The 113,041-nt window shown below is 70.9% G+C and carries 101 protein-coding genes, 1 tRNA gene and 1 pseudogene (1 of these 103 cut by a window edge); 57 read left to right on the forward strand and 46 right to left on the reverse strand.

What is annotated here, in order from left to right; all coding sequences use genetic code 11:
• The first annotated feature begins 182 nt into the window (after positions 1-182).
• From ACIPWY_RS26220 to lgt, 7 genes are all read left to right on the forward strand, one after another.
• Positions 183-629, forward strand: coding sequence for a DUF2752 domain-containing protein (locus tag ACIPWY_RS26220; protein WP_362905460.1), 447 nt, complete (start codon positions 183-185; stop codon positions 627-629).
• A 145-nt stretch (positions 630-774) separates the two neighbouring features.
• Positions 775-1,584 (forward strand): indole-3-glycerol phosphate synthase TrpC, encoded by an 810-nt coding sequence (gene trpC / locus ACIPWY_RS26225; RefSeq protein ID WP_362905461.1) that lies wholly within the window; start codon positions 775-777, stop codon positions 1,582-1,584.
• Positions 1,585-1,592: 8 nt separating this feature from the next.
• Entirely contained in the window at positions 1,593-1,739 is a 147-nt protein-coding gene (gene trpM, locus ACIPWY_RS26230; protein WP_383885784.1) for a tryptophan biosynthesis modulator TrpM, read from the forward strand.
• 143 nt (positions 1,740-1,882) lie between these two features.
• A complete protein-coding gene (gene trpB / locus ACIPWY_RS26235; protein WP_362905463.1) occupies positions 1,883-3,172 on the forward strand; it encodes a tryptophan synthase subunit beta in 1,290 nt (429 codons plus the stop codon).
• Positions 3,169-3,984, forward strand: a complete 816-nt coding sequence (gene trpA / locus ACIPWY_RS26240) for a tryptophan synthase subunit alpha (RefSeq protein WP_362905465.1) — start codon at positions 3,169-3,171, stop codon at positions 3,982-3,984. Before trpB ends, trpA begins: the two co-directional genes overlap by 4 nt.
• 112 nt (positions 3,985-4,096) lie before the next feature.
• Positions 4,097-4,876, forward strand: a complete 780-nt coding sequence (locus ACIPWY_RS26245) for a DsbA family protein (protein ID WP_401535265.1) — start codon at positions 4,097-4,099, stop codon at positions 4,874-4,876.
• Positions 4,877-4,966: 90 nt separating this feature from the next.
• Entirely contained in the window at positions 4,967-6,031 is a 1,065-nt protein-coding gene (lgt, locus tag ACIPWY_RS26250; RefSeq protein ID WP_393705548.1) for a prolipoprotein diacylglyceryl transferase, read from the forward strand.
• Between the two features lie 74 nt (positions 6,032-6,105).
• Here lgt and ACIPWY_RS26255 read toward each other — a convergent pair whose 3' ends face one another.
• The 7 genes from ACIPWY_RS26255 to ACIPWY_RS26285 form a co-directional block, all read right to left on the reverse strand.
• Positions 6,106-6,942 carry a CoA ester lyase gene (locus ACIPWY_RS26255; RefSeq protein WP_362905470.1) on the reverse strand — a complete coding sequence of 279 codons (837 nt, stop codon included), beginning with the start codon at positions 6,940-6,942 and terminating at the stop codon, positions 6,106-6,108.
• Positions 6,939-8,192: a CoA transferase gene (locus ACIPWY_RS26260; RefSeq protein ID WP_362905472.1), complete on the reverse strand. Its 1,254-nt coding sequence runs from the start codon at positions 8,190-8,192 to the stop codon at positions 6,939-6,941. Before ACIPWY_RS26260 ends, ACIPWY_RS26255 begins: the two co-directional genes overlap by 4 nt.
• Positions 8,189-9,637: an ADP-ribosylglycohydrolase family protein gene (locus ACIPWY_RS26265; RefSeq protein WP_401535509.1), complete on the reverse strand. Its 1,449-nt coding sequence runs from the start codon at positions 9,635-9,637 to the stop codon at positions 8,189-8,191. Before ACIPWY_RS26265 ends, ACIPWY_RS26260 begins: the two co-directional genes overlap by 4 nt.
• A complete protein-coding gene (locus ACIPWY_RS26270; RefSeq protein ID WP_362905475.1) occupies positions 9,637-10,851 on the reverse strand; it encodes an ADP-ribosylglycohydrolase family protein in 1,215 nt (404 codons plus the stop codon). The genes ACIPWY_RS26265 and ACIPWY_RS26270 overlap by 1 nt, the downstream gene beginning before the upstream one ends.
• Positions 10,851-12,092, reverse strand: coding sequence for an ADP-ribosylglycohydrolase family protein (locus tag ACIPWY_RS26275; RefSeq protein ID WP_401535271.1), 1,242 nt, complete (start codon positions 12,090-12,092; stop codon positions 10,851-10,853). The genes ACIPWY_RS26270 and ACIPWY_RS26275 overlap by 1 nt, the downstream gene beginning before the upstream one ends.
• Before the next feature lie 181 nt (positions 12,093-12,273).
• Positions 12,274-13,374 carry an ADP-ribosylglycohydrolase family protein gene (locus ACIPWY_RS26280; RefSeq protein WP_393705551.1) on the reverse strand — a complete coding sequence of 367 codons (1,101 nt, stop codon included), beginning with the start codon at positions 13,372-13,374 and terminating at the stop codon, positions 12,274-12,276.
• Positions 13,371-14,408, reverse strand: a complete 1,038-nt coding sequence (locus ACIPWY_RS26285; RefSeq protein ID WP_401535274.1) for a LacI family DNA-binding transcriptional regulator — start codon at positions 14,406-14,408, stop codon at positions 13,371-13,373. Before ACIPWY_RS26285 ends, ACIPWY_RS26280 begins: the two co-directional genes overlap by 4 nt.
• A 273-nt stretch (positions 14,409-14,681) precedes the next feature.
• Here ACIPWY_RS26285 and ACIPWY_RS26290 point away from each other — a divergent pair, with 273 nt between their 5' ends.
• The 3 genes from ACIPWY_RS26290 to ACIPWY_RS26300 all read left to right on the forward strand — a co-directional run bounded on the left by ACIPWY_RS26290 (position 14,682) and on the right by ACIPWY_RS26300 (position 21,801).
• On the forward strand, positions 14,682-15,413 hold the full coding sequence (locus ACIPWY_RS26290; RefSeq protein ID WP_362905481.1) for a VIT1/CCC1 transporter family protein: 732 nt from the start codon (positions 14,682-14,684) through the stop codon (positions 15,411-15,413).
• Between the two features lie 339 nt (positions 15,414-15,752).
• Entirely contained in the window at positions 15,753-20,348 is a 4,596-nt protein-coding gene (gltB, locus tag ACIPWY_RS26295) for a glutamate synthase large subunit (protein ID WP_401535276.1), read from the forward strand.
• Positions 20,341-21,801: a glutamate synthase subunit beta gene (locus ACIPWY_RS26300; protein WP_362905485.1), complete on the forward strand. Its 1,461-nt coding sequence runs from the start codon at positions 20,341-20,343 to the stop codon at positions 21,799-21,801. The genes gltB and ACIPWY_RS26300 overlap by 8 nt, the downstream gene beginning before the upstream one ends.
• Before the next feature lie 143 nt (positions 21,802-21,944).
• Here the strand turns inward: ACIPWY_RS26300 and ACIPWY_RS26305 are convergent, their stop codons facing one another.
• The 6 genes from ACIPWY_RS26305 to ACIPWY_RS26330 all read right to left on the reverse strand — a co-directional run bounded on the left by ACIPWY_RS26305 (position 21,945) and on the right by ACIPWY_RS26330 (position 25,648).
• Positions 21,945-22,943, reverse strand: coding sequence for a hypothetical protein (locus tag ACIPWY_RS26305; RefSeq protein WP_401535279.1), 999 nt, complete (start codon positions 22,941-22,943; stop codon positions 21,945-21,947).
• Between the two features lie 90 nt (positions 22,944-23,033).
• Positions 23,034-23,516, reverse strand: a complete 483-nt coding sequence (locus tag ACIPWY_RS26310) for a hypothetical protein (protein ID WP_401535282.1) — start codon at positions 23,514-23,516, stop codon at positions 23,034-23,036.
• Between the two features lie 130 nt (positions 23,517-23,646).
• The gene (locus ACIPWY_RS26315) at positions 23,647-24,093 is read right to left on the reverse strand and encodes a hypothetical protein (protein ID WP_401535284.1); all 447 of its coding nucleotides are present in this window, start codon (positions 24,091-24,093) and stop codon (positions 23,647-23,649) included.
• Positions 24,093-24,425, reverse strand: coding sequence for a hypothetical protein (locus tag ACIPWY_RS26320; RefSeq protein WP_362905493.1), 333 nt, complete (start codon positions 24,423-24,425; stop codon positions 24,093-24,095). Before ACIPWY_RS26320 ends, ACIPWY_RS26315 begins: the two co-directional genes overlap by 1 nt.
• A 13-nt stretch (positions 24,426-24,438) precedes the next feature.
• Positions 24,439-24,657 carry a hypothetical protein gene (locus ACIPWY_RS26325; protein WP_401535286.1) on the reverse strand — a complete coding sequence of 73 codons (219 nt, stop codon included), beginning with the start codon at positions 24,655-24,657 and terminating at the stop codon, positions 24,439-24,441.
• 85 nt (positions 24,658-24,742) lie between these two features.
• Positions 24,743-25,648, reverse strand: a complete 906-nt coding sequence (locus ACIPWY_RS26330) for a chitosanase (RefSeq protein ID WP_393705554.1) — start codon at positions 25,646-25,648, stop codon at positions 24,743-24,745.
• A gap of 256 nt (positions 25,649-25,904) precedes the next feature.
• Here ACIPWY_RS26330 and ACIPWY_RS26335 point away from each other — a divergent pair, with 256 nt between their 5' ends.
• Positions 25,905-26,171: a hypothetical protein gene (locus ACIPWY_RS26335; RefSeq protein ID WP_362905498.1), complete on the forward strand. Its 267-nt coding sequence runs from the start codon at positions 25,905-25,907 to the stop codon at positions 26,169-26,171.
• 24 nt (positions 26,172-26,195) lie between these two features.
• Positions 26,196-27,308 (forward strand): hypothetical protein, encoded by a 1,113-nt coding sequence (locus ACIPWY_RS26340; protein WP_401535289.1) that lies wholly within the window; start codon positions 26,196-26,198, stop codon positions 27,306-27,308.
• A gap of 343 nt (positions 27,309-27,651) precedes the next feature.
• On the opposite strand, the gene ACIPWY_RS26345 is transcribed toward ACIPWY_RS26340, so the two are convergent.
• The 3 genes from ACIPWY_RS26345 to ACIPWY_RS26355 are packed head-to-tail and all read right to left on the reverse strand — an operon-like array spanning position 27,652 to position 30,481.
• The gene (locus ACIPWY_RS26345; RefSeq protein ID WP_401535292.1) at positions 27,652-28,626 is read right to left on the reverse strand and encodes an alpha/beta hydrolase; all 975 of its coding nucleotides are present in this window, start codon (positions 28,624-28,626) and stop codon (positions 27,652-27,654) included.
• On the reverse strand, positions 28,623-29,351 hold the full coding sequence (locus tag ACIPWY_RS26350; RefSeq protein WP_362905504.1) for a glucose 1-dehydrogenase: 729 nt from the start codon (positions 29,349-29,351) through the stop codon (positions 28,623-28,625). Before ACIPWY_RS26350 ends, ACIPWY_RS26345 begins: the two co-directional genes overlap by 4 nt.
• Positions 29,348-30,481, reverse strand: coding sequence for an LLM class flavin-dependent oxidoreductase (locus tag ACIPWY_RS26355; RefSeq protein WP_401535295.1), 1,134 nt, complete (start codon positions 30,479-30,481; stop codon positions 29,348-29,350). Before ACIPWY_RS26355 ends, ACIPWY_RS26350 begins: the two co-directional genes overlap by 4 nt.
• An 89-nt stretch (positions 30,482-30,570) precedes the next feature.
• Between ACIPWY_RS26355 and ACIPWY_RS26360 the strand changes: the two genes are divergently transcribed.
• Entirely contained in the window at positions 30,571-31,176 is a 606-nt protein-coding gene (locus ACIPWY_RS26360) for a PadR family transcriptional regulator (protein ID WP_362905508.1), read from the forward strand.
• On the opposite strand, the gene ACIPWY_RS26365 is transcribed toward ACIPWY_RS26360, so the two are convergent.
• On the reverse strand, positions 31,101-31,652 hold the full coding sequence (locus ACIPWY_RS26365) for a flavin reductase family protein (protein WP_401535298.1): 552 nt from the start codon (positions 31,650-31,652) through the stop codon (positions 31,101-31,103). The two genes, ACIPWY_RS26360 and ACIPWY_RS26365, sit on opposite strands and share 76 nt — an antisense overlap.
• A 109-nt stretch (positions 31,653-31,761) precedes the next feature.
• Here ACIPWY_RS26365 and ACIPWY_RS26370 point away from each other — a divergent pair, with 109 nt between their 5' ends.
• From ACIPWY_RS26370 to ACIPWY_RS26380, 3 genes are read left to right on the forward strand one after another with little or no spacing between them, the layout of a single operon-like run.
• Positions 31,762-33,345, forward strand: a complete 1,584-nt coding sequence (locus ACIPWY_RS26370; RefSeq protein WP_401535301.1) for a FadD3 family acyl-CoA ligase — start codon at positions 31,762-31,764, stop codon at positions 33,343-33,345.
• Positions 33,342-34,379, forward strand: coding sequence for an acyl-CoA dehydrogenase family protein (locus tag ACIPWY_RS26375; protein WP_362905512.1), 1,038 nt, complete (start codon positions 33,342-33,344; stop codon positions 34,377-34,379). Before ACIPWY_RS26370 ends, ACIPWY_RS26375 begins: the two co-directional genes overlap by 4 nt.
• A gap of 43 nt (positions 34,380-34,422) precedes the next feature.
• A complete protein-coding gene (locus ACIPWY_RS26380; RefSeq protein ID WP_362905513.1) occupies positions 34,423-34,983 on the forward strand; it encodes a HutD family protein in 561 nt (186 codons plus the stop codon).
• Between the two features lie 436 nt (positions 34,984-35,419).
• Here ACIPWY_RS26380 and ACIPWY_RS26385 read toward each other — a convergent pair whose 3' ends face one another.
• From ACIPWY_RS26385 to ACIPWY_RS26395, 3 genes are read right to left on the reverse strand one after another with little or no spacing between them, the layout of a single operon-like run.
• Entirely contained in the window at positions 35,420-36,412 is a 993-nt protein-coding gene (locus ACIPWY_RS26385) for an acyl-CoA dehydrogenase family protein (RefSeq protein WP_362905515.1), read from the reverse strand.
• The gene (locus ACIPWY_RS26390) at positions 36,412-37,554 is read right to left on the reverse strand and encodes an acyl-CoA dehydrogenase family protein (RefSeq protein WP_362905517.1); all 1,143 of its coding nucleotides are present in this window, start codon (positions 37,552-37,554) and stop codon (positions 36,412-36,414) included. Before ACIPWY_RS26390 ends, ACIPWY_RS26385 begins: the two co-directional genes overlap by 1 nt.
• Positions 37,554-38,456, reverse strand: a complete 903-nt coding sequence (locus tag ACIPWY_RS26395; RefSeq protein WP_362905519.1) for an enoyl-CoA hydratase — start codon at positions 38,454-38,456, stop codon at positions 37,554-37,556. Before ACIPWY_RS26395 ends, ACIPWY_RS26390 begins: the two co-directional genes overlap by 1 nt.
• A 47-nt stretch (positions 38,457-38,503) precedes the next feature.
• On the opposite strand from ACIPWY_RS26395, the gene ACIPWY_RS26400 reads away from it, so the two are divergent.
• The 6 genes from ACIPWY_RS26400 to ACIPWY_RS26425 all read left to right on the forward strand — a co-directional run bounded on the left by ACIPWY_RS26400 (position 38,504) and on the right by ACIPWY_RS26425 (position 44,565).
• On the forward strand, positions 38,504-39,661 hold the full coding sequence (locus ACIPWY_RS26400; RefSeq protein ID WP_393705565.1) for an acyl-CoA dehydrogenase family protein: 1,158 nt from the start codon (positions 38,504-38,506) through the stop codon (positions 39,659-39,661).
• Positions 39,658-40,443: an SDR family oxidoreductase gene (locus ACIPWY_RS26405; protein WP_362905523.1), complete on the forward strand. Its 786-nt coding sequence runs from the start codon at positions 39,658-39,660 to the stop codon at positions 40,441-40,443. The genes ACIPWY_RS26400 and ACIPWY_RS26405 overlap by 4 nt, the downstream gene beginning before the upstream one ends.
• Positions 40,444-40,479: 36 nt before the next feature.
• Positions 40,480-41,100, forward strand: a complete 621-nt coding sequence (locus tag ACIPWY_RS26410) for a TetR/AcrR family transcriptional regulator (protein WP_362905525.1) — start codon at positions 40,480-40,482, stop codon at positions 41,098-41,100.
• A 13-nt stretch (positions 41,101-41,113) separates the two neighbouring features.
• Entirely contained in the window at positions 41,114-42,271 is a 1,158-nt protein-coding gene (locus ACIPWY_RS26415; protein WP_362905527.1) for an acetyl-CoA C-acetyltransferase, read from the forward strand.
• Between the two features lie 199 nt (positions 42,272-42,470).
• Positions 42,471-42,674, forward strand: coding sequence for a cold-shock protein (locus tag ACIPWY_RS26420; RefSeq protein ID WP_042152846.1), 204 nt, complete (start codon positions 42,471-42,473; stop codon positions 42,672-42,674).
• 190 nt (positions 42,675-42,864) lie between these two features.
• On the forward strand, positions 42,865-44,565 hold the full coding sequence (locus ACIPWY_RS26425; RefSeq protein WP_401535312.1) for a DEAD/DEAH box helicase: 1,701 nt from the start codon (positions 42,865-42,867) through the stop codon (positions 44,563-44,565).
• Positions 44,566-44,678: 113 nt separating this feature from the next.
• Here the strand turns inward: ACIPWY_RS26425 and ACIPWY_RS26430 are convergent, their stop codons facing one another.
• The 5 genes and pseudogenes from ACIPWY_RS26430 to ACIPWY_RS26450 all read right to left on the reverse strand — a co-directional run bounded on the left by ACIPWY_RS26430 (position 44,679) and on the right by ACIPWY_RS26450 (position 49,164).
• Entirely contained in the window at positions 44,679-45,593 is a 915-nt protein-coding gene (locus tag ACIPWY_RS26430) for a tyrosine-protein phosphatase (protein ID WP_362905531.1), read from the reverse strand.
• A gap of 27 nt (positions 45,594-45,620) precedes the next feature.
• On the reverse strand, positions 45,621-46,685 hold the full coding sequence (locus ACIPWY_RS26435; protein WP_401535315.1) for an NAD(P)H-dependent flavin oxidoreductase: 1,065 nt from the start codon (positions 46,683-46,685) through the stop codon (positions 45,621-45,623).
• Positions 46,682-47,431 carry a CoA-transferase gene (locus ACIPWY_RS26440; protein ID WP_362905733.1) on the reverse strand — a complete coding sequence of 250 codons (750 nt, stop codon included), beginning with the start codon at positions 47,429-47,431 and terminating at the stop codon, positions 46,682-46,684. The genes ACIPWY_RS26435 and ACIPWY_RS26440 overlap by 4 nt, the downstream gene beginning before the upstream one ends.
• 63 nt (positions 47,432-47,494) lie before the next feature.
• Positions 47,495-48,346, reverse strand: a pseudogene (locus ACIPWY_RS26445) (CoA transferase subunit A); the annotation flags it as partial.
• On the reverse strand, positions 48,343-49,164 hold the full coding sequence (locus ACIPWY_RS26450; RefSeq protein WP_393705569.1) for an enoyl-CoA hydratase family protein: 822 nt from the start codon (positions 49,162-49,164) through the stop codon (positions 48,343-48,345). The gene ACIPWY_RS26450 and the pseudogene ACIPWY_RS26445, both read right to left, overlap by 4 nt.
• 88 nt (positions 49,165-49,252) lie before the next feature.
• Here ACIPWY_RS26450 and ACIPWY_RS26455 point away from each other — a divergent pair, with 88 nt between their 5' ends.
• The 8 genes from ACIPWY_RS26455 (at position 49,253) to ACIPWY_RS26490 (ending at position 56,282) form a co-directional block, all read left to right on the forward strand.
• Positions 49,253-50,008 (forward strand): SDR family oxidoreductase, encoded by a 756-nt coding sequence (locus ACIPWY_RS26455; protein ID WP_362905537.1) that lies wholly within the window; start codon positions 49,253-49,255, stop codon positions 50,006-50,008.
• Between the two features lies 1 nt (position 50,009).
• The gene (locus ACIPWY_RS26460) at positions 50,010-50,969 is read left to right on the forward strand and encodes an SDR family oxidoreductase (protein ID WP_401535320.1); all 960 of its coding nucleotides are present in this window, start codon (positions 50,010-50,012) and stop codon (positions 50,967-50,969) included.
• Between the two features lie 163 nt (positions 50,970-51,132).
• Positions 51,133-51,915: a 2-keto-4-pentenoate hydratase gene (locus ACIPWY_RS26465; protein ID WP_401535323.1), complete on the forward strand. Its 783-nt coding sequence runs from the start codon at positions 51,133-51,135 to the stop codon at positions 51,913-51,915.
• 34 nt (positions 51,916-51,949) lie between these two features.
• A complete protein-coding gene (locus ACIPWY_RS26470) occupies positions 51,950-52,849 on the forward strand; it encodes an acetaldehyde dehydrogenase (acetylating) (RefSeq protein WP_401535326.1) in 900 nt (299 codons plus the stop codon).
• The gene (dmpG, locus tag ACIPWY_RS26475; RefSeq protein ID WP_362905542.1) at positions 52,846-53,895 is read left to right on the forward strand and encodes a 4-hydroxy-2-oxovalerate aldolase; all 1,050 of its coding nucleotides are present in this window, start codon (positions 52,846-52,848) and stop codon (positions 53,893-53,895) included. Before ACIPWY_RS26470 ends, dmpG begins: the two co-directional genes overlap by 4 nt.
• Positions 53,896-53,912: 17 nt before the next feature.
• Positions 53,913-55,058 (forward strand): Rieske 2Fe-2S domain-containing protein, encoded by a 1,146-nt coding sequence (locus ACIPWY_RS26480; RefSeq protein ID WP_362905544.1) that lies wholly within the window; start codon positions 53,913-53,915, stop codon positions 55,056-55,058.
• Positions 55,058-55,285: a hypothetical protein gene (locus tag ACIPWY_RS26485; protein ID WP_362905546.1), complete on the forward strand. Its 228-nt coding sequence runs from the start codon at positions 55,058-55,060 to the stop codon at positions 55,283-55,285. The genes ACIPWY_RS26480 and ACIPWY_RS26485 overlap by 1 nt, the downstream gene beginning before the upstream one ends.
• Positions 55,278-56,282: a ferredoxin--NADP reductase gene (locus ACIPWY_RS26490; protein ID WP_362905548.1), complete on the forward strand. Its 1,005-nt coding sequence runs from the start codon at positions 55,278-55,280 to the stop codon at positions 56,280-56,282. Before ACIPWY_RS26485 ends, ACIPWY_RS26490 begins: the two co-directional genes overlap by 8 nt.
• A 124-nt stretch (positions 56,283-56,406) precedes the next feature.
• Here the strand turns inward: ACIPWY_RS26490 and ACIPWY_RS26495 are convergent, their stop codons facing one another.
• Positions 56,407-57,276: an IclR family transcriptional regulator gene (locus ACIPWY_RS26495; RefSeq protein WP_362905550.1), complete on the reverse strand. Its 870-nt coding sequence runs from the start codon at positions 57,274-57,276 to the stop codon at positions 56,407-56,409.
• A gap of 307 nt (positions 57,277-57,583) precedes the next feature.
• Between ACIPWY_RS26495 and hsaA the strand changes: the two genes are divergently transcribed.
• The 5 genes from hsaA (at position 57,584) to ACIPWY_RS26520 (ending at position 63,067) form a co-directional block, all read left to right on the forward strand.
• Positions 57,584-58,768 (forward strand): 3-hydroxy-9,10-secoandrosta-1,3,5(10)-triene-9,17-dione monooxygenase oxygenase subunit, encoded by a 1,185-nt coding sequence (gene hsaA, locus ACIPWY_RS26500; RefSeq protein WP_393705574.1) that lies wholly within the window; start codon positions 57,584-57,586, stop codon positions 58,766-58,768.
• Between the two features lie 308 nt (positions 58,769-59,076).
• Positions 59,077-59,937: a 4,5:9,10-diseco-3-hydroxy-5,9,17-trioxoandrosta-1(10),2-diene-4-oate hydrolase gene (gene hsaD / locus ACIPWY_RS26505; RefSeq protein WP_362905553.1), complete on the forward strand. Its 861-nt coding sequence runs from the start codon at positions 59,077-59,079 to the stop codon at positions 59,935-59,937.
• A gap of 93 nt (positions 59,938-60,030) precedes the next feature.
• On the forward strand, positions 60,031-60,927 hold the full coding sequence (locus tag ACIPWY_RS26510; protein ID WP_362905555.1) for a VOC family protein: 897 nt from the start codon (positions 60,031-60,033) through the stop codon (positions 60,925-60,927).
• Positions 60,915-61,403, forward strand: a complete 489-nt coding sequence (locus tag ACIPWY_RS26515) for a flavin reductase family protein (protein WP_401535335.1) — start codon at positions 60,915-60,917, stop codon at positions 61,401-61,403. The genes ACIPWY_RS26510 and ACIPWY_RS26515 overlap by 13 nt, the downstream gene beginning before the upstream one ends.
• The gene (locus tag ACIPWY_RS26520; RefSeq protein ID WP_362905559.1) at positions 61,400-63,067 is read left to right on the forward strand and encodes an FAD-dependent oxidoreductase; all 1,668 of its coding nucleotides are present in this window, start codon (positions 61,400-61,402) and stop codon (positions 63,065-63,067) included. The genes ACIPWY_RS26515 and ACIPWY_RS26520 overlap by 4 nt, the downstream gene beginning before the upstream one ends.
• Here ACIPWY_RS26520 and ACIPWY_RS26525 read toward each other — a convergent pair.
• The 3 genes from ACIPWY_RS26525 to ACIPWY_RS26535 form a co-directional block, all read right to left on the reverse strand.
• A complete protein-coding gene (locus tag ACIPWY_RS26525; RefSeq protein WP_401535338.1) occupies positions 63,027-64,505 on the reverse strand; it encodes an ankyrin repeat domain-containing protein in 1,479 nt (492 codons plus the stop codon). The two genes, ACIPWY_RS26520 and ACIPWY_RS26525, sit on opposite strands and share 41 nt — an antisense overlap.
• 48 nt (positions 64,506-64,553) lie before the next feature.
• Positions 64,554-65,447, reverse strand: a complete 894-nt coding sequence (locus tag ACIPWY_RS26530) for a hypothetical protein (RefSeq protein ID WP_362905565.1) — start codon at positions 65,445-65,447, stop codon at positions 64,554-64,556.
• 285 nt (positions 65,448-65,732) lie between these two features.
• Positions 65,733-67,478, reverse strand: a complete 1,746-nt coding sequence (locus tag ACIPWY_RS26535; RefSeq protein ID WP_401535511.1) for a beta-galactosidase — start codon at positions 67,476-67,478, stop codon at positions 65,733-65,735.
• 136 nt (positions 67,479-67,614) lie between these two features.
• Between ACIPWY_RS26535 and ACIPWY_RS26540 the strand changes: the two genes are divergently transcribed.
• From ACIPWY_RS26540 to ACIPWY_RS26560, 5 genes are all read left to right on the forward strand, one after another.
• Positions 67,615-68,526 (forward strand): AraC family transcriptional regulator, encoded by a 912-nt coding sequence (locus ACIPWY_RS26540; protein ID WP_362905567.1) that lies wholly within the window; start codon positions 67,615-67,617, stop codon positions 68,524-68,526.
• 11 nt (positions 68,527-68,537) lie between these two features.
• Positions 68,538-68,906 carry a chorismate mutase gene (locus ACIPWY_RS26545; RefSeq protein ID WP_362905569.1) on the forward strand — a complete coding sequence of 123 codons (369 nt, stop codon included), beginning with the start codon at positions 68,538-68,540 and terminating at the stop codon, positions 68,904-68,906.
• An 89-nt stretch (positions 68,907-68,995) separates the two neighbouring features.
• A complete protein-coding gene (gene pepN, locus ACIPWY_RS26550; protein WP_401535343.1) occupies positions 68,996-71,497 on the forward strand; it encodes an aminopeptidase N in 2,502 nt (833 codons plus the stop codon).
• 231 nt (positions 71,498-71,728) lie between these two features.
• Positions 71,729-73,150 carry a pyridoxal phosphate-dependent decarboxylase family protein gene (locus tag ACIPWY_RS26555; protein ID WP_393705578.1) on the forward strand — a complete coding sequence of 474 codons (1,422 nt, stop codon included), beginning with the start codon at positions 71,729-71,731 and terminating at the stop codon, positions 73,148-73,150.
• Positions 73,147-74,586: a lysine N(6)-hydroxylase/L-ornithine N(5)-oxygenase family protein gene (locus ACIPWY_RS26560; RefSeq protein ID WP_393705579.1), complete on the forward strand. Its 1,440-nt coding sequence runs from the start codon at positions 73,147-73,149 to the stop codon at positions 74,584-74,586. Before ACIPWY_RS26555 ends, ACIPWY_RS26560 begins: the two co-directional genes overlap by 4 nt.
• Here ACIPWY_RS26560 and ACIPWY_RS26565 read toward each other — a convergent pair.
• Positions 74,583-76,382: a bifunctional metallophosphatase/5'-nucleotidase gene (locus tag ACIPWY_RS26565; protein WP_393705580.1), complete on the reverse strand. Its 1,800-nt coding sequence runs from the start codon at positions 76,380-76,382 to the stop codon at positions 74,583-74,585. The genes ACIPWY_RS26560 and ACIPWY_RS26565 overlap by 4 nt on opposite strands.
• A 132-nt stretch (positions 76,383-76,514) precedes the next feature.
• Here ACIPWY_RS26565 and ACIPWY_RS26570 point away from each other — a divergent pair, with 132 nt between their 5' ends.
• On the forward strand, positions 76,515-77,243 hold the full coding sequence (locus tag ACIPWY_RS26570) for an SIMPL domain-containing protein (protein ID WP_389546451.1): 729 nt from the start codon (positions 76,515-76,517) through the stop codon (positions 77,241-77,243).
• A gap of 163 nt (positions 77,244-77,406) precedes the next feature.
• Positions 77,407-78,843 carry a pyruvate kinase gene (gene pyk, locus ACIPWY_RS26575; RefSeq protein ID WP_393705581.1) on the forward strand — a complete coding sequence of 479 codons (1,437 nt, stop codon included), beginning with the start codon at positions 77,407-77,409 and terminating at the stop codon, positions 78,841-78,843.
• Between the two features lie 12 nt (positions 78,844-78,855).
• Here the strand turns inward: pyk and ACIPWY_RS26580 are convergent, their stop codons facing one another.
• Both ACIPWY_RS26580 and ACIPWY_RS26585 read right to left on the reverse strand, forming a co-directional pair.
• Positions 78,856-79,644 carry a helix-turn-helix domain-containing protein gene (locus ACIPWY_RS26580; RefSeq protein ID WP_393705582.1) on the reverse strand — a complete coding sequence of 263 codons (789 nt, stop codon included), beginning with the start codon at positions 79,642-79,644 and terminating at the stop codon, positions 78,856-78,858.
• An 84-nt stretch (positions 79,645-79,728) separates the two neighbouring features.
• Positions 79,729-79,811 (reverse strand) — tRNA-Leu (locus tag ACIPWY_RS26585).
• A gap of 98 nt (positions 79,812-79,909) precedes the next feature.
• Here ACIPWY_RS26585 and ACIPWY_RS26590 point away from each other — a divergent pair.
• On the forward strand, positions 79,910-80,566 hold the full coding sequence (locus ACIPWY_RS26590; RefSeq protein WP_362905585.1) for a response regulator: 657 nt from the start codon (positions 79,910-79,912) through the stop codon (positions 80,564-80,566).
• 90 nt (positions 80,567-80,656) lie between these two features.
• Here ACIPWY_RS26590 and ACIPWY_RS26595 read toward each other — a convergent pair whose 3' ends face one another.
• The 8 genes from ACIPWY_RS26595 to ACIPWY_RS26630 form a co-directional block, all read right to left on the reverse strand.
• Positions 80,657-81,373, reverse strand: a complete 717-nt coding sequence (locus ACIPWY_RS26595; RefSeq protein WP_362905587.1) for an ABC transporter ATP-binding protein — start codon at positions 81,371-81,373, stop codon at positions 80,657-80,659.
• Positions 81,370-82,224, reverse strand: coding sequence for an ABC transporter ATP-binding protein (locus tag ACIPWY_RS26600; protein WP_362905589.1), 855 nt, complete (start codon positions 82,222-82,224; stop codon positions 81,370-81,372). Before ACIPWY_RS26600 ends, ACIPWY_RS26595 begins: the two co-directional genes overlap by 4 nt.
• 5 nt (positions 82,225-82,229) lie before the next feature.
• On the reverse strand, positions 82,230-84,002 hold the full coding sequence (locus ACIPWY_RS26605; RefSeq protein ID WP_362905591.1) for an ABC transporter permease subunit: 1,773 nt from the start codon (positions 84,000-84,002) through the stop codon (positions 82,230-82,232).
• A 5-nt stretch (positions 84,003-84,007) separates the two neighbouring features.
• Entirely contained in the window at positions 84,008-84,940 is a 933-nt protein-coding gene (locus ACIPWY_RS26610; protein WP_362905593.1) for a branched-chain amino acid ABC transporter permease, read from the reverse strand.
• Between the two features lie 192 nt (positions 84,941-85,132).
• Positions 85,133-86,329 carry a branched-chain amino acid ABC transporter substrate-binding protein gene (locus ACIPWY_RS26615; protein ID WP_393705584.1) on the reverse strand — a complete coding sequence of 399 codons (1,197 nt, stop codon included), beginning with the start codon at positions 86,327-86,329 and terminating at the stop codon, positions 85,133-85,135.
• 422 nt (positions 86,330-86,751) lie between these two features.
• On the reverse strand, positions 86,752-87,426 hold the full coding sequence (locus tag ACIPWY_RS26620; RefSeq protein ID WP_393705585.1) for a hypothetical protein: 675 nt from the start codon (positions 87,424-87,426) through the stop codon (positions 86,752-86,754).
• A gap of 319 nt (positions 87,427-87,745) precedes the next feature.
• Positions 87,746-88,207 (reverse strand): PaaI family thioesterase, encoded by a 462-nt coding sequence (locus tag ACIPWY_RS26625; RefSeq protein WP_383885965.1) that lies wholly within the window; start codon positions 88,205-88,207, stop codon positions 87,746-87,748.
• A gap of 80 nt (positions 88,208-88,287) precedes the next feature.
• Positions 88,288-90,579, reverse strand: a complete 2,292-nt coding sequence (locus ACIPWY_RS26630; protein WP_362905601.1) for an FdhF/YdeP family oxidoreductase — start codon at positions 90,577-90,579, stop codon at positions 88,288-88,290.
• A gap of 123 nt (positions 90,580-90,702) precedes the next feature.
• On the opposite strand from ACIPWY_RS26630, the gene polA reads away from it, so the two are divergent.
• Positions 90,703-93,429: a DNA polymerase I gene (polA, locus tag ACIPWY_RS26635; RefSeq protein ID WP_393705586.1), complete on the forward strand. Its 2,727-nt coding sequence runs from the start codon at positions 90,703-90,705 to the stop codon at positions 93,427-93,429.
• A gap of 313 nt (positions 93,430-93,742) precedes the next feature.
• On the opposite strand, the gene ACIPWY_RS26640 is transcribed toward polA, so the two are convergent.
• Positions 93,743-94,672 (reverse strand): DUF4184 family protein, encoded by a 930-nt coding sequence (locus tag ACIPWY_RS26640; protein ID WP_362905605.1) that lies wholly within the window; start codon positions 94,670-94,672, stop codon positions 93,743-93,745.
• 250 nt (positions 94,673-94,922) lie between these two features.
• On the opposite strand from ACIPWY_RS26640, the gene ACIPWY_RS26645 reads away from it, so the two are divergent.
• The 3 genes from ACIPWY_RS26645 to ACIPWY_RS26655 all read left to right on the forward strand — a co-directional run bounded on the left by ACIPWY_RS26645 (position 94,923) and on the right by ACIPWY_RS26655 (position 97,964).
• Positions 94,923-96,632, forward strand: a complete 1,710-nt coding sequence (locus ACIPWY_RS26645; RefSeq protein WP_393705587.1) for a lytic transglycosylase domain-containing protein — start codon at positions 94,923-94,925, stop codon at positions 96,630-96,632.
• 174 nt (positions 96,633-96,806) lie between these two features.
• Complete coding sequence (locus ACIPWY_RS26650; protein ID WP_107489191.1) at positions 96,807-96,941, forward strand: SPW_0924 family protein; 135 nt, start codon at positions 96,807-96,809, stop codon at positions 96,939-96,941.
• Positions 96,942-96,962: 21 nt separating this feature from the next.
• Positions 96,963-97,964, forward strand: coding sequence for a DUF3068 domain-containing protein (locus ACIPWY_RS26655; RefSeq protein ID WP_362905609.1), 1,002 nt, complete (start codon positions 96,963-96,965; stop codon positions 97,962-97,964).
• A 67-nt stretch (positions 97,965-98,031) separates the two neighbouring features.
• On the opposite strand, the gene hrpB is transcribed toward ACIPWY_RS26655, so the two are convergent.
• Together hrpB and ACIPWY_RS26665 are read right to left on the reverse strand one after the other, a co-directional pair.
• Positions 98,032-100,575: an ATP-dependent helicase HrpB gene (hrpB, locus tag ACIPWY_RS26660; RefSeq protein WP_393705588.1), complete on the reverse strand. Its 2,544-nt coding sequence runs from the start codon at positions 100,573-100,575 to the stop codon at positions 98,032-98,034.
• An 80-nt stretch (positions 100,576-100,655) separates the two neighbouring features.
• A complete protein-coding gene (locus tag ACIPWY_RS26665) occupies positions 100,656-101,513 on the reverse strand; it encodes a class I SAM-dependent methyltransferase (protein ID WP_401535357.1) in 858 nt (285 codons plus the stop codon).
• Positions 101,514-101,821: 308 nt separating this feature from the next.
• Here ACIPWY_RS26665 and rpsA point away from each other — a divergent pair, with 308 nt between their 5' ends.
• Entirely contained in the window at positions 101,822-103,324 is a 1,503-nt protein-coding gene (rpsA, locus tag ACIPWY_RS26670; protein ID WP_362905614.1) for a 30S ribosomal protein S1, read from the forward strand.
• A gap of 85 nt (positions 103,325-103,409) precedes the next feature.
• On the opposite strand, the gene ACIPWY_RS26675 is transcribed toward rpsA, so the two are convergent.
• Positions 103,410-104,384, reverse strand: coding sequence for a right-handed parallel beta-helix repeat-containing protein (locus ACIPWY_RS26675; protein ID WP_393705873.1), 975 nt, complete (start codon positions 104,382-104,384; stop codon positions 103,410-103,412).
• 218 nt (positions 104,385-104,602) lie between these two features.
• On the opposite strand from ACIPWY_RS26675, the gene ACIPWY_RS26680 reads away from it, so the two are divergent.
• The 5 genes from ACIPWY_RS26680 (at position 104,603) to ACIPWY_RS26700 (ending at position 108,786) form a co-directional block, all read left to right on the forward strand.
• Positions 104,603-106,213, forward strand: a complete 1,611-nt coding sequence (locus ACIPWY_RS26680; protein WP_393705872.1) for a flavin monoamine oxidase family protein — start codon at positions 104,603-104,605, stop codon at positions 106,211-106,213.
• Positions 106,214-106,313: 100 nt separating this feature from the next.
• Positions 106,314-107,252 (forward strand): PAC2 family protein, encoded by a 939-nt coding sequence (locus tag ACIPWY_RS26685; protein WP_362905620.1) that lies wholly within the window; start codon positions 106,314-106,316, stop codon positions 107,250-107,252.
• A gap of 63 nt (positions 107,253-107,315) precedes the next feature.
• Positions 107,316-107,918, forward strand: a complete 603-nt coding sequence (gene coaE / locus ACIPWY_RS26690) for a dephospho-CoA kinase (protein ID WP_393705871.1) — start codon at positions 107,316-107,318, stop codon at positions 107,916-107,918.
• A 13-nt stretch (positions 107,919-107,931) separates the two neighbouring features.
• A complete protein-coding gene (locus tag ACIPWY_RS26695) occupies positions 107,932-108,315 on the forward strand; it encodes a DUF3592 domain-containing protein (RefSeq protein WP_362905624.1) in 384 nt (127 codons plus the stop codon).
• Between the two features lie 102 nt (positions 108,316-108,417).
• Positions 108,418-108,786 (forward strand): tetratricopeptide repeat protein, encoded by a 369-nt coding sequence (locus tag ACIPWY_RS26700; RefSeq protein ID WP_362905625.1) that lies wholly within the window; start codon positions 108,418-108,420, stop codon positions 108,784-108,786.
• A gap of 74 nt (positions 108,787-108,860) precedes the next feature.
• Here the strand turns inward: ACIPWY_RS26700 and ACIPWY_RS26705 are convergent, their stop codons facing one another.
• On the reverse strand, positions 108,861-109,124 hold the full coding sequence (locus ACIPWY_RS26705; protein WP_362905627.1) for a DUF6343 family protein: 264 nt from the start codon (positions 109,122-109,124) through the stop codon (positions 108,861-108,863).
• A gap of 219 nt (positions 109,125-109,343) precedes the next feature.
• Here ACIPWY_RS26705 and ACIPWY_RS26710 point away from each other — a divergent pair, with 219 nt between their 5' ends.
• From ACIPWY_RS26710 to ACIPWY_RS26720, 3 genes are all read left to right on the forward strand, one after another.
• A complete protein-coding gene (locus tag ACIPWY_RS26710) occupies positions 109,344-110,288 on the forward strand; it encodes an acyltransferase domain-containing protein (RefSeq protein ID WP_393705875.1) in 945 nt (314 codons plus the stop codon).
• Positions 110,285-110,974 (forward strand): class I SAM-dependent methyltransferase, encoded by a 690-nt coding sequence (locus tag ACIPWY_RS26715; protein ID WP_393705870.1) that lies wholly within the window; start codon positions 110,285-110,287, stop codon positions 110,972-110,974. The genes ACIPWY_RS26710 and ACIPWY_RS26715 overlap by 4 nt, the downstream gene beginning before the upstream one ends.
• 105 nt (positions 110,975-111,079) lie before the next feature.
• Positions 111,080-111,538 (forward strand): DoxX family protein, encoded by a 459-nt coding sequence (locus ACIPWY_RS26720; protein WP_401535366.1) that lies wholly within the window; start codon positions 111,080-111,082, stop codon positions 111,536-111,538.
• A gap of 54 nt (positions 111,539-111,592) precedes the next feature.
• On the opposite strand, the gene ACIPWY_RS26725 is transcribed toward ACIPWY_RS26720, so the two are convergent.
• A complete protein-coding gene (locus ACIPWY_RS26725; RefSeq protein WP_393705868.1) occupies positions 111,593-112,099 on the reverse strand; it encodes an RNA-binding S4 domain-containing protein in 507 nt (168 codons plus the stop codon).
• 130 nt (positions 112,100-112,229) lie between these two features.
• On the opposite strand from ACIPWY_RS26725, the gene ACIPWY_RS26730 reads away from it, so the two are divergent.
• Positions 112,230-113,041, forward strand: partial view of a M20/M25/M40 family metallo-hydrolase gene (locus ACIPWY_RS26730; protein ID WP_362905634.1) — the 5' portion only. Its footprint extends 559 nt past the window's final position; the window shows 812 of its 1,371 coding nt (coding positions 1-812); it begins with the start codon at positions 112,230-112,232; the stop codon falls past the right edge of the window.

Here is a 113,041-nt window from a genome sequence, read left to right on the forward strand (position 1 = left end):
GGCCCCGGGCGGGGCGGGGGGGGGGGGGGGGGGGGGGCCCGGGGGGCGGGGGGGGGGGGGCCCCCCCCCCCCCCCCGGGGGGGGGGGGGGGGCGGCCCCCGGGGGCCCCCCCCCGCCTCTCACGCGTTCCACGCGCTGCGCGCCGACGGGCGGACCAGGCGGGCCCGTTGCACAATTCACGGGTGAACGCCGAAACGGACACCCCCGCGGCCGCCCTGACCAGCGGCGTCGGCGGTTCGCTGCGGCGGCTGGCCGTCCCCGCCGGTGTCCTCGCCGCGGTCGGCGTGGGCTTCGCGTACGTCGGGTCCGTCGACCCGAACGAGCCCGGCCACTACCCCGCCTGCCCGCTGCTCCACTACACGGGGATCTACTGCCCCGGCTGCGGCGGCCTGCGCAGCGCCCACGCGCTCGTGCACGGCGATCTCACGGCGGCCCTGGGGGCCAACGCCCTCGCCGTCGCGGGCTACGCCCTGTTCGCCGTCCTGTGGGTCGTGTGGGCCGTACGGGTGGCACGGGGAAGGCCCATGCGGATCGATCTCGGACGCCCCCACCTGTGGGCCGTGGGCGCCGTGGTCCTTGTCTTCACGGTTGTCCGGAACCTGCCCCCGGGTGGCTGGCTCCATCCTTGATCAACAGTATTTGTCCAGGTAGTGGGACCGGCGTCAACCGGATGCGGAGGCTTCGCCCTCCTCCGGATATCATCGCTGTGAACAGTGGATTGTCCTCAGGGCAATCAGCATCCACCGCTCCACCGTCAGGAAGGGGGCCGCTCGCGTGAGTGTGCTCGACGAGATCATCGACGGAGTCCGTGCCGACCTCGCGGAGCGGCAGGCGCACGTCAGCCTCGACGAGCTCAAGGAGCGCGCGGCCAAGGCACCCGCCGCCAAGGACGGTGTGGCCGCCCTGCGCGGCGACGGCGTCAAGGTGATCTGCGAGGTCAAGCGTTCCAGCCCGTCCAAGGGCGCGCTCGCCGCGATCGCCGACCCGGCCGGCCTCGCCGCCGACTACGAGGCGGGCGGCGCCGCCGTCATCTCCGTACTGACCGAGCAGCGCCGCTTCGGCGGTTCGCTCGACGACCTGGAGGCCGTACGCGCCAAGGTCGACATCCCGATCCTGCGCAAGGACTTCATCGTCACCTCGTACCAGCTGTGGGAGGCCAGGGCGTACGGCGCCGACCTCGCCCTGCTGATCGTGGCCGCCCTGGAGCAGCCCGCCCTGGAGTCGCTCATCGAGCGCGCGGAGTCCATCGGGCTCACGCCGCTCGTCGAGGTCCACGACGAGGACGAGGTCGAGCGTGCCGTGGACGCGGGCGCCCGCATCATCGGCGTGAACGCGCGCAACCTCAAGACGCTCAAGGTCGACCGCGACACGTTCCAGCAGGTCGCCCCGGAGATCCCCGACCACATCGTCAAGATCGCCGAGTCGGGCGTGCGAGGTCCGCACGACCTCATCGCGTACGCCAACGCCGGCGCGGACGCCGTCCTCGTGGGCGAGTCCCTGGTGACCGGCCGCGACCCGCGCACCGCGGTCTCCGACCTGGTCGCCGCGGGCGCCCACCCGGCCCTGCGGCACGGCAGGAGCTGACCTCCCCGATGCCCATCGCCGCTCGCCTCGGACCCGGCTGCCGCCCTCGCGGCTGCCGGGCGCCGGCGCGTCGCGTGCACGGGCGCCGGGTGCGCTACGTCATCGGCGACGAGCCGGGTCAGGTCAACGGGATGCGATGGTGCGGGCGCGGCTAGCGCCCACCGAGGCCCCCGACGCCGGCATCCGGCACCGGGGGCTGTGCCCACCTGTCCCGCCGCGCGGGACGCCTGCCCACGACGGGTAGGGGGCAGTGCCCGAACCCCATCGCACTCGTCAGACCCAGACAGACAGGTCACCCATGTCCAGCAGCGAGTTCTTCATTCCAGACCCCGAGGGTCAAGTCCCCACAGCCGAGGGGTACTTCGGCGCGTTCGGCGGCAAGTTCATCCCGGAGGCCCTCGTCGCCGCCGTGGACGAGGTCGCCGTCGAGTACGACAAGGCCAAGAACGACCCGGCCTTCGCCGCCGAGCTCGACGACCTGCTCGTCAACTACACCGGGCGGCCCAGCTCCCTCACCGAGGTGCCCCGGTTCGCCGAGCACGCCGGTGGCGTCCGGATGTTCCTCAAGCGCGAGGACCTCAACCACACCGGCTCGCACAAGATCAACAACGTGCTCGGCCAGGCGCTGCTCACCAAGCGCATGGGCAAGACCCGCGTCATCGCCGAGACCGGCGCGGGCCAGCACGGCGTGGCCACCGCCACCGCCTGCGCGCTCTTCGGCCTCGACTGCACCATCTACATGGGCGAGATCGACACCGAGCGCCAGGCGCTCAACGTGGCGCGCATGCGGATGCTCGGCGCCGAGGTCGTCGCCGTGAAGTCCGGCAGCCGCACCCTCAAGGACGCCATCAACGAGGCGTTCCGCGACTGGGTCGCCAACGTCGACCGCACGCACTACCTCTTCGGGACCGTCGCGGGACCCCACCCCTTCCCGGCGATGGTCCGCGACTTCCACCGCGTCATCGGCGTCGAGGCCCGCCGCCAGATCCTGGAGCGCGCCGGACGCCTGCCCGACGCGGCCGTGGCCTGCGTCGGCGGCGGCTCGAACGCCATCGGCCTCTTCCACGCCTTCATCCCCGACGCCGGCGTGCGCCTCATCGGCTGTGAGCCGGCCGGACACGGCCTCGAGACCGGCGAGCACGCGGCGACGCTGACCGCGGGCGAGCCCGGCATCCTGCACGGCTCGCGGTCCTACGTCCTCCAGGACGACGAGGGCCAGATCACCGAGCCGTACTCGATCTCGGCGGGCCTCGACTACCCGGGCATCGGCCCCGAGCACGCCTTCCTCAAGGACAGCGGCCGCGGCGAGTACCGCGCGGTCACCGACGACGCTGCCATGCAGGCCCTGCGCCTGCTCTCGCGCACCGAGGGCATCATCCCGGCCATCGAGAGCGCCCACGCGCTCGCCGGCGCCATCGAGGTCGGCAAGGAGCTCGGCAAGGACGGGCTGATGATCGTCAACCTCTCCGGGCGCGGCGACAAGGACATGGACACGGCCGCCCGCTACTTCGGCCTGTACGACACCGACGCCGCCGTCGCGGCGGATGCGGCCGGGACCGGCGCGGAGATCGAGGGAGACGCCAAGTGAGCGGCAACATCCAGCTGTTGAACGACACCCTCGCCGCCGCGCGCGCCGAAGACCGCTCCGCCCTCATCGCCTACCTCCCGGCCGGGTTCCCGACCGTGGACGGCGGCATCGAGGCGATCAAGGCCGTCTTCGACGGAGGCGCCGACGTCGTGGAGGTCGGGCTGCCGCACAGCGACCCGGTCCTCGACGGGCCCGTCATCCAGACCGCGGACGACATCGCGCTGCGCGGCGGCGTCCGGATCGCCGACGTCATGCGTACGGTCCGCGAGGCCCACGCGGCGACCGGCAAGCCGGTCCTCGTCATGACGTACTGGAACCCCATCGACCGCTACGGCATCGAGCGGTTCACCGCGGAGCTCGCCGAGGCGGGCGGCGCGGGCTGCATCCTGCCCGACCTGCCCGTCCAGGAGTCGGCGACGTGGCGGGAGCACGCGGACAAGCACGGTCTCGCGACCGTCTTCGTCGTCGCCCCCAGCAGCAAGGACGAGCGCCTCGCGACGATCACCGCCGCGGGGTCCGGCTTCGTGTACGCCGCCTCGCTGATGGGCGTCACCGGTACCCGCGAGTCCGTCGGCAACCAGGCCCAGGACCTCGTGCGCCGCACCAAGGCCACCACCGACCTGCCGGTCTGCGTCGGCCTCGGCGTCTCGAATGCGAAGCAGGCGGCCGAGGTCGCCGGGTTCGCGGACGGGGTCATCGTCGGCTCGGCGTTCGTGAAGCTGATGCTCGACGCGGACGACGAGGCGGCCGGACTCACCGCCGTGCGCGCGCTCGCGGCGGATCTCGCGGACGGGGTGCGCGCCAAGGCGTGACCCATCACGTCGTCATCCGTGGCGACGTAACCCGTATGGGACGACGTAACCCGTATGGGTGGACCTGGTACCGGGGAGGCACGCTGGTGCCTCCCCGGTTCGTTTGGCGGGTGTGAGCGAGAAGAACCGTGAGGGAAAGCGCACCGCCCGTGACCGGCTGGCGGAAGAGCGCGCGAAGCAGAGATCCAAGGACAGGCGCCGCAGGGGCGTGATCGTGGGGGGCGCCATCGTGGGCGTCCTCGCGCTGGCCGCCGTGGTCGGTGTGATCGCGGCGAACTCCGGTGACGACAAGAGTGACGCCGCGGGTCCCGTCGTCGTCCCCCAGGGCGCGGTCGGCAAGGACAGCCTCGCGATCCCGGTCGGCAAGGACAGCGCGAAGTCGACGCTCACGGTGTGGGAGGACTTCCGCTGCCCCGCGTGCAAGGGCTTCGAGGACACCTACCGCACGACGATCCACCAGCTGACCGACTCCGGGCAGCTCAAGGTCGAGTACCACCTGGCCACACTCATCGACAAGAACATGCGCGGCAGCGGTTCCCTGCGTGCGGCGAACGCGGCGGCGTGTGCCCAGGACGCCGGGAAGTTCCCGCCGTACCACGACGTCCTCTACGAGAACCAGCCGGCGGAGACCGACGACGCCTACGCGGACAACGGCAAGCTGATCGAGCTGGCCGGCAAGGTCGACGGCCTCGTGACGCCGGAATTCAAGAAGTGCGTCAACGACGGCAGCCACGACAGCTGGGTCAAGAAGTCGGACCAGGCGTTCCAGGCAGGCGGCTTCCAGGGCACGCCGACGGTGCTCCTGAACGGGAAGAACGTGTTCGGCGACCAGGCCAACCCGCTGACCCCGGCGAAGCTGAAGCAGATGGTGCAGGCGGCGAACAAGTCATAGGCGGGGCAGGAGAGCGGGGGGTCTCGTTATGGACCCGTAGCCGGGCTGATTGCCGCCGCCACGGCCCGGCACGGTAGCGTCGACATCGCCATGACTCTTGCCTTCATCCCCAGCCCGGCACACGGAGTGGTCTACCTCGGACCCATCCCGCTGCGCGGCTACGCGTTCTGCATCATCATCGGCGTCTTCGTGGCCGTCTGGCTCGGCAACAAGCGCTGGATCGCCCGCGGCGGGCGATCCGGCACCGTTGCCGACATCGCGGTCTGGGCCGTGCCGTTCGGCCTTGTCGGCGGCCGGCTCTACCACGTGATCACGGACTACGAGCTGTACTTCAGCGAGGGCCGCGACTGGGTGGACGCCTTCAAGATCTGGGAGGGCGGCCTCGGGATCTGGGGGGCCATCGCGCTCGGCGCGGTGGGCGCGTGGATCGGGTGCCGCAGGCGCGGCATCCCGCTCCCGGCCTACGCCGACGCCATCGCACCCGGCATTGCGATCGCCCAGGCCGTCGGCCGCTGGGGCAACTGGTTCAACCAGGAGCTGTACGGCAGGCCCACCGACCTGCCGTGGGCCCTGAAGATCACGTCGTCGGCGGACGGCCGCGTCCCGGGCACGTACCACCCGACCTTCCTGTACGAGTCCCTGTGGTGCATCGGCGTCGCGCTGCTCGTGATCTGGGCGGACCGCCGCTTCAAGCTCGGCCACGGGCGGGCGTTCGCGCTCTACGTCGCCGCGTACTGCGTGGGCCGCTTCTGGATCGAGTACATGCGCGTCGACGACGCACACCACATCCTCGGCCTGCGGCTCAACGACTGGACCGCGATGGGTGTCTTCCTGCTCGCGGTGATCTACATCGTGATCTCGACGAAGCTCCGCCCCGGACGCGAAGCGATCGTGGAGCCGGACGTCGGCGACGATGCCAAGGACACTGCCGCGGACACCGCCGAGGACACGGCCAAGGACACCGTCAAGAGCGACGACGATGCCAAGGCAGGCGATGAGGCCGAGCCCAAGGTCAAGATGGACAAGGCGGACAAGGCGGAGGGTGACGACGTCGCGTCCAAGGAGCCGGCCGCGTCCGACGACGAGGCCGAGGACACGTCCGACAGGGACGAGGCCAACGGTGAGTCCGGAGCGGCGAAGGCCGGGAAGAGCTAGCTGAGCCTCACCACCCCTACGCCGACGGGGGCGCCGGATCGATGCGATCCGGCGCCCCCGTCGCGCTGTCCCGGTCAGCCCCCGCGACGGCGCGACGCCAGCGCAAGGACCCGGCGCGCGTCGGAGACGATCGCCGCGTCGACGAAGCGGCCGTCGGGCAGGGCCAGCGCCCCCGCCTTCGTGGCTGCGGCGCCGACGACCTCCGTGGCCGCCTCGACCTCGGCCGCCGTCGGCAGGAACGCCGCCTCGATGACGGGGAGCTGGCGGGGGTGGATCGCCATGCGGCCGAAGAACCCGAACGCCCGGCCCTGCGCGCAGGAACGGGCCAGGCCCACCGTGTCGCGGACGTCCGGGTAGACGGACTGCGGCGGCGGGGGCAGCGCCGCGGCCCGCGCGGCGACCACCGCCCGCCCCCGTGGCCACGCCAGACCTTCGCCGCTCGCCACACCGAGTTCCGCCCGCAGATCCGACTCGCCCAGCGCGATGCCGCGTACACAGGGATGCCGGGCGATGTCGTACGCCTGCTCGACGCCGAGCGCCGACTCCAGGAGGGCGTACAGGGGAGGGACCTCGACCGACCAGTCCGATACGCGGTCCAGACAGGCGGGGCCGTGGACCTTGGGCAGGCGCAGGGCGCCGAGGCCCGGGAGCGGGGTGAGCCGTCTGACCTCGGACTCGGCGCGCGGCGAGTTCAGCGCGTTGACCCTCACATGCACCGGCACCGGGTGCTTGTCGGCGAGGAACTCGGCGGTCGCGTCGAGGGCGTACGCCTTGCGGTCGGGGGCGACCGCGTCCTCCAGGTCGATCAGGACGACGTCCGCGCCCGAGTCGAGCGCCTTCGCCACGACCTCCGGCCGGTCTCCCGGCGCGTAGAGCCAGGTCAGGAAGGTCTCGTAGGACTGGGCGCTCACAGCGCGCCCGCCTCGCGCAGGGTGGTGATCTCCGAGGGGGAAAGACCGAGGCCCGTGAGGATCTCGTCGGTGTCGGCGCCGTGCGGGCGGCCGGCCCACCTGATCGCGCCGGGGGTCTCGGAGAGGCGGAACAGTACGTTCTGCATCCTGACCGTGCCGAGGTCGGGGTCGGGTACCTCGGTGATCGAGTCGAGCGCCCGGTACTGCTCGTCCTCCATCACGTCGCGGATGTCGAAGACGGGGGCGATCGCGGCCTCCGCCTTCTCGAACGCCGCGAGGACGTCGTCCCGCGAGTGCCGGGCGATCCAGGAGCCGACCGCCGCGTCGAGTTCGTCGGCGTGGCCCGCACGCCCCGAACCCGTCGCGAACCACTGCTCGTCGATCAGCTCAGGGCGGCCGACCAGGCGCATCACGCGTTCGGCGATCGACTGGGCGGACGTGGAGACCGCCACCCACTTGTCGTCGCTCGTGCGGTAGGTGTTGCGCGGGGCGTTGTTCGTGGAGCGGTTCCCCGTGCGCGGCTGTACGTAGCCGAGCTGGTCGTACCAGATGGGCTGCGGGCCGAGGACCGTCAGCATCGGTTCGATGATCGCCATGTCGACGACCTGGCCCCGGCCCGTCCGCTCGCGGCCCTGGAGCGCGGCCATCACCGCGTACGACGTGGAGAGGGCGGCGATCGAGTCCGCGAGGCCGAACGGCGGGAGGGTCGGGGGGCCTTCGGGCTCGCCCGTGAGCGCCGCGAAGCCGCTCATCGCCTCGGCGAGCGTGCCGAATCCGGGGCGCCGTGAGTACGGCCCGAACTGGCCGAAGGCGGTCACGCGGGTGAGGACCAGGCGCGGGTTGGCGGCGCTCAGCTCCTCCCAGCCGAGATTCCACTTCTCCAGGGTTCCGGGACGGAAGTTCTCGATCAGGACGTCGGCGTCCGCGACCAGCTTGAGGAGGATGTCGCGCCCGCCTCGCGTGGAGAGGTCGAGGGTGATGTTCCGCTTGTTGCGGCCGAGGAGCTTCCACCACAGGCCGATGCCGTCCTTCGACGGGCCGTGGCCACGGGACGGGTCCGGTTTACGGGGGTGCTCCACCTTGATCACGTCGGCGCCGAAGTCGCCCAGCAGGGTGGCGGCCAGCGGACCGGCGAAGAGGGTGGCGAGGTCGAGTACGCGTAGGCCTTGCAAGGGGGCGGGGTGTTGGGGGGTGCGGGTGTTGGGTGTGGGTGTGGGGGTGGTGGGTTGCTGGTCGTGATCGGAATTCATGTGCGGGCCTCCAGAGTGAGCCTGGCCAGTTCGTCGAAGCCGATCCCGTCGAAGTCGGCGACCGAGGTCGCCAGACGGTTCTTGAGCGGAGCGGTCCAGCGGTCGTCGAGCGCGTCGGGGGAACCGGCGAGGAGACCGGCGATCGAACCGGCCGTCGCGCCGTTCGAGTCGGTGTCCCAACCACCCGACACCGCACGGCAGATGGACCCCGTGAAGTCACCGTCGGCGTGGGTGAGCGCGGCGGCGAGCAGCGCCGCGTTGGGCAGGACGTGCACCCAGTGGTGGTCGTGGGCGTATCGGGCGTGGAGCGTGTCGACGACCGATGCGAAGCCCGCCGGGGTGCCGGTGGGTTCGGCGCGGGCCGTCTCGATGCCGAAGCGGATCGCTTGGGCGTAGCGGGAGTCGGGTGGGATCACGGAGAGGGCGGCGCTGAGGGTGGTGTGGATCGTGGGGGTGGTGGGGGTGGTACCCGAAGGTGTGCCTGTGGGTGTGCCTGGAGGTGTGCCCGCGTGGGCGATGGCCGCCGCGACGAACATCTCGCCGTAGACGCCGTTCGCCGTGTGCGTCAACGTCGCGTCTGTGTGGGCCAGTTCGGCTGCCCTGGCGGGGTTGCCCGGGTTCGTCCAGCCGAAGATGTCCGCCCTGATCTGGGCGCCGATCCACTCCCGGAACGGGTTGTGGTGCACGGCGGTTTCCGGGGGCTCGATGCCGTCGAGGAGATTGCGGTACGCGACGCGCTCCGCGGTGAACGTGCGGCCCGCCGGCAACTCTTCCAGCCAGAGCTTCGCCACGTCCGCGGTGGTGAAGTCGGCGCCGTGGCGCTGGAGCAGGAGCAGGCCGAGGAGCGGGTAGTTGAGGTCGTCGTCCTCGGGCATCCCGTCGATGTTCTCGGCCAGGGAGGTGGGGCGGGAGCGGCGGTTCCAGGGGTAGCGCTCCGCCACGTCCTGCGGGAGGTCGCGGTGCGTGAACCAGGTGTTCAGGGGCCAGTTGGACGTGGATTCCGCGATGGCCCGGATGCCGTTCAGGGGGAGTTTCTCGACGGGTTTGCCGAGGAGGCAGCCGACGGCTCGGCCCAGCCAGGATGCGTGCAGAGTCTTCTGGTCGGGGGTTTCTGGGGGCGCTGCCCCCAGGCCCCCGCGTTCCTTGTCCTCAAGCGCCGGACGGGCTGGGCGGGGGGTCAGCCGTCTGATTTCCGGCAAGGACGTCGGCTCAAGTGCCCTCAATGGGCTCGGTGCTGAGGCCAGTTCGTTCAGCAGCTCGCCTGCCAGGGCTCGTAGCTTCGGGTCCTGGAGTGGTGGTGACGCTCCCGCGCGCTCGGGGGGCGGGTGGCCGCCCGCCTCGCGCCAGCGGCGCTCCACCCCGCTCGTGTCCCGGCCCTCCTGTGCCGCCTGGCGCAGCTCGTGGCCGAGCAGGTCCTCGGGCTGGACCCAGGTGAGGCGCAGCATCACGAGCCCGCGGTCGCGGTGAGCTCCGCGAACGCCACCTCGTGGGACCGGCGGCGGACCATGTCCTTGGCGAAGACCTCACGCGTGACCCGGGCCAGGGAGGCCGCCGGTGTGTGCAGGTCGAGCCTGCTTGCGCGGGCGACCTCGCCGCTCCACTCCTGCGGCACCGCCGACTCCCCGTACAGCGCACCCACGATCGCACCGCTCATTGTCGCGATCGAGTCGCAGTCCCGGCCGTAGTTGACCGAGCCGAGGACCGTGTGCCGGAAGTCGCCCCTGCCGACCAGGAGCATCCCGAGCGCGACCGGCAGCTCCTCGATGGCGTGCAGCCGCGACGGGCGGCGCGCCCCGAGCGACGGCTTGCGGTACTCCGGGCCGACCGTGTCGAACGGCGTGACCGCCGCCCTCAGCGGCCCCAGCGCGTCCTCGAAGTCCGTGTGGCCACGCGCCACGTCGCACACCGCTTCGATCGCCGACCTCGTGCCGTCCTTCGCGAGAGCCAGCGCGTCCTCGACCACCGACTCCGGGGTCGCGCCCGGCCTGAACGCCGCGGCCACCGCCGCCGCGAACACGCCCGCCGCCTCCCTGCCGTACGACGACTGGTGCGCGCCCGCCACGTCCAGCGCCTCCTCGTACGCCCTGCCCGGGTTGCCGGCGTTCACCGCTCCTACCGGAGCCATGTACATCGCCGCGCCGCAGTTCACGATGTTGCCCACGCCCGCCTCACGCGGGTCGACATGGCCGTAGTGGATGCGCGCCACGATCCACTTCTCCGCCAGGAAGATCCGTTGCAGGGGGAGTGCCTCCGCCTCCAGCTCCGGGATCCAGCGCGTGTTGGTGATCAGGTCGGGAACGAGGTGGTCCGCGACCGCGTACGCGTCCAGGTGGTCCCGTACGTTCTCGTAGACCCTGATCAGCGCGTGCGTCATCAAGGTGTCGTCGGTGACGTGCCCGTCGCCCTTGTGGTACGGGGCGATCGGGCGCGCCGTACGCCAGTCGTCCTTGTGGAACGGCTCCACGATGCCGCGGACCCGGCCGCCGTGGCGCTCCGCGATCGCCTCCGGCGTCCAGCCCTCCACCGGGCCGCCCAGCGCGTCGCCCACCGCCGCGCCCAACAGGGCTCCGGTGGTGCGGTCCTCCAGGGAGCGGGGGGTGGTCGAGCCTTGAGGGTGGTTCGGGGTGGGTGCGGGGGTGGCCGTTGTGGAGGTGGTCATCAGGGGCCTTTCTGTGTGGTCGCGGTCGACCCGGTCAGGTCTGTCGCGGTCGACCTGGTCAGGTCCGTTGCGATGTCTACGAGGTCCGTTCCGGCCAGCCGCGGAAGTGCGCAGCCCGCGAGCATGCGGCAGGCGCCCCGCCAGCTCGCCGGGAGCGTGTCGGCTCCGCCGATCGCGCCCGTCAGCGCGCCCGCCAGCGCCGGTGCCGAGTCCGCCACGCGCGACAGGCACGCCGCCGTGGGCACCGCCTCCGTCACGTCGCCCCCGGCCGCGGTCGCCACGGCCAGGGCCACCGGGACGGTTTCCGCCGCCGCGATGCCGTAGCTGTAGACGTGGTCGACGATTTCGTGCTCCAGGACCGGGACCAGCGCGAACGCGTTTCCCGGCAGGCCGGGGCGGGCCGCGGACGCCTTACGGGCCAGGTCCACCGCGTGCAGCGCGTTGCGGCGGATCTCGGTTCCCTCGGGGAGCTGGGCCAGCGCGGCGTCCACGCAGGCGTCCACGGGGGCGCCGCCGAGCGCTGCCGCCACGGCCGCCGCCATGGCTCTGGCGCCGTGGACCCCGTCGCCGTCCTGGGTGTAGCGGGCGTCGAACTCCGCCAGTTCCGCGGCGAGTTCGGGGGCGCCCGGATGGACCACGGCCAGCACCGCCGCCCGTACGCAGGCCGCGTCGTCGAAGTAGTGCGGGTTGTCGTGGCCGGTCGCCGGCGGGCTCAGGCCCGCCGCCAGGTTGCCCAGGCCCGCCCTGACCGAGATGCGTGCGCGCATCGGCATGCGCGCCGATTCGATCTCGTCGGCGCGGGCCGTCGCCTCCGCGACCTCGGCGGCGAGGGTGTTCCAGGCGAGGGCGAGTGCCGTGCGTACGTGCTCGTCCAGAGGCTGGTCCGTGCGCAGGGCTCTCGCCCGGGTGGCGTTCAGGACGGAGGCCGCCGTGAACGCCGCCCATTCCGCGTCGTCCGACGGGCCCAGGCGCAGAGGTTCCGGGGGCTGGTTGAGCGCGATCGGCACGGGGAGCGTCGTCGTCGCGTTCTGCTCCGCGAACGTGTCCAGTTCTCGGGTGAGGCGGCGCGTCCAGTCGGGGAGGCGCGCCGCTCGGTGTCTGCCTGAGGGCCAGCCTGCGGCGTCGCCTGCGGCGATGCCCAGTAGTAGGCCCTCGATGCGGCGGGGGGTTGTGGCGTTGGAGGTCTGGGGAGTCTGGGGGGCTCGGGAGGTTGGCTGGGTGGTGACCGTGGGGGGTGTCATGTTGTGCGGGTCTCTCTGGGGGCGGTGCGGGCACGGGTGCCGGTGCGGGTTTCGGGTGAGGGTTTGTTCTGGGTCCGTTTTTGCCGGTGGGGGGGCGGGGTTGGGGGCGGGGCTCTCCGGCCTTGAACGTGGACGGGTGCGGGTGGGCCCGGGGTGTGTACGTGGGTGGGGGTGGTTACGGTTACGTCGTCATTGCCTCCGGGGGTGGGGGTGGTGTGGGGGTCAAGGTGGTCGCGATGTCCAGGATGTGACGTCCTGTCATGGATGGGAGGCAGCTGCCTCGGACCGGGCCGATGGCCGTCGCCCAGTCGGCGGGGATGGCGCGTTCGCCGCGTAGCGCGCCGGCCAGGGCGCCCGCCACCGCGGCCGTCGTGTCCGCGTCGCGGCCCATGTTCACCGCCATCAGGACCGACTCCCTGAACTCGCCCCGGGCCGCGGCGAACGCGCCGAAGGCCAGGCCCACGGCCTCCGGGGCGAGATCCGGCCAGGGGTAGCCGCCGATCACCACGGCCCGGCGTACCTCTCGTTCCATGGAGAGCTGTGTGCCGTCGGGGTCGCGGCGGGCGCAGCGGGCCGCCGCCACCGCGCGGTGCAGCGAGCGTGCTGTCCAGGAGTCCTCGGGGACCGCGGACAGTGCCGCCTGGACGACCGTGTCCGGGTTGTGGCTCACCATCGCCGCCGCGACTCCGGCCGCCACCGCCCGGCCTCCGAGGATGCCCTCGCCGTCGTGCGACACCGTGCCGTCCACCGCTACGAGGCGTGCCGCCTCCGCCGGTCGGCCCGCCGCGTACACCCCGAACGGGGCCGCCCGCATGGCGAGTCCGTCGCTCCACGCGTGGCGGTGCTGTGCCGAGATGGGTGCCGCGAGGCCCCGGCGGAGGTTTTCCAGGGTGCCTCTCTCGCTGAAGCCCGCCCCCCGGAACGGGCCCTCGTCGCGGTCGGCGATCCAGGTGTGCCAGGCCGCCTCGACATGCCCCACGGTGAGCGCCGAACCGTGCTCCGCCAGGAGGAGGCCAGAGAAGATCGCGTACTCGGTGTCGTCCGTCCCTGCCGGGTCGGCCGAGACGAACCCTTCGATGCGGCCCCATCGTTCGCGGATCTGCGACGGCTTCATGTTCTCGGCCGGCGCGCCGAGGGCGTCGCCCACCGCGAGTCCGAGGAGGGCTCCACGGGCGCGGTCCCGCAGGGAGATCGTGGCCGGCGGCTGGCGGTGCGGGACCGCGCCGAGCCTTCGGGGGCCTTCCGCTCCTGCCGGCGCGTCTGGGTCGAGGCTGACACTCATGTGGACCTCGTGTTCTCGGTCGGTGCTGTGGATGCGCGGACCACCAGGCGGGGTGGGGCCGTGGCCGTGGTGCCCCGGGGGGCCGGGGCCCTGCCGTCCAGGCGTTCCACCAGGAGTTCGGCCGCGCGTCGCCCGCGCTCGGTCGAGCCCAGGTCGACGCTGGTCAGCGGGGGCCAGACGGACTGGGCGAGGATGCTGTCGTCCATCCCCGCGACCGCTACGTCCTGCGGTATGCGCAGGCCCCGCGAGTGCAGTGCACGGGCCGCGCCCAGGGCCAGCTGGTCGTTCGCGCAGAAGACGGCGTCGGGGCGCCGTCCGAGCAGTTCTGCGGCGGCTTGGGCGCCCGCTTCGATGCCGAAGCCCGTTTCGACGACCAGCGCGTCGTCGTATACGAGTCCGCATTCGGTGAGAGCCGCCCTGTAGCCCTCCTCGCGGTTGCGGCCGGGGACCGTGTCGGAGGGGCCGTTGATGAACGCGATACGGCGGCAGCCCGTGTCGTGCAGATGGCGTACGGCCAGGGCCGCGCCCGTCACCGAATCGGCGCGGACGCTGTCCACGGGCACCCCGGACGGCAGGGATCCCATGACGACGACGGGGCCCGCCGCGCAGCTCAGCGCCTCGATGTGGTCGTCCGTGATGCGGATGGGGCAGATGATCAGTCCGTCACTGGTGCGGTCGCCGAGGCTGCGCAGCACGGCGAGTTCGTCGTCGACGACCGCGTCCGTGGAGTGCAGGAGCAGGCGGTAGCCGTGGTTCTTGGTGACGCCCTGTACGGCGCGGACCATCGCCACGTAGGCCGGGTTGCCGATGTCGGGCAGCGCGAAGGTGAGCTGCCGGGTCCTGCCGTCCTTGAGGGAGCGGGCCACGGCATTGGGTACGTAGCCGAGCTCCGACGCGGCGCGCTCCACGCGCTGGACGGTCTCCCGCCGCGCGCCCAGGCCGTTGAGGACGCGGGAGACGGACGCGATGGAGACCCCGGCCCGCCGCGCGATCGACACGATCGTCGGCTGGCCGCTGCCCGGCACCGGAGACATGGGCTCGCCCCTCACCGCTGTTGGAAACGTTTACAGGTGTTGCGGCGATGTTTCCCCCGTCCGTCAACGCTCCGATCATGTGATCCATCTCTCGGGTGACGGTGAGGGCCGTTAGAGCGGGTGGGCAAAGTGGTCGAAAGCCCTGGTAAGTACGGCCTTCCTTGCTGGCGGGGGCCCGAATCCGTGCGTACTTTCGAGTGTGTTGAGGGGGGAGTCCGGGCCCGCGGGAACGCCGCGTGGCTTCGGCTCCGTACGAGAGGAGCACTGGGCGCCATGGCCATCATCGAGACCGAAGCGACGCTGCACGACGCGCACCGCGACAACCACACGCACCGCGATGTCAACGGTGGCTGGCTGCGCCCCGCCGTGTTCGGCGCGATGGACGGACTCGTCTCGAACCTGGCCCTGATGACCGGTGTCGCGGGCGGTGCCGTGTCGCAGCAGACGATCATCATCACCGGGCTCTCCGGCCTTGCCGCCGGTGCCTTCTCGATGGCCGCCGGCGAGTACACCTCCGTCGCCTCCCAGCGTGAGCTGGTCGAGGCCGAACTCGACGTCGAGCGGCGGGAGTTGAGGAAGCACCCCGCGGACGAGGAGCGGGAGCTCGCCAACCTCTACATGTCGCGTGGAGTGGAGCCCGACCTCGCCCGTGAGGTTGCACGGCAGCTCTCGCAGGACCCCGAGCAGGCCCTCGAGATCCATGCGCGCGAGGAGCTGGGTATCGACCCGGGCGACCTGCCGTCGCCGACGGTCGCCGCCGTCTCCTCCTTCGGGTCCTTCGCGCTCGGCGCCCTGCTTCCGCTGCTGCCCTATCTGCTGGGTGCGAGTGCCCTGTGGCCCGCGGTCCTGCTCGCGCTCGTCGGCCTCTTCGCCTGTGGGGCGATCGTGGCCAAGGTGACGGCGCGGTCCTGGTGGTTCAGCGGGGTGCGCCAGCTGGCTCTCGGTGGCGCCGCGGCGGGTGTGACGTATCTCCTGGGCAGCCTGTTCGGTACGGCCGTAGGATGACGCACCGGTGATGGCTATACAGGTCTCTGTATAAGTAGCCGTTACCCAGCGGTTTCGATTGCTTAACCGCGGGGCATGAGCCGTAAGCGCTGCGGGCAATGACGCCCGCCTCGCTCATGGACCCGCGGACATCGATCTGCCCGTGAAGGTCCCTTATCTCGCTGCTGTTCCGTTATCGGGAGCGGCGTCACCGTCACCGCGGTGTCCGCATGTTGGAATGGGCTATCCGGTTCCCGAGATTCGCTCCATCATGTAACTTGCACGAAACTTGCACCCCAGCAGAGGGCCAACGTCGTCCCTCGGCAGATGTCATATGCCACAACGACGACGGGAGAGCCGATGCGCACGCCGCGCCAGCCGTCCCAGCACTCCATGATCCAGCCGTACATGGATGCTCGCCCTGCCGCCCAGGGCATGTACGACCCCCGCAACGAGCACGACGCCTGCGGCGTCGGCTTCGTGGCCACCCTCACCGGCGAGGCGAGCCACGCGCTGGTCGAACAGGCGCTCACGGTTCTGCGCAACCTGGAGCACCGAGGTGCCACCGGATCCGAGCCCGACTCGGGTGACGGAGCGGGCATCCTCTCCCAGGTCCCGGACGCCTTCCTGCGTGCCGCGGTCTCCTTTGATCTGCCCGACGCCGGCGCATATGCGGTCGGCATCGCCTTCCTGCCCGTCGACGAGGCCGACAACGCCGCCGCCGTCTCACACATCGAGACGATCGCCGCCGCGGAGGGCCTCACCCTCCTCGGCTGGCGCGACGTGCCGGTCGCCCCGCAGCTCCTCGGCGCCACCGCCCGCTCGACGATGCCGGCCTTCCGCCAGATCTTCGTCTCGGACGCCGACGGCACCGCGAAGGACATCGCGCTCGACCGCAAGGCCTTCGTCCTGCGCAAGCGCGCCGAGCGCGAGGCCGGCGTGTACTTCCCGTCGCTCTCCGCCCGCACCATCGTCTACAAGGGCATGCTGACCACCGGCCAGCTCGAGCCCTTCTTCCCCGACCTCTCGGACCGCCGATTCGCATCCGCGATCGCTCTCGTCCACTCGCGGTTCTCCACGAACACCTTCCCGAGCTGGCCGCTCGCGCACCCGTACCGCTTCGTCGCGCACAACGGTGAGATCAACACGGTCAAGGGCAACCGGAACTGGATGAAGGCGCGCGAGTCGCAGCTCGCCTCCGACCTGTTCGGCGCCGAGGACCTGTCGCGGATCTTCCCCGTCTGTACGCCCGACGCCTCGGACTCGGCGTCCTTCGACGAGGTGCTCGAACTGCTGCACCTCGGCGGCCGCTCCCTGCCGCACAGCGTCCTGATGATGATTCCGGAGGCCTGGGAGAACCACGCCTCCATGGCGGCCGACCGCCGCGCCTTCTACCAGTTCCACTCCGCGATGATGGAGCCCTGGGACGGCCCGGCGTGCGTGACCTTCACCGACGGTACGCAGGTGGGTGCGGTTCTCGACCGCAACGGTTTGCGCCCCGGCCGCTACTGGGTCACCGACGAGGGCCTCGTCGTCCTCGGCTCCGAGGTCGGCGTCCTCGACATCGACCCCGCGAAGGTCGTCAAGAAGGGCCGCCTCCAGCCCGGCAAGATGTTCCTCGTCGACACCGCCGAGCACCGCATCGTCGAGGACGACGAGATCAAGGCCGGTCTGGCCGCCGGGCAGCCGTACGCCGACTGGCTCGAGGCCGGTGAGATCGAGCTCGAGGACCTCCCCGAGCGCGAGCACATCGTCCACACCCACGCCTCGGTCACGCGCCGCCAGCAGACCTTCGGCTACACCGAGGAAGAGCTGCGCGTCATCCTCACGCCGATGGCCAAGACCGGCGGTGAGCCGCTCGGCTCCATGGGCACGGACTCGCCGATCGCGGCGCTCTCCGCCCGCCCGCGGCTGATCTTCGACTACTTCACCCAGCTGTTCGCGCAGGTCACGAACCCGCCGCTGGACGCCATCCGCGAGGAGCTCGTCACCTCGCTGCGCTCCTCGCTCGGCCCGCAGGGCAACCTGCTGGACCCGACAGCGGCCTCCTGCCGTTCGGTCACCCTGCCCTTCCCGGTGATCGACAACGACGAGCTGGCCAAGCTCATACACATCAACGCCGACGGCGACATGCCCGGCATGAAGGCCGCGACCCTGTCCGGCCTGTACCGGGTCTCCGGCGGCGGCGACGCGCTCGCTGCCCGCATCGAGGAGATCTGCGCCGAGGCCGACGCCGCCATAGAGGCCGGCGCCCGCCTGATCGTGCTGTCCGACCGGCACTCCGACGCCGAGCACGCACCGATCCCGTCGCTGCTGCTCACCGCGGCCGTCCACCACCACCTCATCCGTACGAAGCAGCGCACCGAGGTGGGCCTGCTCGTCGAGGCGGGCGATGTGCGCGAGGTCCACCACGTGGCCCTCCTCATCGGCTTCGGCGCCGCGGCCGTCAACCCGTACCTGGCGATGGAGTCCGTCGAGGACCTGGTCCGCGCCGGCACGTTCCTGTCCGGCATCGAGGCCGAGCAGGCCATCCGCAACCTGATCTACGCGCTCGGCAAGGGCGTCCTCAAGGTCATGTCCAAGATGGGCATCTCGACCGTCGCCTCCTACCGCGGCGCCCAGGTCTTCGAGGCCGTCGGCCTCGACGAGGCCTTCGTCGAGAAGTACTTCAACGGCACGGCGACGAAGATCGGCGGCGCCGGTCTCGACGTCATCGCCCAGGAGGTCGCCGCCCGCCACGCCAAGGCGTACCCGGCGAGCGGCATCGCCCCGGCGCACCGCGCCCTGGACATCGGCGGCGAGTACCAGTGGCGCCGCGAGGGCGAGCCGCACCTGTTCGACCCGGAGACGGTCTTCCGCCTCCAGCACGCCACGCGCAACCGCCGCTACGACATCTTCAAGAAGTACACGGGCCGCGTGAACGAGCAGTCGGAGCGTCTGATGACGCTGCGCGGGCTCTTCGGCTTCAAGAGCGGCCGCGAAGCGATCTCCATCGACGAGGTCGAGCCGGCCAGTGAGATCGTCAAGCGGTTCTCGACCGGCGCCATGTCGTACGGCTCCATCTCCAAGGAGGCGCACGAGACCCTCGCCATCGCCATGAACCAGCTGGGCGGCAAGTCCAACACCGGTGAGGGCGGCGAGGACGCGGACCGGCTGTACGACCCGGCGCGCCGCTCGTCCATCAAGCAGGTCGCCTCCGGCCGCTTCGGCGTGACGAGCGAGTACCTGGTCAACGCGGACGACATCCAGATCAAGATGGCGCAGGGCGCCAAGCCCGGCGAGGGCGGCCAGCTGCCCGGCCACAAGGTCTACCCGTGGGTCGCCAAGACGCGTCACTCGACGCCGGGCGTCGGGCTCATCTCGCCGCCGCCGCACCACGACATCTACTCGATCGAGGACCTGGCCCAGCTGATCCACGACCTGAAGAACGCGAACCCGCAGGCGCGGATTCACGTGAAGCTGGTCTCCGAGGTCGGCGTCGGCACGGTCGCCGCGGGTGTCTCCAAGGCGCACGCCGACGTGGTGCTCATCTCCGGGCACGACGGCGGTACGGGCGCCTCGCCGCTGACCTCCCTGAAGCACGCGGGCGGTCCCTGGGAGCTCGGTCTCGCCGAGACCCAGCAGACCCTGCTGCTCAACGGCCTGCGCGACCGCATCGTCGTCCAGACCGACGGCCAGCTGAAGACCGGCCGCGACGTCGTCATCGCCGCGCTGCTCGGCGCCGAGGAGTTCGGTTTCGCGACCGCGCCGCTCGTCGTCTCCGGCTGCGTCATGATGCGCGTCTGCCACCTCGACACCTGCCCGGTCGGCATCGCCACGCAGAACCCCGTTCTGCGTGAGCGGTTCTCCGGCAAGGCCGAATTCGTCGTGAACTTCTTCGAGTTCATCGCCGAAGAGGTCCGTGAGCTGCTCGCCGAGCTCGGCTTCCGCACCATCGAGGAGGCCGTCGGCCACGCCGAACTCCTCGACACCGAGCGGGCCGTGGACCACTGGAAGGCCCAGGGCCTCGACCTCGAGCCCCTCTTCTACGTCCCCGAGCTCCCCGAGGGCGCCGTGCGCCACCAGGTGATCACTCAGGACCACGGCCTGGAGAAGGCCCTGGACAACGAGCTGATCAAGCTGGCCGCCGACGCGCTCGCCGCGAACGCCCAGGCCGACGCCCAGCCGGTCCGCGCCCAGGTCGCGATCCGCAACATCAACCGCACGGTCGGCACCATGCTCGGCCACGAGGTGACGAAGAAGTTCGGTGGCGCGGGCCTGCCCGACGACACCATCGACATCACCTTCACCGGCTCCGCGGGCCAGTCGTTCGGCGCGTTCGTGCCGCGCGGTGTGACCCTGCGCCTGGAGGGCGACGCCAACGACTACGTCGGCAAGGGCCTGTCCGGCGGCCGCATCGTGGTCCGCCCGGACCGCGGCGCCGACCACCTCGCCGAGTTCTCCACGATCGCGGGCAACACGATCGCGTACGGCGCCACGGGCGGCGAGCTGTTCCTGCGTGGCCGCACCGGCGAGCGCTTCTGCGTCCGCAACTCGGGCGCCACGGTCGTCTCGGAAGGCGTGGGCGACCACGGCTGCGAGTACATGACCGGTGGCCGCGCGGTCGTCCTCGGTGAGACCGGACGCAACTTCGCGGCCGGCATGTCCGGCGGCATCGCGTATGTCATCGATCTGGACACCGACAACGTCAACGCCGGAAACGTCTCGGCTGTCGGGGCCCTCGACGACACCGACAAGCAGTGGCTGCACGATGTCGTGCGCCGCCACGCGGAGGAGACCGGCTCGACGGTCGCCGAGAAGCTCCTCGCGGAGTGGCCGGCGGCGGTGGACCGCTTCAGCAAGATCATCCCCAGTACGTACAAGGCAGTGCTCGCCGCCAAGGACGCCGCCGAGCGAGCCGGACTCTCCGAGTCCGAGACCACCGAGAAGATGATGGAGGCGGCGACCAATGGCTGATCCCAAGGGCTTTCTCAACCATGGCCGCGAGGTCGCCAAGACCCGTCCGGTCGGCGAGCGCGTGCGGGACTGGAACGAGGTCTACGTTCCCGGCTCCCTGCTCCCCATCATCAGCAAGCAGGCCGGCCGCTGCATGGACTGCGGCATCCCGTTCTGCCACAACGGCTGCCCGCTCGGGAACCTGATCCCCGAGTGGAACGACTACGCGTACCGCGAGGACTGGTCGGCGGCGCAGGAGCGACTGCACGCCACCAACAACTTCCCGGAGTTCACCGGCCGCCTGTGCCCGGCGCCCTGTGAGTCGGCGTGCGTGCTCGGCATCAACCAGCCGGCCGTCACCATCAAGAACGTCGAGGTCTCGATCATCGACCAGGCGTGGGACCGCGGCGACGTCGCGCCCCAGGCCCCGGAGCGCCTCTCCGGCAAGACCGTCGCCGTCATCGGCTCGGGCCCGGCGGGCCTCGCCGCCGCCCAGCAGCTGACGCGGGCCGGCCACACGGTCGCCGTCTACGAGCGCGCCGACCGCATCGGCGGCCTGCTCCGCTACGGCATCCCCGAGTTCAAGATGGAGAAGCGCCACATCAACCGCCGCATCGAGCAGATGCGCGCGGAGGGCACCAAGTTCCGTACGGGCGTGGAGATCGGCCGCGACATAGACGCCGCGAAGCTGCGCAAGCGCTACGACGCCGTCGTCATCGCCGCCGGTGCCACGACCGCCCGCGACCTGCCGGTCCCGGGGCGTGAACTCAAGGGCGTCTACCAGGCGATGGAGTACCTGCCCCTGGCCAACAAGGTTCAGGAGGGCGACTACGTCACCACGCCCGTCTCCGCCGAGGGCAAGCACGTCGTCGTCATCGGCGGCGGCGACACCGGCGCGGACTGCGTGGGCACCGCCCACCGCCAGGGCGCGGCCTCGGTCACGCAGCTGGAGATCATGCCGCGTCCGGGCGAGGACCGCAGCGCCGGCCAGCCCTGGCCGACGTTCCCCATGCTCTACAAGGTGACGTCCGCGCACGAGGAGGGCGGCGAGCGGGTCTACTCCGTCTCGACCACCCACTTCGAGGGCGACGAGGACGGCAACGTCCAGTTCCTGCACCTCGCCGAGGTGGAGTTCATCGACGGCAAGCTGACGCCGAAGCCGGGCACGGAGCGCAAGATCCCCGCCCAGCTCGTCACGCTCGCCATGGGCTTCACGGGCACGGACCAGGACAACGGCCTCGTCTCCCAGTTCGCCCTTGACCTCGACGCGCGCGGTAACGTGGCGCGTGACGACGAGTTCCAGACCAACGTCCCCGGAGTCTTCGTCGCCGGTGACGCGGGCCGCGGCCAGTCGCTCATCGTGTGGGCCATCGCGGAGGGCCGCTCGGCCGCCCGCGGGGTCGACCGCTTCCTGACCGGGGCCAGCGAACTGCCGGCCCCGATCCGCCCGACGGACCGCTCCCTGACCGTCTGACCGACGCGACGGCGGCCTGACGGCCCCCAAAAACGTCCCGTACAAAGGCGTACGGAACTGAACACGGCGCCCGCCCCACTGTCCCCGACCGGACGACTGGGTGGGCGCCGTGGTGCGTCGGCCCTCGGCCGCGCCGCGGTGTCTCACTGTGTGACGAGCCGGAGCGGATGGTGCGGGTCGCGGGGGCACACGGCGATGATCAGCCGGCCGCGGCCGGGGGAGACGCGGGTCGGGGTGTTGGCGCGCCGGGCAGCACTGCCCGGCCGGTCCTCGTACGGGATCCAGCTGGTCCTGCTGGGGTCCCACTCGGTGGCGGCCGCGGTCAGGAGCGGGAAGAGGTCCGCGTCGCAGGCGGCGCAGCTCAGGCGGGCCGGCCCCGTGAGGTTCCAGGCGATGTGACCGCCGGCCTTCCAGCCGGGGGCCGTCGACAGGTCCGACACGTAGACCTCGTCCTCCTCCTCGCCGTCGGGCGCGGCCCAGCGCTCGATGCGCTCCTGCAGCCCGGGGTCGAGCTCCTCGAACCACGGGTACTCCGTGACCACTTCGGGGTGCAGGACGCACGCACTCGGAACGAGCTCCTCGCGGCCCACGACCCCGGGCACCGGCTGCTCGGAGAGCGGCTCGGTGACGTCCGCGGCATGACGCCGTCGGAGGTGGACGTGCGGCTCGTGGCGGGACTCGCCGTGCCGCTCGTAGCCGCACCAGAACACCTGGAGCAGATCGCCCTCTTCGGGGAACGGCAGTCCGGGGACGTCACGGCGGTGGAGCTGGGCGACGGCGAGCAGCGGGATCGGGTCGCTGTCGGTCAGGTCCGGGGCGTGCCGGCCGCGCTCGAAGCCGGCGAGTTCGGCGAGCTCCTCGGCGTTCGGGCCGGACCGCGGATCGCGCCGCCCGGCCCGGTCCAGGATCTCCCGCTCGCGCAGGACATCGCCGTAGCGGTAGCCGCTGGACCGCTTGTGCGGGATCGTGCAGACCGGCCACGGCTCACCTGTGGGCCACAGCATCGGACCGCCGACCGAGCTGTCGTGCACCGTGGGGGTGCCGGGCCGTGGATGCAGCCGGGTCGCCGAGCGGCGCAGCGCACCCAGCTCGGGGAAGAGTGCTTCGACGTCGGCAGGGCGTGGCGGGGTGGTGCGCGGCATGGGTCAGGGCTCCCGGGCGTCGGTCATGGTCGGCCGGCGAGGGCGGAGGGGACTCCCGGTGCCGGGGTTTGCGGCCGGACAGAGACCCGCTCAACCATGATTCTCGTAGCGGTAGTTGTAGTAGTCCTCTCCGCCGACCAGGGCCGAGGTGACGCACCGCGGCAGACCGTCAGCGTCCCGCTCGACGTCCTGCGAGGTCTGCCGGGTGAAGCCGAGGGACACCCCGGCGATCACCGGGTACTCGGGCTGTGACGTGTCGATCGTCCAGCCCCGCTCGGCGGCGCGTGCGAAGAGGTCCTGTGCGGGGGTGGTGAACACCTCGTCCCCGGCGAGCAGGACGCGGGTGCTGGATGTGCGGCCTTCGCCGGGCCACCACAGCTCGATCGCAGTGACGGTGGTCCCGTCCTCGACCAGGGCCTGCACGCCGACGTGGTCCAGGGTCCAGGAGGCCTGCGCCGACCGCAGTACGCGGGGCGCGCCCCAGTTCTCGGGCGCCGCGGTGAGGGCTTCGTCGAGCGTCATGCCCAGCATGATCGGTGCGACTCCGCGCGGCGGGTCGAGTGTCAGATCCATCGCTTACCTCTTGCCTCTCGCTCTGTCATGACATCGCCGGTCGACGACGTCGCAGGTGTGGGCCGCCGCGTCCCGGGGGCGTACGTCCTTCGGGCGTAATCCGGGGTGGCGCAGGCGATCAGCCGCAGTTCTAGGAACTGGGGGCCACCCAGGTCGTGATGACCGCGGCGGCCACACACACCACGCCGGCGACGGCGAGCCAGCGGGCCCACTCGACGAGACGCCAGATCCGCCGGGTGCGACGGATCTCCCCTTCCAGGAACCGTCCCGGCTCGCTCCAGCTCTCCTCGCCGGGGCGGCCGTCGGTGGCGAGCACCCCGAGCCAGGACGCGACGATCAGCGTCACGAACCCGCCGATGAGCAGGCCCACGACCGTCCAGCGCGGGACACTGCCCAGCTTGCTCAGGTCCTCCTGGCCCTTGAGGACGAAGACGGCGGTCAGCACGGCGGTCAGCGACGACAGGAAGTTCCGGTAACCCTCGGCCTGTTGGCGCGCGATCCGGAGCTGCTCGTGAGGATCGCTCTGCGCCTCGATCCTGCGCTCGGCGGCGCGCAGCTCACGCTGCGTGAAGTCCATCAGGATCCCCCGTCCGGCGCGGTGACGGCGGTCGGCGGGTCCGCGAGCCGCAGCCAGGCACCGCAGCCGTCCGTTGCCTCCGCCGGGCGCGGGAAGTGGTAACTGTCGCAGCGGCAGCGCGTCTGCCAGACACCGCTGCCCGGATCCTCCCTGCGGCCGAGGAATCCGCCGCCCCTGGGGATCGCGGACTGTCCGTGCGTGAAGGTGTGGGACATGGCGCAGCCGCACACGGGGCACCGGCCGCTCGCCTCCAGGAGCACACGCCCGTCGGACTCGTGGCGCGTCCACGAGAAGGTGACCTCGCCGGGATGGGGCTGTTCTCGGTACTGCACGGATGGGCTGCCTTCACTCGGGCCGGGCTGTGCCGGACAGGGACAGTTCGAAGAGTCTGGAGTAGAGGCCCAGGCGCGTGCGCACCTCGTCCTCGGACAGGTCGGTCTCCTGCGCGCACAGGCTCACGTGCTCCGCCGTGACGGGCCAGGCCAACGCCGGGACGGTGACGTTCAGGCCGAGGCAGCGGAAGTGCGCGTAGCCCTCCCTCTCTCGTCTGACCTGGCACATCATCCCAGAAGTAGCAGTGTGGGGAAGGGTGTTGAGGGTGGACGGGGTGACGGGGTGACGGGGTGACGGGTCGACGGGAGGATGGGAATTACGGCACCCGGTACGTCTCCCCGTACACCTTCCACACCAGCGGTGTCTTCAGAGTCAGGTTGCCGTCGTAGAGGAACTGGCGCTGGGCCGTGTCGATGCGGGTCGTGTCGCGGTCCGGCTTCTTCGCCTTCATCGCCGTGCGGCGCACGTCGAGGAAGATGTCGAGAAACGCCTTCTCCTTGCCGCCCTGCGCTGGGGTGTCCGCCTCCCGCATGGCCTTCTCGCGCAGGCCGTAGAAGCCGCTCGGGCCGGTGCCGGGGCCGTGCAGGACCATGGCGTCGTAGTAGATGAACTGGCCGAGCGTGCCCAGTCCGTCGAGCTTGGCGAGGCGGACGGCCGGGTCGAAGTAGACGCGGTCGCGCTCGGAGTTCTGGGCGGCGCGGAAGTCGGCGTCGGACGCCTCCTTCTTCCAGGCCGCGGTGAAGCCGGGGTCGAGGCCCTCGTGGGAGTCCGAGCCGTCGACCTTGCGCAGGGCGGGCAGATAGCGGGCCAGGCCGTTGTCCGGGTGGGCCTTCGTGTACCGCTCGACGAGGGTCAGCAGATCGTGCGTGCCGGTGCAGAAGCCGATGATCCCGGCCGTGTAGCCCTGCCCGTCCTTGATGTCCTCGATGTAGCCGTACTGGCCGCGCCAGTCGAGCGTCGAGTTCTCCGCGCTGGCGACGATCTGCTGGGCGAGTTCCTTCTTCGCGGGCGCGGCGAGGCCCGGCGGCAGGTCGGCGATGGCCTCGTCGTCGGCCTTCTTCTCCGCTGCGGCCTTGGCCGCCTCGGCGTCCCCGTCGGAGCGCCGCGACGAGGACGCGCCGTGCGAGCCGCCCTTGCCGTCGTCGTGTCCGGGCGTGAAGAGGAACACCGCGACCGTGGCTACCGGAGCCACGGCCAGGAGGAGGCAGCCTGCGCGTTTCATGTGGCTCAGATTACGTGTCGCACACATCCGCCTCCGATGCCCGCCGGTATTGACTAAAAGTCAATACGGCATCAGTCTCGGCACCAGTCCCGGCGCCAGTCTCGGGACGAGCCGAGCGTGAACCGAGTGCGAGCCGAGCGCGGGTCAGGCGCGAGCCGAGAGCGGGCCGCGTGCGGGCCGAGAGCGGGCCGCGTGCGGGCCGAGTGTGGGCCGAGTGCGAGCCGGATGTGAGCCACGCGCTGACCGGGAGGTCGCTGTGAGCAACGAAGCACGGGCACAGCTGAGTACCGAACCGAGTGCCGAGACGAGTACCGAACCGAGTGCCGAGCTGGCTGCCGAACTCGGGGCCCGCCCCCCGGACTCCTTCGGGGAGTTGACCGAAGCGCAGACCCAGCTCCTCGCCGCGGCCCTGCGCCGGGAGCGCGAGGGTCGCGCCGCCGGACTCGGTGACGCCGCCGAGGAGGCCCTGAAACTGGTCCCCGCCCTCGCCCGCGGACCCGTCCGCCGCATCCTCTTCCGCTAGGGCCTCTCGACAGGAGACGCGCACATGACTGTCACGGACAAGTTGCGGGGCCGGGCCGAGGTCCTCAAGATCGCGAGGCTGCTCGACGCCGAGCCCGAGAGCCTCGACTTCCTGCGGGAGCTGCCGCCGGACGACGTGCGCCGCTTCCACGAGCAGACGGTCGCCGCACTGTTCGACCGGATGCCCGACATGCTGGACCGGATCGCCGCGGCCACCAAGCTGGTCCCCGCCGGGGTCGCCGCCGCGATCTCGCAGAAGGCGCTCGGGCCGCGCCTGGCCGCCGCGGTCGCCGGGCGCCTCGACGCCCAGCGTGCCGCCGACATCATCGAAAAGCTGCCCGTGCCGTTCACCGCCGAGTCGTGCGCGCACCTCGACCCGCGCCGCATCCCCGGCATCGTGGACCGCCTCGACGAGAACCTCGTCGTCCGTATCGCGGTGGTGCTCGCCGAGCGCGGCGACCATCTGACGATGGGCCGCTTCGTCGGCCATCTGCGGGACTCGGCGCTGACCCGGATCGTGCCGCAGGTGGACGACGCGGCCGTGCTGCGCACGGGCTTCGCCATCGACCGGCCCGAACGCACCGGCCGCATCGTCGAGTTGATGGGGGAGGAGCGGCTGGCGCGGGTCATCGCGTCCGCCGCGACCGAGGGGCTGTGGCCTCAGGCGCTGGCCGTGGCCGGGATGGTCACCGGTGAACAACGGCGCCGGATCGCCTCGCTCACGGCTGCGCAGCCCGCCGACCGGCTCGACTCCCTGGTCGGCACGGTCGCCGACGAGGACCTGTGGGAGTCCTTGCTTCCGCTGGTGGCGCTCCTCGGTGAGGACGAGCGCCGGGCGGTCGCGGCGCTGCCGTCGCTACGGGGCGAGGGTGTGCTGGAGGGTGTCGTACGGGCCGTGGTGGCGACGGGGCTGTGGGCGGAGTTCCTGCCGCTGGCCGAGGTCCTGCCGGACGAGTCCCGGCGGGAGGTCGCCGCGGCGGCCGGCGCGCTGCCCGCGCCCGAACTCGACGCGCTGGCCCGCGAGGTGGACAAGCAGGACCTGTGGGATCTGGTCCTGCCTCTGGTGGAGCTGATGGACGATGCCGGCAAGCAGCGGATCCTCGAACTCCCCGCGTTCCAGGAGCAGGCGGCGCAGTGACAGCCGGTTGTTCTACGGCTGTTGACCTGCGTCAGCGCTGCACGGAGGACGAGCCGGTGCCGCGCATGCCGAGCCCCCCGTATCAGGGTGTGGCGTGCGCGGGGCGCGTACGCGAGGGCGAGGATGGCCGCACCGCCCGCCCGTCAGCAGGCCCATCAGGACGCACGGGGCGAGTGCGATGCACGGCACGAGCACGATGAGCGGGACGAGCGGGACGGAGCGGTGAGGACGGAGCCGGTCGGGACGCAGCCGGTTCGACGGAACCGACGACGACGCAGCCGGTTCGACGGAACCGACGACGACGCAGCCGGTCGGGACCGGGGCGAACCGACAGCGAACGCCCTCAAGCTCCGGCCCCCGGCGTGTGGGCCAGCCAGGCGGCGGCCCGTGCGAGCGCCGCGTCCGCCTCGGGCAGGAACCCGGCCGCGCCCAGGAACCCGTGGAACACCCCCGGATACAGCGCCACCTCCGCCCGCACCCCGGCCCGCGCGAGACGCCGCGCGTACGCGAGTCCCTCGTCACGCAGCGGGTCGCAGTCGGCGAGGAGGACGAGCGCGGGTGGCAGCCCTTCGAGGTCGGGTGCGAGCCCGGGCGATGCGGCGACGGGATCGCCGTCCGCGCCGAGGTACTGCTCCCAGTACCAGCGCATATGAGCCGTCGTGTGGAAGAACCCCCGCTCGAACGCCACTGGGGATTCGCCGCCGAGCCGGTGGTCGAGTACCGGGTACAGCAGCAACTGGCCCGCGACCGCCGGGCCGGCGGGATCGCCAAGGGCCCTCAGCGCGACGCCCGCGGCCAGGTTCCCGCCGCTGGAGTCCCCGGCGACGAACAGCCGGTCCGGGTCGCACCCCAGCTCCGACGCGTGCGCGGCGGCCCAGCGTGCGACGGCGTACGCGTCGTGGAAGGCGGCGGGGAACGGGTGCTCGGGCGCGCGTCGATAGTCGACGGAGACCACCAACGCACGTGCGAGCGCGGCGAGTTGACGGCAGAGCCCGTCGTGCGTGTCGAGGTCGCACAGCACCCACCCGCCGCCGTGCAGGAACACCACGAGCGGGCGAGGGCCGTCGGACCCGTGCTCGGACTCGGACTCGGGCTCGGGCTCGTAGATCCGTACGCGCACGGGGGCGTCGAGATCCGGTGCGGGCACCAGGCGCTCGGTCACCGACCGCATCGGCACGGACGGCCTCCCGAGGCCCGCCCGCGCGGCGGCCCGCAGGGTGTCCGCGTCGAGGGGCCCGTCGGCCGGGTCGGGGAACGTGGCCGACATGGCGTCGCACAGGGTGCGGGCCGGCGGGGTGAGGGGATCGTGTGCCGTCATCCCGCCGTCGACCCGCCGTCCACCGTGAACTCCGTGCCGGTGATGTACGAGGAGGCGTCCGAGGCCAGGAACAGGACCAGCTCGCCGACCTCCTCGGGGCGGCCCATCCGGCCGAGCGGCAGGTGCGACCAGTCCTTTCCGGAGACCCCGGCGATCATCGGGGTGTCGATGGCGCCCGGGTGCACCGAGTTGACGCGGATCCCGTACCCCGCGAGGTCGAGCGCCGATGACCGGGTCAGGCCGCGCAGCCCGAACTTCGTGGAGCCGTACGCCGCGTGCCCGGGTATGCCGATGAGACCCGCGGTCGACGAGACGTTGACGACCGATCCGCCGCCCGCCTCCTTCATCGCGGGCACGACGGCCTGGATGCCGAGGAACGGGCCGAGGAGATTGACGCGGATCAGCTGCTCGAAGTTCTCCAGGGTCTCCCGCTCGACCGGCGCGGTGCGCCACAGCGCCGCGTTGTTGACCAGCGCGTCGATCCGTCCGAAGGCGCCGAGCGCGGCGCCGACGACCTCTGCCCAGCTGTCCGCGTCGGACACGTCGTGCCGCACGAACAGCCCTTGCTCGCCAAGTGACTTGACGACCTCGCGACCCTCTTCCTCCCGCACGTCCGTGACCACGACCCGCGCGCCGGCCGCCGCGGCGAGAGCGGCTTCGGCCGCGCCCTGCCCGCGCCCCGCACCCGTGATGACGACGACCTTGCCGTCCAGCGAGAGTGTCACTTCGCCTCCAGGGCCCTGAAGTGCGGGATGACCTTCTCGCCCCACTGGCGGATGGTCTCCATGCACGCCTCCTGCGGGACCGTGCCCATCTGGATGAGGCACATCACCTCGTCCACGCCGATCTCGCGGAGCTGCTCGACGTAACTGATCGCGGTGTCGGCGGAGCCGTAGGCGTGCTCGGCGTTGTAGGTGCCGGTGTCGACCGGGCGGGCCGGGATGTTCGCCTCGTGGAGCTTGGCGACGAGCTCCTCGCGGTCCTTGGCCATCGCGGCCACGTGGGTCGCGGCGTCATCGGACTCGGCGTAGGAGGTGGGCGCGGGGGCGTTCCCGTACCAGTGGGCGATCGACTCGGCGAAGAAGCGCTGGCCGCGTGTGCCGAGGCGCAGGGCGAGGTCCGGGTCGTCGAGGACGATGGTCGGGCAGAGCGCCGAGAGGCGGTCGTTGACCTCGGTCGACACGAAGCGCTCGCCGGTGCGGGTCGCGATGGCCTCGTCGTACACCTTGCGCATCGTGCGGACGTCGTCGGCGCCGGCGAAGCCCATCACCAGGGCCCCGATGCCGAGTTCGGCCGCGAGCTTGAGCGTGTCGTGCTTGGAGCAGGCCATGAAGAGCGGCGGGTGCGGGGTCTGCACCGGGCGGGGCAGGATCGCGCCGGGCCCGATGTCGATCGAGCCGTGCCACTCGAACTGCTCCTCGCGCCAGGCCGAGGAGAAGATCCGCAGGGCCTCCTCCATCTGCGGATACGTGTCCTCGGGGCGGACGCCGTACATCCGCATCTCCTGCTTCGTCGCGCCGCGCCCGGCGCCGATGTCGACGCGGCCGCCGGTCAGCGAGTCGAGCATCGCGGCCCGCTCGGCGACGCGGACGGGGTGCTGGTAGCCGAAGGGCATCGTGACGACGCCGTGCCCGATGCGGATGCGCGACGTCCTGGCCGCGACCCAGGTCAGGAAGATCTCGGACGCGCTCATGTGCGCGTACTGGGTGAGGGAGTGGTGCTCGACCGCCCAGATGCGGTCGAAGCCCATCTCCTCGGCGAAGACGGCCTGTTCGACACAGTCCTTGAGGACCTGTCGCTCGTTCTCTGGCGTCGGGTCGGCCAGCTGGGCCTCGAAGATCATGGAGAACTTCACGGGGATCCTCCCATGTGACGTGTTTCTAATAGGAATACTTCTAGCAGGCATACGCGGGCCGGGGGAAGGGGCTACGTAGACTGCGTGGCGTGGTGAAGAAGAAGGCGGTAGACGACACGGCCGGCGCGGAGCGCCCCGCACTCCCGGCGACCAGCTGGGCGGTGCTCGGACTGCTCTCCTTCGGTGAGGAGCTGTCCGGGTACGACCTGAAGAAGTGGTCGGACTGGTCGCTGCGCTTCTTCTACTGGAGCCCGTCGTTCAGCCAGATCTACAGCGAGCTCAAGCGCCTGGAAAAGGCCGGTTACGCGACCTCGCGGATGGTCGCGCAGGAGACCGGCACGCGTGACAAGCGGGTCTACCGGATCACCGACGAAGGTATGGGTGCGGTGCGGACCTGGGCCCGCGAGGCGCCCGTCGACCCGCCCGTTCTCAAGCACGGGCCCATGCTGCGGCTCTGGCTCGGACACCTGCTCGAAGCCGAGCAGATGCGTGAAGTGCTCGCACGGCACCGGGAGTTCGCCGAGACGATGCGGGTGCGCGCGGAGGAGGACGTGGAGGGCGCGAAGGGCAACGAGGCCTGGACGTACCCCACGCTCACGCTCAAGTGGGCCGAGCGGTACTACGCGTCCGAGCGCGACCTCGCCGACGCCATGCTCGCCGACATCGAGGAGCTGGAGCGCGGCAAGCGCCCGTAAGTGCGGCGGAAGTAGAGCAGCGGCCCCGCGTCGCGGTGCGCGGTCAGTGAGGTGACCCGGCCGAGCGCGATGGCGTGGTCGCCGCCGTCGAGTATGCCGTCGAGCTCGCACTCGATCGTGGCGAGGGCCCCGTCGAGCAGGGGCGCGCCGTTGCCGCCGGGCCGCCAGGGCGTGCCCGTGAACTTGTCGCCACCGGTGACCGCGAAGCGCCGGCACAGCTCGCGCTGGTCCTCTGCGAGGACGTTGACCGCGAACCGGCCCGCCGCCCGGATCCGCGGCCAGGTCGTCGAGGTGTGCGCCGGGCAGAAGCAGACCAGGGGCGGGTCGAGCGAGACCGACGAGAACGACTGCACGGCCATGCCCGCGGGGCGGCCGTCGGCGTCGAGCGCGGTGATGACCGCGACGCCCGTACAGAAACCGGCGAGAGCGGACTTCAGGTCCTCGGCCGAGGTGGCGGGACGGGTGGGGATCGGCATGTGAGGCCTCCAAGGAATGTACCTACTAGGTATATGCCTAACCGAAACACCTGTGATTGGATACCGGCCACGCTCGCACGTCAAGTACCCCTGATCACAGGGAGGGTTCGTGACCAGCACCACCCCACCGCGCACGCTCGCCCAGCTCCCCGAGTACGCCGCCGCCGTGTACGGCGACCGGGAGGCACTCGCCGACGGCGAGGTCCGCTGGACCTTCAGCCGGCTGCGCGACGAGATCGCCGTGGCCGCACGCGCCGCCGTCGCACACGGCATACGCCCCGGCACCCGCGTCGCGATCTGGGCCGCCAACAGCCGCCAGTGGATCCTCGCCGCACTCGGCGCGGTCGGCGCCGGGGCGGTCCTCGTCCCGGTCAACACCCGCTACAAGGCGGCCGAGGCTGCCGACATCATCCGCCGCAGCGGCGCCGAACTCCTCTTCACGGAACGCGGATTCCTCGGCACCGACTACGTCCACACACTCCGCGAGAGCGGCGAGGACCTGGGCGCTCTGCGCTCCGTGGTCGTCCTCCGCGGCGAGGCGGACGACGACGCTCTCGCGTGGGAGGCGTACCTGAAGGCGGGCGAAGGGGTCACCGACACCGAACGCCTCGCCCGCGCCGCCACCGTGGGCCCCGACGACCTCAGCGACATCCTCTACACCTCCGGCACCACCGGCCGCCCCAAGGGCGTGATGTCGACCCACGGACAGACGGTCCGCCTCTACGAGGAGTGGTCGCGTCAGGTCACCCTGAGAACCGGCGACCGCTACCTCCTGCTGAACCCGTTCTTCCACACCTTCGGCTACAAGGCGGGCATCATCGCCTGCCTGCTGCGCGGTGTCACGATGCTGCCCGAGGAGGTCTACGACGCGGACCGCGTCCTGGAGCGCATCGCCGCGGAACACGTCTCCTGCCTGATGGGCCCGCCCACGGTCTTCCACGGCCTGATCCACCACCCCCGCCGGAGCGAAACAGACCTCGGAGCGCTGCGCCTCGCCGGAACGGGCGCCGCCGCCGTCCCGACCGAACTGGTCGAACTGATCCGCACCGAACTCGGCGCCCCCGACGTGTTCACGGCGTACGGGCTCACCGAGTCGGGCGGGGTCGTCTCCGTCTGCCCCACGGACGCCGACGCGTGGACCGTCGCGCACACGGTGGGCCGCGCGCTGCCCGGCACCGAGATCCGGATAGCCTCGCCACTCGGCGACGTCCTGCCCGCCGGCGAACCGGGCGAGGTGCAGGTGCGCGGCTACCACGTGATGCGCGGCTACCTGGACGACGAAACAGCAACCCAAGAGGCGGTCCCCCAAGACGGCTGGCTCCGCACGGGCGACATCGGCAAGCTCGACGACCGCGGCTTCCTCACGATCACGGACCGGCTCAAGGACATGTACGTGGTGGGCGGATTCAACGCCTACCCGGCCGAGGTGGAGAACACCCTCCTCGGCCACGAACTGATAGCCGACGTCGCTGTGGTCGGAGCCCCGGACGAACGACTCGGCGAGGTGGGTGTCGCCTTCATCGTCGTGTCCGGGCCTGTGGACGCAGAGAAGCTCACCGCGTGGACGCGCGAGCGCCTCGCCAACTTCAAGGTGCCGCGCCGTTTCGTGACGGTCCCGGAGCTCCCGCGCAACGCGGGCGGCAAGCTCCTCAAGGGCGAACTGCGCCGCAAGGCAAGAGGAGACAGGGCATGAAGTTCACCCGGGAACAGGACGAACTGCGCTCCGCCGTACGGGCGGTACTGACCCGGCACGAGGGCATGGCGGCGTGGGCCCCGCTCACCGAGTCCGTCGGAGCGGCGGGCCTGGGCGTGCCGGAGGAGTACGGGGGCTTCGGCGGCGGCACGGTGGAGACGTACGTCGTCATGGAGGAACTGGGCCGGTCCCTCAGCCCGGTCCCGTACCTGGCCTCCACCGTCCTGGCCACACAGGCACTCATCGCCACCGGCAACACCCTGGCCTGCGCAGCGCTGCTGCCCGCACTGGTCGACGGCTCCGCGGCAGGGGCGCTGGCCTGGGCGGAGAACGGAAGCTGGGAGCCGGAAGCGGTGAACGCCCGGGTCAGGGCGGGCCGTCTGACCGGCGTGAAGGAGCACGTCCTGGCAGGCCCCGGCCGCCCGGACACCCTCCTGGTCCTCGCCCGAGACGAACAGGGACTCGCCCTGTTCCAAGTCGACTCCGAGAACGCCGAGTTCACGCCCCGGCCCACCATGGACCAGACCCGTCCGCAGGCCCGCATCACCTTCGACGCGACCCCGGCCGAGCTCCTGGCCGCCGACGGGGAACGGGTCCTGTCCCGTGTACGGGACCTGGCCTGCACGGCGCTGGCCGCCGAACAGACAGGCGCCGCAGCCCGAGCACTCGCGGACACCATCCAGTACGCCAAGGACCGCGTGCAGTTCGGGCGCCCCATCGGCTCGTTCCAGGCGATCAAACACCGCCTGGCCGACCTGCACGTAGAACTGGAGGCCGCACGCTCGCTCGCGCAAGCCGCAGCCCATTCCAATGCCGAACCCCACCTGGCGGCGGCGGCCCAAGCATCCTGCTCCGAGACCTACACGCACATCGCAGGCGAGATGATCCAACTGCACGGCGGCATAGGAATCACCTGGGAACACGAGGCGCACCGCCACCTGAAGCGGGCCCACTCGGGCCGCCACCTGTTCGGCGCCCCGGCCACACACCGCCAACGCCTCGCCACCCGGCTCGGCCTGACCCCAGTGACGTAACCTCGGCACTCCCGTCACACCACAGCACCATCGGAGCCGCCCCATGCCCGGGACCACAGACAACGGCGTACGGCTGCTGCCCGCGGCGGAACGGGCGGCCGCGCCCTGGAAGAACGGCGGCGGGGTCACCCGCAACATCGCGGCGTCGCCGCCGGACGCGGGGACGGACGACTTCGTGTGGCGGGTGAGCCTCGCGGACGTCGAGGGCGACGGCCCGTTCTCCGCGTTCCCCGACGCCGACCGGACCCTGACAATGGTCGAGGGCGCCGGCATGGAACTGATGGTGGGCGACGACCCCAGAACCGTGGACGAGCGCTACGCGCCACAGGACTTCCGGGGCGACGTACCGACCGACTGCCGTCTCATCGACGGCCCGGTCGTGAACTTCAACGTCATGTGGCGCAGGGGAGCCGGCACACCCCCCTCGGTGGCAGTGGTCCGAGGCCGCTTGACCATCACCGGCAAGGCCCTGGTAGTAGCGCTGGACGACGAGGGCGCAAACGTCGCAGGCCATGAACTCGCCCGCTACGACGCCGCGCTGATGACCTCGACGACCACAACACTGCACGCTGTGGGACGCACGGCAGTAGTCACCTTCCCCTGAACACCGAACTCCGCGACGATCAGCCGCGTACGAACAGCCGCACGCGAGAGGAAGCCCCACCGACTCGCAGTCGCCCCCGACGGGAGGGGACGCGGCGGGATGTGCGCGCGGAGCCACGTGCGGAAGAGCGCGGACCAGTGTCCCCGTCCCCCGAGCCCATAGAACAGCGAGCATGTACATCCCGCCGCGTCCCCGCACTCACGACATGCGAGGCGCACCCGCCCGGCGAGAAAGAGCCGAACCCAGCGCCAGGGCCGGCGTCCGAGCCCAGGGCCGGCGTCCGAGCCCAGGGCCGGCGTCCGAGCCCAGGGCCGGCGTCCGAGCCCAGGGCCGGCGTCCGAGCCCAGGGCCGGCGTCCGAGCCCAGCGCCAGCGCCCGATCCCAGCGCCAGCCCTCCCAACCGGAGCGCGACGCCCCCCGGCACCCGAACCCGATGTCACCCCCCGGCCCCCGAACCCGGTATCAGCCCCTCCAGCACCCGAGCCCGGCAAGCCGCAGGCGCCCCCCACGCATCCCGCAGCGGCCGAGCCTTGCGCAGCCACAGTGACAGGTCCAGCTCCTGCGTGTACCCGATGGCCCCATGAAGCTGGAGCGCCGCCCGCGCGGCGGCGTAAGACGCCTCGCCCGCCGCCACCTTCGCCGCCGCGATGTCCCCAGGCGCAAGCGAGAGCGCTGCCCCGAACACCAGCGGCCGCGCGAACTCCAGCCCCGTGAGCGCGTCCGCGAGCCGGTGCTTCACGGCCTGGAAGGAGCCGATGGGGGCGCCGAACTGGGTGCGCTGCGTGGCGTATTCGACGGTCCGGTGCAGCAGGGAGAGGCCCACGCCGAGCGACTGCGCAGCGGTGAGGAACGCGGCGAGATCGACAGCCCGAGCGGCAGCGTCCCGCACCTCGGGCCCCCGCGCGAGCAGCGTCCCACCCTCCACCGCCGGCGCGTAGAGCCGGCGCGCAGGATCGGCGGACGGCAACAGAGGCCCGTAACCGCCGGAGGCAAGCCGCAGCTCATCGCCACGGACGACGAAGACGGCGTCGGCGGAGTCGGCATCCAGGACGTAAGAGCCATCGACGCCGAGGGACACCACCGCATCCCCCGAGGCGATCCCGGGAAGCCACTCCTTGGCGACATCAGGCAGGCACTCCAGAAGCCGAGCCACGGCGACGGTCTCCACCACAGGCCCGGGCACCCCATGCCGCCCCAACTCCGCATAGGAGAGGGCCATTTCGACCGGCAGGAACCCGGCCCCGCCATGAGCCTCCGGAACGCCGAGCGCAAAGACCCCCGTCCCGCCCAGCCGCGACCACAGCGCCCGCCCCGGCCCGTGATCGCCGGACGACCAGGCCCGGATCACGTCAGGCGTATCCGCCGCGCCCAGCAACCGATCGAGCGTGCGCCCGAACTCGGCCTGTTCCGCGTCGAGGAGGAACCTCATCAGCGCCGTCCCTTCGGCAGGCCGAGCAGCCGCTCGGCGATGATGTCGCGCTGGATCTCGTTGGTGCCCGCATAAATGGGCCCGGCGAGCGAGAAGACGTACCCTTCGCCCCACCCCCCGTCGTCGGCCAACTCCCCGTCCGCGCCCAGGAGATCGAGCGCGGTCTCATGCAGAGCGATGTCGTACTCCGACCAGAACACCTTGTTCAGGCTGGACTCGGCGCCGATCGTCTGGCCGGCCGCGAACCGCGACGCATTGGCGTACGTGAACAGCTGGTACGCGCGCGCCCCGATCACGGCGTCGGCGACGCGATCGCGCGTGGCGGGGTCCTCCCCGCGCTCCCGCCACAGGTGTACGAGCCGGTCGGCGGCAGCGAGGAAGCGACCGGGCGAGCGGAGCGTGAGCCCCCGCTCGTTCCCCGTCGTCGACATGGCGATACGCCATCCGTTCCCCGGCTCACCGATGACGTCCTCGTCGGGGACGAAGACGCGGTCGAGGAACAGCTCGGCGAACGCCGGCTTCCCGTCGAGCCGCCCGACGGGCCGCACGGTCACCCCTGGCGCCCGCAGGTCGAACATCAGGTAGGTCAGCCCCTGATGGGGCTTGGGCGCGTCAGGATCCGTACGGAAGATCCCGAAGGCCCGGTCGGCGAACGCGGCGCGCGACGACCAGGTCTTCTGCCCGGACAGCAGCCAGCCGCCCTCCGTGCGCACGGCCTTCGACTTCAGGGACGCCAGGTCCGAACCGGCTTCCGGCTCGGACCAGGCCTGCGCCCAGATGGTCTCGCCGCTCGCCATGGAGGGCAGCACCCGGGCCCGCTGCTCGGGGGTGCCGTGATCGAAGAGGGTCGGCGCGAGGAGGTTGATGCCGTTCTGCGAAACACGGCCCGGGGCACCCGCCGCGTAATACTCCTCCTCGAAGAGCAGCCAGGAAAAGATGTCGGCGCCTCGCCCGCCGTACTCCTCGGGCCAGGACACCACCGACCAGCGCCCGGCGTGAAGCTGCGCCTCCCACGCCCGGTGTGCGGCGAACCCCTCCTCGGTCTCCAGGGACGGCAGCGGCTCGGCCGGGACATGCGCGGTGAGCCACTCGCGGGCCTCGGCGCGGAACGCGTCCTCGTGGGGCGTGAAGTCGAGGTCCATCAGGCGTTCGCCTCCTTCATCGCGCGTACGTCCATGCCGCCGAGGGAGTCCTTCGCGGTCTCGGCGTTGTGCGCGTGGGCGAGGTGGTGCAGGCCGAACACGGAGTCCATGCCGGCGTGCAGGCCCTGAAGGTCCTCCGCCTGGTTCACCGCCCGCTTGGTGAGGGCGAGCCCGAGCCGCGGCATCTCGGCTACGCGCAGCGCCAACTCGTCGGTCGTCCGCGCCAGTTCCGAGCGTGGAACGACGCGATTGACCATCCCCACCTCGTACGCCCTGCGCGCGTTCATCCGGTCGCCGGTGAACAGGAACTCCTTGGCGACCCGTGGCGGCATCACCCACGGGTGCGCGAAGTATTCGACGCCGGGGATCCCCATGCGCACGACGGGGTCCGCGAAGAACGCGTCGTCGGAGGCCACGATCAGGTCGCAGACCCACGCGAGCATCAGCCCGCCCGCCACGCACGCCCCGTGGACCGAGGCGATCACCGGCTTCGGCAGCTCGCGCCAGCGCCGGCACATCCCGAGATAGACCTCCGACTCCCGGGCGAACCGCGACTCGGCGCCCTGCTTGTCCGAGTGGTCCCACCAGAGCCCGGCCCGTCGCTCGAAGGGCAGATGAGCGTCCCGCTCCGGGGTGCCGATGTCGTGCCCCGCGGAGAAGTGGTCACCCGCGCCGGCCAGGACCACGACCTTGACCTCGGGGTCGTCGGCCGCGCGGTAGAAGGCGGCGTCCAGGGCGTAGGTCATCGCCGAGTTCTGCGCGTTGCGATAGCGCGGACGGTTCATCGTCACGTACGCGACAGGGCCGCGGCGCTCGTACAGGACCGGCTCGGGAACCTCGTGCGCGGCGAGCTCGGGGCCCTCGTGCGGGGCGGGTCGAGGACTGTCGTGGGCTGCGGGCATCGGAAACATCCTTCCCTAACAAGTGTTTGGTAGGTTAACGTACGTCCATGAGCAGCGTCGAGGAGTTTCGCGCCGAGATCCGGGCCTGGCTCGCGGACCATCTCGTGGGGGAGTTCGCCGAGTTGAGGGGGCGCGGCGGGCCGGGCCGTGAGCACGAGGCGTTCGAGGCGCGGCTCGCCTGGGAGCGGCACATGGCGGCGCACGGATGGACCTGCGTCGGCTGGCCCGTCGAGCACGGCGGCCGCGGCGCGAGCCTCGAGGAGCAGATCGCGTTCCACGAGGAGTACGCACGTGCGGACGCGCCCGCCCGGGTCAACCACATAGGGGAGCAGCTCCTCGGCCCGACGCTCATCGCCTTCGGCACCGAGGAGCAGAAGAAGCGCTTCCTGCCGCCGATCGTCGCGGTCGAGGAGCTGTGGTGCCAGGGCTACAGCGAGCCGGACGCGGGCTCCGACCTGGCGAACGTCCGCACGCGAGGCGCCCTTTCGCCCGACGGGTCGCAGTGGGTCGTGGACGGGCAGAAGATCTGGACCTCGCTCGCCCATGAGGCGCAGTGGTGCTTCGTCGTCGCCCGCACCGAACCCGGCTCGCGGCGGCACGCGGGCCTGTCCTATCTCCTCGTGCCCCTGGATCAGCCGGGCGGCCGCGTCGACATACGGCCCATCGTGCAGCTCACGGGCACCAGCGAGTTCAACGAGGTGTTCTTCGACGGCGCCCGCACCGACGCGTCCCACATCGTCGGCGAGCCCGGCGACGGCTGGCGGATCGCGATGGCCACCCTGGGCTTCGAGCGCGGCGTCTCCACGCTCGGCCAGCAGGTCGGATTCCGCCGCGAATGGGACGGCCTCGCGGCGCTGGCCAGGAAGAACGGGGCGATGACCGACCCTCTGATCCGGGACCGGCTCGTCCAGGCCTGGATCGACCTGGAAGCCATGGCGGCCTCCGCCCGGCGCGGCGTCGATCCCTCCGTCGGCAAGCTCCACTGGGCGGCCTGGCACCGCGGACTCGGGGAGCTCGCCATGGACGTGTGCGGCGCCGCGTCGACGGTCGCCGCCGGCGAACCCCATGAAACCTATGCGCTCGACGACTGGCAGCGGCTGTTCCTCTTCTCCCGCGCCGACACCATCTACGCCGGATCCGACGAGATCCAGAAGAACATCGTCGCCGAGCGCCTGCTCGGCCTGCCCAAGGAGGCGCGGGTATGAGCGTGAAGCCCGAGTACGTGCCCGGCCACGGCCTGCTGAAGGGGCGCACGGCCGTCATCACCGCGGCCGCCGGAGCCGGGATCGGTGGGGCGACGGCACGCAAGTTCCTCGAAGAGGGCGCCCGCGTCGTCATCAGCGACGCGCACGCCCGCAGGCTCAAGGAGAGCGAACAGACGCTCGCCGACGAGTTCGGCGCGGCGAACGTCGCCGCACTGCCCTGCGACGTCACCGACGAGGAACAGGTCGCGGCCCTTTTCGCGCTGGCCGCCGAGACGCACGGCGGTCTCGACATCGTGGTCAACAACGCCGGTCTCGGCGGCACTTCGGACCTTGTCGACATGACGGACGACCAGTGGTCCCGCGTCCTCGACGTCACCTTGAACGGCACGTTCCGGTGCACGCGAGCCGCCCTGCGTGCCTTCCGCGACACCGGCCGCCACGGCGTCGTCGTGAACAACGCGTCCGTCGTCGGCTGGCGCGCCCAGGCCGGACAGGCCCACTACGCCGCCGCCAAGGCGGGCGTCATGGCCCTCACCCGGTGCGCCGCCATCGAGGCCGCCGAGTACGGAGTCCGGGTCAACGCGGTCTCGCCCAGCCTCGCCATGCACCCCCACCTCGTGAAGGTCACCTCCGCCGAACTCCTCGCAGAACTCACCGAGAAGGAAGCCTTCGGCCGCTACGCCGAACCCTGGGAGATCGCCAACGTGATCGTGTTCCTGGCGTCCGGCTACTCCTCGTACATGACGGGCGAGATCGTCTCCGTCAGCAGCCAGCATGCGTAGCGCCGCCGCCGTACCGGTGAGGACGACAATGGACCCGTGCCTACCAAGAAGAAGCCCCAGGTGACCGCCTCGCCCGAGCGCCGCCGCGAACTCCTCGACACCGCGGCCGAGGTCTTCGCCGCCCAGGGGTACAACGCCACCACCGTCCGCAAGATCGCCGACCACGCGGGCATGCTCGCGGGCAGCCTCTACTACCACTTCGACTCCAAGGAGTCGATGCTCGAAGAGATCCTGCGGACCTTCCTCGACGAGCTGTGGCACGGATACGACTCCGTCCTCGACTCCCGGCTCGGCCCCAGGGAAACCCTGGAGGCCCTCGTCACCGAGTCCTTCCGCGAGATCGACCGGCACCGCGCCGCCGTCGCCATCTACCAGAAGGAGTCCAAGCACCTCGCCGTCCAGGAGCGCTTCGAGTTCCTGGCCGCCTCCCAGCGCAAGTTCGAGAAGGCGTGGCTCTCCACCCTGGAGCGCGGCGTCGCCGCCGAGGTGTTCCGCGCCGACCTCGACATCCGGCTCACCTACCGGTTCGTCCGCGACACCGTCTGGGTCGCCGCGTCCTGGTACCGCCCCGGCGGACAGCACAGCCCCGAAGAGATCGCCCGTCAGTACCTCTCGATGGTCCTGGACGGCATCGCCGTACGCGCCACCCACCCCTGAAGGGAAACCCGTCATGGCCGAGGCCTACATAGTCGAAGCGGTCCGCACCCCCGTAGGACGGCGCAAGGGAGGCCTCGCCGCCGCCCACCCCGCCGACCTCGGCGCGCACGTCCTCAAGGAGCTCGTCGCCCGCTCCGGGATCGACCCCGCCGCCGTCGAGGACGTCGTCTTCGGCTGCCTCGACACGGTGGGCCCGCAGGCCGGCGACATCGCGCGGACGGCCTGGCTCGCCGCCGGCCTTCCCGAGGAGGTGCCCGGCGTGACCATCGACCGCCAGTGCGGTTCGTCACAGCAGGCCGTGCACTTCGCGGCGCAGGGCGTCCTGTCCGGCACCCAGGACCTCGTCGTCGCCGGCGGCACGCAGAACATGACGCAGATCCCCATCGCCTTCGCCTCCCGCCAGGCAGCCGAACCCCTCGGCCTCACCGACGGCCCGTACGCGGGCAGCCAGGGCTGGCGCGCCCGCTACGGCGACCAACCGGTGAACCAGTTCCACGGCGCCGAGCTCATCGCCCGCAAGTGGGGCATCACCCGTCGTGACCAGGAGGAGTGGGCCCTGCGCTCCCACGAGCGCGCGATCCGCGCCATCGACGAGGGCCGCTTCGCCCGGGAGACCGCCGCCTACGGGGACGTCACCGTCGACGAGGGCCCCCGCCGCGACACCACCCTGGAGAAAATGGCGGGCCTCAAGCCCGTCGTCGAAGGCGGCACGATCACCGCGGCCTGCTCCTCGCAGGTCTCCGACGGCGCCGCAGCGATGCTCCTCGCCTCGGAGCGCGCCGTACGCGAGCACGGCCTGACCCCGCGCGCCCGCGTCCACCACCTCTCCGTACGCGGCGAGGACCCCATCCGCATGCTCTCCGCGCCGATCCCCGCGACGGCGTACGCGCTGAAGAAGACCGGCATGTCCATGGACGACATCGACCTCGTCGAGATCAACGAGGCCTTCGCCCCCGTGGTCCTCGCCTGGCTCAAGGAGACGGGCACGGACCCGGAGAAGGTGAACGTGAACGGGGGCGCGATCGCTCTCGGCCACCCCCTCGGCGCGACCGGCACGAAACTGATGACGACCCTGCTGCACGAGCTGGAGCGCACGGGCGGACGCTACGGACTGCAGACGATGTGCGAGGGAGGGGGCCAGGCGAACGTCACGATCATCGAGCGTCTCTAGTCCCGTGACGGTCGTGCTAGGGTCGATGACGTTGCAGTTTTGGTACCCATAGACTTTATGTGCGCCTGACGGGAATGTTCCTCAGGCGCATTATTGTTTTCCGGCCGGTCCTCCGGGCCAACTCCGGATGGGGCTCAATGGTGCGACTGGAGATTCGAAGGACTCGGATTTCCGTACCGCCCCAGTAAAGGAGATTGTTATGGCCACCGGAACCGTGAAGTGGTTCAACTCGGAAAAGGGCTTCGGCTTCATTGAGCAGGACGGCGGCGGCGCCGACGTCTTCGCCCACTACTCGAACATCGCCACCCAGGGCTTCCGTGAGCTCCAGGAGGGCCAGAAGGTGACGTTCGACGTCACGCAGGGCCAGAAGGGCCCCCAGGCGGAGAACATCCTCCCCGCCTGAAACACCGCTTGATCCGAAGGATCACGCACCCCACGGCCGGGGTCCGCACCGCGAAGGTGCGGGCCCCGGCCCGTGCTGTCCCCAGGCCGGCGGCTCGCAGATGCGTCGATGGCCACACCAGGCCGGCGGCTCGCAGACGCGTCGATGGCCACCGGCTCCCGGCCGCCCAGGCCCAGGAAGGCATGCCCGCATGGCTAACCCCGCACGTCCGCCCCGCCCGACCCGCACCCGGTCCGCATCCGCTTCAGGAAACGCGGGTGCCGGAAGCGCCGGAAGGAACTCCCGGGGCGGAAGGTCCAGCGGAAAGGGCCGCGTTCCCGAGCGCAGGCCCACGCCGCCGCAGGAATTCACGATGCCGGAGAACACGACGCCCGCGCTGCCCGCGGCCGCGACGTTCGCCGAGCTCGACATGCCGGCCGGCCTTCTGAAGACGCTCACCGAGCAGGGCGTCACCGAGCCGTTCCCCATTCAGGGCGCCACCCTCCCCAACTCCCTCGCGGGACGCGACCTCCTCGGCCGCGGCCGCACCGGCTCCGGCAAGACCCTCGCGTTCGGCCTGCCGATGCTCGCCCGCACCGCCGGCCTCAAGGCGGAGCCGCGCATGCCGCTGGCCCTCGTCCTCGTGCCGACCCGTGAGCTCGCCCAGCAGGTCACCGACGCCCTCACTCCGTACGCGGGCGCCGTCAGGCTCCGCCTGACCACCGTCGTCGGCGGCATGTCGATCTCCCGCCAGGCGTCTTCCCTGCGCCGCGGCGCGGACGTCGTAGTGGCGACGCCCGGCCGCCTCAAGGACCTCATCGAGCGCGGCGACTGCGACCTGTCCGAGGTGCGGATCACCGTCCTCGACGAGGCCGACCAGATGGCCGACATGGGCTTCATGCCGCAGGTCACGGCGCTCCTCAAGCAGGTCGCCCCGGGCGGTCAGACCATGCTGTTCTCGGCGACGCTCGACCGGAACGTGGACCGGCTCGTCCGGCAGTTCCTGACCGACCCGGTCGTCCACTCCGTGGACCCGTCGGCGGGCGCCGTCACCACGATGGAGCACCACGTCCTCCACGTGCTCGACGAGACCGACAAGAAGGCCGTCACCGCGCGCATCGCCGCCCGCGAAGGCCGCGTGATCCTCTTCGTCGACACCAAGCGGTCCGCCGACCGGCTCGCCAAGCGGCTCCTCGCCAGCGGTGTCCTCGCGGCGCCGCTGCACGGCGGACGCTCGCAGCCGCAGCGCAACCGCACCCTGGAGCAGTTCAAGGACGGCCGGGTCACGGCCCTCGTCGCCACGAACGTCGCCGCCCGCGGCATACATGTCGACGACCTCGGCCTCGTCGTGAACGTCGACCCGCCGACCGAGCACAAGGACTACCTGCACCGCGGCGGCCGGACCGCCCGCGCCGGTGAGTCCGGCAGCGTCGTCACGCTGGTCCTGCCCGAGCAGAAGCGCGACGTCACGCGCCTGATGCGGGACGCGGGCATCCGTCCGCAGACCACGCAGGTCAAGTCCACCGATGAGGAGCTCGTCCGCATCACCGGCGCGCGGGAGCCCTCCGGCGTCCCCGCCGTCATCGAGGTCCCGGAGCCGACCGCTCCGGCTTCCTCCGGAGCCCGTCAGTCGCGGCGCAGCCGGGGCGGCAGCGGACGCGGCCAGGGCGGCGGCCAGGCGGGGCGTGCCCAGGGCGGGCGCGCGCAGGCCGGGCGCGGCGAAGGCGGCGGTCAGGGCGGCGGGCGCGGCCAGGCCGTCCAGGGCGGTCGCTCCCAGGGCGCCGGTGGCCGGGGCCAGGGTGGCCGTGGCCAGGGCGGTCCCGGGCAGGGCGGCGCCGGTCAGAGCGCCGGCGGTCGTGGCGGCCGGTCGCGGCGCGGTCCGCGTGACGCCGGGCGCGGCGCGGCAGCGTAAGCGGTACCCCAGCTGAGCGGCGGGGCGGTGGGACGAGGCGAACAGCCCTCGCCCCACCGCCCCGCTTCGCGTTCGCGTCAGTGTTCGCGTCCGTGTCGGTCTCAGCGTCCGCGTCAGTCGACCAGCCGGTGGCGCAGGGCCGCGACGGTGTCCAGGTCGAGGCCGAGCCCCTGCGAGACGTACCGGCCCAGGCTGCCGTAGTCCGCCCGCGCCTGGTCGAGAGCCGCCGACAGATACTCCCTACGGACCTCCTGGAGCGGGATCAGCAGGTCCGGGTTGAGCATCATGCCGGACTGCTTCAGCCCGTCGCGGACCTTCGCGTCGTACGCGGCACGGAACGCGTTCGACGCCAAGTAGTCGTCCACGGCGCTCCGTTCGGGCACGCCGAGCAGGAGCAGCAGGACGTACGTCGTCCAGCCCGTGCGGTCCTTCCCCGACGTGCAGTGGTACAGGAGCGCGCCCCGGCCGCCGGTGCCGTACGCGGCGTCGCGCAGTGTGGCCGCGAACCGCGCGCGGTTGTCCGCGTCCGACACGAACCGCGGATACACGCTCCGCATGAACGCGGCCGCCCGGCCGCCGCCGAGCATCTCCTCCTGCCGAGCCGGGTCCTTGGAACTGATCGCGGCCATCATCTGCGCGTACAGGCCGTTGTCGGATACGGGTCGTGACTGCGGGGTGAGGCCGGCAGGGAGGCGGTCCGCGCCGTCGTACTGGATCTCCACCGGCACCCGGTAGTCGACCACCCGGCGCAGGCCGAGGCCCGAGAGTGTCGTGAGGTCGGCGTCGGTGAGCTTGGACAGGGCGTCGGCGCGGTAGACGAGTCCCTGGCGGACGCGACCGCCGCCGAGGACCCGGTAGCCGCCCACGTCACGGACGTTGACCGCGCCCTGGAGGGAGACGTGCCGGATCGGCGGGTCCTGGTACGGGCGACGCCGTCCGGCGGCGGTGGCACCGGGTGCGACGGCCGCGGCCGTCAGGGTGGTGATTGCGGCGCCGACGAGGGCGCGTCTGGACACAGTGCGTGGCATCGCTGAACTCCCTTGCGGGAAGCGGGATCACCCTGGGGTAGGCAGGGTGCCGAGCACGTGCCGGGCCTCGGACATCACGCGGGTGACGAGCTCCTCACAGCTCGGGAGGTCCTCGATCACCCCCGCGACCTGGCCCGATGCCATGACGCCGAGGTCGGTGCGGCCCTCGACCATGGACGCCTTGAGGAGCATGGGGGTGTTCGCGGCGAGCAGGACCTGGCTCCACGACAGATCCTTGCCGTGCTTCATCGCCAGTCCGTCGCGGACCATCTGCGGCCAGCTCAGGCCCGACAGCTTCCTGAACCCGGCGGCCCGCCGCACGGCCTGCGCGAGCGCGCGCGTACGCCCCGCCCGCTCCAGCGAGTCGACGAGATCCGTACGCAGCATGCGGTGCGGCAGCCCGTCCACGGCCGTCGTCACCGTGACGTCCTTGACCGTGGCCGCCAGATACCTGGCCTTCACCGCGTCGGGGACGGTCGAGTCGGAGGTGAGCAGGAAACGGGTGCCCATGGCGACGCCGGCCGCCCCGTACGCGAGGGCGGCGACCAGGCCGCGCCCGTCGTGGAACCCGCCCGCGCCGATCACGGGGATGTCCACGGCGTCGACGACCTGCGGCAGCAGCACCGTCGTCGTGACGTCCCCCGTGTGTCCGCCGCCCTCGCCGCCCTGCACGATGACGGCGTCCGCGCCCCACGCGGCGACCTTCTCGGCATGGCGCCGGGCACCGATGGAAGGGATGACGACGACGCCCGCGTCCTTCAGCTCGGCGATCAGGTCACGGGACGGCGCGAGCGCGAACGAGGCGACCCGCACGCCCTCGTCGATGATCACCCGCACGCGGTCCCGCGCGTCACCGGCGTCCGCGCGCAGATTGACCCCGAAGGGTTCGTCCGTACGGGACTTCACCTCGCGCACCGCCGACCTGAGCTGGTCGAGGGTCATGGTGGCGGACGCCAGGATGCCGAGCGCCCCGGCGTTCGCCGACGCCGACACGAGGCGCGGGCCCGCGACCCAGCCCATGCCGGTCTGTACGAGCGGGTGGCGGACGCCGACCAGCTTGGTGAACGCGGTCTCGACGGTCGCCTCGCTCATACGGGCCTGACCTCGCGGTCGCGCAGGCCCTTCGGGTCGATGACCTCGCGGATCAGCCGCAGCTCCTCCGGGGTGGGCTCGCGCGTGTACGGCACGTCGCCCCCGTCCGGCAGGACCAGCGGGAAGCCGGTCGCCGCGATCACCTCGTCGACGGTGACGCCGGGGTGCACCGACGCGAGCCGCATCGAGCGGTCCGGCGTCTCGAAGTCGAAGACGCCGAGGTTCGACACGACGCGCGGGACGCGGTGGTAGCGCGTCGCCGACGGTCCCGCCGCGGCGGCGCTGTCGTACCCGACCCCGCTGATCATGTCGACCTTCTCGACGAACACGCGCGCGGAGTGCTTCGGGACCCAGTAACTCACCGGATTGTTGAGGGTGTTGACGGGTGCGCCGCGGACCCCGAGCAGCTGGCGGGCGGGGCGGTCCCAGTCGCCGATGCACGAGATGTTCTGGTTGCCGTGCCGGTCGATCTGGCTCGCGCCCATCATCACGTGGCGCCTGCCGCCGGTGACCATGGTGAGGTGCTGACGGTACGGAAGCCAGCCCTCCGGCTCCCCGCCGAGCCCCACGGTCATCGCCTCGCCGTCGGTGAGGAGGAGATCGGGGGAGAAGGTGCGCTTGGCGAGGCGTGCCCCGACGGAGGGGATCAGCCCCATGGGGCTCGCCAGGATCTCACCGCTGTCGCGCCAGGCGTCGGCACAGGCGATGGCGCAGTATTCGGCCCGGGTGGGGGTGGTGCTTGCCACGGGAGTGGTTGCCGTCGCCGGTGCGGATGGGGGAGCGGTCGCGGTGGCCGGCGCCGCCTGCTCCTCCTGCTCCGCGTGCCAGTTCCGTACGGCTTCCTGGTAGCTCTTCTCGTCGCCGCGCGCGGGCAGGAAGCGCTCGGCGAACTCGGGCCAGGGCGTGGACGCGTACAGCTTCTGGAACGCCTCGTCCCGCCCGTAGTCGGGGGCGCACGACGTGAAGTGCGCGCCGTTCGGCGTCTCGACCACGCCGGTGACCGCGTGCCGCTTGACGAGGAGGGTCTGCGGAACGGTGTCCCCGACGTCCCCGAATCCCTCCACCAGCTCCTCGCACGACATGTACGCCGTGTCGGCCGCCTCGCAGAACAGGTCGTCGAAGTACGGGTCGGGGCCCAGGTACTGGCCGTTTCCGTGCCGGTCCGCGCGGTTCATGTGGACGAGCGCCGCGTCCATACGCAGCGCCGGCATCGCGACCAGCGTCTCCCCGTCCTCATACGGCGAATCGACCGTCTTCAGCCCGGGGTTGACGCGCATGACGTCCGAGCCGATGCCGGCCCGCACCGGGATGAAGGGGAGCCGGTTCGCCGCGGCGTGCAGGCCCCACATGAACATCGCCTCGTCGACCTCCGTCAGTGCGAACGCGCCGCGCTGGCGGGCCTCGCGGAAGTGCGGTTCGAGCGGGATCGAGTCGAGGGTCACGAACGCGGTGACCAGCTTGCGGATCTTCCCGGCGGCGGCGAGCAGGCCGACGTCCGGGCCGCCGTACGCGACGACGGTGAGATCCGTGACGTCGCTGCGCAGCAGGGCCCGTACGAGGGCCATGGGCTTGCGGCGCGAGCCCCAGCCGCCGATGCCGATGGTCATGCCGCTGCGGAGCCGGGCGACGACGTCCTCGGGCGTCATGGTCTTGTCCGTCACTTGGCTTCCCCCTTGCTCGCCGTGTTCGTGTTCGTGTTCGTGCCTGGGTCTGCGGTGGTACTTGTGTCGGTGCCTGTGCCGAACGTGTCGCGGATGCGGTCCGCGACGCCGCTGAGGTTCGCCTCGAAGGTGAAACCCTGTTCGAAGCGGTAGCTCCGGCGAACGTCGACGGGGTCGATGCCGTTGATCGCGGCCTTGGCGAGGCGGATGAGCGAGCCGTCCTTGCGGGCGATCTCGCGGGCCAGGTCCAGGGCGGCGGCCCGCAGTTCGGCGCGCGGCACGACCTTCCAGACGGAGCCGTGCGCGTGCAGCTCCTGGGCCGTCGCCGTGCGCGAGGTGTAGTAGAGGGCGCGCATCAGGTGCTGCGGCACGAGTCTGGCGAGATGGGTCGCGGCGCCGAGCGCTCCGCGGTCGAGCTCGGGGAGGCCGAACGTGGCGTCGTCCGAGGCGACGATCGCGTCCGCGTTGCCCACGAGGCCGATGCCGCCGCCCAGACAGAAGCCGTTGACGGCGGCGACGACCGGAACCTCGCACTCGTACACGGCCGCGAAGGCCTCGTAGCAGCCGCGGTTCGCGCCGATGAGGGCGCTGTGGCCGCCGGACGCCGTGTCGCGCTGCATCTCCTTGATGTCGACGCCCGCGTTGAACCCCCGGCCCTCGGAGGCGAGGACGACGCAGCGCACGTCCGGGTCGCGGCCCGCCGCGCGCAGGGCGTCGGCCAGGTCGTACCAGCCCCGCACCGGCAGCGCGTTGACCGGAGGGAAGTCCACCGTGACGACGGCGATCCCCTTTTCGGGTGAGGAGGTGGAGACACCCATGGCGTTCAGCTACCTTTCCACCTAACGTTTGTTTGGTAGGAAGGTAGCAGGCGATGGGGACGAGCGGAATGGACCTGGGGTGGATGACATGGATCTGAGCTCAAGGCCCCTGAAGGGGAAGGTCGCGGTCGTCACCGGGGGCACCCGGGGCGTGGGGGCCGGGATCGCGGGGGCGTTCGTGCGGGCCGGGGCGGACGTCGTGGTGTGCGCGCGCAGACCCCCCGAAGAGCCGCTGCCCGGCTGCGAGTTCATCCCGGTCGACCTGCGGGACGGTCCGGCCGTACGGCGCCTTTTCGCGGGCCTCGACCGGGTGGACGTGCTGGTGAACAACGCGGGAGGCACGCCGTACCGCCTGCTCGGTGAGTCCGACGCGGACCGGCACGCGCGCGTGGTCGAGCTCAATCTCACCGCGCCCATGACGGCGTCGCTGGCCGCGCGGGAGCAACTGCGGCGCACGCGCGGGTCGGTCGTGATGATCGGCAGTGTGAGCGGGGCCAGACCCTCGCCGGGCACGGCGGCGTACGGGGCGGCCAAGGCGGGCCTGGAGAACCTGGCGCGCTCGATGGCGGTGGAGTGGGCGCCGGAAATACGGGTGAACACGCTGGTCCTCGGGATGGTGCGCACCGAGTTGTCCCATCTGCACTACGGGGACGAGGAGGGCGTGGCGGCGGTGGGGCGCACGGTGCCGGTCGGCCGCCTCGCCGAGCCCTCGGAGATCGGGGACGCGGCGGTGTTCCTCGCCTCGGACGCGGCGTCGTACATCACGGGGGCGAGCTTGCTGGTGCACGGAGGCGGGGAGCGGCCGGCATTCCTGGACGCGGCAACTGTCAACAAGGAGGCGTGACATGGAGAAGGGCATGGGAGCGGATATGGCTGCGGGTATGGGTGCGGGTGCTGGTTCGGGGCTGTGTGCGGGGCGGGTCGTGGTCGTGACGGGGGCCGGGCGCGGTCTGGGGCGTGCGCACGCGCTGGCGTTCGCCGCCGAGGGAGCGCGGCTGGTGGTCAACGACCTGGGGGTGGGCCTGGACGGGGCCCTGGCGCCGGACAGTCCGGCGGCCCAAGTGGTCGAGGAGATACGGGCCCTGGGCGGCGAGGCCGTCGCCCACGGCGGTGACATCGCGACCACGGACGGCGCCGCGTCCCTCGTCGCCACGGCCCTCGACACCTTCGGACGCCTGGACACGCTCGTCAACAACGCGGGCTTTCTCCGCGACCGGATGCTGGTCAACCTCGACGAGGACGACTGGGACGCGGTCATGCGCGTGCATCTCAAGGGCCACTTCCTGCCGTTGAAGCACGCGGCGGCGCACTGGCGGGCCGAGGCGAAGGCAGGCAGGACCCCCTCGGCGCGGGTGGTGAACACGTCGTCGGGGGCGGGTCTCCTCGGCTCGGTGGGCCAGGGCAACTACAGCGCGGCGAAGGCCGGCATCGTGGGTCTCACCCTGGTCGCCGCGGCGGAGATGGGGCGGTACGGGGTGCAGGTGAACGCGGTCGCGCCGGCGGCCCGCACCCGCATGACGGAGGCGACGTTCGCCGGCGCGATGGCCGCGCCCGAGGACGGCTTCGACGCGATGGCCCCGGAGAACGTGTCGCCGGTGGTGGTGTGGCTCGGATCGTCCACCAGCGACGGCGTGACCGGCCGCGTCTTCGAGGCGGAGGCCGGCCGCATCACCGTCATGGAGGGCTGGCGCCCGGGGCCCACCGCCGACAAGGCGGCGCGCTGGACCCCGACCGAGGCCGGCGAGGCGGCGAGGGAACTCCTCGGCAGGGCGGAGGCGCCGGGAGCGGTCTACGGGAGCGGGTGACGCCGCCCCCGTAGGGGCGTGCCCCGCCCCTACGGGCCCGCCGGCACCTTCCCGCTCAGCGGGAATCCGGTCTCCCTCCACGTCCCGGCTCCGGCCTACCGTCTGGCCCACCGCGGTGCACCGCACCGCACCGCGGGCCAGACCGTCACCCCAAGGAGCCGAGATGCTTGACGTCCGGAGTCGGCAGGAGGCCGCAGGCCTGCTGCGTCGCGCCGAGCTCGGCCGCAGTCCCGTCGCGCCCCTGGCCGGCGCGTTCGAGGGCATCGGCACCGAGGACGCGTACGAGATCCAGCTGATCAACATCCGGCACAGGACCGCCCTGGGCGCCCAGGTCACCGGGCACAAGGTGGGCCTCTCGTCGCCGGTGATGCAGCGCATGATGGGCGTCGACGAACCCGACTACGGCCATCTCCTCGACGACATGGAGCTGCACGAGGACCGGCCCGTCGACACCGTCCGCTACTGCGCACCCCGCGTCGAGGTCGAGATCGGATTCGTACTGGGCGACGACCTGCCCGGCGAGGGCTGCACCCCGGCCGACGTCCTCTCCGCGACCGAACGCGTCGTGCCCGCACTGGAGTTGATCGACAGCCGGATCGCCGACTGGCGCATCACCATCGCCGACACGATCGCCGACAACGCCTCGTCCGCCGGTTACGTCATCGGCGCCGGCCGGGACCCGCGCGACCTCGACCTCAAGGCCGTCGAGGCCAAGCTCACCTGCGACGATGAGGAGATCGCGCAGGGCCGCGGTGACGCCGTGCTCGGCGACCCGGCCGTCTCCGTCGCCTGGCTGGCCCGCACCGTCGCCCGCTTCGGCGTCCCCCTGCGCAAGGGGCACGTCATCCTCCCCGGCTCCTGCACCCGCGCCGTCGATGCCGAGGCGGGCCGCACCTACACCGCCGAGTTCACCGGACTCGGCGCCGTATCGCTCTCGTTCCGATGACCCCGACGGGTCCGCTGACTCTGCTGAGGTACGTATGACTGCGAAGAAGGTCACCGCCGCGATCGTCGGCTCCGGGAACATCGGCACCGACCTCCTCCACAAGCTCCACCGCTCCCCGTACATCGAGCCGCGCTGGATGATCGGAGTCGACCCGGACAGCGCGGGCCTCGCGTGGGCGCGGGAGACGGGCGTCGAGGCGAGCCACGAGGGCGTCGGGCATCTCCTCGCCCAGGACGAACTGCCCGACCTCGTCTTCGAGGCGACCAGCGCCCACGTCCACCGCGCCAACGCCCCGCGCTACGCCGAGCTGGGCATCAGGGCCATCGACCTGACCCCGGCCGCCGTCGGCCCCGCCGTGGTCCCGCCCGCGAACCTCACCGCGCATCTCGACGCCCCCAACATCAACATGATCACCTGTGGCGGCCAGGCCACCATCCCCATGGTGTACGCGGTCTCACGCGTCGTCCCCGTCGCGTACGCGGAGATCGTGGCGTCCGTCGCCTCGGTGTCCGCGGGGCCCGGCACCCGAGCGAACATCGACGAGTTCACCCGTACGACGTCCCGCGGCATCGAGGAGATCGGCGGCGCCGCGCGCGGCAAGGCGATCATCATCCTCAACCCGGCCGAGCCCCCCGTCATCATGCGTGACACCGTCTTCTGCGCCATCCCCGAGGACGCCGACCGGGACGCGATCACGCTCTCCGTGAAGGAGATCGCCGAGAGCGTGGCGACGTACGTACCGGGCTACCGGCTGCGCACGGAACCGCAGTTCGACGATCCCTCACCCATGAACGGAGGGATGGCGCGCGTCGCGATCTTCCTGGAGGTGGAGGGCGCGGGCGACTTCCTGCCGCCGTACGCAGGAAACCTCGACATCATGACCGCCGCCGCGACGAAGGTCGGCGAGGAGCTCGCAAAGGGGATCAGCAAGTGAAGCCGTACTCCGACACCCAAGTGAAGCCGTACTCCGACACCCTCGACATCCGCGTCACCGACTCCTCGCTGCGCGACGGTTCGCACGCCAAGCGGCACCAGTTCACCGCTGACGACGTGCGCGGCATCGTCGGCGCCCTCGACGGCGCGGGCCTCCCCGTCATCGAGGTCACGCACGGCGACGGCCTCGGCGGCTCGTCCTTCAACTACGGGTTCTCGAAGACGCCCGAGCAGGAACTCATCAAGGCCGCCGTCGACGCGGCGCGCAATGCGAAGATCGCGTTCCTGATGCTGCCGGGGCTCGGTGTGAAGGACGACATCCGGGCCGCGCACGGAAACGGCGCGAGCGTGTGCCGCATCGCCACGCACTGCACCGAGGCCGACGTCTCCGTCCAGCACTTTCAACTCGCCCGCGAGATGGACCTGGAGACCGTCGGGTTCCTGATGATGGCGCACTCCACGACCCCCGAGCGCCTCGCCGCCCAGGCCAGGATCATGGCCGACGCCGGCTGCCAGTGCGTGTACGTCGTCGACTCGGCCGGCGCCCTGGTGATGGACGACGTCACCGACCGGGTCTCCGCGCTCGTCGCCGAGCTGGGCGACGACGCGCAGGTCGGCTTCCACGGACACGAGAACCTGGGCCTGGGCGTGGGCAATTCCGTCGCCGCCGTGCGCGCCGGGGCGCTGCAGATCGACGGTTCGACGCGGCGGCTCGGCGCGGGCGCGGGCAACACGCCCGTCGAGGCGTTCGCCGCCGTCTGCCACAAGATGGGCATCCGTACGGGCATCGACGTACTGAAGATCATCGACGCGGCCGAGGACGTCGTACGGCCCGTCATGGACGACGAGTGCCTGCTCGACCGGATGTCCCTCCTGATGGGGCACGCCGGCGTCTACTCCAGCTTCCTCAAGCACGCCTACCGGCAGGCGGAGCGCTACGGCGTCTCCGGCGCCGAGATCCTGCTGCGCGCCGGGGAGCGTCGCCTCGTCGGCGGTCAGGAGGACCAGCTCATCGACATCGCCGTCGAACTCGCGGCACGCGACTGAAGGGCAGGACACGCGACATGACCGCACAGCAGCAAGAGGTCCGCGTCATCGAGGCAGCCGCACCGCCGGCCCGCTACGCCCGCGGCTGGCACTGCCTGGGCCTGGCCGCGGCCTTCCGGGAAGGCGGCCCGCACGAGATCGAGGCGTTCGGCACGAAGCTCGTCGTCTTCCGCGGGGAGCCCGTGGCGGGAGGTCCCGACCGTCTGCACGTCCTCAACGCCTACTGCCCCCACATGGGCGGCAACCTCGCCCACGGCACCGTCAAGGGCAACGCCATCGCCTGCCCGTTCCACGACTGGCGCTGGGCTGGTGACGGGCGCTGCGCCGGCATCCCGTACGCGCGCCGCGTCCCGCCGCGCGCCAGGACCCGCGCCTGGACCACCCTCGAACGCAACGGGCAGCTCTACGTGTGGCACGACCCCGAGGGCAATGAGCCCCCGCCCGGCGTCACCATCCCGGAGATCGAGGGCTTCGGCAGCCCCGAGTGGTCGGACTGGTCCTGGAGCGCCCTGCGCGTAGAGAACGCCAACTGCCGCGAGATCGTGGACAACGTCGTAGACATGGCGCACTTCTTCTACGTCCACTACGCGTTCCCGAACTACTTCAAGAACATCTTCGACGGCCATGTCGCCACCCAGTACATGGAGTCCACGCCACGCGGCGACGTCGAGCTCGGCACCCTGTCCACCGGCGGCGGCCTGCGCTCCGACGCCTCGTACTTCGGGCCCTCGTACATGATCGACAAGCTGTGGAGCGATGTCGGGGGAGGTGTCGAGATGGAGTCCGTCCTCATCAACTGCCATTACCCGATCGACGAGAACAGCTTCATGCTCATGTACGGCACGATCGTCAGGAAGCTGCCCGGCATGAGTGACGAGCAGGCCGCCGACGTCGCGCGGCTCACCTCGGAAGGGCTCGCGGTCGGCTTCGAGCAGGACGTCGAGATCTGGCGGAACAAGACCCGCATCGACAACCCCCTCCTCACCGAGGAGGACGGCCCGGTCTACCAACTGCGCCGCTGGTACGAGCAGTTCTACGTGGACGCCGCCGACGTCAAGGATGAGATGGTGCGGCGCTTCGAGTTCGAGATCGACACCGAGCGGGCGACCGCGGCCTGGCGCGCGGAGGTCGAGCAGAACCTCGCCCGACGGGAGGCCGACTGATGCGGCCCGTCCGGTGCGCGGCCTGCGGCAACGAGGTCCTGTGCGAGAAGTTCAGCCCCGCCCACACCCAGATCCAGTGGACCGGGGCGGCGGCCGAGGTCTGCCCGATCATCGCGGAGCGCGTCGCGGCCGGCGAGCTGAGCGCGCGGGTACGGGGCTGCGCTCCGCTGCGGGCGACCATCGACGTGGCGGTCGCGAGCGGACTCCTGGAGGTCGCGGATGCCTAGCGTGAGGGTCCGGGTCGCCGAGGTGATACGGGAGACGGCCGATGCGGTCTCTCTCGTCCTGGACGCACAACTCCCGTACAAACCCGGCCAGTTCATGACCGTACGGCTGCCCGGTGGCGGGGCCCGCTGTTACTCGCTGGCCAGCTCCCCGCACACCGGCGAACCCATGAAGGTGACGGTGAAGAGGGTCGCCGGGGGAGCCGGTTCGGGCTGGATCTGCGAGCGCGTCGCACCCGGCGACGAGCTGGAGGTCCTGCCGCCCGCCGGCACGTTCACCCCGCCCGACCTCGACCGGGACCTGCTGCTCGTGGCGGGCGGCAGCGGCATCACACCCGTCGTCTCCATCGCCAAGTCGGCCCTCGCCGCGGGCCGCGGCCGGGTCGCCCTCCTGTACGCCAACCGCGACGAGGAGTCGGTCATCTTCCGCGAGGAACTCCGGCTCCTGGGAGTCGAGTTCGCAGGTCGGCTCACCGTCGTGCACTGGCTGGAAACCCTCCAGGGCCTGCCCACGGCCGCGGCCCTGCGCGCACCGCTCGCGCCGTACGCGGGCCGTGACGCCTATCTGTGCGGGCCCGCGCCCCTGATGGACGCGGCCGAGCAGGCGCTGCGGGCGGTGGGCGGGCGGTCCGTGCGCAGGGAGCGGTACTTCTCGCTCGGCGACGACGTGTTCGCCGAGCGCCGGGACCAGGCCGCCGGTGTGGACCCGGCCGAGCAGGCCGCCGACGACCACTGCCTCCACGTCGAACTCGACGGCGAGGAGCGGGAAGTGGCGTGGCCCGCCGGGACGCCCCTGCTCGACGCCCTGCTCGCCGCAGGCGTCGACGCCCCCTTCTCGTGCCGCGAGGGCGCGTGCAGCGCGTGCTGCTGCCGGGTCACCGAGGGGGAGGTCACGATGGAGCGGAACGAGATCCTCGACCAGCGGGACCTCGACGACGGGTACATACTCGCGTGCCAGGCGCTGCCGGTGTCGGACGCGGTGGGGGTCACGTACTCCTGAGGTGCGTACTCCTGAGGTGCCCGCGTTCTTGACCGGGGGCACCGGCGTCGGCCGGGGGGTGCCCGTGTCGGTCCGGGGTTCCCGCGTTGACCGGAGGTTCCCGCGTCGGCAGGGACGGTGCGGCCTACATCCACTCACTCGTCCGCAGCCACCCCATCATGTTGTCCATCCCCTGCTCGGAGACGCCCGGCGCGCAGCTCGGGGGTGGCGCCGAGCGGGTCGCGCGCCCGGGCCCGTACAGGTCGCGCCAGACCGAGCGGGCGCAGGCGAGCACGGCGGGCGCGAGGCGTTCCAGGTCGCGCTGGGCCGTCAGGCCCTTGCCGGACAGGGAGATCGCGGCGACGGCCCGGCCCGCGCCGCGCAGCGGGGCCGCGACGCAGACGACGTCGCGGTGGCTCTCCTCGTGGTCGAAGGCGACGCCCCGGTCGCGGGCCGCGGCGAGCGCGGACCGCAGCGCCGTCGGATGCGTGAGGGTGCGTGGTGTGCGGGGGCGCAGCCCGTACGCGAGGGCGGCCTCGACGGTGGCCGGGTCGCTGAACGCGAGAACGGCCTTGCCGGCGGCCGTGCAGTACGCGGGCATGCGGCCACCGACCCGCGAAGGCACCGACGTGTCGTGCAGGCCGCCGATCCGCTCCAGGCAGACCACTTCGGCGCCGTCGAGGACGTACAGGTGCACCAGGTGCCCGGTCGACTCGTGCAGCGCGTGCAGCCGGGGGAGCGCCGCCCGCCGCAGCCGGTTGTGGTGGGCGGCGAGCGCGCCGAGTTCGAGCATCCCCATGCCCATCCGGTAGTCGCGGCCCTCCCGGTCCAGCCAGCCGAGCCGCACCAGCTGGTCGAGGATGCGGTGGGCGGAGGACCGGGGAATCCCGGAGCGCCGGATCACCTCGGTGAGGGAGAGACGCGGCTGCGCGCCGTCGAAGGCGCCGAGCACCTTCGCGGCCTTCTCCAGGAGAGAGGGCGCGGTGCCCTCGACGATCCCGGTCTGCTCGGGCATGGCTGAACCCCCAGGACAACAGGGCGCATCCGCGACATTGCGGGCGCGTTGACGACCTCGCGCCGACCTTGCCACGCACCCTCGCCCGAGGGGAAGAGCCGGGAGCCATGTATTTCGGTTCGGCATACCTGTGCGTGCGCGTATCGCCGTCGTGCCGCGCTCCGGGGAACCCACCGTGGTTCCCGTCGAGGTGCCCGCTGTGGTTCCCGTCGTGGTTCCCGCTCAGCGGGAACCACCCGTTCTCGGCCCGCGGGAGGCGGGCGTACGGTCCAGCCACTCGAACCCGCACCCAGGAGAGGGCCCTCGCATGAGCGAATTCCCGGCCACCGCAGCCGCCGTACTCGAAGCGGTCCGCGCCCTCGCGCCGGCGCTGCGTGAACGCGCCGCCGAGGCGGAGGCGCTGCGCAAGGTGCCCGACACCTCGATCAAGGACCTGGAGCAGACCGGCTTCTTCCGGCTCCTCCAGCCCCGGGCCCACGGCGGATTCGCCGCCGACCCGGCCGTCTTCTACGCCGCCGTCCGCGAGATCGCCCGGGCCTGCGGCTCCACCGGCTGGGTCGCGTCCGTCGTCGGCGTGCACCCCTGGCACGTCGCGCTCTACGACCCGCGCGCCCAGGAAGAGGTGTGGGGCGCCGACCCGTCGACCCGGATCTGCTCCTCGTACGCGCCGACCGGCAAGGTCACCCCCGTCGACGGCGGCTTCCGCATCAGCGGCTCCTGGAGCTTCTCCTCCGGCTGCGACCACGCGGACTGGGCGCTGCTCGGCGGCCTCGTCCTGGACGCGGACGGCCGGCCCGTCGACATGCGGACGTTCCTCGTGCCGCGCGCCGAGTACCGCATCGACGACGTGTGGGACACCGTCGGCCTGCGCGGCACCGGCTCCAACAACGTCGTGTGCGAGGACGTGTTCGTGCCCGAGCACCGCGCCCTCAGCTTCGGCCCCGTCACGGCCCTGAACGTGCCGGGCCACGAGGTCAACCCGGAGCCGCTCTACCGCCTCCCGTACGCCGCCGTCTTCACCACCACCATCTCCACCCCCATCGTCGGCATCGCCGAGGGCGCCCTCGACGCGTACGTGGAGGCCACCCGCAAGCGCTTCCGTGTCTCCTACGGCCAGCAGGTCGCCGAGGACCCCTTCGCGCAGGTCCGCATCGCCCGTGCCGCCTCCGACATCGACGCCGCCGGTCTTCAACTCCAGCGCAACATCAGCGAGTTGTACGCATGTGCCGAACGCGGCGAGGAACTTCCGATGCCGCTGCGCGCCCGCGCCCGCCGCGACCAGGTCCTCGCCACCGAACGCGCCGTCGCCGCCGTCGACCTCCTCATGGAGAACTCGGGCGGCGGCGCCCTGCGCACCGGCCCCAACCCGGTCCAGCGCGCCTGGCGCGACGTCCACACCGGCCGCGGTCACGCCGCCAACGACCCCGAGCGCGCCCTCGTCCTCTCCGGCCAGAGCGCCCTCGGCCTCGACATCCAGGACACGATGCTGTGAATCCTCCCCCCAGCTGAGGCAAGGGGATTCCTGGCTCACGCTGCCTGCGGACCGGCGGTCCCACAGGTCTTCCACGATCAACACCAGCCGGGTTGAAACCAGCCCGGTTCGATGCGGCAAAGCTTGGAGGTGCATGTGCTGTCTTGGTTCTCGATCAGCACCGTGTACGCGCTTGGTTCTCGCAACGTACGTCGATCAGCTTATCCAGCGGTCCTTCGCCCTGAGAGCGAAACCTCGGCTCTTGGCCTGCTCGGCATGAGTCCGATTCCACCCCAGCCTGTGGGCCGGGACATCCTCGGAGGCATCCGGTGAACACCTTGACCCACGAAGCGACTTCGCGGACCGCCAAAACCGCGGGCCTCACGCTCCACTACCACGAGGCGGGCCCCGACGCCCCGGACGCCCCCGTCGTGATCATGCTGCACGGCGGCGGTCCCGGCGCCTCCGGCTGGTCCAACTTCGGCCGCAACCTGCCGGTCTTCGCCGGGCACTTCCGTACCCTCCTGATCGACCAGCCCTGCTACGGCGCCTCCGACAAGCCCGAGCCCACCAAGGACTTCTTCTCCTTCGCGGCCGACGCCGTGGCCGCCCTCATGGACGAACTCGCCATCAGCCGGGCGCACTTCGTGGGGAACTCCCTCGGCGGCGGCACCGCGACCCGGATGGCCCTCGACCACCCGGACAAGGTCGGCAAGCTCCTCCTGATGGGGCCGGGCGGCATCTCCGTCAACCTGTTCGCGCCCGACCCGACCGAGGGCATCAAGAAGCTCTTCGCGTTCAACGGCTCGGGCGAGCCGACCCGCGCCATGATGCGGGACTTCCTCACCACCCTCGCGTACGACGCCTCGATCGTCACCGACGCGTTCGTCGAGGAGCGCTACGCGCAGGCCACCGACCCCGAGGCCAAGCTCGGCAACGACCGCATGGCCGCGTCCTTCGCCAAGTGGCCCGCCGACACGATGCTGTGGCGCGAGGCCCACCGCATCACCGCGCCCACCCTCCTCACCTGGGGCCGCGAGGACCGCGTCAACCCGCTCGACGGCGCGCTGGTCGCCCTCAAGACCATCCCCGACGCGCGCCTGCACGTCTTCCCGCACTGCGGCCACTGGGCGCAGACCGAGCGGTTCGACGAGTTCAACCGCCTCGCCGTCGACTTCTTCCGCCACTAGCCACCAGCCACGCCGCTGGTCACCAGTCCCACCAGGCACGCCACCAGCCAAGCCACTGGTCCCCACCCACCAGTCTCCGAAAGGCCCGCAGCCATGGACATCCGCTCTCTGGGCTTCCTCCGCATCGAGACCGCGAAGCTCGCCGAGTGGCGCACCTACGTCATCGACATCCTCGGGATGACCGAGGGCGCCGACTCGACGGACACGGTCCTGCACGCCCGGATCGACGACCGCATCCGCCGCCTGTCCTTCGTGGCGGGCGAACACGACCGGCTCCTGTCCGCCGGCTTCGAGGTCGCGAACGCGCGAGCGCTCGCCGAAGCCGCCACCGAACTCGAAGCGGCCGGCGTCGCCGTCAAGCACGCCGACGACGCCACCCTCGCCGACCGCCGCGTCCAGGGCCTCATCCACTGCGAGGACCCGGCCGGCAACCCCCTGGAGATCTACTGGGGCCAGGCCCAGGACCACACCCCGCTCGCCGCGCCCTACGGCAACCGCTTCGTCACCGGCGACCACCTCGGCCTCGGCCACGTCGTCATGCCGGCCCCCGACATGGAAGCCGCCGTCGACTTCTACGAGAACCTTCTCGGCTTCCAGCTCCGCGACCGCATGAAGCTGCCGCCCGTCGCCGTGCCCACGGGGAAGCCGGGCCAGGACTTCTACTGGATGAACTTCCTCAGCCCGGGCGCCCGCCACCACAGCCTCGGCTTGTACCCGGGTGAACTCCCGCCCGGCATCGTGCACTTCATGGTCGAGCTGGAGCGTCTCGACGACGTCGGCTTCTGCCTGGACCGCATGAACGCGGCCGGCATCCCCATCGCCTCCACCCTCGGCCGGCACTCCAACGACCACATGGTGTCGTTCTACGCGCAGGCTCCCGGCGGCTTCCAGGTCGAGTACGGCTGGGACGGTCTTGTCGTCGACAAAGAGACCTGGGTGACGAAGGAGATCACCTCCGACAGTTTCTGGGGCCACCAGTGGAACGGCTGACCCCGGACGCGTTCCGTGACGTCCTGGGCCGCTTCGCGTCCGGCGTCACCGTCGTCGCCGCCCTCGACGAGGACAGCGGAGAGCCCGTCGGCCTCGCCTGCCAGTCCTTCGCGTCGCTCTCCCTCGAACCGCCGCTCGTGCTGCTGTGCGTCGCCAAGTCGTCGACGAGCTGGCCCAAGGTACGGCGCGCGGGCCGGTTCGGCGTCTCGATCCTCGCCGACGACCAGCGCGCCGTGTGCGCCTCCGTCGGCCGCAGCGGGCCCGACAAGTTCCGCGACGTGCAGTGGGAGCCGGCCGAAGGCGGCGTGGTCCGCGTGGCCGGCGCCCTCGCCACCGTCGACTGCGAGCTGTACGCCGTCCACGAGGCCGGCGACCACTGGATCGTCACCGCCCGCGTCCTCGCCCTGACCGCACGCGACGGCGGCGAACCCCTCCTCTACTTCCGCAGCGCCTACGCCACCGGGGAGTTCGCATGACCGACGCCGAACTCAGTTACGACGTGGTGGTGGTCGGGTCCGGCGCCGCCGGGTTCGCCGCCGCGATCACCGCCCGCCTGCGCGGCCTGACCGCCCTGATCGTCGAGAAGACCGACCGCTACGGCGGATCCACCGCCCTGTCCGGCGGCGCGATCTGGGTGCCGGGCAACTTCCACCTGGACGCGGCCGGCCTCGGCGACACGTACGAGAAGGCCCGCGCCTACCTGGACGCGACCGTCGGCGACCGCGTGCCCGCCCACCGCAAGGACGCCTATCTGCGGCACGGGCCGCGCATGGTGCGCGAGTTCCACGACCGCACCGCCGTCCGCTTCATGTACACGCCCGGCTACTCCGACTACTTCCCGGAAGCGCTCGGCGGCATGGCGCAGGGCCGCTCGGCCGAGCCGTGCGTCGTCGACCTCAAGGAACTCGGCCCGCTCGCCCGGGACCTGCGCCGGGCCGGGCTGCCCACGTACGGGCTGACCATGACGTCGTACGACTTCCGCTTCCTCAACATGGTCGCCCGCACCTGGGCCGGCAGGCGCAGGTCGCTGCGGGTGGGGGCGCGGGCCGTGGGCGCGGCACTGCGCGGGCGCAAGCTGCTCTCGCTCGGCGAGGCGCTCATCGCCAGGATGCGGCTCTCCCTGGAGCGCCTCGGCGGCGACCTGTGGCTTTCGGCGCCGCTGACCGGCCTCGTCGTGGAGGGCGAGCGCGTCACCGGCGTCCGTGTCCTGCGCGACGGGACCGAACAGGTCGTACGGGCCCGCGGCGGCGTCGTCCTCGCCTCCGGCGGCTTCTCCCACGACCAGGCCCTGCGCGACAAGTACCTGCCGCGGCCCACGTCGACCGCGTGGACCCACGCCTGTGAGGGCCAGGTCGGCGACGCCCTGCGCCTGGGCGAGGAACTGGGGGCCGCCACCGACCTCCTCGACAAGGTGTGGGGCGCCCCCTCCCTGTGCCCGCCGGGCGAGAAGCCCTTCTTCCTCGTCGCCGACCGGGGCATCCCCGGCATGGTGATCGTGAACGCGGCGGGGGAGCGGTACGCCAACGAGGCCGCGCCGTACCACGAGTTCGTGGACCGCATGTACGCCGCCGACCGCCCCGACGCGACGACCGTCCCGTCCTGGCTGATCCTCGACGCCCGCTCCAAGGCCCGCTACATCTTCGCGGGCCTCTTCCCCGGCCAGGCCTTCCCCAAGCGGTGGCGCGAGAGCGGCTTCCTGAAGCAGGCCGCCACCGTGGAGGAACTCGCCCGGATCATCGAAGCCCCTCAACTCCCGTCCGCGATAAGGAGGTTCAACGGCTTCGCCGCCACCGGAAAGGACGAGGACTTCGCACGCGGCGACAGCGTCTACGACCGCTACTACGGCGACCCGACCCTCCCGAACCCCAACCTCGCACCCCTCGACAAGGGCCCCTTCTACGCCGTCCCCGTCCACCCCGGCGACATCGGCACCAAGGGCGGCCTCGTCACGGACGGCGACGCCCGCGTCCTGCGCGAGGACGGCACCCCCATCGCCGGGCTCTACGCCTCCGGGAACTGCTCGGCGGCCGTCATGGGGGAGACGTACCCCGGGCCCGGCGCCACGATCGGGCCCGCCATGGCGTTCAGCTGGGCCGCCGTCAGCGACATCGCGGGAGCGTCCACTCAAGACGGGCCCTGACCCGCGCGTCGGGGACGTGACGGATCGCGTCCCGCGCCGTGTCGTGCGCGTACCCGCCCGGCGCCTGGCAGGCGAGGATCCGCGCGAGCGCCCCGACGGCCCGTGGATCGTGGCGCATCGCCAGACCACGGGCCGCCTCCGCCGCGGCGTCCGCGACCGGGTCATCGAGGAGCGCGGCCAGCGCGTCGCGCACCTCGGCCGTGTCCGCAGGCGCCGCGGAGAGCGCCGCCGCGGCCCAGTTGCGCACATCGCCGTCCGTGTCGCGGGTCAGCGCGACCAGCGCCGCGACGCCCTCTTCGTGACCGGCGGGCACCAGACCCGTCAGGGCGAGCGCGACCGCGCGCCGCACCCGCGGCTCCGGATGCCCGGCGTGGCGCAGGATTTCCGGCAGTGCGGCCGGGTCCCCGTGATGGCCGAGCGCGACGACGGCCGAGCGAAGGCCGGCGCTGTCGCGGGCCGTGCGGGCGAGGGTGCGCAGCACAGGAAGCGACCTGGCGGTGTACCGGCCCCGCGGCCCCAACTGCCCGAGCACGTCCGCCCCGAAGGCCCGCCGCGGCCCGTCACCGCTCGCGCACCACTCGGCCGCCGCCCGATACGTCTCCTCGTCACCGCGCGCCTGGAGCACCGAGACGGCCTCGGTCCAGTCGTCGTCGTCCGGGTCACCGCGGCGCAGCGCACGCTCGGCGAGCTCGTCGGCCGGCGTGACGGTACCGAGGTCCGCCTCCAAAAGCGTGGCGATCGCCGCGTGCCCCGTCTGCATGTCGTTGCCCGACCGCGGCCGCCCCTCCTCGTCCAGCAGCTCCACGACCACGGTCACCCCGCCGTCCTCCACGAACCGCTGCGTCACCGCCTCGCTCTGCGGCTGCTCAAGGCCCGCCCGCAGCACCGCCGCCACATCCACCCCGCACCAGGCCAGCGCCTCGTCGAGCGCCTCGACCCGCCCCTGCGCCCCGTGTTCGAGCAGCGCCCGCACACACCCCGTCGACCCGCGCCGCGCCGCCGCGACCAGCGGAAGCCCGCCACCGGGCCCCGGCAGCTGCGGATCCGCGCCGCCGTCGAGCAGCGCCCGCACCACCCCTTCGTGCCCGCGCTGGAGCGCCCACGCCATCGCCGTGAACCCGAACTCCTCGCGCAGATCGACCCGCGCGCCCGCCGCGAGGAGCGCCCGCACGACCTCCGTGTGCCCGCCGCACGCCGCCCCGCACAGCGGCAGATCCGTGCCACTGCTCAGCCGGTCCGGGTCCGCCCCGGCCGAAAGCAGCAGCCGTACGATGCCCGGCTCGTCGCTCACCGACGCCAGATAGAGCGCCGTACGGCCCTCGTCGTCCGGCTCGTCCGCCGCGGCACCCGCGCGCAGAGCCCGCACCACCGCGTCCTCGTCACCGCCGTACACCGCGTCGAACAGGCCACTCGCGCCCGCCTTGACCTCTTCGTCCATAAGTCGACCATCGCCCCTCACCCAGGGTGAAAGCAAAGCGTTTTGGGGCTATGTGTCGCAATCCAAGACGGTGTGGCACAGTGCGCAACGCGCCCGCACCCGGCCCCGCACCGGCACCCTGATCCGCTGATGACACGTCGGACACGGAAACGTCACCCGCAGCACGGACCCCTCCGTCGAGAACGCGTACGCACCGCCGGGCGCCATCCCGCCCATCCCGCCGTGCTGCGCCTCCCGGCGGTCCTTCGCGTACCGCCGCCGCCCCGCCCACCCGGCCGCCGTCAGCGGCGGCTGCTGCTCGTCGGCCCGCGCCAGCGCCAGCCCCTTCGTGTACGCGGTGTACGCCTGCGCGCTGGTGAACCACGTCTCCGGCGCCTCACCGAACGCCAGCGACCGCTTGGCCAGCACGTAACCGAACTCCTCCGGCGTCAGATAGCCGAGCTTCTGCGAGCTCGCCGCGTCCTCCCGGTACGCGTCGAGCAGCAGCCAGCCCGCCCCCAGATACGTGGTCGCCGTGTCCGTGAGGATCTCGTTGTCCCGCGTCCCCGGGAACGAGAGCCCGAGCCGGTGCAGATAGACGTGCATGACCTCATGGGAGAGAGCGGCCCCGATGTCACGCCGATGCGTACGGAACCGGTCGTTCAGCTCGATGAAGTACTCAGGCCCCGCCGCGAGCTCGACACTCGCCGCATGCGTCATCTCGCGGAAACTGACGATCATCCGCGCATCCGGCAGCCGGTAGTGCCCCACCAGCTCACGCGCCACCCGCTGCGCCCCCAGATACAGGTCGTCCTGATCGCAGAACGCCACGTCGACCGGGGCGACACTCGTCCCGAAGGCGTGCACCGTGTCGTACGAGAGCCGCTTGTACAGCGCCGTCACCGCCGCACGCACCGTCTCCAGATGCGGAAAGCCGTGCTCCACCGGTCCGCCGTTCGCCACGCCCGCACCCCCTGGGGCCGTCGGGCACCACCGCCCGGACACCGGAACTCCACTGTACGGCGGGATCCGGCAGGCCCACCGTGCGCGATTAGTCCAAGACCTTTCCCACCTTTGTCCATGGGCCCGCACGCCCCATCCGCAGCATCGTGATCAACGCGCCCCACCATGAGCGCAGCGAGGACCGTGCCCGCCGGCTCCCACGGAGAGCGGCCCGCACCCAGTCACGCGTAGAGAGGGGCCGGTTCCGTGATCCGGAACCGGCCCCGTACGTCTGCCCGGCGGCGCCTACGACAACGTCACACGCGGCTCGCCCGCCGCCTCCGTCTCCAGCACCCACACCTCGTTACGGCCCTCCCGCAGCACGGGACCCGGAACGTACAGCGAGTGCTGCGGCCCCACCGACCAGTAACGGCCCAGGTTGAAGCCGTTCACCCACACGAACCCCCGCGTCCAGCCCGGCAGTTCGAGCTCGGCGTCCCCCGCACCGCTCACCTCGAACGTGCCGCGGTAAAGGCCCGCCGCCCCGGGAGAGCCGTCCACCGCCGCGAGAGCGCGCACCGTGTCCGCGTCGTCGAACGCGTCCAGGCGCAGCGCCCGCGCCAGCACCCCGTGCAGATACTGCCGCTCGTGCAGCACCCCGCCCGTGATGCCCTTCGGCTCACCCGTACGCGGCCCGTAGTTGACCCGGCCCAGGGACTCCACCCACAGCTCGACGCGCGCGGGCCCCGCGACGGGCTCCGCGAGGACCGGCTCGTCCTCCGTGAGCACCCCGGCCCGCACCCCGTCGACGTACACCACCGCACGGTCGCGCAGCCCCGCGGCCCGCAGCGGATACGCCCTGCGCGGCCCCGGCACGTCCACGCTGTAGCGGACCAGACCCCGGTCCACGTCGAGGTCCTCGAAGGTCGGCGGCACCGCGTACTCGCCCTCCGCCGAACCGAGCCCCTCCAGAACCGCGTCCAGCGGCACGTACGACGTCAGCTCCGCCGTCACCGCTTCGGTCAGCGCCGCCGGCTGCTCGGGGACGTCCGGCAGCGGCCCGTCCGCGTACGCGGCGAACACCTCACGAAAACGCCAGAACTTCTCCGTCGGCCGCCCGTGCTCGTCGACCGGCGCGTCATAGTCGTACGACGTCACATCGGGCAGAAGCCGCCCCTCGTGCAACGACCCCGCACGGTTCGCCCCCGCCCAGCCCCCGAAACTCGTCCCGCCGTGCGCCATGTACAGATTGACCGACGCCCCGCACTCCAGGATCTCCCGCAGAGCCGCCGCCGCGTCCTCGGCGTCCCGCACGACGTGATCCGCGCCCCAGTGGTCGAACCAGCCGCACCAGAACTCCATGCACATCAGCGGACCCTTGGGCCGGTGCCGGCGCAGCGTCTCGAAACCACGCCGCGCGTTCGACCCGAAGTTCGCCGTCGCGAGGACACCCGGCACCGACCCGCCCGTCAGCATGTGATCGTCCGGACCGTCCGACGTGAACAGCGGCACCGTCACCCCGAGCCCACGCAGACCGTCCGCGATCTGCGCCAGATACACCTGGTCCGAGCCGTACGAGCCGTACTCGTTCTCCACCTGAACCATGATCACCGGGCCGCCCCGGTCGAACTGCCGCTCCACGACCTGAGGGAGCAGCGCCGCGAACCAGCGGTCCACCGCCGCCAGGAACTCCCCGTCCCTGGTCCGCACCCGCGAGCCCAGCGGACCCGTCACCCAGTGCGGCAGCCCACCGTTCTCCCACTCGGCACAGATGTACGGCCCCGGACGCACGATCGCCCACAGCCCCGCATCGCGCACCGCGTCCAGAAACCGGCCCAGCGCCCCCACATCGCGCAGCTCCCCGGGCCGCGGCTCGTGCAGATTCCACGGGACGTACGTCTCCACACAGTTCAGGCCCATCGCCCGCAGCATCGCGAGACGGTGCCCCCACTGCTCCTCGTGCACCCGGAAGTAGTGCAGCGCCCCCGACAGGAGCCGCACCGGCCGCCCGTCGACCTCGAAGTCGTCCTCGCCCACTCTGAACCCGGCCATCATGTCCCTCTCGCTCACGTACTGCCCGCCACGATCACCTCTGGCGGGCGGCAGGGTCCATGGACAAAGATCAGCCCTGTTTGGACGTAACCGCGCACCACCGGCACCACACCCGCCCAGGAAGGGACACAAGCGGATGTACCACACCTGGATGCGGTATTTCACCCCCAGCCCCGCCCACCACCGCCTCGGCCTCGTCTGCCTCGGCGTCGGACTCCAGTACGGCGCCCTGCCCACCGTCGGCCCCCGCACCCTCGACCACCACGTCGCCGTCGTCATCACCGCCGGACGCGGCTGGTACCAGGCCCCCGACGGCCGCCGCACCACCATCACCGCACCCGCCCTCATCTGGGTCACCCCAGGCATCCCCCACCACTACGGGCCCGACCCCGACACCGGCTGGGACGAATGCTTCGTCGACTTCACCGGCCCCGCCACCACCACCTACACCGAACTCGGCTACATAGAGCCCGAACGCCCCGTCGTCCCCCTCTCCGACGCCGCCCACGCCCGCACCGCCGTCGGCCGCATCGCCCGCGCCGCCCGCCGCGGCAACCCCCTCCTCGAAGTCGAGACCGCCGCCGCCGTCCACGAACTCCTCGTCGCCCTGCGCCGCGCCCACGCCGACATGGCCCCCGACGGCGACCCCGTCCTCCAGTCCCTCGCCCGCGATGCCTTCCAGCCCCTGTCCGTCGCCGAACACGCCGCCCGCCACGGCATGACCCCCGCCGAACTGCGCACCGCCGTCCGCCGCGGCGCCGGTTGCAGCCCCAAGGACTACCTCCTCGGCATCCGCCTCGGCCGCGCCAAGGAACTCCTCGCCGCCACCGAGCTCCCCGTAGCCTCCGTCGCCCGCCGCGTCGGCTACGACGACCCCGCCTACTTCTCCCGCCTCTTCACCCGCCGCGTCGGCACCGCACCCGTCCGCTTCCGCGAACAACAAGGCCGCACCGTCCCCGGCGGCTGGTCGCACACCGTCCCCGACCCCGACGACCCCCCGATGCTGCGCTCCCCGGGCCCCACGGTCGAACGCCCCCACGCCACGTAGGGTTTCCTCCCATGACCAACAGCAACGCCCCCGACGCCACCCACAACGCCGCGCCCGAGGCCCGCGACGCCGTGGACCCCGCCGTACGCGCCGAACTCGGCCGCCTGCGCGACAGCATCGACAACATCGACGCCGCCGTCGTCCACATGCTCGCCGAGCGCTTCAAATGCACCCAGCAGGTCGGCCACCTCAAGGCCGAACACGCCCTGCCCCCGGCCGACTCCGCCCGCGAGGCCCGCCAGATCGAGCGCCTGCGCCAACTCGCGGAGAACGCCAAGCTCGACCCCGCCTTCGCCGAGAAGTTCCTCAACTTCATCATTTCCGAGGTCATCCGCCACCACGAGCAGATCGCGGCCAATTCAAGCCCCTCCCGCGACTGAGGGGCGGGGTCCGGGGGAGGAGCCTCGACGCCTCTGCGCCTGCTGAGCCGCACTGTTCCGACGACAGAGGCGTACGGCACGATGACCCAATGCCCGTACTGACGCGCGACGAAGCGCAGACCCGAGCCCAGCTCCTCGACGTCCAGCGGTACACGGTCGACCTCGATCTCACCCGCGGAGCCGACACCTTCGACTCCACCACCGTCATCGGCTTCACCACCCGCACGGCCGGAGACACCTTCGTCGAGGTCAGGCCCGCCGCACTGCGATCCGTCACCCTCGACGGACAGCCCCTGGACCCCGCCGCACTCGACGGCAACCGCCTCCCGCTCACCGGCCTCACCCCCGGCACCCACGAACTGCGCGTCGACGCCGCCATGGCCTACTCGCACACCGGCGAAGGCATGCACCGCTTCACCGACCCCACCGACGGCGAGACCTACGCGTACACACAGCTGTTCATGGAAGACGTCCAGCGCGTCTTCGCCGCCTTCGACCAGCCGGACCTCAAAGCCGTCTTCGACCTCACCGTCACCGCCCCCGACGGCTGGAGCGTCCTCGCCAACGGCATCACCGAACACCTCGGCGACGGGAAATGGCGGGCGGCCACCACCCCCCTCCTGTCGACCTACCTCGTCGCCGTCGCCGCCGGCCCCTGGCACTCCATCCGCACCGAACACGCCGGGCTGCCCTTCGGCATCCACTGCCGCCGCTCCCTGGCCCCCCACCTCGACGCCGACGCCGAGGAAATCCTCGACATCACCCGCGCCTGCTACGACCGCTACCACGAGAAGTTCGAGGAGCCCTACCCCTTCGACTCCTACGACCAGGCGTTCGTCCCCGAATTCAACGCCGGCGCCATGGAGAACCCCGGACTCGTCACCTTCCGCGACGAGTTCGTCCACCGCTCCGCCGTCACCGACACCGAACGCCAGACCCGCGCCATGGTCATCGCCCACGAAATGGCCCACATGTGGTTCGGCGACCTCGTCACCCTCCAATGGTGGGACGACATCTGGCTCAACGAGTCCTTCGCCGAATACATGGGCTACCAGACCCTCACCGAAGCCACCCGCTTCACGGACACCTGGGTCGACTTCGGAGTGGCCCGCAAAGCCTGGGGATACGACGCCGACCAGCGCCCCTCCACCCACCCCGTCGCCCCCGACGCCGACGCCGTCCCCGACACCGCGTCCGCCCTGCTCAACTTCGACGGCATCTCCTACGCCAAGGGCGCCTCCGCGCTACGGCAGTTGGTCGCCTGGCTCGGCGAGAAGGACTTCCTCGCCGGCATCAACACCCACTTCCGGCGCCACAAGTTCGCCAACGCCACCCTCGCCGACTTCATCGCCTCCCTCGCCCACCACACCGACCGCGACGTCCACGCCTGGGCCGACACCTGGCTGCGCACCACCGGCGTCGACACCCTCACCGCCACCGTCACCGAACACCCCGGACAGAGCGAACTCACCCTCACCCGCGACGGCAGCCGCCCCCACCACATCACCGTCGGCGTCTACGACCGCGACCTCATCGACGGCGCCACCCTCGTCCGCCGCGAACTGACCGACATCGACATCCCCGCGGACGGCGAACACAGCCTCCCCGGCCCCCGCCCCGCCCTGGTCGTCCCCAACGACCAGGACCTCACCTACGCCAAGATCCGCCTCGACCCCCACTCCGAGGAAACCGCCCTGCGCGGCCTCTCCCGTGTCCCCGACCCCCTCACCCGCGCCGTCCTGTGGAACTGCCTGCGCGACATGGTCCGCGACGGCGAACTCCCGCCCCTCACCTACCTCGAAGCCGCCCGCGCCCACCTCCCCGCCGAACGCGAACTCGCCAACGTCCAGGGCGTCCTCGCCTTCGCCCGCACCCAGGTCGCCGACCGCTACAGCACACCCACCGAACGCCCCGACGCCCTCACCCTCATCGCCGACCTGTGCGCCGACCTCATCCGCCGCACCGAGGACGGCAGCAACCCCGGACTGCGCCTCACCGCCGTACGCACCCTCATCGACAGCGCCTCACACGCCGACACCATCCGCGACTGGTACGACAACGGCAGCGTCCCCGGCGGCCCCGAACTCGACCCCGAACTGCGCTGGCGCATCCTCGGCCGCCTCTGTGTACTCGGCGCCGTCGACGACGCCGTCATCGACGCCGAACTCACCCAGGACCCCAGCGCCACCGGCCAGGAAGGCGCCGCCCGCTGCCGCGCCGCCCTGCCCGACCCCGACGCCAAACGCGCCGCCTGGGACGCCATGTTCACCACCGACCAGCTCTCCAACTACCTGTTCACCGCCACCGCCCAGGGCTTCTGGCAGCCCGAACAGAGCGACCTCCTGCGCCCCTACGTCGCCCGCTACTACCCCGACGCCGTCGCCGTCGCCCACCGCCGCGGCCCCGCCATCGCCGAAGCCGCCGGACGCTGGGCCTTCCCCTCCTACGCCATCGACACCCACACCCTCACCCTCGGCGAAACCTGCCTCGAGGACGACGACCCCATCCCCGCCCTGCGCCGCAAGATCGCCGACCAACTCGACGACCTCGCCCGCGCCCTGAAGATCAGGACAGCCACCACCACGTACTGACGCGCCGCGCAAAGTGCGGGGCCCGGCATACCGGACCCCGCACCGCCGACCGCACCGCACCACCAACGACCCCGTATCACCGTCCCCCCCCGTACCACCAACCGCCCCGCCGCCACCCAATCCCCGTACGGCAGTACCACTTTCGGGTTCCGATCGTTGTGATCACCGGGCACGCCACCGCCACCGAAGACAGGCTGGAGGCACCACCCGCACACCCGAAGGACACACGCCATGAGCAGCTCGCCGCCCCTCGCCGGAGGGCCCCAAGGCCCCCAAGCCCTGCGGCCGTTGCTCGACATCGTCCTCGACGCCCTCCACGACGGAGCCACCGCCCGAGGCGGCCCCCTCCCCGCCGGCGGCCCCCACACCGTCACCACCCGGCTGCACGACCTCGCCGGCGACCTCCTGCCCCACCACGGCACCGGCCCCGACGCCGCGCTGCGCACCCTCGTACAGGCCCTCGCCGAAGGTGCCGCCGACCCCGCCGACCCCCTGTGCGCAGCCCACCTCCACTGCCCACCCCTGGCCGTCGCCACCGCCGCCGACCTCGCCGCGTCAGCCCTCAACCCCTCCATGGACTCCTGGGACCAGGCCCCCGCGGCCTCAGCCCTCGAAACCCTCGTCACCGACGCACTCGCCCACGAGGTCTACGGCGACCCAGGCCACCCCGGTCAGTCGGGTCACCCCGGTCAGTCCAGCAGCCCTCAGGCGCTCGTCACCACCGGCGGCACCGAAGCCAACCAACTCGCCGTCCTCCTCGCCCGCGAGACCGCCGCCGCCCAAGGCCCCCTCCAGCTCATCACCGGCGCCAACGCCCACCACTCCCTGCCCCGCGCCGCCTGGCTCCTCGGCCTCCCGGACCCCGTCACCGTGCCCGCCCCCACCGGCACCCTCGACCCCGCGGCACTCGACGAAGCCCTCACCGACCTGCCGGGCCCCAAACTCGTCGCAGCCACCGCCGGCACCACCGACGCAGGCCTCATCGACCCCCTCCCCGAGATCGCCGACGTCTGCGAAGCCCACGGCGCCCGCCTCCACATCGACGCCGCCTACGGCGCCGGACTCCTCTTCAGCCCCACCCGCCGCACCCAGCTCACCGGCCTCGACCGCGCCGCCACCGTCACCCTCGACCTGCACAAACTCGGCTGGCAACCCGTCGCCGCCGGCCTCCTCGCCGTACGCAACCCCACAGACCTCACCCCCCTCACCCACCACGCCGACTACCTCAACGCCGACGACGACACCGAAGCCGGTCTGCCCGACCTCCTCGGCCGCTCCCTGCGTACCACCCGACGCCCCGACATCCTCAAAATCGCCGTCACCCTCAAAGCTCTCGGCCGCGCCGGACTCGGCACCCTCGTCGACCAAGTCTGCGACCACGCACAGGAGTTCGCCGCCACCCTCCACACCCACCCCGGCTTCGACCTCTACGACACCCCCGCCCTCAGCACCGTCCTCTTCCGCCCCCGCGGCGCATCCGACGAGACCATCGCCCACATCCGCCGCACCCTCCTCACCCAAGGCCGCGCCGTACTCGGCCGCGCCCGCATGGACGGCCGGCTCTGGCTCAAAGCCACCCTGCTCAACCCGCACACCCAGCCGGGCGACCTGGCCCAGCTACTGAAACTGGTGGAAGGAAACACCGCCCGATGAGCACCGAGCCCGCCACCCCCAGGCCCCCGCACCCCGAAGCACCCCGCGACCTCGTCGGCATCGGCATCGGCCCCTTCAACCTCTCCCTGGCCGCCCTCGCCCACCCCCTCACCGAACTCGACACCGCCTTCTACGAACAACGCCCCGAATTCCACTGGCACCCCGGCCTCCTCATCGACGGCGCCACCCTCCAGGTCCCCTTCCTCGCCGACCTCGTCACCCTCGCCGACCCCGCCAGCCACTGGTCCTTCCTCAGCTACCTCAAGACCCGCGACCGCCTGTACCCCTTCTACTTCGCCGAGCGCTTCCACATCCAGCGCGCCGAATACGACGCCTACTGCCGCTGGGTCAGCGAAAACCTCCCCGGACTCCACTTCGGCCACCAGGTCGACGCCGTCCGCTGGAACCCCGAACGCCGCCTCTTCGAAGTCGACTTCACCCAACTCGACACCGAAGGCGAAGCCGAAGCACTCGGCCGCACCTACACCAGGAACGTCGCACTAGGCGTCGGCACCGCCCCCTACATCCCCGAACCGCTGCGCCCCCTCGCCGAAGCCCCCACCGTCCCCGTCATCCACTCCGCCGACTACCTCACCCACCGCACCGAACTCCTCGCCGCCGACCACGTCACCGTCATCGGATCAGGCCAGTCCGGCGCCGAGATCTTCCTCGACCTCCTCAAAAGCCGCCCCACCGGCCGCGAGAAACTCCACTGGCTCGCCCGCAGCGAAGCCTTCGCCCCCATGGAGTACTCCAAGCTCGGCCTCGAACACTTCACCCCCGACTACACCCGCTACTTCCACCACCTGCCCGAAGACGTACGCGACGGACTCGTCCCCGCCCAATGGCAGCTCCACAAAGGCATCGACGCCGACACCATCGCCGCCATCCACGACGAGCTCTACCAGCGCACCCTCCACGGCGGCTGGCCCGACGCCACCCTCACCCCCGGCGTCTCCGTCCGTACCGCCGGCCGCGTCGCCACCACCAAAGTCGAACTCCACCTCGAACACCGCCGGCAGAACACCCGCTCCCGCCTCACCACCGACGCCGTCGTCCTCGCCACCGGCTACCGCGAACGCCCCCTCGACCAGATCCTCACCGGCCTGGACCCCTACCTCCGCCGCGACAACAGCCAACGCCCCCGCATCGACGAACAGTTCCGCCTGGTCCTCGACCCCACCGTCACCGGCACCGGCAGCAACATCTACGTACAGAACGCCGAACGCCACACCCACGGAGTGGGCGCCCCCGACCTCGGCCTCGCCGCCTGGCGCAGCGCCACCATCCTCAACACCCTGACGAACAAAGACCCCTACCCCCTCCCGCAGCGCACCGCCTTCACCACCTTCGGCCTCACCCCCAACGAAAACCGCGCCCCCCGGACCCAGTCCGGAGAACGCGGCAACACCCATCTGATCGAACTCAAGAACTAGAACACCGGCGTACCGTCCCGCGTCAGCCGCCAGTCCACCGAAGCGAACTCCGCCGGGTTCAGCGTGCCCTTCGCCGTCACCCACTCCGCGATCCGCGTCCGGATCTCCGTCGACTCCGACCACAGCTCCTGCGCCGACGCCACATGCGGGAACGCCCCACCACCGTTCGCCCGGTAGTTGTTCACCGCGAACACGAACTGAGCCGCATCGTCGAGATCGGCACCCTCGAACTTCACATTCCTGATCCGCGACCCCGCCGCCTGCGCGATGTCGATGTCGTACGTCAACCCCGACACATAGTCGTAGTTGTAGTCAGGCCGGTTGTCCGCGTTGGTCAGCTTGTCCACGTCCACGACCGCGCCCGCCGCCGTCTGCACGAAATACTCCGCCGAGAACTCCAGATACGCCCGCACCTGCGCACCCGTCAGCAACTTCGCCACCAGCGTGTTGTCGTACACATACAGACCCGACAGATCCCGGATCGTCACATCACCCGCCGGGATCTGCGACGTACGCGAGAACGGCGAAGCCTGCGACAACACCGGAAGCGACCCGTACTGCGTCGACTTCAGGGCCTCCGTCACCACATCGGCCTGCACCTTGTTGATCAGATCGATGATCGGCGCATCCTTGTAACGCGCATCCACCGTCGTCAGCGTCGACGTCGCCTGACCCACAACCTGGTTCACATACTTCACGACCAGCGCATGCTCGTCCTCAAGCAGCTTCGTGATCTTCGGATCGTCCGCCACCGCATTCGAGTTCAGCAGCTTCGACGACACCGACGCCACCGTCCAGCAGCCCTTCTCCCACTCCAACTCGAAGTCGAACAACGCCAACCGCTCCGCGTAGCACAGCGGCTCCGACAGAACGACCGACTTCCCGGTCTTCTCGTTCGTCACCAACTGCTGCTCGATCTCCACATGCGCATGCCCGACGAGAATCGCGTCGATCCCCGGCACCGTCCTCGCCACATTCGCCGCCGCGTTCTCCACGTACGGCAACTGATCACCCCACGACGACGTGCCCGAAGCACCCGTGTGCGCCGACACGATCACCACGTCCGCACCCATCGAACGCAACTTCGGCACCCACAGCGCGGCCTGCTCCTCGATCCCCGGGAACTTCAACACGCCCTGCACATACGCCTTGTCCCAGATCGCGATCCCCGGATTCGTCAGCCCCAGGATCGCCACCTTCACGTCCTTGCCGTGCGGCGTACGCAACCTCTTGATGACGTACGGCCTGAACGCCGGCTTCTCCGTCTTCGCATCCACAGCGTTGGCACCCAGCAACGGGAACTTCAACTGCGACTCGAACTTACGCAGCGTGTCGATGCCGTAATTGAACTCGTGATTGCCGAGCGCCGCCGCGTCATAACCGATCGCGTTCATCGCCTGCGCCATCGGATGCACCGGTCCGTCCGCCGCGGTGATCGGATCCACCCGCGCGTAGTAATACGTCAGCGGCGTCCCCTGGATCGTGTCACCCGCGTCGATCAGAAGCGTGTTGCCCCGGCCCTTCTCCTCACGCACCCGCTTCACCAGCGTCGAGATCCGCGACAGCCCCTGCGCGTTACCCGCCGCGTCCGAGTACGCGGCATCCTTGTAGTAGTCCCAGTTGAAGACATGACCATGCAGGTCCGTCGTCCCCATGACGCTGAACGAGTACCGCTTGCGCCCCTTCGGCCGACCCCCGCGCGCCTGCGCCACCGGCGCCGACACCGCCCCGGTCAACGCCACGGCCGCACCCGTAGCAGCGGACTTGCCCAGAAACTTCCGGCGATTCAACGGCATCTCAGATCCCCTCCGGCACCACTCATCGACAGTTGCAACGCGCGTAGATTCTGGCGCCTCAACCCAACACGCAACAGACCCAAGAGGTTTCAATCCGATGACTGTCCAATGCGCCCCTGCCACAGTGACCCCATGACCCCCGACGAAACGACCCCCGGCACACAGCCCACCACCCCCACCCCGTACGGCACCCCCCAAGCCCCCCGCATCGCCGTCCGCGGCGAAGCCCGCATCGAGACCGACCCCGACCTCGCCCGCATCGGCATCACCGTCAGCGCCCGCGGCACCGACCGCCGCGAAGCCCTCACCGACCTCACCCGCCGCAACACCGCCACCCTCGACCTCATCAAAAGCTACGGACAAGCCATCGAAAAACTCGAAACCGGCGCCTTCTCCATCACCCCCGAACTCACCCGCCACGGCCGCACCGAACGCATCCGCGCTTACCACGGCCGCGTCCTCATCACCGCCGAACTCACCGACTTCACCGCACTCGGCGAACTCACCACCCGCCTCGCCGACCAAGAACTCACCCGCATCGACGGCCCCTGGTGGTCCCTGCGCCCCGACTCGCCCGTCCACGCCACCGCCCGCCGACAAGCAGTCCACGAAGCCGTCCAGCGCGCCCGCGAATACGCCGAAGCCCTCGACACCCACCTCGCCGCCCTCATCGAACTCGCCGACACCGGAGCCGAAGACCCCGACCGCTACGGACCCGTCCCCGGCGCACCCCACATGCGCATGGCCGCCTACTCCGGCGCCCCCGACGACACCCCCGCACCCCTCGACCTCGAACCCCAACGACAGACCGTCTACGCGAACGTCAACGCCCGATTCACCATGCACCCGCCCCAGCTGTAAAAACCCCACCCCCCGGACCCCACTCCACCGAACACCGAAAAGCATGCTCATCGGAGCAGCCCCATGCACAATTCAACACTTGTCAATAGCCCTTCACCTAAAGGTGGTTGGGTAGTCACACACAACCAATTCCCTACCCGTCGGTAAGCCCTAGGCTCGAACCATGCGCCGAGCAAAGATCGTCTGCACCCTGGGCCCCGCCACCGACTCGTACGAGCAGATCAAGGCACTCGTCGAAGCCGGAATGGACGTAGCCCGCTTCAACCTCAGCCACGGCACCTACGCCGAACACGAGGAGCGCTACCACCACGTCCGAAAGGCCTCCGACGAAACCGGCCGCAGCGTCGGAATCCTCGCCGACCTTCAAGGCCCGAAGATCAGACTCGGACGCTTCCGCGAAGGCCCCGTACTCCTTGAACGCGGCGACGAATTCACCATCACCGTCGAACCCGACATCCAAGGCGACCGCCAGACCTGCGGAACCACCTACGACGGCCTCGCCACCGACGTCACCACCGGCGAACGCATCCTCGTCGACGACGGCAAAGTCACCCTCGAAGTCACCGGCGTCGACGGCCCCCGCGTCCACACCACCGTCATCGAAGGCGGCATGGTCTCCGACCACAAAGGCCTCAACCTCCCCGGCGTGGCCGTCTCCGTCCCCGCACTCAGCGACAAGGACCAGGAAGACCTCCGCTGGGCCCTGCGCACCGGCGCCGACGTCATCGCCCTCTCCTTCGTCCGCAGCGGCCACGACATCGAAGACGTCCACCGCATCATGGACGAAGAAGGCCGACGCCTCCCCGTCATCGCCAAAGTCGAAAAACCCCAGGCCGTCGACAACATCGACGACATCGTCGCCGCCTTCGACGGAATCATGGTCGCCCGCGGAGACCTCGGCGTCGAAATGCCCCTCGAACAAGTCCCCATCGTCCAAAAGCGCGCCATCAAACTCGCCAGGCGCAACGCCAAGCCCGTCATCGTCGCCACCCAGATGCTCGACTCGATGATCGACAACTCCCGCCCCACAAGGGCAGAAGCGAGCGACGTCGCCAACGCCGTCATCGACGGCACCGACGCCGTCATGCTCTCCGGCGAGACCAGCGTCGGCAAATACCCCGTCGAAACCGTCCGCACCATGGGCCGCATCGTCGAAGCCGCAGAGGAAGACATCCTCGACAAGGGCCTCCCGCCCCTCACCGAACTCAGCAAACCCCGCACCCAAGGCGGAGCCGTCGCCCGCGCCGCAGCCGAAATGGGCGACTTCCTCGGCGCGAAGTTCCTGGTGGCCTTCACCCAATCCGGCGACACCGTCCGCCGCCTCTCCCGCTACCGCTCACCCATCCCCCTCCTCGCCTTCACCCCGGCCCCGGCCACCCGCTCCCAGCTCAACCTCACCTGGGGAGTGGAGACCTTCCTCGGCCCGCACGTCGACTCCACCGACGCGATGGTCGACCAGGTCGACGAACTCCTCCTCCAGTACGGCCGCTGCCAGAAGGGCGACATCGTCGTCATCACGGCCGGCTCCCCGCCCGGAGTCTCCGGCTCCACCAACCTGGTCCGCGTCCACCACATCGGCGAGGACGACAGCCCGAAGTAGGGGCTGGGCTGGTCAGTATTTGGGGCCTACGTGGGTGTCCATGAGGGCGACGGAGGCTTTGCGGGCGATGGAGATGTTGAACGGGTCACTGCCGCGCGCGAGAGTGGTCCATTCGACGCCGACGAGGTCGAGGGCATTGGTGAACAGGCTCCGGATGTCGTCGGACTTGTTAGCGAAGAAGTACCGGGGGTACTCGTAGCGCTTTCGCTCACCGCCGACGAGACGGGTGGTCCAGTTGGTGATCCGGCATCCGTCGGAGTGGATGAGACCGCGAATGAACTCCCAGGGGCGGGCGTCGACGATTGCTTGTTGCCAAGGGGCGAGAGCTATCTTGCGGTCGTGCTTCTTGCCGGGGCCGTGCTGGGGGAAGAGACATATGAGGTGTTTCGAGTAGACCTTCACGTTGTGGCATCCGATGCGCTGTACCCGGCAGATCCGGTTGTCGGGGAAGACTGCACGCATGGCTGCTTCAGTCTCGTCCGCGACGCCGGGCCAGGCGTCCGCACAGGTGATCATGAGGTTGGGTACTCGGTGGCCGGAGTAGTGGCTCACGTGGCCATCTCCCAAGTATTGGCCAAGTAGATACGAGTAAGCGGCTTCGTCGAGCGCTCGGCCGTCGCACCGCGGGCACGATGGATCGTGAGAGCCGGGACACTCTCCCCGTTTGGAGCGGTCCATATGAAGCCAATACGAGACCGTGCCGAGCGGCACTCCCAAAGAGCGTGCCACGTCTGCGTTCCTGGCGCCGCCTCGCAGCAGAGTCAGCGCCTTCTGTCGCACTTCAGTTCCGTGAAAGTTCATACGGCTACTCTGCGTATTGAAGGACTCCCGTGAGTAGCAAAAAGCGGACATTCACGAGAATGTGAACATCCGCTTCTCTCGATGTGCCGGGTGCGGGATTCGAACCCGCAAGCCCTCTCAGGCAGAGGTGTTTGAGACCTCCGTGTATACCGTTCCACCAACCCGGCTCGGCACTGCCGGGAAGCATACCGGGTCACCGCAGCCGGTCGCAGCTAGGTAGGCTGCTAGGCAGCAGCACCCCCTGTCTGGAACAAGGAGCGCCCCCGTGACCGCCCCCGAGTCGCCCCAGCCCGTAGACGCGCCCGACGACGACAAGTCGCACGTCCCGCCGCTGACGACCCGTGTCGTCATCGCCGAGGACGAGGCTCTGATCCGCCTCGACCTCAAAGAGATGCTCGAGGAAGAGGGCTACTCCGTCGTCGGTGAGGCCGGTGACGGTGAGCAGGCGGTCGAGCTGGCTCGTGAGCACAAGCCTGATCTGGTGATTCTCGATGTGAAGATGCCGAAGATGGATGGCATCTCTGCGGCGGAGAAGATCGCGGAGGAGTCGATCGCTCCGGTGCTGATGCTGACGGCGTTCTCGCAGCGTGATCTGGTGGAGCGGGCGCGTGATGCGGGTGCGATGGCGTATCTGGTGAAGCCGTTCAGTAAGAGTGATGTCGTTCCGGCCATTGAGATGGCGGTGTCGCGGTTCCAGGAGCTGCGGACGCTGGAGAACGAGGTCGCGGATCTTACGCAGCGGCTGGAGACGCGGAAGCTGGTGGATCGGGCGAAGTCGGTGTTGCAGACGGAGTATGGCCTGTCGGAGCCGGCGGCGTTCCGTTGGATTCAGAAGACGTCGATGGATCGTCGGCTTTCGATGCAGCAGGTTGCTGAGGCGGTTATTGCGGACGCTGAGGAGAAGAAGGCTTCGAAGGGCTGATTTGCCGGAGTTCTCCGCCACGCATTGCATATGGCTGAGGCCCGTGCCCCTGGAGGGGGGTACGGGCCTCAGCCATGTGTGCGTTGGGGCTCAGTCTTCGCCGAGGTATGCCTTGCGGACGGATTCGTCGTGGAGGAGGTCTCGTCCGGTTCCGGAGAGGACGACGGTGCCGACTTCCATGACGTGGCCGTGGTCCGCGAGGGAGAGTGCGGCCTGGGCGTTCTGTTCGACGAGCAGGATGGTCGTGCCTTGGGACTTGAGTTCGGCGATGGTCGCCATGATCTTCTGCATCATGATCGGGGAGAGGCCCATGGAGGGTTCGTCGAGCATGAGCAGTTTGGGTCGTGACATGAGGGCGCGGCCCATGGCGAGCATTTGTTGTTCGCCGCCCGAGAGGGTTCCGGCGGCTTGCTTTCGGCGTTCGCCGAGGATGGGGAAGAGGTCGTAGGCGCGCTGGATGTCTTGTTCGATGCCTGCTTTGTCGGAGCGGAGGAATGCTCCGAGCTGGAGGTTTTCGGTGATGGTGAGGCGGGGGAAGATGCGTCGGCCTTCGGGGGAGTGGGCGAGGCCCATGGCGACGATCTTGTGTGCGGGGATGCCGGTGAGGGGTTTCCCGTCGAAGGTGATGGTGCCGCTGAGGGGCTTGAGGAGCCCGGACAGGGTGCGCAGGGTGGTCGTCTTGCCGGCGCCGTTGGTGCCGATGAGGGTGACGACTTCGCCTTGTTGGACGGTGAAGGAGATTCCCTTGACGGCTTCGATCTTGCCGTAGGCGACCTTGAGGTTTTCTACTTCGAGGAGTGCGCTCACTGGTCGTCTCCTTCCGTGGCGTGTGCTTCCGCGGCTTCGACGGCTGCTGCGGCGGTGTCTTCGGGGGCGCCTTCGAAGGGTTCGCCGAGGTAGGCGGCGATGACGCGTTCGTCGCCCTGGACGACTTCGCTGGTGCCTTCGACGAGTTTTTCGCCTTGGACGAGGCAGGCGACGCGGTCGCTGAGGTTGAAGATGAAGCGCATGTCGTGCTCGATGACGAGGACGGCGATGCCGCGGTCGCGGATGGCGAAGACGAGGTCTTCGGTGGCGCGGGTCTCCTGCGGGTTCATGCCGGCGGTGGGCTCGTCGAGGAGGAGCAGGCCGGGCTCGCTGGCCATGGCGCGGGCGATTTCGAGCTTGCGCTGTTCGCCGTAGGGGAGGTTGCGGGAGAGGTGGTCGGCTTTGTGGGCGAGGCCGATGAACTCCAGCAGTTCCATGGCGCGTTCGCGGGAGGCTGCTTCTGCCTTGCGGAAGCCGGGGCCGCGGAGGATGGCGGACCAGAGGCCTTCCTTGGTGCGGGTGTGGCGGCCGACGAGGACGTTTTCCAGGACGGTCATGTTGGCGAAGAGCCGGATGTTCTGGAAGGTGCGGGCGATGCCGGCGTTGGTGACCAGGTGTGGCTTGGGGGGCAGCACGGTGCCTTTGTAGGCGACTTTGCCCTCGGTGGGGACGTAGAGGCCGGTGAGGCAGTTGAAGAAGGTGGTCTTGCCCGCGCCGTTGGGGCCGATGAGGCCGACGATCTCTCCGGCGTTGACGGTGAGGTCGACGTTGCGTACGGCGGTGAGGCCGCCGAAGCGCATGGTGACGCCGGTGGCTTCGAGGACGGGGCTGGGGGCTGTGGTGGTGGTCATGGTGGTTACGCCCCTGCCTTGGTGACGCCGACGGTGGAGTCGGGCAGGCCTTGTTCGGGGATGTGGACGGTGTCGTCGCTCTCGTGGAATTCGAGTTGGCGGCGGCGGTTGGCGATGATGCCTTCGGGGCGGAACCGCATGAGGAGGACGAGTGCGACGCCGAAGGCGAGGAGCTGGTACTCCTTCAGGAAGCTGAGCTTCTCGGGGAGCATGTAGAGCAGGGTGGCGCCGAGGATGGGTCCGTTGACGGTGCCCATGCCGCCGAGGACGACGGCGGCGAGGAGGAACGCGGAGTTCGGGGGCACGGAGCCGGCGAACTGGTATGGGGCTGGGTTGACGCTGTAGCCGACGTGGGCGCTGACGGTGCCGGCGAGGCCGGCGAGGGAGGCGCCGAGGGCGAAGGCGATGAGCTTGACGCGGAAGCCGTTGATGCCCATGGCGGTGGCGGCGGTCTCGTCCTCGCGGATGGCGATCCAGGAGCGGCCGATGCGGGAGTCCGCGGCGCGGTTGAAGACGAGGACGACGATCGCGGTGATGAGCAGCATCAGCAGGAAGTAGTTCGCGAAGCGGCCGAGGGAGAATCCGCCGATGTCGTGGTTGCTTCCGAAGTTGAACCCGAAGATCTGGAGGTCCGGGATCATGGAGATGCCGTTGGGGCCGTTGGTGAGGTTGGGGCCGGAGGTGCCGTCGAGGTTGTTGACGGTGATGCGGAAGATCTCTCCGAAGCCCAGGGTCACGATGGCGAGGTAGTCGCCGCGCAGGCGCAGGGTGGGGGCGCCGATGAGGACGCCGAAGACCAGCGAGGCGAGCATGCCGGTGAGCATGGCGGCCCAGAAGGGGAACTGGACGCCGGAGAAGCGGGAGAACTCGGAGCCGGAGACGAGGGCGGCGGCGTAGGCGCCGACGCCGAGGAAGGCGACGTATCCGAGGTCGAGGAGTCCGGTGAGGCCGACGACGATGTTGAGGCCGAGGGCGACGGTGGCGACGACGAGGATGTTCACGCCGAGGTTGGAGTTGTGCTCGTTGTTCTCGACGAAGGGGAAGAGCGCTGCCGCGAGGAAGGCCATGGAGGTGGCGAATCCCTTGTGGCGGGCGTTGAGCTGGGCGAAGCGGTCGAAGAGTCCTGCGGTGAACAGGGACCAGGTGCCGAGGACGACCAGGAGGATGTAGCCCAGGAACGTTTCGCTCGCGTCGGGGTCGACGCCGACGCCGTAGGCGAAGATGATCAGTGCGAGGGCGGTGGCGGCGGTGATGACGAGCCGTTCGCCCCAGGCGGGGAGTTTCGCGGCCGGGGGGATGTTGTCGGGCTTGGTGACGTAGTCCTTGAAGGTGTCACCGGGCTTGGGGAGCGCGAGGGCGCCGACCAGGGCGATGGCGGAGCCGACGGCGGCGATGTAGGCGCCGGGGTCGAGGGCGACGAGGCCCTTGAGGTCGACGGCGATGGCGATGGCGCTGAACCAGCTGACGGCGAACGCGGACGCGGCGGCGAGGAGGGCGGGCTGGATGGCCGTCGCCGGGTTGAGCCAGCCGAGGCCGCGGACACCGAAGAGGGTGAGCGCGAACAGCAGTGTCAGGACGCCGGCGACGAGGTCGAGGATCTGGAGTCCGGCCGGGGAGCCGTAGTAGGTGAGGTCCCCGGGGAAGTCGGACGTGTAGGTCCAGGACATGAAGGTGCTGGCGATGGTGGCGACGGCGCCGATGGCGATGAGGGCGCGTGCGGTGGTCGCGGGGAGCGGGACGAGGCCGCGCGCGGGGGTGGTGGTGTCGGTGGTTGCCATGGTGCTCACGCCCTGTCCGCGACGCGTTCGCCGATGAGGCCTTGTGGCCTGAACAGCAGTACGAGGATGAGGAGTACGAAGGCCCAGACTGCGGACCAGCCGCCGCCACCGAGCTGCTGCATGCCGGGGATGCCGTCGATGTAGCTGGTGGCCATGGTCTCGGCGAGGCCGAGGACGAGGCCGCCGATCATGGCGCCGTAGATGTTGCCGATGCCTCCGAGGACGGCCGCGGTGAAGGCCTTGAGGCCCATCTGGAAGCCCATGTCGTACTTGACCGTGCCGTAGCGCAGGCCGTACGAGACGGCCGCGACGGCGGCGAAGAAGCCGCCGATGGCGAAGGCGATGACGATGATGCGGTTGGTGTCGATGCCCATGAGCTGCGCGGTGTCAGGGTCCTGCGCGGTGGCCTGCATGGCGCGGCCGGTGCGGGAGAGGCTGACGAACAGGGCGAGGGCCGCCATGCAGATGGGGGCGGCGATGATGACGAAGACGCTGCCGCTCTGGATGCTGACGGAGCCGATGTGGACGGGTCCGAAGGGCAGTTGGGGGAACTTGAGGTCGTTCTTGGCGTCCGGGTACCAGTTGAAGACGACCTGCTGGAGGGCGAGCGACAGACCGATGGCGGTGATGAGCGGGGCGAGGCGTGGTGCTCCGCGTAGTGGTCGGTAGGCGAAGCGTTCGGCCCCGACGGCGATGAGGACGGAGACGATTCCGCCGCCTATCAGCATCGCGGGGAGGGCTATCCACATGGATGTGCCATTGGGCAGAACGTAGAGGTAGACCGTGAGTGCGCCGAAGCCGCCGGTCATGAAGATCTCGCCATGGGCGAAGTTGATGAGCTGGACGATGCCGTACACCATCGTGTAGCCGATGGCGATCAGCCCGTACATCGAGCCGAGGAACAGCCCGTTGGCCAGCTGCTGCGGCAGGGTGTTCACCGCATGGCCTCCATGTGGTGGGGAGAGGTTGAGCAGGGCGTATGAGGCGGGCCGCGCGGTGACGGGTGGTCATGGCCGCGCGGCCCAGAGGTGGTGCTGGGGGCCTGTCCCGGTGGTTTCGACCGGGTCGGCGGTTCGGTCGGGCTGCGGCCCTCGGTGACCGAACCGCCTGGTGGCCCGGGGTGGTGCGGATCAGCCGTTGAAGGTGCCGCTCTTGACGGCCTTCCACTTGCCGTCGACGACCTGGTAGACGGTGAGCTGCTTGTTGGTGGTGTCGCCGTACTCGTCGAAGGAGACGGGTCCGGCGATGCCGTCGAACTTGGTCTTCTGGACCTCGCCGACGATCTTGGCGCGGGCGTCGGAGGGGACCTTGCCGTCCTTCACGACGTTGCCGATCGCCTTGATGATGGCGGTGGCGGCGTCGTAGGAGTAGCCGCCGTACGTGCCGTAGTCGCCCTTGAGGCCGGAGGCCTTGTACTTCTTGATGAAGTCGGCGGCGGAGGGCAGGGAGTCGACGGGCTGGCCGACCGAGGTGGCGAGGTCGCCTTCGGAGGTCTTGCCGGCGGTCTGGATGTAGGTGTCGCTGAACATGCCGTCACCGCCGAACAGCGGGACCTTGGCTCCGCCGTCCTTGAGCTGCTTGGTGAGCTTCTCGGACTCGTCGTACTGGCCGCCGTAGTAGACGAGGTCGGCCTTGGAGTTCTTGATCTTGGTGACGAGGGCGGAGAAGTCCGTGTCGCCGGTGTTGACGTGGTCCTGGCCTGTGACCTTGCCGCCGGCCTTGGTGAAGCCGGCCTTGAAGAGCTTGGCGAGGCCGGCACCGTAGGTCTGCTTGTCGTCGACCACGAACACCTTGCGCTTCTTGAGCGTGTTGTAGGCGTAGTCGGCCGCGAAGCCGCCCTGCAGGGCGTCGGTGGTGGCGGTGCGGAAGTAGGTCTTGAACGGGCGGGACTTGGAGGTCTGCCAGTTCTTGCCCTGGGTGAGCTCGGGGGCCGTGTTGGACGGAGAGATCTCGACCAGGTTGGCGGTGGCGAAGACCTGCTGCATCTGGGTGGCGACACCGGAGTTCAGCGGGCCGACGACGCCGAGGACGTCGTCGTTCTGGACGAGCTGGGTGGCGTTGGACTGGCCCTGGGCCGGGATCGCCTTGTCGTCGAGCGCCTGGACCTTGAAGGTCACGCCGGGAACGGTGTTGTTCTTGTTGGCGTCGTTCACGGCGATCTGCACGCCGCCCTGGATGCCGAGACCGGTGGCCGAGTTCTGGCCGGTGAGCGGGGCGTCGACGCCGATGATGACGGTGGTCTTCTTGCTGCTGTCGCTGCCCTTGTTGTCGTCGCGCGATCCGCAGGCGGTGAGCGTGAGTGCTCCGGTGGTGAGCACGCTGGTCATGATGAGCAAGGAACGGTGTCGCACGATCAATCCTCTCCCTGGCGCGGCTCCCGTGGTTGGGGCCGTGTGTCTCGCCGGGCCGTACTGGGGTGGTACAGGGCCGTGCAGCAGACGCGCCCGGCGGCGCGGTGACTGGCCGTGACTATAAGCGCAGGTGGCTGGGGTGGGGAGCTGAGGAGGGAAGGATGTGACGTTCTTGTTATGACGCGGTGCTCGTCGGCGGGTGTGGTGGGGGCGATTGGGGCTTCTGGATGGAGGGCTCCGGCTTTCGCATCGTGAGAACGTGCTGTTCCGCTAAGGAACTTGGGGTGATCTTGGTCCTTACGTGCGGGAGTGTGCCGCCGGTGGGGAGGGCGCCAGGTGCTCGGGGTGGCGGTGGGGTGCGTTCCGCATTGCTCTGTTGCGGCAGAGGTAACCGAGTGTTACTTCCGTGTGAGATCGATTCGCGGTCCGCGAGGCGGTTCCGAGTGCCCTCTGTGGGGCCCGCAGGTGTCGTGCAGGTAGGCGGAGAGGTCGCGGGGGTAGGCGCCGCCGAAGAGGTAGCTGTGCTGCTGCTGTGCCTGACGGTTCCGTAGGACGAGGTCGAGGTGCGGCAGGGTGAAGCCGGGCGGCAGGGCGGCGCACTCGTATACGGAGATGCGCACGGTGAGGGGTTCGGGGGCGCCGCTCTTCACTGTCAGTGGCAGCGCGGGGGTGACGTGGGTGATCAACCCGGGGAGTCCGGCACGTGCTTGACGGATGGTCACGGGATGGGTGCCGCGTACGGAGACGGTGAAGCGGAAGGTGGCGGCGCGTGGCTGGCGCGGGTCCGGCGGGCCCGTTCCCGCGTAGTGCAGGACGGTGACCTGGGAGGGCCAGGGGGTGGGAGCGGGGGCGGCCGGGGTGGTGATGAGGGTCGTGTAGGCGTAGGCGCCCGTGATGGCCGCAGCGGCGAGCAGGGCTTGCAGGGTGCGGCGCAGACGCGGTGGAAGGGCGCGCCAACGCTCATGCAGGCGGAGCGAGTTGGGGGAGCCCGCCCACAGGGTGTCGGCGTGGGCGGCGGGGGTGTGCGGGACGCCGGAGGGGGGTCCCGGCTCGACGGGTCCGATGCCGGCCATGCTCCACGCTAGTGCGGAGGGGGTGGGTCCGCCCAGATGTGTGCACTCAACTGGGCTTCGTCATCGGTCAGTTGTGCGTGAGCCGCCTGCTGGTGGAGGCCTGCGCTGCGCCGTCCGGCGAGGTGGCGTGGATGCCTCGGGGCGGGCCGGAGCCGCGTCGGCGGCGGCCGTGTGCCGCGCTGCCCGGACCCCGTCCCTTGATCGACGTCCGCACTGCCCGGCGCGGCGGTGGTGGCCGTCCGCGCCGGGAGCAGTGGCGTGAAGCTGGTGATCGTTGTGGCGCCCTGTGACGGACCGGCCCTGTGACGGACGGGAGGGCTCAGCTCTTGGGCATGTCCTTGAGGAGGCAGGTCAGGCGGGCCGAGCAGACCCGCCGGTCCTGCTCGTCGGTGATCACGATCTCGTACGTGGCCGTGGAGCGGCCGCGGTGTACGGGTGTGGCGACGCCGGTGACGAGGCCGGAGCGGGCGCCGCGGTGGTGCGTGCAGTTCAGGTCGACGCCGACGGCGATCTTGGAGCTGCCGCCGTGGAGCATCGAGCCGACGGAGCCGAGGGTCTCGGCGAGGACCGCGGAGGCGCCGCCGTGCAGGAGGCCGTAGGGCTGGGTGTTGCCCTCGACGGGCATGGTGCCGACGACGCGCTCGGCGGACGCCTCCTTGATCTGGACGCCCATGCGGGTGCCGAGGTCCCCCGCGGAGAACAGGGCGGGCAGGTCGACGCCGAGCGCCGCGTACTCGTCGATGATCTCTTGTGGGAACTTCACGCTGCTGTGCTCGCCCATGGTGCCCGGCTCCGTTCGTCGTCGGTCGGTGTTCGTGCGGTGAGGTGCTGTTCTGCCTGCTCGGCTGCCTGAGCAAACGCTCAGTCGGTCGCCGATTGTTCCAGGCGCACGACGACGGACTTGCTGGTGGGGGTGTTGCTTGTGTCGGCGGTGGACTCCAGCGGGATCAGGACGTTGGTCTCCGGGTAGTACGCGGCGGCGCAGCCCCGGGCCGTCGGGTAGTGGACGACGCGGAAGCCGGGGGCGCGGCGCTCCACACCGTCCGTCCACTCGCTGACCAAATCGACGTAGGAGCCGTCGGCGAGGCTCAGGGCCTGGGCGTCGTGGGGGCTGACGAGGACGACCCGGCGGCCGTTCCTGATGCCGCGGTAGCGGTCGTCGAGGCCGTAGATCGTGGTGTTGTACTGGTCGTGCGAGCGCAGGGTCTGCAGCAGCAGCCGGCCCTCGGGGAGGTGGGGGTACTCGACGGGCGCCGCGGTGAAGTTCGCCTTGCCGGTGGTGGTGGGGAAGCGGCGCTCGTCGCGCGGGGCGTGCGGCAGCGTGAAGCCGCCAGGGCGACCAGCAGAACCAGCCACGCGCGCGTTGAAGTCCTCGAAGCCCGGGATGACGTTCGCGATGCGGTCGCGGATCGTGGCGTAGTCCTTCTCGAACTCCTCCCAGGGCGTGCGTGACGCCTCGCCCAGGACGCGGCGGGCGAGGCGGGCCACGATCGCCGGCTCCGACAGGAGGTGCTTGCTCGCGGGCGCGAGGCGGCCACGGGAGGCGTGGACCATGCTCATGGAGTCCTCGACGGTCACGAACTGCTCGCCGCTGCCCTGGGTGTCGCGCTCGGTGCGGCCCAGGGTCGGCAGGATCAGGGCGCGCGCGCCCGTGACCGCGTGCGAGCGGTTGAGCTTCGTCGACACGTGCACCGTCAGGGCGGCGCGGCGCATCGCGGCCTCCGTGACGTCGGTGTCGGGCGATGCCGCCACGAAGTTGCCGCCCATCGCGAAGAACACCTTCGCCCGGCCGTCGCGGAGCGCCTCGATGGCCCGTACGACGTCGAAGCCGTGCCCGCGGGGCGGTGCGAAGCCGAACTCCTTCTCCAGGGCGTCCAGGAAGGCGGGCGCGGGTCGTTCGAAGACGCCCATGGTGCGGTCGCCCTGCACGTTCGAGTGGCCGCGCACCGGGCACACGCCCGCGCCGGGACGGCCGATGTTCCCGCGCAGGAGCAGGAAGTTGACCACTTCGCGGATCGTGGGCACGGAGTGCTTGTGCTGGGTGAGGCCCATCGCCCAGCACACGACGGTGCGCTCGGAGGCGAGCACCAGGGCGAGGGCCTCCTCGATCTCGGCGCGTTCCAGGCCCGTCGCCGTCAGCGTCGCGTCCCAGTCGGCGGCGCGGGCGGCCTCGGCGAACTCCGCGTAGCCGTGGGTGTGTTCCGCCACGAAGGCGTCGTCGACGGCGCCTTCGGTCTCCAGCATCAGCTTGTTCAGGAGCCGGAAGAGGGCCTGGTCGCCGCCGAGGCGGATCTGGAGGAACAGGTCGTTCAGGGCGGCACCCTTGAACATGCCCTGCGCGGTCTGCGGGTTCTTGAAGCGCTCCAGCCCGGCCTCGGGCAGCGGGTTGATCGTGATGATCTTCGCGCCGTTCGCCTTCGCCTTCTCCAGGGCGGAGAGCATGCGCGGGTGGTTCGTGCCCGGGTTCTGCCCGGCCACGATGATCAGGTCGGACTTGTAGAGGTCCTCCAGGGAGACGCTGCCCTTGCCGATGCCGATGGTCTCCGTGAGCGCGGAACCGGACGACTCGTGGCACATGTTCGAGCAGTCGGGCAGGTTGTTCGTGCCGAATTCGCGGGCGAACAACTGGTAGAGGAAAGCCGCCTCGTTGCTCGTGCGGCCCGAGGTGTAGAACACGGCCTCGTCGGGGGAGGCCAGGGCGGCCAGCTCCTCGGCGATGATGTCGAAGGCGCGCTCCCAGGACACCGGCTCGTAGCGCTCGGCGCCGTCCGCCAGATACATGGGGTGCGTGAGGCGGCCCTGCTGGCCCAGCCAGTACCCGGAGCGGGTCGCGAGGTCGGCGACGGGGTGCGCGGTGAAGAAGTCGGGTGTGACCCGGCGCAGGGTGGCTTCCTCGGCGACCGCCTTCGCGCCGTTCTCGCAGAACTCCGCCTTGTGCCGGTGCTCCGGCTCGGGCCAGGCGCAGCCGGGGCAGTCGAAGCCGTCTTTCTGATTGACACGGAGCAGGGTGAGCGCGGTGCGGCGCACTCCCATCTGCTGCTGGGCGATCTTGAGGGAATGCGCGACGGCGGGCAGCCCGGCGGCGGCCTGCTGCGGCGCCTGGACCTGCGGCGCGTCCTGGACCGGATCTCCCGTGGGCGGCTTCGTCGCCATCGTCTGTTCCCCTTCGAGGACACGTATGAGGTACGTCTGCGATCCTCGCACGCATCACTGACAGCCCTCATGGGAGTCCCGTTGCGGACCGGACTGTCAGTGGGGCGTGGCAGGATCGGGGGCGTGGCAGAGAATCCAGCGAAGAAGACCGAGAAGACGACCTCAGGCAGCCGGCCGCGGCTGATGCTCATGGACGGGCATTCGCTGGCGTACCGCGCGTTCTTCGCGCTGCCCGCGGAGAACTTCACGACCGCGACCGGACAGCCGACGAACGCGATCTACGGCTTCGCGTCGATGCTGGCGAACACGCTGCGCGACGAGGCGCCCACGCACTTCGCGGTGGCGTTCGACGTCTCGCGCAAGACGTGGCGCTCCGAGGAGTTCACCGAGTACAAGGCGAACCGCTCGAAGACCCCGGACGAGTTCAAGGGCCAGGTCGAGCTGATCGGCGAGCTCCTCGACGCGATGCACGCGCCGCGCTTCGCGGTCGACGGGTTCGAGGCGGACGACGTCATCGCGACGCTCGCCACGCAGGCCGAGGCCGCCGGGTTCGACGTCCTCGTCGTCACCGGCGACCGGGACTCCTTCCAGCTCGTCAGCGACCGCGTCACGGTGCTCTACCCGACGAAGGGCGTCTCCGAGCTGACCCGGTTCACGCCGGAGAAGGTCGAGGAGAAGTACGGACTGACGCCGGCCCAGTACCCGGACTTCGCGGCCCTGCGCGGCGACCCGTCCGACAACCTGCCGGGCATCCCCGGCGTCGGCGAGAAGACCGCGGCGAAGTGGATCAACCAGTTCGGTTCGTTCGCCGAGCTCGTCGAGCGCGCCGACGAGGTCAAGGGCAAGGCCGGGCAGAATTTCCGCGACCACATCGAAGCCGTCAAGCTCAACCGGCGCCTGACCGAGATGGTGCGTGACGTCGAGCTCCCCAAGACGGTCACCGACCTGGAGCGCGCCGCGTACGACCGCACGGCCGTCGCGATGGTCCTCGACACCCTGGAGATCCGGAACCCGTCGCTGCGCGAGCGGCTCCTCGCCGTCGACCCGGGCGCCGAGGAGGCCGAGGAGACGCCGGCCGAGCCGGGAGTCGAGGTCGACGGCTCGGTGCTGGGCGCCGGCGAGGTCGCCCCGTGGCTCGCCGAGCACGGAGACACGGCCCTCGGCCTGGCCACGGTCGACACCTGGACGCTCGGTACGGGATCCGTCACCGAGGTGGCGCTCGCCGGCGCCGGGGGAGCGGCCGCCTGGTTCGACCCCACCCAGCTCGACGAGGCCGACGAGAACGCGTTCGCGGCCTGGCTCGCCGACGCCGCGAAGCCCAAGGTCATGCACAACGCCAAGGGCATCATGCGGGTCTTCGCCGAGCACGGCTGGACCGTGGACGGCATCACCATGGACACGGCGCTCGCCGCGTACCTGGTCAAGCCCGGCCGCCGCTCCTTCGCCCTCGACGCGCTCACCCTGGAGTACCTGGGCCGCGAGCTCGCCCCGGCCGCCGCCGACGGACAGCTCGCCTTCGGTACGGAGGACGACGACCAGGCCGAGGCCGACGCGCTCATGGTGCACGCCCGCGCGATCCTCGACCTCGGCGAGGCCTTCGGCGGGAAGCTCCAGGAGGTCGGCGCGGCCGGCCTCCTCAAGGACGTCGAGCTGCCCACGTCCACGCTCCTCGCACGCATGGAGCGGCACGGCATCGCCGCCGACCGCGCCCACCTCGAAGCCATGGAGCAGATGTTCGCGGGCGCCGTCCAGCAGGCCGTGAAGGAGGCGCACGCCTCGGTGGGCCACGAGTTCAACCTGGGCTCGCCCAAGCAGCTCCAGGAAGTCTTCTTCGGCGAGCTCGACCTTCCCAAGACGAAGAAGACGAAGACCGGGTACACGACGGACGCGGACGCGCTCGCCTGGCTGGCCACCCAGACCGACCACGAACTCCCCGTGATCATGCTGCGCCACCGCGAGCAGGCCAAGCTGCGCGTCACCGTCGAGGGCCTGATCAAGACGATCGCCGCGGACGGCCGCATCCACACGACGTTCAACCAGACCGTCGCCGCCACGGGCCGCCTCTCGTCGACCGACCCGAACCTGCAGAACATCCCGGTCCGCACCGACGAGGGCCGCGCGATCCGCCGCGGCTTCGTCGTCGGTGAGGGCTTCGAGTCGCTCATGACGGCGGACTACAGCCAGATCGAGCTGCGCGTCATGGCGCACCTCTCCGAGGACGAGGGCCTCCTCGAGGCGTTCACCTCCGGCGAGGACCTGCACACCACGGTCGGCGCGCAGGTCTTCGGCGTCGAGCGGTCCGCCGTCGACGCGGAGATGCGCCGCAAGATCAAGGCGATGTCGTACGGGCTCGCCTACGGCCTGTCCGCGTTCGGCCTGTCCGGGCAGCTGAACATCGAGCCGGGCGAGGCACGGGTCCTCATGGACACCTACTTCGAGCGGTTCGGCGGCGTACGCGACTATCTGCGCCGCGTCGTCGACGAGGCGCGCGCCACGGGCTACACGGAGACGATGCTCGGCCGCCGTCGGTATCTCCCGGACCTCAGCAGCGACAACCGCCAGCGCCGTGAGATGGCCGAGCGCATGGCGCTCAACGCGCCTATCCAGGGCACGGCCGCGGACATCGTCAAGATCGCCATGCTGAACGTGGACAAGGCGCTCGAGGACGCGAAGCTCAAGTCCCGGCTGCTGCTCCAGGTCCATGACGAAATCGTCCTGGAGATCGCCCCGGGCGAGGCCGCGGCGGCGGAGGAGCTGGTCCGGCGCGAGATGGCCGGCGCCGTGCAGCTGCGGGCGCCGCTGGACGTGTCGGTGGGCGTGGGCCCGGACTGGGAATCCGCGGCGCACTAGCCTCCGGCGGGCCGGGACCAGGCGGTAGTTCGAGCAAGGGGCGGGGCCGGTGGGCTCCGCCCCTCAGCGCTTTACGAGATCACCGAACTCGGTCTGTCCCTCAACCGTGTCATGGCCGGTTACAAGGACTGGACCGAAACACACATGACCGAAGTGCTCGCCCACCGTGAGGAACACCACCGCGCGGCAGCCGAACACTGACCTGCTGTGTGAAGGCGCAGCCCGACGAACCGGGGCGTTCGGCGGCGTTCCGTGAATCTATTCCGCACAACAGGTACTGACTGCGTTCACCGTTGCTGACTCACCACTTGGTTCACCGTCGCTGTGTCACCGGGGCCGGTGCCTCCCCGCGACGGGCCGGACCCCGACGCCCCCGCACGAGAAGCGCGTACACGACCAGACCCAGCACGAGGCCCGCGCCCGCGCCGAAGCACAGCGTCGGGATGATCTCCCACGGCTTGGCGACAGCGCCCCAGTACGTCCACCAGCGCACCGTCCGTACCCCCGCGGCCACCGTCACGCACCCGCCGATCACGAGCGCCGCCACCCACCGCTCGCTCACCGAGAGCTCCGGCAGCGCGGCGCGGGCGTCCGTAGCGGCCGACGAGGGGACACGACGCACCGCCGACACCACGAAGAGCGCGATCACGACGAGCGCGAGGGCCGAACCCCCGTACTGCGCGTACCAGTAGAGGGGGGAGCCGGCGATCTTCTCGCCGAGGACCGGGAACACGCGCATGCCCCACCGGTCGAGATGCGTGAACGCGTCCCACACCACGTGCGTCGTCGCGCCCAGGGCAGCGGAGACGTACCACCACCACACCGCGGCCACCGGCCGCCGCTCCCACGCGAAAGCGCCGGACGAGAAGCGGCCGGACGGGAAGCCGCCCGGCGCAGGTCTGCCCGACGCGAAATCGCTCCGCGCCCCGCCCGTGCCCCGAGCCACCACAAGGACTCGCCCCCGCACCCGCGACGGCAGCAGCGCGATCACCGGCTCCCGCAGCAGGCGCCACAGGCCCACCAGCGCCGCCGCGATGGCCACGTCGATCGTGAAGACGCCGGGGAAGGAGTGGGTGAAGTCCCCGAACTCCATCGCCCCCGGTACCGCACTCGCCGCGAAGTACGTCACGTCGGGCGCGAACGAGCCGGCCACCAGCAGCGACGGCACGAGCGCGCCGCGCCCCGAGCCGTCGCGGCGGACGGCCGGCAGCACGGCCGCGGCATGGCTGATCGTGAACGGCAAGAGGTCCCCCTCGGACGGTTCCTGATGCGGTGCGTATGCGGTGAGTATGTGGGTGCGTGTGCGGGTTCCTATGTGGTGCCGCTCAGTATGGCCGTGGCGACCGCGGTAACGCGTACATGGCCAACCGGCAAAAATCGGGCACGAACAGGTGTCTGCGCGCCGGAAGTTGTCGTAGTGTCGCCTGGGTCACTCCACGCTGGGGAGCGCGGACGGACCCGGAAATCGGTCGGCAATCGGAGGGGCTCACGGCATGGCGGCGCTATTCGGAAAGCGGTTGCGCAGGTCCGCGATGACGACCGCTGTGGCTGCTGCCGCTGTGGCGGCACTCTCCGCGTCCCAGGCGCCCGGCGTCACCGTCACGCAGGACGGACGGCAGTCCGCCGCGGACGCGACGCCTCCGCCCGGCGACTCGGCGACGGGTGACTCCCCGTACTACACCGAACTGCCGGACCTCAACAGCCCTACCGCGCCGCCGAGTACGGGCCCGGGCGCCCCCGGCGGCACGGGTTCGGGCCAGGCCGGCATCCCCGCCACCGTCCTCGACGCGTACAAGAAGGCCGAGGCGGAGCTCGCTGCGACCAAGCCGGGCTGCAACCTCCCCTGGCAGCTCCTCGCCGCGATCGGCAAGGTCGAGTCGGGCCAGGCCCGTGGCGGCAACGTCGACGCGAACGGCACCACGCTCAAGCCGATCCTCGGCCCGGTCCTCGACGGCAACGGCTTCGCGAGGATCACCGACACGGACAACGGCGCCTACGACGGCGACACGACGCACGACCGGGCCGTCGGCCCCATGCAGTTCATCCCGTCGACCTGGGCGTGGTCCGGCCGCGACGGCAACGGCGACGGCAAGAAGGACCCCAACAACATCTACGACGCCGCCCTCGCCGCCGGCCACTACCTGTGCCGCGGCGACCGCGACCTCTCCCAGAGCGTCGGCCTGAACGCCGCGATCCTCAGCTACAACCACTCACAGGACTACCTCAACACGGTCCTGTCGTGGCTGGAGTTCTACCGCAAGGGCACCCACGAGGTCCCGGACGGCACCGGCGTCCAGCCCGGCGACCGCAGCGACGGCAGCCCCAGCCCCTCGCCCTCGCCGAGCAGTCCCGGCTCGGCCAGCCCGTCTCCGGGCGCCTCCAAGCCGCCCAAGTCGCCCAAGCCCGGCGGCTCCCCGGGCACCGGCCCGTCGAAGCCCGGCGGCGGAGGCTCCACGAGCCCCACACCGCCCACGCCCGCCGAGTCGGTCGCGCACATCGAGGACGCCGGTACGGGCAAACTCGCCGCGACCGCCGGTGACGCCTTCGCCGAACGCATCGCCGTCCGCACGGAGAACGCCGCGGGCAAGGGCGTCGGCACGATCAAGGTGAAGCTCACCGTCGTCGGCGACACGGACTCGGCCTTCAGCGGCGGCTTCAAGAGCGTCACCGTCGTCACCGACAGCACCGGCAAGGCCACCGCGCCGCCGCTGCGGGCGGGCGAGGACACCGGCGACTTCACGGTCCGCGCCACCGTCATCGACCGCGAGCTGCCCGGCCTCGACTACACGGCCACCGTCACCGCACGCCAGGCCGACACCGTCACCCGGACCGGCGACGAGGAACTGACCTGCGAGGCCGGCGGCCAGTTCGCCGCCCCGGTCCAGCTCCAGGCCACGTACAAGGGCGAGGCCGCCGACGGGGTCGCCGCCACGGCCACGCTGATCAAGTCGAAGGACGACGCGAGCGAGAACGACAAGGGCCCCTACTTCAAGGACGCGGACGGCAAGACGATCCGCACCCTCAAGGGCCTCAAGACCGACGGGGACGGCCGACTCCAGCTGCCGAGGATCTACGCGGACGACGCCACCGGCACGTTCCTGCTCCGCATCAGCACCACCGGCGGCGCGACCCTCACCATCGAGCTGAAGGTCACCGCGGCCGGTGCCACGGCGACCCCGTCCGCCTCGCCCTCGGCGCCGTAACCCCCGCACGGGACAAGCCGCACCCGGCAGTACCAGCTCCGCCCCCTCGCCGTTCACCGGCCGAGGGGGCGGAGCTGTTGTGCAACGTGTTCTCATCTCGGCCCCGCGTTGCTACGGTGCCCCAGCCCTGACGACCTATCAGATCTCAGATCCGGTGCTCCGCCGGGAGGCTGCATGCGTGCCCTGATCGCCGCCGCGACCGGTCTTGCCGTGGCGCTCGCCCTCGTCATCACGATCTCGGCGATCGGCTCCCCGCCCGGCGAGACCTCGCCCAAACCGCTCCTGACCACCGTCCCCAAGCACCCCTGACCCGCCGAGGAGGCCGCCGCGATGCGCCGCAAGGCCAGCCTGATCCTGCTCGCCCTCGCCGTGTTCTGCACGGCGATGTCCCCGCTGATGCGCTGGTACGCGTTCCCGCGCCTCGCGAAGATCCCGGCCGGCCAGTACCAGAACGCCGTCCTGGAGGCGAAGAACCCGACCCTCCTCGACTACGGCTCGATGCAGGCGAAGAAGGTCCCCAAGGTCACGATCGTCCAGACGCTCAAGGGCAACGTGGAGGCCTCCGAAGAGGTCGAGAAGAGCGCGGGCCGCGACGTCGTCGTCTGGGACTCCCTCTCCTACGTCGTCGGACCCGACGGCAAGATGGTCTCGCAGGTCCCCGAGCGCTACGTCTTCGACGCCCACAGCCAGGCACCCGTCCACCCCACGGGCAAGTACGCCGAGACCGTCGACGGCGACAAGGTCAGGCGGGACGGCATCGAGTTCAAGTGGCCCTTCCTCACCGAGAAGCGGGACTACGAGTACTACGACGCCCAGGCCCGCATCACCCGGCCCATCCACTACAAGGGGACCCAGACGTTCCGCGGCGTGAAGGTCTACTACTTCGAGCAGACCATCCCGTGGACGAAGGTTCCCCTCCCCAAGACGATGCCGGTCAAGGGCATCACACCGGAGTCCGTCGCCAAGACCGGCACCACCCGCTGGTACAGCACGGTGCGCAAGTTCTGGGTCGAGCCCGTCACCGGCGCCCCCGTCTACGGCGAGGAGATCCAGAACAACGAACTGCGCGGCGGCACGCTCCTGGGCGGCCGCGACAAGGTGACGGTCTTCGCCGGGCACGTGAAGATGCGCGAGGACTACATCAGGTCGACGGTCGACCTCGTCAAGTCCAACCGCGTCCTGGTCGTCCTGCTCACCTCGTACCTGCCCTGGGGCTTCCTCGTCCTCGGCCTGCTCCTGCTCGCGCTCTCCCTGTGGCTGGAGGCCCGCAGCCGCCGCCCCGGTGAGCCCGAGGCGGCCCCGGAGCACGAGCCGGAACCTGTCAGCGTCTGAGCGGGAACCCGTCAGCGCCTGAGCCGCGCGTGTGTGCGTCAGCGTCTGAGCCGTGCGCTCGTGTGCGTCAGCGCTTGAGTCGCGCGCTCGTGTGCCGCGTGGCGACCGCGCCCGCCGGATCCTCCGGCCACGGATGCTTCGGGTACCGGCCGCGCAGCTCGGCCCGCACCGCCCGGTACCCCTCACGCCAGAAGGAGGCCAGATCCGCGGTCACGGCCGCCGGGCGCCCCGCGGGGGACAGCAGATGCACCAGGACCGGCACACCGGCCACGCGCGGCGACTCGTGCAGCCCGAACATCTCCTGCAACTTCACGGCCAGGACGGGCTGTTCGGGGTTCGCGTAGTCGATCCGGATCCTGGACCCGCTGGGCACCTCAAGACGCTCCGGCGCCAGCTCGTCGAGGCGGGCCGCGTCACCGCTCGCCCAGGGGAGCAGCCGCCGCAGCGCCTGGCCGGCGTCGATCCGGCCCAGGTCGGACCGGCGCCGCGCCTTGCCGAGCTCCGGCTCCAGCCACTCGTCCACGCGTGCGTGCAGCGCGTCGTCGGAGACGTCGGGCCAGGGCGCGCCGAGCGTCCGGTGCAGGAACGCCAGCCGCTCCCGCAGCTCCCCGGCATCCCGGGACCACCGCAGCAGAGAGAACCCCTCCCGCCGCAGCCCCTCCTTCAGCGCCTCCCGTATGAGAGCGGGTGCGGCCTCTTTCAGCGGCCGTACGGCGAGCTCCACCGCGCCCAGACGGTCGACATGTCGCGCCACCAACTCCCCTTCGGCCCACGCCACTTCGTCCCCCTCGCTGCGCAGCGGCGCCGCGGCCCGCAACGCGACCTCCTCGTCCACGACGGCGGCGAGCCGCACGCGCGCGTGCCCGGCGCCCACGGGCCGGTCGGCGACCGCGACGGCGATCCACGGCGCACCCCGCAGCCGGGACCCGTCCGAGAGCGCTGCCCGCGTCCCGGACACCATCAGGTACTCGCCGTCGCGTCCACGCCCCACCCGCTCGGGAAAGGCGAGGGCGGCGACGATGCCGGCGACCCGGTCCTCGGACAGGTCCCCGGGCCCGGCCTCACGCGCCGGAGTCTGTCCGCCGCCTCCGCCGGAACCCGCTCCGGCCGCCCCCGTCAGCCGCCGTACCTCCGTCTTCCAGCGCGAGGCGTACGCGTCGGCGCCCCGGCGCGCTGCGCGCCATGCGGCGGCCAGGTCGTCGCCGTAGTCGCGGGGCGGCTCCTCGCTCAGGAGGGCGACCACCTCGGCCGCGCGGCGTGCGCCCACCAGCGGGGTCGCGTCCAGGAGGGAGCGGGCCAGGCGCGGATGCAGGCCGAGGCCCGCGAGGCGCGCGCCGCGCTCGGTGACCCGGCCCGAGTCCGTCTCGACCGCTCCGATCGCCGTCAGGACGGACCGGGCCGCCGCCATCGCCCCGGCAGGCGGAGCATCCAGGAGCGCGAGGCCCGAGGCGTCCGGATCGCCCCAGCACGCCGCCTGCAACGCGAACGCCGTCAGGTCCGCCACCTTGATCTCCGGTGCGGGGAACCGCGGCAGCCGCACGTCCTCCGCCTCCGTCCAGCACCGGTACACCACCCCGGGAGCCTCACGCCCGGCACGCCCCGCCCGCTGCCGCCCCGCCGCCTGCGAGGCCCGTACGGTCGTCAGGGCGCTCAGCCCGCGCGCGTGGTCCACCCGCGGCTCCCGCGCGAGCCCCGAGTCCACGACGACCCGCACCCCCGGCACCGTCAGCGACGACTCGGCCACGGACGTCGCGAGCACCACCCGGCGCCGCACACCGGCCGAGAGCACCGCGTCCTGCACCGCGGCCGGTGCCCGCCCGTGCACCTGAAGCACGTCCACGTCGGCCGGCCCGCCCAACTGCCCGGCCACGCGCGCGATCTCACCGACCCCCGGCAGGAAACACAGCACATCGCCGTCCCGCTCACGCAGCGCGCGCCGCACCACCGACGCCACATGAGTGAGCAACGCCGGATCCACCCGCATCCCGTGCGGCGGCCGCACCGGACGCGCGGGCGGCGCCCACACCGTCTCCACGGGATACGAGATTCCCTCGGCCTCGACGACGGGCGCCCCGCCGAGCAGCCGTGCCCACCCCTGCGCGTCCGTCGTCGCCGACGCCGCCACCAGCCGCAGCTCGGGCCGCAGTGCCTCGCGCACGTCGCACAGGAACGCGGCGACCGTGTCCGCGTCCAGATGCCGCTCGTGGACCTCGTCGAGCATCACGACGTCCACGCCCGCCAGCTCCTGGTCGCGTTGGAGCCGCTGCAGGAGCACGCCCGTCGTGACGACCTCCACGCGCGCGTGGCGCCCCATCACCCGCTCGCCGCGCACCGTGTAGCCGACGCTCTCGCCGGCCTTCTCGCCGAGCAGCCACGCCATGCGCCGCGCCGCTGCCCGCGCGGCGATGCGCCGTGGCTCGGCGACGACGACACGCCGCGCCGGCCCGTCACCGACGAGCCCGGCGAGCACCAGCGGCACCAACGTCGTCTTGCCGGTCCCCGGCGGCGCCACGAGAACGGCACTGCCCGGCGCCGCGGGCCCGTCGAGGGCATCGCGCAGGCCGGGCAGCGCACTGCGTACAGGCAGGTCCAGAGCGTCGTTACGGATCACGTGCTCAGTCTCCCCCCGGCCGAAGGCCCGGGGACCCAGGCCACAGGAGACTCCGTCCGGCCTCGCTCGCGGACGAAGGCCTAGCTTCGCTCGCAGACGAAGATCGCCGTTCCCGGGATCAGGTTTCCGCGCAGCGGGGACCAGCCGCCCCACTCCTGCGTGTTCCACGCCGGCCACTGCGGCTCCACGAGGTCCACCAGACGGAACCCGCCGGCCACGATGTCGCGCACCCGGTCACCGACCGTCCGATGGTGCTCCACATATACGGCGCGCCCCTCGTCGTCCTGCTCCACATAAGGGGTGCGGTCGAAGTAGGAGGACGCCACGGACAGGCCCTCCGGACCCGGCTCGTCCGGGAACGCCCATCGGATCGGATGCGTCACCGAGAACACGAACCGGCCGCCGGGCCGCAGGACCCGGTGGACATCGCGGAGCACCCGCACCGGATCGGCGACAAAGGGGAGTGCGCCGTACGCCGAGCAGGCCAGGTCGAACGAGCCGTCAGCGAACGGCAGCGCGCCCGCGTCCGCCTCCACCAGCGGCACCGCGCCGCCGTCGATGCGCAGGGCGTGCTGGAGCTGCCGGTGGGAGAGGTCGAGCGCGACGGGGTGCGCGCCCTGCGCGGCGAGCCAGCGCGAGCACTGCGCCGCGCCCGCGCCGATCTCCAGAATCACCTTGTCCTTGAGGTCCTCCGGCGGGCCGAGCAGCTCGGCCTCCACCTCGTCGAGACCCTCGGGGCCCCACACGAAACGGTCGTCCCCGAGGAACGTGCCGTGTTCGACCTGATACTCGTCCGCGTTCTTGTCCCACCAGCCACGATTGGCACGGGAACTCTCCGTGACGTCGGCCTCGCGCCGGGTGGCTTCGGGCTCGAACGGTTCGGGCTCTTGGATGATGGGCTCCCTAGTCGTACTCTTCCGTTCAACCCGTCGCGGCACAGTGCCGAGCGGCCCATGTGGCCTCGTGCGACAGGTTTTGTGCCGGGTATGCGAATTTCGCCCCGGGTGTGCGCCTTCGCGCATTGACCCTGTCCGGCTGCCCCCGTATGCTACAAGTTGCGCTGCGAGCCTGCGCTCCTCAGACATAGCAGGCTGCGCTCGCATCTGTATGTATGTCCCCTCGGTAATCGAGGCGCCCCCCTCTGGGAGTGGCGCTTCCTGAGCTGTCCGGCTTCTGCAGTGCGATCACGGGCTCCCGGCGTAGCAGTACCTACGACTTCAATGTCCGTACCGGAGCCCTTACCCACATGACGAGCAGCACCGAGACCACCGCCACCACCCCGCAGGTAGCGGTCAACGACATCGGTAACGAGGAAGCCTTCCTCGCCGCGATCGACGAGACGATCAAGTACTTCAACGACGGCGACATCGTCGACGGCGTCATCGTGAAGGTCGACCGGGACGAGGTCCTGCTCGACATCGGTTACAAGACCGAAGGCGTGATCCCGAGCCGCGAGCTCTCGATCAAGCACGATGTCGACCCGAACGAGGTCGTCAAGGTCGGCGACGAGATCGAGGCCCTGGTTCTCCAGAAGGAGGACAAGGAAGGCCGTCTGATCCTGTCCAAGAAGCGCGCTCAGTACGAGCGTGCCTGGGGCACGATCGAGAAGATCAAGGAAGAAGACGGCATCGTCACCGGTACCGTCATCGAGGTCGTCAAGGGTGGTCTCATCCTCGACATCGGCCTCCGTGGCTTCCTGCCGGCTTCCCTCGTCGAGATGCGCCGCGTCCGCGACCTCCAGCCCTACGTGGGCAAGGAGCTCGAGGCCAAGATCATCGAGCTGGACAAGAACCGCAACAACGTGGTTCTGTCCCGCCGTGCCTGGCTCGAGCAGACCCAGTCCGAGGTTCGCCAGACGTTCCTCACGACCCTCCAGAAGGGTCAGGTCCGCTCCGGCGTCGTTTCCTCGATCGTCAACTTCGGTGCCTTCGTGGACCTGGGTGGCGTCGACGGTCTCGTGCACGTCTCCGAGCTGTCCTGGAAGCACATCGACCACCCGTCCGAGGTTGTCGAGGTCGGCCAGGAAGTCACCGTCGAGGTCCTCGACGTGGACATGGACCGCGAGCGTGTCTCCCTGTCGCTGAAGGCGACGCAGGAAGACCCGTGGCAGCAGTTCGCCCGTACGCACCAGATCGGCCAGGTCGTCCCCGGCAAGGTCACGAAGCTGGTTCCGTTCGGTGCGTTCGTCCGCGTGGACGAGGGCATCGAGGGTCTGGTCCACATCTCCGAGCTGGCCGAGCGCCACGTGGAGATCCCGGAGCAGGTCGTCCAGGTCAACGACGAGATCTTCGTCAAGGTCATCGACATCGACCTCGAGCGTCGCCGCATCAGCCTCTCGCTGAAGCAGGCCAACGAGGCCTTCGGTGCCGACCCGTCGACGGTCGAGTTCGACCCGACCCTGTACGGCATGGCCGCGTCTTACGACGACCAGGGCAACTACATCTACCCCGAGGGCTTCGACCCCGAGACCAACGACTGGCTCGAGGGCTTCGAGACCCAGCGCGAGGCTTGGGAGGGTCAGTACGCCGAGGCGCAGCAGCGCTTCGAGCAGCACCAGGCCCAGGTCATCAAGTCCCGCGAGGCCGACGCCCAGGCCGAGGCCGAGGGTGCTGCCGCTCCGGCCGGCGCCCCGGCTGCGTCCGGCGGTGGCGGTTCGTACTCCTCGGAGTCGGACGACACCTCCGGCGCTCTCGCTTCGGACGAGGCGCTGGCTGCTCTCCGCGAGAAGCTCGCGGGTGGTCAGAGCTGACCTGAACCCTCGGGTTCCGGTAAGTAGTTGAGCGGGCCCGCACCCATTGGGTGCGGGCCCGCTTCTCTGTGTCCGCCGACGTTTCCTACGGAGTGACCGGTACGTTCGTCAGGCCCTTGCCGCCCGTGACCGTGTTGCTGCCGTAGACCGTTGTCCCGCAGCTTCCGCCGGCGTTCGTCACGTTGATCGCCAGCTGCTTGTCGCCCGTGGCGCCGCGCAGGTCCGACGTGTTGGAGCGGAAGACGGTGCCGCAGCCCCAGCCGGACTGCTGGGTGTGGGTCTCGTAGCCGTCGTTCGTCGTGGCGCTGCCCTTGTTGTTCTCGACCAGGACGTCGTTGCCCTTCACATCGACCCATGAGTCGTCGAAGTTGGCCCCGGTCAGGCCACTGCCGTCGAAGGTGTTGCCGACGATCCGCGCGCCCGTAGTGCCCTCCTTGATGTCGACGTTCTCGCCGCCGACGTCCGGGCCGATCGTGTTGCCGGTGATCTGGATGCGGTCGCTCTTGTCGGAGGTGCCGCCGGCCGTGCCGACGTACACGCCCTCGCCCATGCCGCGGCCGTCGTTGCCGGTGTCGTAGATCCGCGAGTTCCTGATCGTCCCGTCCGTGCTGGAGTTGCGGAAGTGGACGCCCTCCATGTCGAGCCCGTGGACGGTGACCGTGTCGACGGCGACGCCCTTCGCCGAGTCGATCATGATGCCCTTCTGGCCGCCGGTGACGGTGATGCCCTGCACCGTCCAGTACGAGGCGCCGTCCAGATGCAGGCCGTAGCCACCGCCCGCCGTGAGAACCGCCTTCGCGGAGCCGGTCAGGGTGATGCGCGAGCCCGAACTCGCGGCGGTCGACGTCTTGAAGTTGCCCGTGTACGTGCCGTCGGCGAGATGGATCGTGTCGCCCGGGGCGGCCGCCGTGAGCGCCGACTTGAGCTGGGACGCGGTGGAGACCTCGATGACCTGGGCGGCTCCGGTGGCGGGCATCGCGAGGGCCGTGGCGGCGCCGGCGACGAGCACGGAGGCGGTGAGAGTCGTCAGAGCGGGCAGGAACGCGGAACGGATGCGCATGTGGGGGTGCCTTCCCGTCGGTTCGTGCAAAGAGTGTTCTTGTACGTGAACATCGGGTGCACATATGAACGTAAGGGCGCGGCGTGGCGGCGTCAAGGTCTGGACCAGGAGGCGTGTGCGCGGAGGGAAACGTGGCGGATACACGAGTAACTCCAGTGCCGTAACAGGCCGTTGCCAGGATCCCCGGATCATTGAAGATCGTGAGGAGAGCCGTCAGCATGGCAGTACAGCAGCGACCGGAGACGGGCACGAGCCGCCGGGCCTTCCTGCGCAACGTCGGGGTGACCGGCGGCGCGGGCGCGATGTTCGCCACCATGGGCGCCCTCGGGCTCGCCCCCACCGCCCAGGCCGCCTCCCGCGAACAGGCCTACAGCGCACCGAAGTCGGGCGACTTCACGCTCACCGGGCGCGGCGCCGCCAAGGTCGTCGTCGTGGGCGGCGGCATCGCCGGACTCGCGACGGCGTACGAACTCGGCAAGGCGGGCTACGACTGTACGGTCCTGGAGGCCAGAGACCGCACCGGTGGCCGCAACTTCACCGTGCGCGGCGGCGACAGCACCGTCGACCTGTACGGCACCCGACAGACCGCGCGCTTCTCCCAGGGCCAGTACCTCAACGCGGGGCCCGCGCGGCTGCCGCAGTGGATGGTCACCCTCGACTACTGCCGCGAACTCGGCGTCCCCCTAGAGGTGTTCACGAATACGAACGCCGACGCGTACCTCTACAACGAGTCCGCCGGCATGACCGCGCCCGTGCGCTACCGCACCGCCAAGGCGGATGTGTACGGCTACGTATCGGAGTTGTTGGCCAAGGCCACGAACAAGGGCGCCCTCGACAAGGAACTCACCGTGTCCGACCAGGATCGCCTCATGGAGTTCCTCAAGGACTTCGGGGACCTCGGCGACAAGCTCACCTACGAGGGTGGGGAGCGCCGCGGCTACACCACGGTCCCTGCCGCCACCGGGACGCCCGGGGTGCTGCTCGGCGACGTGCCCTCCGCGTCGGACGTGTTCGCCAGCGGCGTCGGGCGTTACTTCTCCTTCGAGTTCGGCTTCGACCAGGCCATGCTGATGTTCCAGCCCGTGGGCGGCATGGACCGGATACCCAAGGCCCTGACGCGGGCGATCGGCGCGCACAAGGTGCGTACGGGCGCTGTCGTCAGCAGGATCACGCAGACGGCCGGTGGGGTCACCGTCACGTACACGCAGGGCGGCAGGACCCGGGCCGTCGAGGCCGACTACTGCGTCGGCGCACTGCCGCCCAACATCCTCGCCAAGATCCCGCACAACCTCGGCTCCGGGGTGCAGTCCGCCCTGGAGGCCATCACTCCGCAGTCCGCCGGCAAGATCGGCCTGGAGTACCGGTCCCGCTGGTGGGAGCGCGACCACAAGATCTACGGCGGCATCACCGAGACCGACCTCGACGTCACGCACATCTGGCACCCGTCCTACGGCTTCCACGGCGAGCGCGGCGTACTCGTCGGCTACTACAACTACGACGGTGACGCCGACGCGTACGCGAAGCTCACACCGGGCGACCGGGAGAAGCGCGCCGTGGCCGCCGGCGTGAAGATCTACGGCGAGAAGTACCGCACCGAACTCGCCTCCTCCTTCTCGCACCACTGGCGCCAGACCCCGCACCTCGAAGCCGCCTGGCACGACACCCCCGGCGGTCCGGACGACCCCCGCTACAAGCCCCTCAACGAGCCCACGGGCCGTGTCTACTTCGCGGGGGACTGGCTCAGTTACACCGACGCCTGGCAGCACGGAGCGTTCACCTCCGCGCGCCGGGCCGTCACCAAGCTCCACGCGCGCGTGCTGTCCGCCTGAGGCGAACGGCAGGTAAGAGCCCGCTGTGAAGGGGCGCGGGAGGGAATGCCCGCGCTCCGCCGCACGTTCTTGACAGAGAACACGAGGAGGAGCGGTCACAGTGCTTGATCCGCAGGGTTTGTACGCATGGGAGCCGAAGGGTCTGGCCGTGGTGGACATGGCGCTCGCCCAGGAGTCGGCCGGACTGGTCATGCTCTACCACTTCGACGGATACATCGACGCGGGTGAGACCGGCGACCAGATCGTGGACCGGGTGCTCGACTCGCTGCCCCACCAGGTCGTGGCGCGGTTCGACCACGACCGGCTCGTCGACTACCGGGCCCGTCGCCCGCTGCTCACCTTCCGGCGCGACCGCTGGACGGACTACGACGTGCCCGCCCTTGAGGTGCGGCTCGTCCAGGACGCCACCGGTGCGCCCTTCCTGCTGCTCTCCGGCCCCGAGCCGGACGTCGAGTGGGAGCGTTTCGCCGCCGCCGTGAAGGAGATCGTCGAGCGGCTCGGGGTGCGCCTCGCGGTCAACTTCCACGGGATCCCCATGGGTGTCCCGCACACGCGGCCCGTCGGCCTCACGCCGCACGGCAACAGGACCGAGCTCGTCCCCGGCCACCGCAGCCCCTTCGACGAGGCGCAGGTCCCGGGCAGCGCGGAGTCCCTCGTCGAGTACCGCCTCATGGAGGCCGGGCACGACGTGCTCGGTGTCGCCGCGCACGTGCCGCACTACATCGCCCGCTCGTCCTACCCCGACGCCGCGCTGACCGTCCTCGAAGCCATCACGGCGGCGACCGGTCTGGTGCTGCCCTCGGTGGCGCACGGGCTGCGCACGGAGGCGTACCGCACGCAGACCGAGATCGACCGTCAGATCCAGGAGGGCGACGAGGAACTCGTCTCGCTCGTCCAGGGACTTGAGCACCAGTACGACGCGGCGGCGGGTGCCGACAGCCGCGGGAACATGCTGGCCGAACCGACCGACATCCCGTCCGCCGACGAGATCGGCCTCGAGTTCGAGAAGTTCCTCGCGGAACGCGAGGGCGACGCGTAGGGGCTGGAGGCCAGGGGCCGTAGGGCTGTGGTCAGCGGTGGGGGCCTCGCCTAAGCTGCCCGCATGCTGAAGGTGGGTCTGACCGGCGGAATCGGTGCCGGCAAGAGCGAGGTGTCCCGGCTGCTCGTGGCGCACGGGGCCGTACTGATCGACGCGGACCGGATCGCACGGGAGGTCGTGGAGCCCGGAACTCCCGGACTCGCCGCGGTCGTCGAGGCGTTCGGGAGCGGCGTGCTCGCCCCGGACGGCACCCTCGACCGGCCCGCGCTCGGCGCGATCGTGTTCGCCGACGCGGACCGGCTCGCCGTCCTCAACTCGATCGTGCACCCGCTCGTCGGCGCCCGCTCGGCCGAACTCGAAGCCGCCGCCACCGGTGACTCCGTCGTCGTGCACGACGTGCCGCTGCTCGCCGAGAACGGCCTCGCGCCGCTGTACGACCTCGTGGTCGTCGTCGACGCGAGCCCCGAGACCCAGCTCGACCGCCTCGTGCGCCTGCGCGGCATGAGCGAGGAGGACGCCCGCGCCCGCATGGCCGCGCAGGCCACCCGCGAAAAGCGCCTGGAGATCGCCGACATCGTGATCGACAACGACGTACCGCTCGACGAGCTGCACCGGCGGGTCGACGCCGTCTGGGCGGACCTCGCGCAGCGGGCGTCCGCGGCCTAGAAGGGGGACGGGCGTGGTCGTACTGGCGGCGTTCATGCTCCTCGGCGGCCTGGTCGCGCTTCTCGCCGGGGCGTACGGGCTGCGGCGGACCCGGCGGATCAGCGAGGCCGGACGCGTCACCCAGGCGCTCGTGAAACCCCCGCAAGCGGGTTCCGAGCGGCCGCTGCTGCAGTTCGAGACGCACGACGGCCGTGTGGTCGAAGTGGTGTCACCGGCGCCCCCCACCCGACGGCTTCCGCTGCCGACGGGCGCCCTGGTCGGTATCGCGTACGACGTCGACGACCCGCGCGAGACCGTGCTCATCGGCGGCGAGCGGCCCGGCCTCGACTGGGGGTTCGTGGGCGCGGGCGCGGCGCTGGTCGTGCTCGGCGCGGTACTCGCGGTGACCTGGAGCTGAGTCTTCGTAGCGGTCGGACGTACGTACGTCGGGGTGTAACGGGGGAGGAATAGGGCCGACAGTCCACGCTGTTGACGTGGATGACGAAGGAGGGAGACCGCTGTGCCCCACTCCAACCCGGAGACGCACGTCATCGACTTCCGTGCCGCTGAGCACCTGCTCGCGGCGCGCGACCCGCGAGGTGCGGTGAAACTGCTCGACCCGGTCATCGCGGCCCACCCCGAGAACACGGCCGCGCGGCTGCTGCGCGCCCGCGCGTTCTTCGCCGCAGCCCAACTGCGCGCCGCCGAACTCGAGTTCACCATCGTCCTGGAGCGTGAGCCGGACAACGCGTTCGCGCACTTCGCGCTCGCCCGCACCTACCAGCGCGCCGCACGGCCCGACCAGGCGAGGCGCCACTTCCGGCTCGCCGCGGCGCTCGACCCGCAGCCGGACTACGTGGCAGCGGCCGCCTTCGACGACACTCCGTAAGGCCACTGAGGGAACCCCCTGAGGGGAGCCCCTCAAGGCCGCTGAGGGGAACTCCGCAAGGCTGCTGAGCGGATTCAGTGCTTGTCGTCAGGGGGATCGTAGGGCGGTACGTCGGGGCCCGGCTGGTAGTGCGGGCCCTGCCGGATGTGGCGGGTGATCATGAACAGGTCGACGGTCACGACCAGCCACAGCACCCCGCACGCGAAGGCCCACCACGGGCGGTCCGTGAGGATGAACGCGACCGTACCGAAGATCGTCCAGGCCAGACCCCAGATGCTGAGCCACAGCCGGGCGCGCAGAGCACTGCGCGCGGTCACCGGTTCACTGCCCGTACGCATCGTCACCACCTCCGCCCGTGAAGAGGTACCCCCTCCAGGGTGCCTCTTCACGGGCGGAGGCGTCGGGTAGGCCCGCACCCTCGCGCGGCGCACCGTTCCCTGCAAAGGTGAGGTGATTTCCGGTCGGTAGGGGGAGGGCGCGTGCTGGACGGGCAGAAGAGCGGTGAGCGGCTCGCGGGATGGGCGCAGGCGCTGGACGGGCGGGAGCGGGCGGAGGCGGTGATCCCCGACGCGGACGACCTGCCCGAGGTCCTTCTCGACCTCGGGGTCGCCCATGAGGACATCAACGAAGTCGTCGCGCTGCGCCCCCGCGTGACCGACGACCCCGGAGTGCGCGACCTCCTGGAGCGCGCCGTGGGCGCCGTCACCCGGGACATGGGCGCGGTCGGCGGGAGTCCCCCCTTCCCGTCGCCGCCCGACGGCGGTGACCTCCTCGAACGCTGCTTCTCCGTGTACGTCTACGTCGCGGCGCTGCCCGCCACGCGCGCGTACCACCGCAGTCTCGGCGTGCCGGACGACGTCTCGCGGCGCACCCTCGCCGACCTCGGGCGCCATATGGCCGTTCACCGCAGGCGGTACGGCAGTTGTGGCATCCACGCGGTCGCCTGGCTCGGTCTGCACTTCCACGGGGAGCTGTACCAACTGGGCCGGCTCCAGTACCAGCGGGCCCGGCTCGGCGGACGCTCGGGGAACGGGGCCGCCGCCGCGGGCCTGCCGCTCACGTCCGGCGACCCGTGCCTCAGCCTCCACATCCCCGACTTCCGGGGCCCGCTGTCGCCGCGCGCGTGCGACCGGTCCCTGGCCGTGGCCCGGGAGTTCTTCGCGCGTCACTACCCCGATGAGCGTTACGAAGTCGCCGTGTGCCACTCATGGCTCCTCGACCCCCAGCTGAAGGATCATCTGCAGCAGGACTCCAACCTGGTGCGCTTCCAGGAGCGATTCCGGGTCGCGTGGGAGAACACGGAACCGGACGACGAGGGCCCGGTCGGCTTCGTCTTCGGCGACCCCCGTCTCCCCGTCGAGGACCTGCCGCGCCGTACGAGCGTCGAGCGGGCCGTCGGTGACCATCTGCGGCGCGGCGGGCACTGGTACGGAGGGCATGGCTGGTTCCCGCTGCCATGGTCGGGAACTACCGCCTCGGGACGGCTCGTTGAAGGGGCATGAGCCTTGAGATGCGTGAGGGATACGGAGGGACAGGGCCCGGCGCCATCACGCCGGACGGCTGCGCGGTCGATCTGTACGCGCGCCTGCCCGTAGGGGACGAGCCCGACATCATCGCCGCTGCCGTGCCCGCGAGAGCGAGCATTCTCGAACTGGGCAGTGGCGTCGGCCGGATGACGCACCCCCTCGTCGAGCGCGGCTTCACGGTCACGGCCGTGGACGAGTCCGCCGAGATGCTGGAGCGCGTGCGCGGGGCGCGGACGATCTGCTCGCCGGTCGAGACGCTGGACGCGGGCGGGACGTTCGACGTGGTGCTGCTCGCGTCGTTCCTCGTGCACGCCGGGGACGTGGCGGTGCGGCAGGGAATGCTCGACACGTGCCGGCGTCATGTCGCGGACAGAGGCTGCGTGTTGATCCAGCGCGAGGGTCCGGACTACCACACGAACCTGCCGCGCGAGCGCGTGGACCCGAGCGGGTTCACGGTCCGCATGGTGTCCGCGGAGCCCGTGGGGGACGGGGTGAACTCGGTGCGTGCGGAGTACGAGTTCCCCGACGCTGCCTGGACGCACACGTTCCTGGCGCGGCCCCTGACACAGGAGCAGTTCGAAGAGGCGCTCGCCGAGGCCGGACTGAAGGTCGACCAGTACCTCACGGACGACCAGGTGTGGGTCAGGGCGGTTCCTGCATAACGGTGCCGGGGGACCGATGAGTTGTGCGGGGCGAGGCCGTCTATACCGGTGACAGCCGAACGGCACCGGCGCACCACCCGGCGCCGACTCACCGAGGAGCACCCCATGTCCGAGACCGCCGCCCCCGTCACGACCGCCGCCTCCGCCGCGTCCGTCACCTCCGCCCCGGCCGCCGGCAAGGCCCGCGTCGCCCGCATCGCGCTGCGCACGCTCACGGTGCTGCTCGCGCTGTTCTACGGCGTCGCGAGCGCCCTGCCCAAGCTGATCGCGCACCCGTCGGCGGTCGAGTCGTTCGACACGATCGGGTGGGGGAGCACGGCGATGTACGTCATCGGCGCCCTCGAACTGGCAGGGGGGATCGCCCTGTTGGTGCCCGTGCTCTCCGGGGTCGCCCCGATCGCGCTGAGCGCGCTGATGGCCGGCGCGTTCGTCGTCCAGATGTCGTACTTCGACGGGGAGAACGCGGCGACGCCGCTCATCCTGATCCTCCCGCTGGCGCTGCTCGCGTGGACACGGCGCCGGAGCAACGCGGATCTGGTCCGCCTGGTCAAGCGCCGGGTGTGACCGGCCCAAGCCGCCAGAGGCTGACCCACCCCGTCGACTCGTACGGGGACGGGGTCAGCCTTTGTCGCGTCCGTCCCTGTGCTGCTCGGCCGGAGGTACCGGGCCCGCGCCGAAGGTCGCGCGCAGCCGGTCCATGTCCCTGCGGTCCCGCTTCGTCGGGCGGCCCGCGCCGCGGTCGCGGATGGCCACGGGGGCGACGGCCGCGCGCGGCGGGGGCGGCGGGCTGTTGTCGACGTAGCACTCGACGGCCACGGGGGCGCCCACGCGCTTGCGGATCAGGCGCTTCACGATCACGACCCGCTCGTGCCCGCCGGCCTGCCGCACCCGCACCTCATCGCCCACGCGCACGTTGTAGGCGGCCTTCACGCGCTCACCGTTGACCTTCACATGCCCGCCCCGGCACGCTGTCGCGCCCGCCGAGCGCGTCTTGGCCAGCCGCACGGACCAGATCCAGCTGTCGATCCGCACGTTCCCACCGGCGCCGGGTGCGGCGGCCCGCGCCGCGTCCGCAGCGGCCGAAGCCGTATCCGAACCGGAATCCGAAGCAGTATCCGAAGCCATGCCTCGACCTTAATCCCGGATTGCCCCGATCCGGCGAGTCACCCGTAAGCCACACGTCACCCCGACGGATAATCCGGACAAAATGCCGCGCATCTCAAGGCAGCCACCGGACAGCGAGGGGTCGAGGGGTATGGACGCCATGGACGCCAGGGACCTGCAAGCCGAAGTCGACGGCCTGATGGGCGGACTCCGCGCCGATCTCGAGCGGCTCGCCGCCATCCCGTCGATCGCCTTCCCCGGCTTCCCGGCCGAGCCCGTGGAGGAGGCGCACGACCTGCTGGTCGGGCTGCTCAGGGACGCCGGCGTCGAGCGCATCGAGCGGATCGACCTGCCCGGCACCGCCCCCGTCATCTTCGGCGAGATCCCGCCGCCGACCCCCGACGCGCCCACCGTCCTGCTCTACTCGCACTACGACGTCCAGCCGCCCGGCGACGAGAAACTCTGGAGGTCCCCGCCCTTCGAGCCGACCCCCGTCGAGGGCGGGCTGCGGGCGCGCGGCATCGCCGACGACAAGTCGAACGTCATCGCCCACCTGGGCATGCTGCGGGCCTTCAAGGGCCGCCCGCCCGTCGGCGTCAAGATCGTCTTCGAGGGGCAGGAGGAGTACGGCAGCCCCTTCGACGACTACCCGCCCACCGATTCCGAGCGGTTCGCCTGCGATGCCATGGTCATCGCCGACCTCGGCAACCTCCGCCCCGGCACCCCCACCCTCACCACGGGTCTGCGCGGCGCGTCCGAGGTCGTCGTCGAGGTCCGCACCCTCGAAGAGCCGCGCCACAGCGGCGAGTTCGGCGGCGCCGCACCCGACGCACTGCTCGTCCTGCTCAAGGCCCTCGCCACCCTGCACGACCTGCACGGGGACGTCGCCGTCGAGGGACTGCGCCGCGACAAGTGGACCGGCACCAGCTACACGGAGGACGAGTTCCGCTCCCTCGCCGGCGT

The organism is Streptomyces sp. NPDC090032, assembly GCF_044748025.1.
Taxonomy (GTDB): Bacteria; Actinomycetota; Actinomycetes; order Streptomycetales; family Streptomycetaceae; genus Streptomyces.

Bases quoted from the DNA above. Each gene is read 5' to 3' on its own strand.
- ACIPWY_RS26510 (WP_362905555.1), top strand. From the start codon at position 60,031: ATGGACATCCGCTCTCTGGGCTTCCTCCGCATCGAGACCGCGAAGCTC.
- ACIPWY_RS26650 (WP_107489191.1), top strand. From the start codon at position 96,807: ATGCGTGCCCTGATCGCCGCCGCGACCGGTCTTGCCGTGGCGCTCGCC.
- ACIPWY_RS26450 (WP_393705569.1), bottom strand. From the start codon at position 49,164: ATGGGTGTCTCCACCTCCTCACCCGAAAAGGGGATCGCCGTCGTCACG.
- ACIPWY_RS26415 (WP_362905527.1), top strand. From the start codon at position 41,114: ATGGCCGAGGCCTACATAGTCGAAGCGGTCCGCACCCCCGTAGGACGG.
- pyk (WP_393705581.1), top strand. From the start codon at position 77,407: ATGCGCCGAGCAAAGATCGTCTGCACCCTGGGCCCCGCCACCGACTCG.
- ACIPWY_RS26480 (WP_362905544.1), top strand. From the start codon at position 53,913: ATGACCGCACAGCAGCAAGAGGTCCGCGTCATCGAGGCAGCCGCACCG.
- ACIPWY_RS26655 (WP_362905609.1), top strand. From the start codon at position 96,963: ATGCGCCGCAAGGCCAGCCTGATCCTGCTCGCCCTCGCCGTGTTCTGC.
- ACIPWY_RS26555 (WP_393705578.1), top strand. From the start codon at position 71,729: ATGAGCAGCTCGCCGCCCCTCGCCGGAGGGCCCCAAGGCCCCCAAGCC.
- ACIPWY_RS26270 (WP_362905475.1), bottom strand. From the start codon at position 10,851: ATGACCACCTCCACAACGGCCACCCCCGCACCCACCCCGAACCACCCT.
- ACIPWY_RS26675 (WP_393705873.1), bottom strand. From the start codon at position 104,384: ATGCGCATCCGTTCCGCGTTCCTGCCCGCTCTGACGACTCTCACCGCC.
- ACIPWY_RS26605 (WP_362905591.1), bottom strand. From the start codon at position 84,002: ATGGCAACCACCGACACCACCACCCCCGCGCGCGGCCTCGTCCCGCTC.
- ACIPWY_RS26460 (WP_401535320.1), top strand. From the start codon at position 50,010: ATGGAGAAGGGCATGGGAGCGGATATGGCTGCGGGTATGGGTGCGGGT.
- ACIPWY_RS26570 (WP_389546451.1), top strand. From the start codon at position 76,515: ATGACCCCCGACGAAACGACCCCCGGCACACAGCCCACCACCCCCACC.
- rpsA (WP_362905614.1), top strand. From the start codon at position 101,822: ATGACGAGCAGCACCGAGACCACCGCCACCACCCCGCAGGTAGCGGTC.
- ACIPWY_RS26545 (WP_362905569.1), top strand. From the start codon at position 68,538: ATGACCAACAGCAACGCCCCCGACGCCACCCACAACGCCGCGCCCGAG.
- ACIPWY_RS26620 (WP_393705585.1), bottom strand. From the start codon at position 87,426: ATGGCCGGCATCGGACCCGTCGAGCCGGGACCCCCCTCCGGCGTCCCG.
- ACIPWY_RS26330 (WP_393705554.1), bottom strand. From the start codon at position 25,648: ATGAAACGCGCAGGCTGCCTCCTCCTGGCCGTGGCTCCGGTAGCCACG.
- ACIPWY_RS26305 (WP_401535279.1), bottom strand. From the start codon at position 22,943: ATGCCGCGCACCACCCCGCCACGCCCTGCCGACGTCGAAGCACTCTTC.
- ACIPWY_RS26560 (WP_393705579.1), top strand. From the start codon at position 73,147: ATGAGCACCGAGCCCGCCACCCCCAGGCCCCCGCACCCCGAAGCACCC.
- ACIPWY_RS26290 (WP_362905481.1), top strand. From the start codon at position 14,682: ATGGCCATCATCGAGACCGAAGCGACGCTGCACGACGCGCACCGCGAC.
- ACIPWY_RS26705 (WP_362905627.1), bottom strand. From the start codon at position 109,124: ATGCGTACGGGCAGTGAACCGGTGACCGCGCGCAGTGCTCTGCGCGCC.
- ACIPWY_RS26260 (WP_362905472.1), bottom strand. From the start codon at position 8,192: ATGAATTCCGATCACGACCAGCAACCCACCACCCCCACACCCACACCC.
- ACIPWY_RS26425 (WP_401535312.1), top strand. From the start codon at position 42,865: ATGGCTAACCCCGCACGTCCGCCCCGCCCGACCCGCACCCGGTCCGCA.
- ACIPWY_RS26380 (WP_362905513.1), top strand. From the start codon at position 34,423: ATGCCCGGGACCACAGACAACGGCGTACGGCTGCTGCCCGCGGCGGAA.
- trpB (WP_362905463.1), top strand. From the start codon at position 1,883: ATGTCCAGCAGCGAGTTCTTCATTCCAGACCCCGAGGGTCAAGTCCCC.
- ACIPWY_RS26630 (WP_362905601.1), bottom strand. From the start codon at position 90,579: ATGGCGACGAAGCCGCCCACGGGAGATCCGGTCCAGGACGCGCCGCAG.
- ACIPWY_RS26365 (WP_401535298.1), bottom strand. From the start codon at position 31,652: ATGCCGATCCCCACCCGTCCCGCCACCTCGGCCGAGGACCTGAAGTCC.
- gltB (WP_401535276.1), top strand. From the start codon at position 15,753: ATGCGCACGCCGCGCCAGCCGTCCCAGCACTCCATGATCCAGCCGTAC.
- ACIPWY_RS26680 (WP_393705872.1), top strand. From the start codon at position 104,603: ATGGCAGTACAGCAGCGACCGGAGACGGGCACGAGCCGCCGGGCCTTC.
- ACIPWY_RS26325 (WP_401535286.1), bottom strand. From the start codon at position 24,657: ATGATGTGCCAGGTCAGACGAGAGAGGGAGGGCTACGCGCACTTCCGC.
- ACIPWY_RS26345 (WP_401535292.1), bottom strand. From the start codon at position 28,626: ATGACGGCACACGATCCCCTCACCCCGCCGGCCCGCACCCTGTGCGAC.
- ACIPWY_RS26300 (WP_362905485.1), top strand. From the start codon at position 20,341: ATGGCTGATCCCAAGGGCTTTCTCAACCATGGCCGCGAGGTCGCCAAG.
- ACIPWY_RS26615 (WP_393705584.1), bottom strand. From the start codon at position 86,329: ATGACCAGCGTGCTCACCACCGGAGCACTCACGCTCACCGCCTGCGGA.
- ACIPWY_RS26465 (WP_401535323.1), top strand. From the start codon at position 51,133: ATGCTTGACGTCCGGAGTCGGCAGGAGGCCGCAGGCCTGCTGCGTCGC.
- ACIPWY_RS26525 (WP_401535338.1), bottom strand. From the start codon at position 64,505: ATGGACGAAGAGGTCAAGGCGGGCGCGAGTGGCCTGTTCGACGCGGTG.
- ACIPWY_RS26520 (WP_362905559.1), top strand. From the start codon at position 61,400: ATGACCGACGCCGAACTCAGTTACGACGTGGTGGTGGTCGGGTCCGGC.
- ACIPWY_RS26625 (WP_383885965.1), bottom strand. From the start codon at position 88,207: ATGGGCGAGCACAGCAGCGTGAAGTTCCCACAAGAGATCATCGACGAG.
- ACIPWY_RS26395 (WP_362905519.1), bottom strand. From the start codon at position 38,456: ATGCCCGCAGCCCACGACAGTCCTCGACCCGCCCCGCACGAGGGCCCC.
- ACIPWY_RS26340 (WP_401535289.1), top strand. From the start codon at position 26,196: ATGACTGTCACGGACAAGTTGCGGGGCCGGGCCGAGGTCCTCAAGATC.
- ACIPWY_RS26600 (WP_362905589.1), bottom strand. From the start codon at position 82,224: ATGACCACCACCACAGCCCCCAGCCCCGTCCTCGAAGCCACCGGCGTC.
- lgt (WP_393705548.1), top strand. From the start codon at position 4,967: ATGACTCTTGCCTTCATCCCCAGCCCGGCACACGGAGTGGTCTACCTC.
- ACIPWY_RS26275 (WP_401535271.1), bottom strand. From the start codon at position 12,092: ATGACACCCCCCACGGTCACCACCCAGCCAACCTCCCGAGCCCCCCAG.
- ACIPWY_RS26720 (WP_401535366.1), top strand. From the start codon at position 111,080: ATGTCCGAGACCGCCGCCCCCGTCACGACCGCCGCCTCCGCCGCGTCC.
- ACIPWY_RS26435 (WP_401535315.1), bottom strand. From the start codon at position 46,685: ATGAGCGAGGCGACCGTCGAGACCGCGTTCACCAAGCTGGTCGGCGTC.
- trpM (WP_383885784.1), top strand. From the start codon at position 1,593: ATGCCCATCGCCGCTCGCCTCGGACCCGGCTGCCGCCCTCGCGGCTGC.
- ACIPWY_RS26405 (WP_362905523.1), top strand. From the start codon at position 39,658: ATGAGCGTGAAGCCCGAGTACGTGCCCGGCCACGGCCTGCTGAAGGGG.
- ACIPWY_RS26375 (WP_362905512.1), top strand. From the start codon at position 33,342: ATGAAGTTCACCCGGGAACAGGACGAACTGCGCTCCGCCGTACGGGCG.
- ACIPWY_RS26485 (WP_362905546.1), top strand. From the start codon at position 55,058: ATGCGGCCCGTCCGGTGCGCGGCCTGCGGCAACGAGGTCCTGTGCGAG.
- ACIPWY_RS26565 (WP_393705580.1), bottom strand. From the start codon at position 76,382: ATGCCGTTGAATCGCCGGAAGTTTCTGGGCAAGTCCGCTGCTACGGGT.
- ACIPWY_RS26310 (WP_401535282.1), bottom strand. From the start codon at position 23,516: ATGGATCTGACACTCGACCCGCCGCGCGGAGTCGCACCGATCATGCTG.
- ACIPWY_RS26315 (WP_401535284.1), bottom strand. From the start codon at position 24,093: ATGGACTTCACGCAGCGTGAGCTGCGCGCCGCCGAGCGCAGGATCGAG.
- ACIPWY_RS26285 (WP_401535274.1), bottom strand. From the start codon at position 14,408: ATGTCTCCGGTGCCGGGCAGCGGCCAGCCGACGATCGTGTCGATCGCG.
- ACIPWY_RS26725 (WP_393705868.1), bottom strand. From the start codon at position 112,099: ATGGCTTCGGATACTGCTTCGGATTCCGGTTCGGATACGGCTTCGGCC.
- ACIPWY_RS26580 (WP_393705582.1), bottom strand. From the start codon at position 79,644: ATGAACTTTCACGGAACTGAAGTGCGACAGAAGGCGCTGACTCTGCTG.
- ACIPWY_RS26280 (WP_393705551.1), bottom strand. From the start codon at position 13,374: ATGAGTGTCAGCCTCGACCCAGACGCGCCGGCAGGAGCGGAAGGCCCC.
- coaE (WP_393705871.1), top strand. From the start codon at position 107,316: ATGCTGAAGGTGGGTCTGACCGGCGGAATCGGTGCCGGCAAGAGCGAG.
- ACIPWY_RS26400 (WP_393705565.1), top strand. From the start codon at position 38,504: ATGAGCAGCGTCGAGGAGTTTCGCGCCGAGATCCGGGCCTGGCTCGCG.
- ACIPWY_RS26540 (WP_362905567.1), top strand. From the start codon at position 67,615: ATGTACCACACCTGGATGCGGTATTTCACCCCCAGCCCCGCCCACCAC.
- ACIPWY_RS26430 (WP_362905531.1), bottom strand. From the start codon at position 45,593: ATGCCACGCACTGTGTCCAGACGCGCCCTCGTCGGCGCCGCAATCACC.
- ACIPWY_RS26455 (WP_362905537.1), top strand. From the start codon at position 49,253: ATGGATCTGAGCTCAAGGCCCCTGAAGGGGAAGGTCGCGGTCGTCACC.
- ACIPWY_RS26535 (WP_401535511.1), bottom strand. From the start codon at position 67,478: ATGGCCGGGTTCAGAGTGGGCGAGGACGACTTCGAGGTCGACGGGCGG.
- ACIPWY_RS26490 (WP_362905548.1), top strand. From the start codon at position 55,278: ATGCCTAGCGTGAGGGTCCGGGTCGCCGAGGTGATACGGGAGACGGCC.
- ACIPWY_RS26265 (WP_401535509.1), bottom strand. From the start codon at position 9,637: ATGCTGCGCCTCACCTGGGTCCAGCCCGAGGACCTGCTCGGCCACGAG.
- ACIPWY_RS26470 (WP_401535326.1), top strand. From the start codon at position 51,950: ATGACTGCGAAGAAGGTCACCGCCGCGATCGTCGGCTCCGGGAACATC.
- ACIPWY_RS26645 (WP_393705587.1), top strand. From the start codon at position 94,923: ATGGCGGCGCTATTCGGAAAGCGGTTGCGCAGGTCCGCGATGACGACC.
- pepN (WP_401535343.1), top strand. From the start codon at position 68,996: ATGCCCGTACTGACGCGCGACGAAGCGCAGACCCGAGCCCAGCTCCTC.
- ACIPWY_RS26715 (WP_393705870.1), top strand. From the start codon at position 110,285: ATGAGCCTTGAGATGCGTGAGGGATACGGAGGGACAGGGCCCGGCGCC.
- ACIPWY_RS26495 (WP_362905550.1), bottom strand. From the start codon at position 57,276: ATGCCCGAGCAGACCGGGATCGTCGAGGGCACCGCGCCCTCTCTCCTG.
- hsaA (WP_393705574.1), top strand. From the start codon at position 57,584: ATGAGCGAATTCCCGGCCACCGCAGCCGCCGTACTCGAAGCGGTCCGC.
- ACIPWY_RS26420 (WP_042152846.1), top strand. From the start codon at position 42,471: ATGGCCACCGGAACCGTGAAGTGGTTCAACTCGGAAAAGGGCTTCGGC.
- ACIPWY_RS26390 (WP_362905517.1), bottom strand. From the start codon at position 37,554: ATGGACCTCGACTTCACGCCCCACGAGGACGCGTTCCGCGCCGAGGCC.
- ACIPWY_RS26385 (WP_362905515.1), bottom strand. From the start codon at position 36,412: ATGAGGTTCCTCCTCGACGCGGAACAGGCCGAGTTCGGGCGCACGCTC.